The 113,141-nt window shown below is 63.1% G+C and carries 102 protein-coding genes, 4 tRNA genes and 3 rRNA genes (2 of these 109 cut by a window edge); 51 read left to right on the top strand and 58 right to left on the bottom strand.

What is annotated here, in order from left to right:
• Positions 1-537: the 5' portion of a diaminopimelate epimerase gene (gene dapF / locus QF118_RS01390; protein ID WP_282300848.1), read on the bottom strand. The gene continues 297 nt to the left of window position 1, outside the view; the window shows 537 of its 834 coding nt (coding positions 1-537); it begins with the start codon at positions 535-537; its stop codon lies beyond the left edge, outside the window.
• Between the two features lie 329 nt (positions 538-866).
• Between dapF and QF118_RS01385 the strand changes: the two genes are divergently transcribed.
• Positions 867-942, top strand: a tRNA-Lys gene (locus tag QF118_RS01385).
• A gap of 128 nt (positions 943-1,070) precedes the next feature.
• On the opposite strand, the gene QF118_RS01380 is transcribed toward QF118_RS01385, so the two are convergent.
• From QF118_RS01380 to QF118_RS01365, 4 genes are all read right to left on the bottom strand, one after another.
• Entirely contained in the window at positions 1,071-1,661 is a 591-nt protein-coding gene (locus QF118_RS01380) for a hypothetical protein (protein WP_282300847.1), read from the bottom strand.
• Positions 1,662-1,688: 27 nt separating this feature from the next.
• Positions 1,689-2,444 (bottom strand): PASTA domain-containing protein, encoded by a 756-nt coding sequence (locus QF118_RS01375; RefSeq protein WP_282300846.1) that lies wholly within the window; start codon positions 2,442-2,444, stop codon positions 1,689-1,691.
• A 65-nt stretch (positions 2,445-2,509) separates the two neighbouring features.
• On the bottom strand, positions 2,510-3,373 hold the full coding sequence (locus QF118_RS01370; protein WP_282300845.1) for a hypothetical protein: 864 nt from the start codon (positions 3,371-3,373) through the stop codon (positions 2,510-2,512).
• Entirely contained in the window at positions 3,370-5,391 is a 2,022-nt protein-coding gene (locus QF118_RS01365; RefSeq protein WP_282300844.1) for a hypothetical protein, read from the bottom strand. The genes QF118_RS01370 and QF118_RS01365 overlap by 4 nt, the downstream gene beginning before the upstream one ends.
• A 471-nt stretch (positions 5,392-5,862) precedes the next feature.
• Between QF118_RS01365 and QF118_RS01360 the strand changes: the two genes are divergently transcribed.
• Positions 5,863-6,780, top strand: coding sequence for a calcium/sodium antiporter (locus tag QF118_RS01360; RefSeq protein ID WP_282300843.1), 918 nt, complete (start codon positions 5,863-5,865; stop codon positions 6,778-6,780).
• A 245-nt stretch (positions 6,781-7,025) separates the two neighbouring features.
• Positions 7,026-8,432, top strand: coding sequence for a TolC family outer membrane protein (locus QF118_RS01355; RefSeq protein ID WP_282300842.1), 1,407 nt, complete (start codon positions 7,026-7,028; stop codon positions 8,430-8,432).
• A 3-nt stretch (positions 8,433-8,435) separates the two neighbouring features.
• Here the strand turns inward: QF118_RS01355 and aroE are convergent, their stop codons facing one another.
• From aroE to mbfA, 10 genes are all read right to left on the bottom strand, one after another.
• Positions 8,436-9,251: a shikimate dehydrogenase gene (gene aroE / locus QF118_RS01350; protein WP_282300841.1), complete on the bottom strand. Its 816-nt coding sequence runs from the start codon at positions 9,249-9,251 to the stop codon at positions 8,436-8,438.
• Positions 9,252-9,307: 56 nt separating this feature from the next.
• Positions 9,308-9,700 (bottom strand): Cu(I)-responsive transcriptional regulator, encoded by a 393-nt coding sequence (gene cueR / locus QF118_RS01345; RefSeq protein WP_282300840.1) that lies wholly within the window; start codon positions 9,698-9,700, stop codon positions 9,308-9,310.
• Entirely contained in the window at positions 9,697-12,171 is a 2,475-nt protein-coding gene (locus QF118_RS01340; RefSeq protein WP_282300839.1) for a heavy metal translocating P-type ATPase, read from the bottom strand. Before QF118_RS01340 ends, cueR begins: the two co-directional genes overlap by 4 nt.
• 87 nt (positions 12,172-12,258) lie before the next feature.
• Positions 12,259-13,128, bottom strand: a complete 870-nt coding sequence (gene serB / locus QF118_RS01335; RefSeq protein ID WP_282302386.1) for a phosphoserine phosphatase SerB — start codon at positions 13,126-13,128, stop codon at positions 12,259-12,261.
• 57 nt (positions 13,129-13,185) lie between these two features.
• A complete protein-coding gene (locus QF118_RS01330; RefSeq protein WP_282300838.1) occupies positions 13,186-14,847 on the bottom strand; it encodes a Y-family DNA polymerase in 1,662 nt (553 codons plus the stop codon).
• 102 nt (positions 14,848-14,949) lie between these two features.
• Positions 14,950-15,327, bottom strand: a complete 378-nt coding sequence (locus QF118_RS01325; protein ID WP_282300837.1) for a hypothetical protein — start codon at positions 15,325-15,327, stop codon at positions 14,950-14,952.
• A 13-nt stretch (positions 15,328-15,340) separates the two neighbouring features.
• The gene (locus QF118_RS01320) at positions 15,341-16,114 is read right to left on the bottom strand and encodes a DUF6478 family protein (protein WP_282300836.1); all 774 of its coding nucleotides are present in this window, start codon (positions 16,112-16,114) and stop codon (positions 15,341-15,343) included.
• Between the two features lie 57 nt (positions 16,115-16,171).
• The gene (locus QF118_RS01315) at positions 16,172-16,864 is read right to left on the bottom strand and encodes a dihydroxy-acid dehydratase (protein WP_282300835.1); all 693 of its coding nucleotides are present in this window, start codon (positions 16,862-16,864) and stop codon (positions 16,172-16,174) included.
• Between the two features lie 70 nt (positions 16,865-16,934).
• Complete coding sequence (ilvD, locus tag QF118_RS01310; protein WP_282300834.1) at positions 16,935-18,698, bottom strand: dihydroxy-acid dehydratase; 1,764 nt, start codon at positions 18,696-18,698, stop codon at positions 16,935-16,937.
• A gap of 149 nt (positions 18,699-18,847) precedes the next feature.
• Complete coding sequence (gene mbfA, locus QF118_RS01305) at positions 18,848-19,822, bottom strand: iron exporter MbfA (protein WP_282300833.1); 975 nt, start codon at positions 19,820-19,822, stop codon at positions 18,848-18,850.
• A 151-nt stretch (positions 19,823-19,973) separates the two neighbouring features.
• Here mbfA and QF118_RS01300 point away from each other — a divergent pair, with 151 nt between their 5' ends.
• The 6 genes from QF118_RS01300 to QF118_RS01275 are packed head-to-tail and all read left to right on the top strand — an operon-like array spanning position 19,974 to position 23,690.
• The gene (locus QF118_RS01300; RefSeq protein ID WP_282300832.1) at positions 19,974-20,138 is read left to right on the top strand and encodes a hypothetical protein; all 165 of its coding nucleotides are present in this window, start codon (positions 19,974-19,976) and stop codon (positions 20,136-20,138) included.
• A 59-nt stretch (positions 20,139-20,197) separates the two neighbouring features.
• Entirely contained in the window at positions 20,198-20,812 is a 615-nt protein-coding gene (locus tag QF118_RS01295; protein WP_282300831.1) for a TetR/AcrR family transcriptional regulator, read from the top strand.
• A 40-nt stretch (positions 20,813-20,852) separates the two neighbouring features.
• Positions 20,853-21,683, top strand: a complete 831-nt coding sequence (gene fghA, locus QF118_RS01290) for an S-formylglutathione hydrolase (protein ID WP_282300830.1) — start codon at positions 20,853-20,855, stop codon at positions 21,681-21,683.
• On the top strand, positions 21,680-22,138 hold the full coding sequence (locus QF118_RS01285; RefSeq protein ID WP_282300829.1) for a YaiI/YqxD family protein: 459 nt from the start codon (positions 21,680-21,682) through the stop codon (positions 22,136-22,138). Before fghA ends, QF118_RS01285 begins: the two co-directional genes overlap by 4 nt.
• Entirely contained in the window at positions 22,135-22,755 is a 621-nt protein-coding gene (locus QF118_RS01280) for an HAD family hydrolase (RefSeq protein WP_282300828.1), read from the top strand. The genes QF118_RS01285 and QF118_RS01280 overlap by 4 nt, the downstream gene beginning before the upstream one ends.
• Positions 22,752-23,690, top strand: coding sequence for an alpha/beta fold hydrolase (locus tag QF118_RS01275; protein WP_282300827.1), 939 nt, complete (start codon positions 22,752-22,754; stop codon positions 23,688-23,690). The genes QF118_RS01280 and QF118_RS01275 overlap by 4 nt, the downstream gene beginning before the upstream one ends.
• Before the next feature lie 3 nt (positions 23,691-23,693).
• Here QF118_RS01275 and QF118_RS01270 read toward each other — a convergent pair whose 3' ends face one another.
• Positions 23,694-24,935, bottom strand: a complete 1,242-nt coding sequence (locus QF118_RS01270) for an MFS transporter (protein ID WP_282300826.1) — start codon at positions 24,933-24,935, stop codon at positions 23,694-23,696.
• Between the two features lie 139 nt (positions 24,936-25,074).
• Between QF118_RS01270 and zapE the strand changes: the two genes are divergently transcribed.
• Positions 25,075-26,133, top strand: coding sequence for a cell division protein ZapE (gene zapE / locus QF118_RS01265; protein WP_282300825.1), 1,059 nt, complete (start codon positions 25,075-25,077; stop codon positions 26,131-26,133).
• Between the two features lie 63 nt (positions 26,134-26,196).
• On the opposite strand, the gene QF118_RS01260 is transcribed toward zapE, so the two are convergent.
• The 6 genes from QF118_RS01260 to QF118_RS01235 all read right to left on the bottom strand — a co-directional run bounded on the left by QF118_RS01260 (position 26,197) and on the right by QF118_RS01235 (position 31,527).
• Positions 26,197-26,793, bottom strand: coding sequence for a LysM peptidoglycan-binding domain-containing protein (locus tag QF118_RS01260; RefSeq protein ID WP_282300824.1), 597 nt, complete (start codon positions 26,791-26,793; stop codon positions 26,197-26,199).
• 208 nt (positions 26,794-27,001) lie between these two features.
• Positions 27,002-27,589, bottom strand: coding sequence for a LysM peptidoglycan-binding domain-containing protein (locus QF118_RS01255; RefSeq protein ID WP_282300823.1), 588 nt, complete (start codon positions 27,587-27,589; stop codon positions 27,002-27,004).
• Positions 27,590-27,614: 25 nt separating this feature from the next.
• Positions 27,615-28,187: a rhodanese-like domain-containing protein gene (locus QF118_RS01250; RefSeq protein WP_282300822.1), complete on the bottom strand. Its 573-nt coding sequence runs from the start codon at positions 28,185-28,187 to the stop codon at positions 27,615-27,617.
• 133 nt (positions 28,188-28,320) lie between these two features.
• Positions 28,321-29,595 carry a bifunctional folylpolyglutamate synthase/dihydrofolate synthase gene (locus QF118_RS01245; protein WP_282300821.1) on the bottom strand — a complete coding sequence of 425 codons (1,275 nt, stop codon included), beginning with the start codon at positions 29,593-29,595 and terminating at the stop codon, positions 28,321-28,323.
• The gene (gene accD, locus QF118_RS01240) at positions 29,592-30,527 is read right to left on the bottom strand and encodes an acetyl-CoA carboxylase, carboxyltransferase subunit beta (protein WP_282300820.1); all 936 of its coding nucleotides are present in this window, start codon (positions 30,525-30,527) and stop codon (positions 29,592-29,594) included. Before accD ends, QF118_RS01245 begins: the two co-directional genes overlap by 4 nt.
• Before the next feature lie 106 nt (positions 30,528-30,633).
• Positions 30,634-31,527: a CPBP family intramembrane glutamic endopeptidase gene (locus QF118_RS01235; protein ID WP_282300819.1), complete on the bottom strand. Its 894-nt coding sequence runs from the start codon at positions 31,525-31,527 to the stop codon at positions 30,634-30,636.
• 111 nt (positions 31,528-31,638) lie between these two features.
• Between QF118_RS01235 and QF118_RS01230 the strand changes: the two genes are divergently transcribed.
• Positions 31,639-32,571 (top strand): AEC family transporter, encoded by a 933-nt coding sequence (locus QF118_RS01230; protein ID WP_282300818.1) that lies wholly within the window; start codon positions 31,639-31,641, stop codon positions 32,569-32,571.
• Here QF118_RS01230 and QF118_RS01225 read toward each other — a convergent pair.
• Positions 32,568-33,272 (bottom strand): NYN domain-containing protein, encoded by a 705-nt coding sequence (locus QF118_RS01225; RefSeq protein ID WP_282300817.1) that lies wholly within the window; start codon positions 33,270-33,272, stop codon positions 32,568-32,570. The two genes, QF118_RS01230 and QF118_RS01225, sit on opposite strands and share 4 nt — an antisense overlap.
• Before the next feature lie 122 nt (positions 33,273-33,394).
• Between QF118_RS01225 and QF118_RS01220 the strand changes: the two genes are divergently transcribed.
• Complete coding sequence (locus QF118_RS01220; protein ID WP_282300816.1) at positions 33,395-34,378, top strand: DUF3137 domain-containing protein; 984 nt, start codon at positions 33,395-33,397, stop codon at positions 34,376-34,378.
• Positions 34,379-34,380: 2 nt separating this feature from the next.
• On the opposite strand, the gene QF118_RS01215 is transcribed toward QF118_RS01220, so the two are convergent.
• Positions 34,381-34,872: a GNAT family N-acetyltransferase gene (locus tag QF118_RS01215; RefSeq protein WP_282300815.1), complete on the bottom strand. Its 492-nt coding sequence runs from the start codon at positions 34,870-34,872 to the stop codon at positions 34,381-34,383.
• A complete protein-coding gene (locus QF118_RS01210) occupies positions 34,869-35,630 on the bottom strand; it encodes a potassium channel family protein (protein ID WP_282300814.1) in 762 nt (253 codons plus the stop codon). The genes QF118_RS01215 and QF118_RS01210 overlap by 4 nt, the downstream gene beginning before the upstream one ends.
• A gap of 203 nt (positions 35,631-35,833) precedes the next feature.
• Between QF118_RS01210 and QF118_RS01205 the strand changes: the two genes are divergently transcribed.
• Both QF118_RS01205 and QF118_RS01200 read left to right on the top strand, forming a co-directional pair.
• The gene (locus QF118_RS01205; protein WP_282300813.1) at positions 35,834-36,355 is read left to right on the top strand and encodes a DUF1963 domain-containing protein; all 522 of its coding nucleotides are present in this window, start codon (positions 35,834-35,836) and stop codon (positions 36,353-36,355) included.
• A complete protein-coding gene (locus QF118_RS01200; protein WP_282302519.1) occupies positions 36,300-36,704 on the top strand; it encodes a YwqG family protein in 405 nt (134 codons plus the stop codon). The genes QF118_RS01205 and QF118_RS01200 overlap by 56 nt, the downstream gene beginning before the upstream one ends.
• A gap of 24 nt (positions 36,705-36,728) precedes the next feature.
• Here the strand turns inward: QF118_RS01200 and QF118_RS01195 are convergent, their stop codons facing one another.
• On the bottom strand, positions 36,729-37,856 hold the full coding sequence (locus QF118_RS01195) for an S-(hydroxymethyl)glutathione dehydrogenase/class III alcohol dehydrogenase (protein WP_282300812.1): 1,128 nt from the start codon (positions 37,854-37,856) through the stop codon (positions 36,729-36,731).
• Between the two features lie 168 nt (positions 37,857-38,024).
• Here QF118_RS01195 and QF118_RS01190 point away from each other — a divergent pair, with 168 nt between their 5' ends.
• Positions 38,025-38,939, top strand: a complete 915-nt coding sequence (locus QF118_RS01190) for a DMT family transporter (protein ID WP_282300811.1) — start codon at positions 38,025-38,027, stop codon at positions 38,937-38,939.
• 11 nt (positions 38,940-38,950) lie between these two features.
• Here the strand turns inward: QF118_RS01190 and QF118_RS01185 are convergent, their stop codons facing one another.
• The 5 genes from QF118_RS01185 to QF118_RS01165 form a co-directional block, all read right to left on the bottom strand.
• Entirely contained in the window at positions 38,951-40,273 is a 1,323-nt protein-coding gene (locus QF118_RS01185) for an NAD(P)/FAD-dependent oxidoreductase (RefSeq protein ID WP_282300810.1), read from the bottom strand.
• Positions 40,270-41,088: an ABC transporter permease gene (locus QF118_RS01180; RefSeq protein ID WP_282300809.1), complete on the bottom strand. Its 819-nt coding sequence runs from the start codon at positions 41,086-41,088 to the stop codon at positions 40,270-40,272. Before QF118_RS01180 ends, QF118_RS01185 begins: the two co-directional genes overlap by 4 nt.
• A 73-nt stretch (positions 41,089-41,161) precedes the next feature.
• On the bottom strand, positions 41,162-42,052 hold the full coding sequence (locus tag QF118_RS01175; protein WP_282300808.1) for an ABC transporter permease subunit: 891 nt from the start codon (positions 42,050-42,052) through the stop codon (positions 41,162-41,164).
• 33 nt (positions 42,053-42,085) lie between these two features.
• On the bottom strand, positions 42,086-43,435 hold the full coding sequence (locus QF118_RS01170; protein ID WP_282300807.1) for an ABC transporter ATP-binding protein: 1,350 nt from the start codon (positions 43,433-43,435) through the stop codon (positions 42,086-42,088).
• A gap of 63 nt (positions 43,436-43,498) precedes the next feature.
• Positions 43,499-44,569, bottom strand: coding sequence for a polyamine ABC transporter substrate-binding protein (locus QF118_RS01165; RefSeq protein ID WP_394357069.1), 1,071 nt, complete (start codon positions 44,567-44,569; stop codon positions 43,499-43,501).
• A gap of 166 nt (positions 44,570-44,735) precedes the next feature.
• On the opposite strand from QF118_RS01165, the gene QF118_RS01160 reads away from it, so the two are divergent.
• The 8 genes from QF118_RS01160 (at position 44,736) to lpdA (ending at position 57,254) form a co-directional block, all read left to right on the top strand.
• Positions 44,736-45,404: a GntR family transcriptional regulator gene (locus QF118_RS01160; protein ID WP_282300805.1), complete on the top strand. Its 669-nt coding sequence runs from the start codon at positions 44,736-44,738 to the stop codon at positions 45,402-45,404.
• Positions 45,405-45,567: 163 nt separating this feature from the next.
• Complete coding sequence (locus QF118_RS01155; RefSeq protein ID WP_282300804.1) at positions 45,568-46,971, top strand: aspartate aminotransferase family protein; 1,404 nt, start codon at positions 45,568-45,570, stop codon at positions 46,969-46,971.
• A gap of 398 nt (positions 46,972-47,369) precedes the next feature.
• Positions 47,370-49,205, top strand: a complete 1,836-nt coding sequence (gene mutL / locus QF118_RS01150) for a DNA mismatch repair endonuclease MutL (protein WP_282300803.1) — start codon at positions 47,370-47,372, stop codon at positions 49,203-49,205.
• The gene (locus tag QF118_RS01145; protein ID WP_282300802.1) at positions 49,202-50,359 is read left to right on the top strand and encodes a DNA recombination protein RmuC; all 1,158 of its coding nucleotides are present in this window, start codon (positions 49,202-49,204) and stop codon (positions 50,357-50,359) included. Before mutL ends, QF118_RS01145 begins: the two co-directional genes overlap by 4 nt.
• 1 nt (position 50,360) lies before the next feature.
• Positions 50,361-51,290, top strand: coding sequence for an ornithine cyclodeaminase family protein (locus QF118_RS01140; RefSeq protein WP_282300801.1), 930 nt, complete (start codon positions 50,361-50,363; stop codon positions 51,288-51,290).
• Positions 51,291-51,558: 268 nt separating this feature from the next.
• Positions 51,559-54,216, top strand: coding sequence for a pyruvate dehydrogenase (acetyl-transferring), homodimeric type (gene aceE, locus QF118_RS01135; protein WP_282300800.1), 2,658 nt, complete (start codon positions 51,559-51,561; stop codon positions 54,214-54,216).
• A 21-nt stretch (positions 54,217-54,237) separates the two neighbouring features.
• Positions 54,238-55,506 (top strand): dihydrolipoyllysine-residue acetyltransferase, encoded by a 1,269-nt coding sequence (gene aceF, locus QF118_RS01130; protein WP_282300799.1) that lies wholly within the window; start codon positions 54,238-54,240, stop codon positions 55,504-55,506.
• A gap of 14 nt (positions 55,507-55,520) precedes the next feature.
• Entirely contained in the window at positions 55,521-57,254 is a 1,734-nt protein-coding gene (gene lpdA, locus QF118_RS01125; RefSeq protein WP_282300798.1) for a dihydrolipoyl dehydrogenase, read from the top strand.
• Between the two features lie 270 nt (positions 57,255-57,524).
• Here lpdA and QF118_RS01120 read toward each other — a convergent pair whose 3' ends face one another.
• Complete coding sequence (locus QF118_RS01120; protein WP_282300797.1) at positions 57,525-58,172, bottom strand: ChrR family anti-sigma-E factor; 648 nt, start codon at positions 58,170-58,172, stop codon at positions 57,525-57,527.
• 1 nt (position 58,173) lies between these two features.
• Positions 58,174-58,839: a sigma-70 family RNA polymerase sigma factor gene (locus QF118_RS01115; protein WP_282300796.1), complete on the bottom strand. Its 666-nt coding sequence runs from the start codon at positions 58,837-58,839 to the stop codon at positions 58,174-58,176.
• Between the two features lie 113 nt (positions 58,840-58,952).
• Between QF118_RS01115 and QF118_RS01110 the strand changes: the two genes are divergently transcribed.
• From QF118_RS01110 to QF118_RS01090, 5 genes are all read left to right on the top strand, one after another.
• Positions 58,953-60,251, top strand: coding sequence for an NAD(P)/FAD-dependent oxidoreductase (locus QF118_RS01110; protein WP_282302385.1), 1,299 nt, complete (start codon positions 58,953-58,955; stop codon positions 60,249-60,251).
• Positions 60,248-61,027 (top strand): DUF1365 domain-containing protein, encoded by a 780-nt coding sequence (locus QF118_RS01105; protein ID WP_282300795.1) that lies wholly within the window; start codon positions 60,248-60,250, stop codon positions 61,025-61,027. Before QF118_RS01110 ends, QF118_RS01105 begins: the two co-directional genes overlap by 4 nt.
• The gene (locus QF118_RS01100; protein ID WP_282300794.1) at positions 61,024-61,587 is read left to right on the top strand and encodes a DUF3833 family protein; all 564 of its coding nucleotides are present in this window, start codon (positions 61,024-61,026) and stop codon (positions 61,585-61,587) included. The genes QF118_RS01105 and QF118_RS01100 overlap by 4 nt, the downstream gene beginning before the upstream one ends.
• Positions 61,584-62,315 (top strand): SDR family NAD(P)-dependent oxidoreductase, encoded by a 732-nt coding sequence (locus tag QF118_RS01095; protein WP_282300793.1) that lies wholly within the window; start codon positions 61,584-61,586, stop codon positions 62,313-62,315. The genes QF118_RS01100 and QF118_RS01095 overlap by 4 nt, the downstream gene beginning before the upstream one ends.
• 64 nt (positions 62,316-62,379) lie before the next feature.
• Positions 62,380-62,697: a DUF3775 domain-containing protein gene (locus tag QF118_RS01090; protein ID WP_282300792.1), complete on the top strand. Its 318-nt coding sequence runs from the start codon at positions 62,380-62,382 to the stop codon at positions 62,695-62,697.
• Between the two features lies 1 nt (position 62,698).
• On the opposite strand, the gene QF118_RS01085 is transcribed toward QF118_RS01090, so the two are convergent.
• On the bottom strand, positions 62,699-63,952 hold the full coding sequence (locus QF118_RS01085; protein WP_282300791.1) for a DNA polymerase IV: 1,254 nt from the start codon (positions 63,950-63,952) through the stop codon (positions 62,699-62,701).
• Between the two features lie 34 nt (positions 63,953-63,986).
• Between QF118_RS01085 and QF118_RS01080 the strand changes: the two genes are divergently transcribed.
• On the top strand, positions 63,987-64,400 hold the full coding sequence (locus tag QF118_RS01080) for an NUDIX domain-containing protein (RefSeq protein WP_282300790.1): 414 nt from the start codon (positions 63,987-63,989) through the stop codon (positions 64,398-64,400).
• 75 nt (positions 64,401-64,475) lie between these two features.
• On the opposite strand, the gene QF118_RS01075 is transcribed toward QF118_RS01080, so the two are convergent.
• The 3 genes from QF118_RS01075 to QF118_RS01065 all read right to left on the bottom strand — a co-directional run bounded on the left by QF118_RS01075 (position 64,476) and on the right by QF118_RS01065 (position 65,973).
• Positions 64,476-64,775, bottom strand: a complete 300-nt coding sequence (locus QF118_RS01075) for a hypothetical protein (protein WP_282300789.1) — start codon at positions 64,773-64,775, stop codon at positions 64,476-64,478.
• A gap of 175 nt (positions 64,776-64,950) precedes the next feature.
• The gene (gene pyrF, locus QF118_RS01070) at positions 64,951-65,646 is read right to left on the bottom strand and encodes an orotidine-5'-phosphate decarboxylase (protein WP_282300788.1); all 696 of its coding nucleotides are present in this window, start codon (positions 65,644-65,646) and stop codon (positions 64,951-64,953) included.
• Positions 65,647-65,670: 24 nt separating this feature from the next.
• Positions 65,671-65,973 carry a hypothetical protein gene (locus QF118_RS01065; RefSeq protein WP_282300787.1) on the bottom strand — a complete coding sequence of 101 codons (303 nt, stop codon included), beginning with the start codon at positions 65,971-65,973 and terminating at the stop codon, positions 65,671-65,673.
• Between the two features lie 198 nt (positions 65,974-66,171).
• Between QF118_RS01065 and clpB the strand changes: the two genes are divergently transcribed.
• Complete coding sequence (clpB, locus tag QF118_RS01060; protein ID WP_282300786.1) at positions 66,172-68,790, top strand: ATP-dependent chaperone ClpB; 2,619 nt, start codon at positions 66,172-66,174, stop codon at positions 68,788-68,790.
• 66 nt (positions 68,791-68,856) lie between these two features.
• On the opposite strand, the gene QF118_RS01055 is transcribed toward clpB, so the two are convergent.
• From QF118_RS01055 to QF118_RS01045, 3 genes are all read right to left on the bottom strand, one after another.
• Positions 68,857-69,963, bottom strand: coding sequence for a calcium-binding protein (locus QF118_RS01055; protein ID WP_282300785.1), 1,107 nt, complete (start codon positions 69,961-69,963; stop codon positions 68,857-68,859).
• Between the two features lie 200 nt (positions 69,964-70,163).
• Positions 70,164-70,643, bottom strand: coding sequence for a fasciclin domain-containing protein (locus tag QF118_RS01050; protein WP_282300784.1), 480 nt, complete (start codon positions 70,641-70,643; stop codon positions 70,164-70,166).
• A gap of 179 nt (positions 70,644-70,822) precedes the next feature.
• Positions 70,823-71,266 (bottom strand): DUF302 domain-containing protein, encoded by a 444-nt coding sequence (locus QF118_RS01045; protein WP_282300783.1) that lies wholly within the window; start codon positions 71,264-71,266, stop codon positions 70,823-70,825.
• Positions 71,267-71,382: 116 nt separating this feature from the next.
• Here QF118_RS01045 and QF118_RS01040 point away from each other — a divergent pair, with 116 nt between their 5' ends.
• From QF118_RS01040 to QF118_RS01000, 9 genes are all read left to right on the top strand, one after another.
• Entirely contained in the window at positions 71,383-72,918 is a 1,536-nt protein-coding gene (locus QF118_RS01040) for an FMN-binding glutamate synthase family protein (protein WP_282300782.1), read from the top strand.
• A 102-nt stretch (positions 72,919-73,020) separates the two neighbouring features.
• Positions 73,021-73,917 (top strand): protein-methionine-sulfoxide reductase catalytic subunit MsrP, encoded by an 897-nt coding sequence (gene msrP / locus QF118_RS01035; RefSeq protein WP_282300781.1) that lies wholly within the window; start codon positions 73,021-73,023, stop codon positions 73,915-73,917.
• A complete protein-coding gene (msrQ, locus tag QF118_RS01030; RefSeq protein WP_282300780.1) occupies positions 73,917-74,519 on the top strand; it encodes a protein-methionine-sulfoxide reductase heme-binding subunit MsrQ in 603 nt (200 codons plus the stop codon). The genes msrP and msrQ overlap by 1 nt, the downstream gene beginning before the upstream one ends.
• An 845-nt stretch (positions 74,520-75,364) precedes the next feature.
• Positions 75,365-76,826: ribosomal RNA gene (locus QF118_RS01025) — 16S ribosomal RNA — on the top strand.
• A 239-nt stretch (positions 76,827-77,065) separates the two neighbouring features.
• A tRNA-Ile gene (locus QF118_RS01020) sits at positions 77,066-77,142 on the top strand.
• 81 nt (positions 77,143-77,223) lie between these two features.
• Positions 77,224-77,299, top strand: a tRNA-Ala gene (locus QF118_RS01015).
• Between the two features lie 427 nt (positions 77,300-77,726).
• Positions 77,727-81,258: ribosomal RNA gene (locus QF118_RS01010) — 23S ribosomal RNA — on the top strand.
• Positions 81,259-81,456: 198 nt separating this feature from the next.
• A 5S ribosomal RNA gene (rrf, locus tag QF118_RS01005) occupies positions 81,457-81,571 on the top strand.
• The 16S, 23S and 5S rRNA genes sit together here with 3 tRNA genes alongside, the layout of an rRNA operon.
• Positions 81,572-81,645: 74 nt before the next feature.
• A tRNA-Met gene (locus QF118_RS01000) sits at positions 81,646-81,722 on the top strand.
• Positions 81,723-82,274: 552 nt separating this feature from the next.
• On the opposite strand, the gene QF118_RS00995 is transcribed toward QF118_RS01000, so the two are convergent.
• From QF118_RS00995 to QF118_RS00985, 3 genes are read right to left on the bottom strand one after another with little or no spacing between them, the layout of a single operon-like run.
• The gene (locus QF118_RS00995; RefSeq protein ID WP_282300779.1) at positions 82,275-82,727 is read right to left on the bottom strand and encodes a DUF6841 family protein; all 453 of its coding nucleotides are present in this window, start codon (positions 82,725-82,727) and stop codon (positions 82,275-82,277) included.
• Positions 82,724-82,867: a hypothetical protein gene (locus tag QF118_RS00990; protein WP_282300778.1), complete on the bottom strand. Its 144-nt coding sequence runs from the start codon at positions 82,865-82,867 to the stop codon at positions 82,724-82,726. The genes QF118_RS00995 and QF118_RS00990 overlap by 4 nt, the downstream gene beginning before the upstream one ends.
• 16 nt (positions 82,868-82,883) lie before the next feature.
• Positions 82,884-83,609: a DUF1499 domain-containing protein gene (locus QF118_RS00985; RefSeq protein ID WP_282300777.1), complete on the bottom strand. Its 726-nt coding sequence runs from the start codon at positions 83,607-83,609 to the stop codon at positions 82,884-82,886.
• Positions 83,610-83,687: 78 nt separating this feature from the next.
• On the opposite strand from QF118_RS00985, the gene QF118_RS00980 reads away from it, so the two are divergent.
• The 3 genes from QF118_RS00980 to QF118_RS00970 all read left to right on the top strand — a co-directional run bounded on the left by QF118_RS00980 (position 83,688) and on the right by QF118_RS00970 (position 88,644).
• A complete protein-coding gene (locus tag QF118_RS00980) occupies positions 83,688-84,278 on the top strand; it encodes a TetR/AcrR family transcriptional regulator (RefSeq protein ID WP_282300776.1) in 591 nt (196 codons plus the stop codon).
• A 140-nt stretch (positions 84,279-84,418) separates the two neighbouring features.
• Positions 84,419-85,537, top strand: a complete 1,119-nt coding sequence (locus tag QF118_RS00975) for an efflux RND transporter periplasmic adaptor subunit (RefSeq protein ID WP_282300775.1) — start codon at positions 84,419-84,421, stop codon at positions 85,535-85,537.
• The gene (locus QF118_RS00970) at positions 85,534-88,644 is read left to right on the top strand and encodes an efflux RND transporter permease subunit (protein WP_282300774.1); all 3,111 of its coding nucleotides are present in this window, start codon (positions 85,534-85,536) and stop codon (positions 88,642-88,644) included. The genes QF118_RS00975 and QF118_RS00970 overlap by 4 nt, the downstream gene beginning before the upstream one ends.
• 119 nt (positions 88,645-88,763) lie before the next feature.
• Here the strand turns inward: QF118_RS00970 and QF118_RS00965 are convergent, their stop codons facing one another.
• Both QF118_RS00965 and QF118_RS00960 read right to left on the bottom strand, forming a co-directional pair.
• The gene (locus QF118_RS00965) at positions 88,764-89,549 is read right to left on the bottom strand and encodes an ion transporter (protein ID WP_282300773.1); all 786 of its coding nucleotides are present in this window, start codon (positions 89,547-89,549) and stop codon (positions 88,764-88,766) included.
• Positions 89,550-89,738: 189 nt separating this feature from the next.
• The gene (locus tag QF118_RS00960; protein ID WP_282300772.1) at positions 89,739-90,428 is read right to left on the bottom strand and encodes a helix-turn-helix transcriptional regulator; all 690 of its coding nucleotides are present in this window, start codon (positions 90,426-90,428) and stop codon (positions 89,739-89,741) included.
• Between the two features lie 109 nt (positions 90,429-90,537).
• Between QF118_RS00960 and QF118_RS00955 the strand changes: the two genes are divergently transcribed.
• From QF118_RS00955 to QF118_RS00945, 3 genes are all read left to right on the top strand, one after another.
• Positions 90,538-93,225 carry a vWA domain-containing protein gene (locus QF118_RS00955; RefSeq protein ID WP_282300771.1) on the top strand — a complete coding sequence of 896 codons (2,688 nt, stop codon included), beginning with the start codon at positions 90,538-90,540 and terminating at the stop codon, positions 93,223-93,225.
• A gap of 1 nt (position 93,226) precedes the next feature.
• A complete protein-coding gene (locus tag QF118_RS00950; RefSeq protein WP_282300770.1) occupies positions 93,227-94,117 on the top strand; it encodes a hypothetical protein in 891 nt (296 codons plus the stop codon).
• A gap of 429 nt (positions 94,118-94,546) precedes the next feature.
• Positions 94,547-95,428 (top strand): AraC family transcriptional regulator, encoded by an 882-nt coding sequence (locus tag QF118_RS00945; RefSeq protein WP_282300769.1) that lies wholly within the window; start codon positions 94,547-94,549, stop codon positions 95,426-95,428.
• Positions 95,429-95,449: 21 nt separating this feature from the next.
• On the opposite strand, the gene tcuB is transcribed toward QF118_RS00945, so the two are convergent.
• The 3 genes from tcuB to QF118_RS00930 are packed head-to-tail and all read right to left on the bottom strand — an operon-like array spanning position 95,450 to position 98,554.
• Positions 95,450-96,505, bottom strand: coding sequence for a tricarballylate utilization 4Fe-4S protein TcuB (gene tcuB / locus QF118_RS00940; RefSeq protein ID WP_282300768.1), 1,056 nt, complete (start codon positions 96,503-96,505; stop codon positions 95,450-95,452).
• Positions 96,495-97,874, bottom strand: coding sequence for an FAD-dependent tricarballylate dehydrogenase TcuA (tcuA, locus tag QF118_RS00935; RefSeq protein ID WP_282300767.1), 1,380 nt, complete (start codon positions 97,872-97,874; stop codon positions 96,495-96,497). The genes tcuB and tcuA overlap by 11 nt, the downstream gene beginning before the upstream one ends.
• The gene (locus tag QF118_RS00930; RefSeq protein ID WP_282300766.1) at positions 97,871-98,554 is read right to left on the bottom strand and encodes a GntR family transcriptional regulator; all 684 of its coding nucleotides are present in this window, start codon (positions 98,552-98,554) and stop codon (positions 97,871-97,873) included. The genes tcuA and QF118_RS00930 overlap by 4 nt, the downstream gene beginning before the upstream one ends.
• Positions 98,555-98,632: 78 nt before the next feature.
• Here QF118_RS00930 and QF118_RS00925 point away from each other — a divergent pair, with 78 nt between their 5' ends.
• Positions 98,633-99,688 carry an AbrB family transcriptional regulator gene (locus QF118_RS00925; protein ID WP_282300765.1) on the top strand — a complete coding sequence of 352 codons (1,056 nt, stop codon included), beginning with the start codon at positions 98,633-98,635 and terminating at the stop codon, positions 99,686-99,688.
• A gap of 96 nt (positions 99,689-99,784) precedes the next feature.
• Here the strand turns inward: QF118_RS00925 and QF118_RS00920 are convergent, their stop codons facing one another.
• The 4 genes from QF118_RS00920 to QF118_RS00905 form a co-directional block, all read right to left on the bottom strand.
• Positions 99,785-100,600, bottom strand: a complete 816-nt coding sequence (locus tag QF118_RS00920; RefSeq protein ID WP_282300764.1) for a universal stress protein — start codon at positions 100,598-100,600, stop codon at positions 99,785-99,787.
• A 1-nt stretch (position 100,601) separates the two neighbouring features.
• Positions 100,602-101,690 (bottom strand): 4-oxalomesaconate tautomerase, encoded by a 1,089-nt coding sequence (locus QF118_RS00915; protein WP_282300763.1) that lies wholly within the window; start codon positions 101,688-101,690, stop codon positions 100,602-100,604.
• A gap of 21 nt (positions 101,691-101,711) precedes the next feature.
• Positions 101,712-103,742, bottom strand: coding sequence for a tripartite tricarboxylate transporter permease (locus QF118_RS00910; RefSeq protein WP_282300762.1), 2,031 nt, complete (start codon positions 103,740-103,742; stop codon positions 101,712-101,714).
• Positions 103,743-103,826: 84 nt separating this feature from the next.
• A complete protein-coding gene (locus QF118_RS00905) occupies positions 103,827-104,903 on the bottom strand; it encodes a type 2 periplasmic-binding domain-containing protein (protein WP_282300761.1) in 1,077 nt (358 codons plus the stop codon).
• A gap of 148 nt (positions 104,904-105,051) precedes the next feature.
• Here QF118_RS00905 and QF118_RS00900 point away from each other — a divergent pair, with 148 nt between their 5' ends.
• From QF118_RS00900 to QF118_RS00890, 3 genes are all read left to right on the top strand, one after another.
• Positions 105,052-105,720 (top strand): response regulator transcription factor, encoded by a 669-nt coding sequence (locus tag QF118_RS00900; RefSeq protein ID WP_282300760.1) that lies wholly within the window; start codon positions 105,052-105,054, stop codon positions 105,718-105,720.
• Positions 105,720-107,087 carry a sensor histidine kinase gene (locus QF118_RS00895; RefSeq protein ID WP_282300759.1) on the top strand — a complete coding sequence of 456 codons (1,368 nt, stop codon included), beginning with the start codon at positions 105,720-105,722 and terminating at the stop codon, positions 107,085-107,087. The genes QF118_RS00900 and QF118_RS00895 overlap by 1 nt, the downstream gene beginning before the upstream one ends.
• Positions 107,088-107,167: 80 nt before the next feature.
• Entirely contained in the window at positions 107,168-108,073 is a 906-nt protein-coding gene (locus QF118_RS00890; protein WP_282300758.1) for an amidohydrolase family protein, read from the top strand.
• On the opposite strand, the gene htpX is transcribed toward QF118_RS00890, so the two are convergent.
• The 4 genes from htpX to QF118_RS00870 form a co-directional block, all read right to left on the bottom strand.
• A complete protein-coding gene (htpX, locus tag QF118_RS00885; RefSeq protein ID WP_282300757.1) occupies positions 108,070-108,993 on the bottom strand; it encodes a zinc metalloprotease HtpX in 924 nt (307 codons plus the stop codon). The two genes, QF118_RS00890 and htpX, sit on opposite strands and share 4 nt — an antisense overlap.
• Before the next feature lie 118 nt (positions 108,994-109,111).
• On the bottom strand, positions 109,112-109,726 hold the full coding sequence (locus tag QF118_RS00880) for a TetR/AcrR family transcriptional regulator (RefSeq protein ID WP_282300756.1): 615 nt from the start codon (positions 109,724-109,726) through the stop codon (positions 109,112-109,114).
• Positions 109,727-109,729: 3 nt separating this feature from the next.
• Complete coding sequence (locus tag QF118_RS00875; protein WP_282300755.1) at positions 109,730-110,374, bottom strand: DsbA family oxidoreductase; 645 nt, start codon at positions 110,372-110,374, stop codon at positions 109,730-109,732.
• A gap of 150 nt (positions 110,375-110,524) precedes the next feature.
• A complete protein-coding gene (locus QF118_RS00870) occupies positions 110,525-111,094 on the bottom strand; it encodes a carboxymuconolactone decarboxylase family protein (RefSeq protein WP_282300754.1) in 570 nt (189 codons plus the stop codon).
• Positions 111,095-111,297: 203 nt separating this feature from the next.
• On the opposite strand from QF118_RS00870, the gene QF118_RS00865 reads away from it, so the two are divergent.
• Positions 111,298-111,939, top strand: a complete 642-nt coding sequence (locus QF118_RS00865; RefSeq protein ID WP_282300753.1) for a PEBP family protein — start codon at positions 111,298-111,300, stop codon at positions 111,937-111,939.
• Positions 111,940-111,961: 22 nt separating this feature from the next.
• On the opposite strand, the gene QF118_RS00860 is transcribed toward QF118_RS00865, so the two are convergent.
• Positions 111,962-112,441: a response regulator gene (locus QF118_RS00860; protein WP_282300752.1), complete on the bottom strand. Its 480-nt coding sequence runs from the start codon at positions 112,439-112,441 to the stop codon at positions 111,962-111,964.
• Positions 112,442-112,590: 149 nt separating this feature from the next.
• On the opposite strand from QF118_RS00860, the gene QF118_RS00855 reads away from it, so the two are divergent.
• Positions 112,591-112,728: a hypothetical protein gene (locus tag QF118_RS00855; protein WP_282300751.1), complete on the top strand. Its 138-nt coding sequence runs from the start codon at positions 112,591-112,593 to the stop codon at positions 112,726-112,728.
• Between the two features lie 150 nt (positions 112,729-112,878).
• Here the strand turns inward: QF118_RS00855 and QF118_RS00850 are convergent, their stop codons facing one another.
• Positions 112,879-113,141: the 3' end of an Lcl C-terminal domain-containing protein gene (locus QF118_RS00850; RefSeq protein WP_282300750.1), read on the bottom strand. The gene runs 943 nt beyond the window's last position; the window shows 263 of its 1,206 coding nt (coding positions 944-1,206); the start codon falls outside the window, past its right edge; its stop codon occupies positions 112,879-112,881.

Genomic DNA, 113,141 nt, shown 5'->3' with positions numbered 1-113,141 from the left:
TTCGAACCGCGGGCCGAAGTCCTCGAGATAAACCGCTTCGGCGTCCTCGACGAAAAAGGTGCAATGCGGGTTACCCATGCCAGTTGCGGTGGGGCGTCCCTCGATCGGCAGTTCCAGTGTATCCATGGCCTGCGCCAGCGGAATTTCGTTCCAGACCAGTTGCGGCGCGCCCATGTTGACCGAGGTCAGCCCGTTGCTCGCGTCGCGCGCAAACAAGGTTCCGCGCTGGGTGGTCAGGGTCAGGCTGTCCTGCCCGGTCTCATCCATCAGGAAACGCGCGATGCAGCGGGTGGCGTTGCCACAGGCCCCTGCAGTGGACCCGTCGGCGTTGTAAAACACCAGATGCGCGTCGCCCTTGTCGGTCTGTTCGATCACCGCCAGCTGGTCAAAGCCGACGCCCATGTGCCGGTCAGCCACCGCGATGGCCAATGCCGGGGTCACCTGAATACCGGGCACACGGGCGTCGATCACGACAAAGTCGTTCCCCAGCCCGTGCATCTTCATGAAGGGCAAGCCCGTTTCGCGCGTCTTTTCCATGCTTGCGCATATACGCCCGCCGACGCGGCGAATCCAGAGCCGACATGGGCAGGGAAGGTTCAGGGCGATTCCTTGCAAGGGGTCAGTTTTCGACGAACGGCCATCGCGCTGATGGGCCGCCGGGGCCGCCCAGGCAAAATCCGATGCGATCGGGCCCGGTTTGCTGCCTTGGCCCAAAGCTCATGAAAACCGGGCGCCCGGTATCCTTGTATGGCCTTGGCTGCATTCTATCAAAAGTGTTGATTGCGCAGGAAGTTTCAAACTTGTGCGAAAAAAGCAAAGGATGGGGTTGACCCTTTCCCGGCTTATTCTTAAAGACCCCGCTTAGTGGGCCGTTAGCTCAGTTGGTAGAGCAACTGACTTTTAATCAGTGGGTCGCAGGTTCGAATCCTGCACGGCTCACCACTGACACCGACATCGTGAATTTCTTGACGCCCGGCCGCCCGGTTCAGGCGCGAACCATGTCTGGCCGTTTGCCCTTTGCTTTTCCCGACCTGTCGCCGCAGGGCTATGATCTGCCCCGTGCGAGCGGGCTATAGCCCCAGCCATCCGGTGCTGACGGCAAATTCGGACGGTGGCAAAAGGCTGAGCGGGGTTTGGTCCTGCGCCACGCAATCGTGATCCAAAACCGTGTTGGCACCGACGGCGATCCGGTGTGACGGGAACCCGTCATGCGACCCGACAACCCGATATTGCCATGTGCCGCCGTGATTGCGGAAACTGACGATGAACTCTCCGTCGATTTCAGGCGAGGGCACGACCAGCGGATTGCCCCCCGCCACGTAAAGCCGCACACCGTGGCTTGCGTCGGGGACGTCTACGAAAGCGGCGAAAAGGTTGTCGTTCGACAATTGCAGGGTTGCCGTGTTCAGCGCGGTCGCGCCGGGCCGAAGGGATTTGTACCAAGTCGGCTTTCCTGCGACGTCCAGCAGGTCCTTTCTGGCGTATTCGCGGGTTGTTCCCCAGCTTCGGGTCAGCACCGTCAGTGAACCGGGCCCATTCACCGACAGGTCGATCTGCGCCTCGAGCGTGGATTTGCGGCCGCCGTTGAACCCGGTTCCCGCACCGGGTAGCGCCACGGCCTGCGACGGGATTTCGGTGATGTAGCGGATGGTGACGTTCATCGGCAAAGCGCCCCTTGTTTCACGGTGTCATTTCGGGATCGATCCATCGGACGGGCAAAGCTCGGGGATCGGCTCCAATTCCGGGAGCGATTCGACCGTCAGGGTGATCTTTGCGCGTTCGTCCTGCACCGGCGCGAACACGATGGTCGAGCCGGCGGCTGGCCGTGTCGATAGAACCTTGCCGCGAACACCCCTGACATAGGAACAGGAATAACGGCCAAGGCGTTGCCATTCGGGCAGGTTGACCCGCTGGTCGACGATTGTTCCGACTTCGAAACCCTTTTCTGCCAAGGTGGCCCTGGCCGCTTCGATCGTGCTGCCCGTCACGTCGGGCAGGATTGTTCCGCCAGCGGTCCAGATCAGCATTTCGGTATCGTCTTCGATCGGTGTTCCGGCGGGGGGCACCGTCTGGACGATTGCCCCCACCAGGACCGCGCGGGGCAGGAATTCGGCCGCCAGCCCGCAGCGGCGCAATTCAAGACTGGTTTCGCGATAGGATTTGCCGGTGAAATCCGGTGCGATGCGCTGGCTGGACACCACGACATTTAGCGTCGGCCACGACGGCGGGTCCGCCAGCGGGGCCATGCCCGCCGATACGATGTGGCCCGCGCGGACACAGTCGGGTTGTTCCGTGATGCGGATCTTGACCAGCTCCATCCCTGTGCATTCCTTCAGCCTTTCGACCGTGGCGCGGGGTTGGCCCGCCAGGCGGGCAAGTTGCCGGTCATCGGGTACAAAGACGCATGTGTCCTGGTCGACCTGTTCCAGAAGGGATTGCGCCATTGAGGGGCCGGGCATGGCACAGGCCAAAGTGACAGCCAGGGCGAGACTTGGGAAAACCCTGCGCATCATGGTTTCTCCTTCAGGACGGCGCCGGAGGGGCTGCGGTCATCGGTCAGGCACGCGGCCTTGAAGCCAAGCACCTCGAGATCGACAACGATGTCCTTGGTCGTGGTGGCGGGCGCAGGTTTGGCAGGCTGGCCGGAACCGGTGGCAGTGCCCGCGCCGAAGGTGTCGAAAAGCCCGCCTTCGGGCACAGGGGCCGCCGCCGCCAGCCCATAGGAGAAAGTGCCCCGCTTGGTCCAGTTTTCGTCGCGGTCGGAATAAACCGGCAGGTCGGCATAAAGATAGCTGGCAAAGGATGTGGGCGCGGCATTGGTGGCGCGTTGCAGGGCCAAAAGGTTGACCATTGCCACGGTATGCCCCGAATTCCCTTCGGCCTCTGGTGACAGCAGGGGGCCGTCGCGCAGGACAAAGGTCTTGCCTTGCCACGGCAGATCGACCGAGGCACTGCCGATCCGCAACAAAAAGGCCGAGGACAGGTTGGGGCAGACCGCGGCACGCTCGGCCGTGGGCAAGAGGTCGAGCGCGACATTCAGCGAAAAGGTATGCGCGCGGCCTTCTGGATCGTACAGGTATTTGCAGCGATCCGCGGTGACGGTGGCCAGATCTTCGGTGACATCCGCGCCATTCTTCTGGAAGGTCAGCGAAAGGGTGGTTTTCAGCGGTGTCTTGAGGTTGCAAGACACTTGAAGGTCGACGATTTCGACACCCGCGATGTCCTGTTGGTCCAGATCGGGCAGGGTGTTGGCGGCAACGGGCGGCTTGGCGGCGTCGCTGGCGCTGCTGTCTTGCGCGGCGGCCAACCCGGCAAGGCATCCGGCGATCACGGCCGCCGACAGAACCCGGGACGGCATGACCCCGCCCATCATTCCAGCCCCTGCGCCAGCCCGGCAGACAGCCCAGCCAGAACCAGCGTCGATGGCTTCAGATCAAGGGGTTTGAACTTTGCCTCGAATTCCGCGCCGCATACCGGATGGGTCAGGTCGCGCTGGCAGATGTCGCGCTTGAAACGCTTGGCGACCATGTTGGCGTGAAAGCTTTTGAGGTCCTCGGTGACCAGGTCCACCAGTTCCCAGCTGGATTGCCCCTGCGGCAGGGTCGCGCCGGGAAACAGTTTCCACAGGCGTCCCTGGTAGTGTCGCCCAAGATCGGACCAGAAGATCGGCTTGGCGGCCAGAAAATCCTGCGACAGGGCAAGCGCGTCATCTATGGCGGTCTTCAGGTAACCGCTATCGGAATTGCATGTTGCCAGCGTCTTTTCCGTCTTGGTCCTGAGAGCCGCAAGATCGGCCTCGCTCAGGTCTTTTGCCCCGATGCCAACCGCGCTTTCGATCCGGGCCTTGGATTCCAGCGTCTCTTCGGATGGCTCGAAGGCGGACAGGAAGCTGGCGAATTGCGCGCTGCGCTGGGTCTGGGCGTTGTCCTGCATGCCCGCCAAAAGCCGTTCCAGAACGTCGCGGTCGGTCTGGTTGACGTCCTCGTCCAGCAGTTGCTGGACAAGGTCTTTGTAGGGTGCGCTGGCGGCCTCTTGCGCTGGTGACCCTGTCAGGATTGCGCGCTGCTGCGCCTCCAGTGTTCGTCCTGCGGCCTTGTCGCCTGCGGCCGTTTCCGCGGCCGCGTTGCTTGCATCCAGCAGCAGGTTCGCGTCCTGCAGGGCCGACTGGCACAGCCGCAGCGCTTCGGACATCTCGCGGTTCAGGGCAAGGGCGCGGTCGTTCATCGCGATGTAGTCGTCCAGCGGGTGCAGGAACAGCGGGATGTTGCGCGCGACATTGCTGTCGGTTTCCGGGCTGGCGATCTGATCGACATCGTAGTTCTGATACCAGTCCGCGATGTCCGAGGTTTCGTTCACCACGTCCCGGACAAGGAAAAAGGCGGCGATGGAATCCAGCAGGTCGACAGCCTGCAGCCCGCCAGCCAGCGGGCTGTCGTCCAGCTTGGAATAGGGAATGACCGCGATCCGGATCGGTTTGGGATTGGCGGCGGCATCGACGGGCAGTTGTTGCAGGCTGGTGCGCAACCCGGGCAGGTCATAGGCAATGGCCGCAGCCCGCCCGCCCGAGCGGTAGACGTTCACCTCGGTCCGTTCGCTGCGTTCGATGGCCTGCTGGTTCTGGGCAAAGCTGCCCGAGACCGAGAAGATCCCGCCGATGGTCGCCTTGATCCCGGCCTTGATCTCGGCCACCGACTCGGCGTCGCTTTTGGTGAAGGTCAGAAAGGCATCGACCTGCGCGCCGCTGACGATGGCCGCGATATAGCCCTGGCCGCAGTGCTTGATGTTGTTTCTCAGCGCGACGTTCTTGAATTTGACGCCGGTGTTTTCGCCTTCGGTGGTCGGGGCGGCGGCGCGGGTGATGCCGTTTGTTGCGGCCTCTTTCAGCGTGTCGGGCAGGGTGGCGATCCCCGGCAGGCTGGCGCCCATCTTGTAGGCAAAGGACGGCCCCGCAAACAGCGATGAATTCGTGACATTGGCGGTCAGAAGGAACTTTGACGTGTCGATCGAGAAGTTTTCCTTCGAATAGAAATCCAGCTTGGCCGATGCCTTGACCAGCGCCATCTTGAGGCTTCCGCTGGCGTGGATGCGCGATGACGCGTTGATCGTGGAGTGGGAAGTCACCTCTTCGAAGCGATAGGTGACTTCCTGGGAGGGGTCCTGCACCGGTACGAAATCGACGCAGACCCCTTGCGTGGGCTCGTCCGTCACAAGGTTATAGCCCTGTCCCAGAACGACCCCCTGTTCGGGGTAGTCGATCCAGATCAGGTCCTGGTTGCCCTGTGCCGCCGCGGGGCTGACGCCAACAAGGCCAAGCGCAAAGCCCAGGGCAAGGGATGGAAGACGCAGCAATGCGCCGCCATTGAAAAGGGTTCTGGACGTGTCGAAGGTCATGCCGCGCGCTCCGAAGGAAAATAACTCAACAATATCCGCAGGGTGCATTCGAGGGCCTGTCGGGTCAAGGTTTTTCCGGACAGGCGGCGGGCGCTGCGCCGTTCCTCCGGCGGGACATCGGTTGGTTGCCATTGGGCGGGCGCGCACCGGCCGGCGAAACCGGGCGGAATTATTTCCAAGGGCCCCTTGTGGCGCCTGAATGGCCTGCTCATCTTTACGACAGCGAACCGGGCCCCGCTGACGACGCAGTGTCGTGATGTCGGATCGCACCCCTGCCTGCCCGGTTGCCTGTCAACCGCTGCGCGGCGGGACATGCAGGACGTTGAAATGACCGCAAATGCGCGGTGGCGATCCAATTCCAGCCCCTTTCTCCGCACTTCGGGCGCGGTTTTACGCCCTTTGACCCGCACGGCCCCGGATCCCGTGCTGGCCGATGCCTGTGACCTTCCCTTGCGCTCTACGAGGATCTGAATGGACTTTCTTTTTGTGTTTGCCGGGCTCCTCGGCCTTTTGTTCGGGGGCGAGGCGCTGGTGCGCGGCGCCACGGGCGCGGCCCGGTCGCTGAACATGTCGCCGATGCTGATCGGGCTGACGGTGGTTGGCTTTGGCACGTCGATGCCGGAAATGCTGGTTTCGGTCGATGCGGCCCTGCGCGGCGTTCCGGACATCGCCGTGGGCAATATCGTCGGTTCCAACATCGGGAACATCCTGTTGATCGTCGGGGTGTCGGCGCTGGTCTGGCCGATCCGCGTTTCGGGGGGCAGCCTGCGCCGGGATACCGCCGTGATGCTGGCCGCCGCCTTGGTGCTGTTCGTTCCTTTCTCCTACGGGATGATCAGCCGGCCGGTGGGCGCCGTGCTGTTTGCCAGCCTGATCGGATACCTGGTCTGGGCTTACAAAAGCGCGGACACGCCGCCGGACGATCTGGATGACGTGCTGCCCCTGCCGATCTGGCGGGCCCTGGTTTGGCTGGCCATCGGGTTGGTCGCCTTGATCGTCGGGGCGCGGTTCCTGATCGACGGGTCGGTCAGCATCGCCCGCAGTTTCGGCGTGTCCGAGGCATTCATCGGCCTGACCATCGTGGCGATCGGCACGTCGTTGCCGGAACTGGCGACCTCGTTGGTGGCGGCCTTTCGTCGGCAATCGGAAATCGCCATCGGCAATATCGTCGGCTCCAACATCTTCAACGTGCTTGGCATCCTTGGCGTCACGGCGATTGTCGCCCCGATCCCGGTCGCGGCACGGTTTCCCGCTTTTGATTTGCCCGTCATGGTTGCGGCGACTGTTGTCCTGACGGCGCTGTTGCTGCTGCGCCCATCCATCGGGCGGATCACCGGTTTCGGACTGCTGACTGCCTATGGGCTGTATATCTGGGCGGCGCAGGGCTGAGGTCATGCCGCAGATGTGATCGCACAATGCCCCGGTTCGGCGCCTATTTGACGATCAGGCGCCGGCAAGTCTTGACCCGTGATGCCGAAAGGGGAAGAAACACCAAGGAAAGCCCTGAGTCTGAACCGTTCGGTTCAATGCGACCTGCGGCGGCTTGGGTTTTGACAGCCCCAGCCCGCGGCGCTACCAAGTATTCAGGAAATTGCGTTTGATGTATGGAGCGACTGGCGATGAAGCTGACCGGAATGAACAGGACCATTCGCCAGGGGGTCCGCCGCCTTGTGACCGTTGCTTCGATCTCGGTTCTGATGGCGGGGACCGCGATGGCCGAAAACCTGGCCGATGCGCTGACCTCGGCCTACAACCACAGCGGGCTTCTGGAACAGAACCGCGCGGTGTTGCGCGCAGCCGACGAAGATGTGGCGATTGCCATGTCGGCGCTGCGCCCGACGCTCAGCTGGTCTGCCGAGATCCAGCGCCAATTCGGGTTCAACTATTCCGCCAGCTATCGCGGCCGCATTTCCAATACCGAATCGACGGTTGCCCTGATCGCCAGCTACACGCTGTATGATTTCGGCAAAAGCCAGCTGGGTATCGAAGCCGCCAAAGAGGTCGTTCTGGCCACCCGCGAAACGCTTGTCTCGATCGAACAGCAGGTTCTGTTGCGCGCGGTTTCCGCCTTTTTGAACGTGCGCCGGACGCTGGAAATCGTCGGGTTGCGGCAGAACAACGTCCGGGTGATCGAAACCGAACTGCGCGCCGCCCGTGACCGGTTCGAAGTCGGTGAAGTCACCCGCACCGATGTCGCCCTTGCCGAAGCCCGCCTGGCCGCTGCCCGCAGCGCGCTGGCCGCATCGCAGGGGGATCTGGATATCGCCCGCGCCGAATATACCGCCGTTGTCGGCAAGAAGCCCGGCAACCTTGTCGCGCCCAAATCCCTGCCGCGTCTGCCCGCACAGGCCGAAGGCGCTGCGACGGCCCTGCGCCTGCACCCCGACCTGATCAGCGTGCAGCACCAGATCCTGGCGCTGGAACTGCTGGTCAGCCAGGCCGAAGCGGCGATGAAACCCACGGTTTCGCTGTCGGGCCGCCTGGCGGCGACCGACAACTTCAAGGATCCGACGAATTCGCGCATCGGGTCCATCACCCTTGGGGCCAGCGGCCCGATCTACCAGGGCGGCCGCCTGAGCGCCGAAGTCCGCAAGGCGCGCGCCCGCCGCGATGCCGAACGGGGCAACCTGCACACGGTACGCCACGCGATCACCCAGGACGTTTCGACGGCCTATGCGACGCTCAAGGTGGCGGCAGCCAGCATCGAGGCCAGCAACCAGCAGGTTCGGGCCGCAACAGTCGCCTTCCGCGGCGTTCGTGAAGAAGCCTCGCTGGGGGCGCGGACAACCTTTGACGTGCTCGAAGCGGAACAAGAGCTTTTGGATGCGCAGTCGGGGCTGATTTCGGCAACCATCGACCGCCATCTTGCGGCCTATCAGGTGCTGGCTTCGCTGGGCATGCTGACCACAGAACACCTCAAGCTGAACGTGGTGAAATACGACCCGGCCGAATACTACAACCTGGTCAAGGACGCGCCGACCGCCCGCAGCAAGCAGGGCAAGCAGCTTGACCGCGTTCTGGAGCGCCTTCAAAAGCAGTAAGGCTCAGGTCAGCGGGATCGTCATTTCGCGGATCAGATCGGTGGTCGCGGGGGTTGTCCCGCGCCACCAGGCAAACGCCTCGGCGGCCTGTTCCACCAACATTCCGACCCCGTCGGCCAGCTGCGGCACACCCGCCTTTTGCGCCGCCTGCAGAAAGGGCGTCAGCCCTTTGCCGTAGGACAGGTCATAGGCCAGCGCGCAGCCGTCAAAAACCCCGTCGGGCATGGTCGGGCAGCTGCCGCCCAGACTGGACGAAGTGCCGTTCAGCACGATGTCATAGCCCTTGGCGCGGACCGGGTCGCACAGCACGATTTCGCCGTGGTCCTTCAGCATGTCACAGATCGCCTGCGCCTTGTCGACGCTGCGGTTCAGCAGCGCGAATTCCGCCGGCCCGGCCTGCAGGAACGGCAGGGCCGCACCGCGCACGGCGCCGCCGGCCCCCAGCATCAGGATGCGTTTGCCTTTCAGGGAATGGCCCAGGTTGTCCTGGATGTCGCGCAGCAGGCCGACACCGTCGGTGTTGTGCGCCTCGATCCGGTTGCCGTCAAAGCGCAGCGTATTGGTCGACCCGGCCATGCGCGCGGCTTGGGTGTGTTCGGTGGCCAGGGCATAGGCCTCCAGCTTGAAGGGGGCGGTCACATTGCAGCCCCGACCGCCTTTGTCGACAAAGGCGCGCAGCGCATCGGCAAAGCCATCGACCGGCGCTTCGATCTTGACATAGTCCATGTCCTGCCCGGTCTCGGCGGCAAAGCGCGCGTGGATCATCGGGGATTTGGACTGGACGACGGGATTGCCGAAAACGGCGTAATGGTCGGTCATGACGGGCCTCCTTGGCGGGCAAATGACGCGATCCGCTGCGGGGCGTCAATGCCGGATCATTCCTTGCCTTCGGCGAGGTCCCGAAGGATGGGGCAATCGGGCCGGTTGTCGCCCCGGCAGGCATGGACCAGATCGCTGAGCGTCCGGCGCATGGCCTGCAACTGCGCCAGCTTTTCGTCGATCCGGGTCAGGTGTTCCTCGGCCAGGCGTTTGACATCGGCGCTGGCGCGGGTTTCGTCCTCGTACATCGCCAAAAGCGCGCGGCAATCCTCGATCGAAAAGCCCAATTCGCGGGCGCGGGCCAGAAAGGTCAGCTTGTGCAGGTCGCTGTCGGAAAAGGCGCGATAGCCGTTTTCGGTGCGGTTCGGGCGGATCAGCCCGATATCCTCGTAATACCGGATCGTCTTGGTCGGCAGGCCCGAGCGCCGCGCGACATCGCCGATGTTCATGCCGGGGCCTCCTGCAAATCGCGGGTCCGTGCGCCGGGTTGATCCTGCATCGGGGACATGGCGCGCAGCCGCAGGGCGTTGCTGACCACAAAGACCGAAGACAGCGCCATGGCCCCCGCCGCCAGCATCGGCGACAGCAGCCAGCCGGTCAGCGGATAGAAAACCCCGGCGGCCACCGGGATCAACGCGACGTTGTAGCCAAAGGCCCAGAACAGGTTCTGGCGGATGTTGCGCATCACCGACTGGCTGGCCGTGACCGCGTTGACCGCGCCGGACAGCTCGCCGGAAACCAGCACCACGTCGGCGCTTTCGATGGCGACGTCGGTGCCGGTGCCGATGGCCAGGCCCACGTCAGCTTCGGCCAGGGCGGGGGCGTCGTTGATGCCATCGCCGCAAAAGGCCACGGGGCCAAAGCGGCCGCGCAGGTGTTTGACGGCCTCCAGCTTGCCCTCGGGCAGGACCTCGGCCTCGACATGGGTGATGCCCAGCTCGGCGGCGATGGCCTGCGCGGTGGCGCGGGTGTCGCCGGTGATCAGCGCGATTTCCAGCCCCCGGGCGCGCAGGGCATCCAGCGCCGCCCGCGCGCCGGGTTTGATGCGGTCGGCGACGGCAAAGCCCGCCGCGATCCTGCCGTCGATGGCCACCAGGGCAGGGGTCTGGCCCTTGGCCTGCATCGAGTCGAGAGCGGCGGCCAGCGGGGCCAGGTCGATGCCTTCGCGGATCATCAGGCGGGGGGCGCCGACCAGCACGATCTTTCCATCGACCACGGCGCGCAACCCGTGACCGGGGATCGCTTCGGTCTCGGTGGCTTGCATCAGCCCCGGCCCGGCGGCCCTTTCAAGCGCCCGCGCGATGGGGTGTTCAGAGCCTTGCTCGGCGCTGGCGGCCAGGGCCAGCACCTGTCCGGTGTCGAACCCAGGGGCCGCGACCGAGGCGGCCAGTTCGGGCCGCCCTTCGGTCAGGGTGCCGGTCTTGTCAAAGGCGATGACCTTGATTTCGTCCAGCCGCTGCAGGGCGTCGCCCTTGCGAAACAGCACGCCCATCTCGGCGGCGCGGCCGGTGCCGACCATGATCGAGGTCGGCGTCGCCAGCCCCATGGCGCAGGGGCAGGCAATGATCAGAACGCAGACCCCGGCGACCAAGGCAAAACTGAGACCGGGACCAAAGGCCAGCCACGCCAGCACCGTCAGCACGGCCAGGGCGATGACCGCCGGCACGAACCAGCGCACGACACGGTCGGCCAGTGCCTGTACCGGCAGGCGGGCGCCCTGCGCATCCTCGACCAGGGCGATGATCCGGGCCAGCATGGTGTCCGCGCCAACGGCGGTGGCCCGGAAGGTCAGCGCGCCGCTGCCGTTCACGGTGCCAGCGACCAGGCCCGCGCCAGCAAGCTTTTCCACCGGGACGGGTTCGCCGGTGATCATGCTTTCATCGACATAGGACCGTCCGGTCAGAACCGCGCCGTCCACCGCGATGCGTTCGCCGGGGCGCAGGTGCAGGATGTCGCCCGCGACGACCTGATCGACCGGCAGTTCGATCACGGCGCCATCGCGTTCAACCCGCGCGCTGTCGGGGCGCAGACCCACCAGGCGGCGGATCGCGGCGCCGGTGCGGCCCTTGGCGCGGGCTTCCAGAAAGCGGCCCAGCAGGATCAGGGTGACGATCACGGCGGCCGCTTCGAAATAGACGTCGCGGCTGGCTTGGGGCAGCAGGGTGGGGGCGAACAGGGCAACCGTCGAATAGCCCCAGGCCGCCAGCGTGCCCAGCGCCACAAGCGAATTCATGTCCGGGGCGCCCTTGGCCAGCAAGGGCAGGCCAATGCGGAAAAACCGCTGGCCGGGCCAAAGCAGCACAAGCGTGGTCAGGACGAATTGCATGGCCCACCAGGCGGTCTGGCCGATGGTGCCGTTGATCCAGTGGTGCAGGGCGGGGATCAGGTGCGATCCCATGACGCCCAGGAAAACCGGCAGGGTCAGGGCGGCGGCGATGGTCAGGTCACGCTTGAGGGTACGGGTTTCGGCGGCGCGCCGATCCTCGGTCTCGGCGCGGGCATGGTCGGCGACGGGGCTGGCAGGATAGCCCGCGGCGGTGACGATTTGCGCCAGTTGCGCGGGTTCGACCGCGCCGGCCATGGCGGTGATCTCGGCCGTTTCCGAGGCAAGGTTGACGCGCGCCTCCAGAACGCCCGGCACGGCGGTCAGGGCGCGTTCCACACGCCCCGCGCAGGACGCACAGCTCATGCCCTGGATGGTCAGCCGGTGATGCGATTGCGCCGCCGGATAGCCCGCCGTCTGCAGGGCGCTGCGCAGCGCGTCCGTTGCTGCGGTGCCTTCGACCTGCGCCATGCGGGTGGCAAGGTTGACGCGGGCGTCGGTGACACCGGGAACCGCAGCCAGGGCGCGTTCGGCCCGGCCGACGCATCCGGCGCAGCTCAGCTTGGTGACTTCGAAACGAAGGATTTCCCTGGCCATGGTGGCCCCCTGACAGTGACAGTCTTGCCCTTCAGATAGGGCTTCCAGTCACTGGAAGGTCAAGGGGCCCGCCTGCGGCAAATACGGTCAGGCGGTGACAAAGTCGTCGCGGGTATAGCCCTGCAGGTACAGCAGCGCGGTCAGATCGCCGTGGTTCACCCGGCAATCGCTTTGTTCCTGGACCATGGGTTTGGCGTGCAGGGCGACGCCCAGACCGGCGCGGCCCAGCATGCCCAGATCATTGGCGCCGTCGCCGACGGCGATCACGTCGGCCTCGGCGATGCCGATGCGGGCGCTGATCTGTTCCAGCGCCTCGATCTTGGCCTCTCGGCCAAGGATCGGACGCGCGACCGCGCCGGTCAGTGCGCCGTTTTCGATCAGCAGCGTGTTGGCACGGTTTTCGTCAAAGCCCAGCAGCCCCGAGACGCGCGTCGTAAAGGCCGTGAAGCCGCCCGAAACCAGCGCGGCATGGCCGCCGTTCGCCTTCATCGTGGCGATCAGCGTGCGGCCGCCGGGCATCAGGGTGATGCGGTCCTGAACGACCTTGTCGATGACGCTTTCGGGCAGGCCCTTGAGCAGGGCGACGCGTTCGGTCAGCGCACCTTCGAAATCCAGCTCGCCGTTCATGGCGCGGGCGGTGATGTCCTTGACGTGGGCGCCGACACCCGCCTCTTCGGCCAGCTCGTCGATGCATTCCTGCTGGATCATGGTGCTGTCCATATCGGCCAGAAGCATCTTTTTGCGGCGGTTTTCAGCGGGGATGATGTTCAGGTCAACTTGATCGGCGACCGAGGCGCGCACCTGCTCAAGGTTGCCGGGGATCTGTTCGACCGGGAATTCCGCCGCCTCGTCCGCGGACAGCCAGCTGGCCATGCCGCCCCCCCATGCGTTGCGCAGGTTGTCGACCAGGGCGGGATCAAGCGCGCCGGGTTTGGCGATAAGCGAGACGATGAACATGGGAAACCCTTTCGGCATGGATTGCGCCGGGCTTTTGCCATGGGCAGGCGCGGCGGTCTAGGCGAATTCCCCCTGGCAGAACCACCCCGAGGACATGGCCCCGCCATGCGCATAAAACAGCCACAGCCTTTCGCCCTTGTCGGTTTCCACCCGCCAGTAATCGCGCGGCCCGGACCGCCATTCGGGATCGTCCAGCCACCATTCCGGCGCGATGCGTTCGGGACCGGTGGCGCCCTTTGGTGCAAAGTCGCGGCCGCGCCAGCGAAAGCGCTTGGGCAGGGCGGGGGTGTCGGGGGCATGGACAGGTTCGGGGCGCCACAGCTGCAAGGGCCGGCGCACCGGATGGCGCGGCCAGTCCTGCGCCGGTTCCGACCAGGCGGCGGCCAGAACCAGCGCGCCCTTTTCGGGGATATGGCTGTTGCCGGGGTGGCGGCGGGTGATTTCGTCCATCCCGATGCGGGCGCCAAGGCGGCTCAGCAGGTCTTCGGTGGCGGTTTCCAGCCCCTTTTCCTGGCGGGCCTGGCCGCGGGCGGCGGCCTCGGCGTGGCCTGCCATGGTGCGGGCATGGATCGGTTCGTGCTGGATCGCCTCAAGCCGCAGCATGTCGATGCCGGGGCCTGCGTCGATTTCGTCGATCTTCATGCGCAGCAGCGGCATCAGGCGGGCCGGGTCATGGCTGGCCACGGCGGATTTCAGGGTAAGCCACTGCATGGTGTGATCGGCGCGATAGGCTTCGAGCCGCAGAACCCGCGCGCCGCGCCCCCTCTGTTTCAGCCGCTCGCAAAGGTGGCCGGTCAGCCGCGCCAGGGCCTCGGCGACATCGTCGGCCAGGCCGATGGGATCGGGCAGGGACAGCCGGGCGGAAAAGCGGTCGGGCGCGCGGGCCGGGCTGATCGGTTCCGGGGCGCTGCCGGTGGCCTTGTCCAACTGATCGACCAGGCCGCGCCCAAAGCGCCGGGCCAGACCGGCGCGGGGCTGGCCGATCAGATCCGCGATACGGCGCAACCCAAGCCGGTTGAGCTGGTTCTGGGTATGGGCGTCGATGCGCAGGGCGGCGACGGGCAACGGGGAAATCGCGCTCCAGCTTTGGCCGATGCCGGCGATGCATCCTTGCGGCAGGTCCTGGGCGGGGGCGCCGGGGGGCAGGCCGCCGCGTTCCCAATGCCGCCGCTTGCCCGCGCGGGATCTTGTGGCGCGTGCCTCCTGGTCGATGGCGTCGCCGTTGCGGTGGCTGGTGGCGTCCTGGCGGGTGAACCGCGCCAGCGCCCAGGCCGCGCCCAGGGTATCGGCCAGGCCCTGCCGGACGCTCAGCCCCAGGTCGGCGCAGTCCTGCGCCACTTGCTGCATCAAGGCGGGTTCGCCGCCAAACAGATGGGCGCAGCCGGTCAGGTCGATCACCAATGCGTCGGGCGGTTCGGGCGCGACCCAGGGGGAATAGCGCCCGGCCCAGCGGTGCAAGACGTTCAGAAACGCCAGGTCGCGGTGGGGGATCGCGCTGCGGGTGACCAGATCCGCGCAAAGCGCATGGGCATCGCGCAGGGGTTGGCCGCGGTAGATCCCCAGCTGCTGCGCCCGGTCGTTGAGCGATGTGATGACCTGCGCCTGCGCCTCTTCGCCGACCACGGCAAAGGGGATATCGGCCAACCAGGGTTCGGCCCGGATCAGGCGTTCGGCGCCAAGGCGCGGAAACCAGAGCGAAAGGATACGGCGGTGACGCATGAGAGAACCGGCAGTTTGTTCTCTTTTTGTTCTAGCGCCAGGCGGGGGGCGAGTCGAGTCCGCGAGGTGAATGGAATTTCAGGCTGAAATTCTGGTCACGCCCTAGGTCGTTTCCAGGCAGTGACGGCGAAAGGCGCGTTTGAGCATGTCCAGCTCGGCGCGCAGCAGTTCGACCTCGGCGCGGATGTCGTCGCCCAGAACCTCTCCGGCGATCAGGGTAAAGCTGTCCAGAACGGTTTCGGCATTGGCATCGAGAATCAGGAAGGTCTGCACGCCATCGCCCAGGGCATCCAGCGGCACGGGGATTTCTACCACCCAGCGCCCGGCTTGGCTGGTCTGCGACACGGTCACGCCGCGCACCGGCTGGTCGCGCAGGGTCACCGCGATTTCGGGGCTGCCGGCATCCTTGGCCTTGGTGGTCAAAAGACCCTCCCATACGCCTTCGCGAAAGCGGGTCTTGGTCAGTTCGAATTGGCTCATGACGGTATCCCTGTCACAGTTCGGCGCGTTTGCGGCGGCTGAAGGTCAGATCCCGCAGGATCACCTGGTTCATCTGCGGACCTTCAAAGATCAGGTCCAGCCACATGCGTTCGACGCGCTTTTCGTTCAGCTTGGTATAGGCCAGGTCGAATTCGACGCGAATGTCGTCCTGGTGCAAGGGCAGTTCGCGCACGATCTGTTCGGTGTTCGGCCCGTGCTTGATGTTCAGCCGTGCAAAGATTTCGAGCCGCTTTTCCATTTCGACGATCGTGTCGATCCGGATCAGGTGCTTGCGCGTCAGGCCGCGGCTGGCCTCTTCGGGCAGGTCGATGGCCAGCGACAGGTAAGAACCGTCAAACCGGAACACGTCCAGCCGCAGACCATAGGCGGCAAGGTCCGCCTCGCGCGTGTTGCGCAGCTGGCGCAGGGTCAGTTCCGACTGGGCGCAATCGTGGAACAGCGTCGCCTGCTTGCCCAGCATGCTTTTCGACTGGACCGAGGACATCCCCGGCGTCGGCAGCGGACCGCACCACAGCTCCGGCCGCCAGGCCCAATCGGCATCTTCGGGGCGCGGAAAGGCCTGGTTGCCGATCAGCGGCAGGGCAAGGCGGGCATCGGCCACATGGATCAGCTGGTCGACCTGCGCCTTCAGCTTGCGGGCGATGCTGCGCTGCTGGCGCAGTTCCGGCAAATCGGTGTCAGGGGCGGCCTTGGCCATCTGCGACCAGCGGCGCAGCGCGCCAAGCTGCACGGCGCGTGTCAGAAACCCCTGCTTTTCGCCTGCCATGTGGTGCCCCGTTTTCTTCCAGATACGTCCTGGGGCCTTGCTGACCCCTTTCGAGTATTATGGCAAATCCTTCCCATCGAATAAACGCCCAAACAGACCTTTGTTCGGTCCCGGCGCTGCGGTGCCCCTTGTGGTCCGGGCGGGAGCCGCCTGCAGGCTGAGCGTGGCGATCTGCGCCTTGACCCGGGCCAGCATCGTACCGCCCTGCTGCGCGGCAAAGGCGCTGTCCTTGGGGGCATAAAGCGCAAGGCCGACCAGGTGCCCGTTCTGCACGAAAGCGCCGCGCCAATGGCGTTGATCGCCGCCCTCCAGGATGGTGTCGCCGCCGCGATCCAGGTTGGCGGTGACGAACCCGGCCGAGGATTCGCCGCCCAACAGCGCCGCGCCGGTGGCCTGGGCCAGGGCTTCGGGGCTGGGCAGATCGTCGTTGGCGCCCTTGGGGCCGACCGTCACGGTGATCAGCATGGGTTCGGCCCAGGTGCCGACCGCGCCGCCCGACAGGATGCGGCACGAGGCGATCAGGGCAAAGCCGCGCCCGGGGCGCGACTGCACTGTCTTGGGGTCCAGGCAATAGCCTTCGGGGCCGGCAACCACCACATCGCCGCCGGCAAGGCGGGCCTTGGCCAGGGGCATGGGCATCCTGGGGCGCGTCTGCCCGGAGGCATCGGTTTCCCCGGGCTGTGCCAAAAGCCCCGCAAGCGGGCCTTTGGCCCGGGGCCCCTTGTCGGCATCGGGGTTTGAGGCGGGCACCGTATTCCCACAAGCGGCCAGCACAAACCCGGCAAACACAAGACTTGGAAAGATCGGTGCCCGCATCGGATTACAGATCCGCGTAGATGTGCTTTTCTGCAGAGGCGCCCGGATGGGTCACGGCGCCCTTGTAGGTTTCGCCGACCAACTGGGCATATTTCCACAGCGCGCCCGAGGCATAGATGGTTTCGCGCGGGCCTTTCCAGTTGGCCTTGCGCTCTTCCAGAACCTCGTCACTGAGGTCGACGGACAGCTCGCCGGTGATGGCGTTGATGGTGATCATGTCGCCATTTTCCAAAAGCGCGATGGGACCGCCCTGCGCCGCTTCGGGGCCGACGTGACCGACGCAGAACCCCCGGGTCGCCCCCGAGAAACGGCCATCGGTGATCAACGCCACCTTCTTGCCCATGCCCTGACCGGACAGCGCCGCGGTGGTCGCCAGCATTTCACGCATGCCGGGGCCGCCAGCGGGGCCTTCGTTGCGGATGACGATGACTTCGCCTTCCTTGTATTCACGCGCCTTGACGGCGGCAAAGGCGTCTTCTTCGCATTCGAACACGCGGGCCGGGCCGGTAAAGGTCTGGTGCTGGGTCGGGATGCCCGCGACCTTGACGATGGCGCCCTGCGGGGCAAGGTTGCCCTTCAGGCCGACGACGCCGCCGGTCTTGGTGATCGGGTTGTCGATCGGATAGATGACCTTGCCGTCGGCTTCGCGGGTGACGCGGTCAAGTTCCTCGCCGATGGTCCGGCCCGAGGCGGTGACGCAGTCTTCGTGGATCAGGCCGGCCTTGCGCAGCTCTTTCATGACGACGGGCACGCCGCCAACGTCGTACAGATCCTTGGCAACGTACTGGCCGCCGGGCTTGAGGTCGACGAAATAGGGGGTGTCCCTGAAGATGTCGCAGACGTCCTCGAGGTAGAATTCGATCCCGGCCTCGTGTGCGATGGCGGGCAGGTGCAGGCCGGCATTGGTCGAACCGCCGGTGCAGGCCACGACGCGCGCGGCGTTTTCCAGCGCCTGACGGGTCACGATATCACGGGCGCGGATGTTCTTTTCCAGCAGGTCCATGACCGCCTGGCCCGACGCTTCGCCGTACTGGTCGCGCGATTCATAGGGCGCGGGCATGCCGGACGAGTTGAACAGCGCAAGGCCGATCGCCTCGGAGACGCAGGCCATGGTGTTGGCGGTGAACTGGCCACCGCAGGCGCCCGCCGACGGGCAGGCGACGCGTTCCAGCATGTCCAGCGCGGCATCGGACATCTCGTGGTTCTGGTGGCGGCCGACGGCCTCGAACATGTCCTGAACGGTCAGGTCGCGGCTGCGGAAATCGGCGGGGATCTCTTCGACCTGGGGCGCCTTGCCCGGCAGGATCGAGCCACCATAGATGAATACGGACGGCACGTTCAGACGCACCATGGCCATCATCATGCCGGGCAGGGATTTGTCGCAACCGGCAAGGCCGACGATGGCGTCATAGCAATGGCCGCGCATGGTCAGTTCGACGGTATCGGCGATGGCTTCGCGCGAAGCCAGCGACGAGCGCATGCCTTCGTGGCCCATGGCGATGCCATCGGTGACAGTGATGGTGGTGAATTCACGCGGGGTGCCAAAGCCCTGCTTGACACCCATCTTCACGGCCTGTGCCTGGCGGTTCAGCGCGATGTTGCAGGGGGCGGCTTCGTTCCAGCAGGTGGCGACGCCGACCAGCGGCTGATGGATCTCGGCCTCGGTCATGCCCATGGCATAGTAATAGGACCGATGCGGCGCGCGCTCGGGGCCTTCGGTCACGTGGCGGCTGGGCAGTTTGGATTTGTCGAATGGACGCTTGAGCATGACGGCTCCTCCCGGGGAATGGATCTGGAATTTGGCATACCGAACGGTCGGCCGCTGTACAAGCGTTCTGGACAGTGCGGGCGGGGTACAACCCCGCCCTGCGACGGCTTTGCGCCCGCAGGGGGCACCGCAAGGCAGTTCCCCGCTGCCTAGCCCGATCCGATCAGCGCCCCGGCGGCAAAGACCAGCGCCCCGCCGACCACCACCTGGAAGGCGGCGCGCAGGAAGGGCGTTTCCATGTATTTGTTCTGGATCCAGGCGATGGCCCAGAGTTCCACGAAGACGACGACCATGGCGATGATCGTCGCGGTCCAGAAATGCGGGATCAGGTAGGGCATGGCGTGCCCCAACCCGCCGACCGCGGTCATGACGCCTGCCGCGATGCCGCGCTTGATTGGCGATCCGCGCCCCGAAAGCTGCCCGTCGTCCGACGCCGCCTCGGTGAAGCCCATGGAAATCCCCGCCCCGATCGAGGCCGCCAGGCCCACAAGGAAGGTCGTCCAGGTGTCCTGCGTCGCAAAGGCCACCGCAAAGATCGGCGCCAGCGTCGAGACCGAGCCATCCATCAACCCCGCCAGTCCCGGCTGGACCCAGGTCAGGATGAACTGGCGGTGCGCCGTGGCGCCTTCGCGTTCGCGGCTGTCGTCGTCCAGGTGTTCGCGTTCCAGCCGTTCCGCCGAATACTGGTGCCCGGCTTCGGCCGCCGCCAGATCACCCAACAGCTTGCGCGTCGCAGCGTCCGAACTGCGCTTGGCCGCCTCGAGGTAAAAGCGTTCGGCATCCTGCTCCATGGCCGAGGCCTCTTCGCGGATGCGCTCCAACGGCAGGTTCTGCGTCAGCCAGACGGGGCGGCGGGCGTAATACCCGGCCACGTGTTCGCGTCGAATCAGCGGGATCACCTCGCCAAAGCGTTTGCGGTGCATGCTGATCAGGGCCTGCCGGTGGGTGTCCTCTTCTTCGGCCATGCCGTCGAACACTTTGGCGGTATCGGGGAAATCCGCGCGCAGCATCTGGGCGTAGGAACGATAGATCCGGGCGTCGTCCTCCTCTGAGGAGATCGCCAGTGCCAGCACCTCTTGTTCGGAAAGGTCCTTGAAGTGACGGCGTTGGGTGAAAAAGCGCATGATCGTCCCTCGATTAGAATAGTTCTAATTTAAAGGGCCGCGCCAAAGGTTCAAGCATCAAAATGTGAACCGATCAGTTTAGAATCATCTTGAATTCTGTACCGATTGGTTTAGTTAGGTGAACAGATTAGTTCAGTTGGAGTGAAAAGAAATGAAATCCCTCGCCTTGGCCCTTGCCCTTTCCATCGGCGCCTCTGCCGCGATCGCAGGCGTTCCGACCATGACCCTGCCGGACCTGACCTTTCCGCCCGCGCAGCCGGATGTGTCCACGCAGGGTTGCCTGCCGACCCAAGGGGGCGTATCGCCCTGCAAATGACGGGCCGCGCTTGCCGGAACTGAACCGTCTGGTTTATGATGCCGGCATGGAAAACCACAATGACAACTGAGGCCGTGGTCCGCAAAGGGCGGAAATACGATCAGGTCCTTGAAGGCGCGCGCGACATCTTTTTGCGCGACGGTTTCGAAGGGGCCAGCGTCGATGACATCGCCCGTGCGGCCGGGGTCTCGAAGGCCACGCTATACAGCTATTTCCCGGACAAACGGCTGTTGTTCATGGAAGTGGCGACAGACCAATGCACCCGCCAGGCCGAAGAGGCCCTGGGCACGATGGACTTTTCCAAACCGCCGCGCACCGTCCTGAAAGAGGCCGCGCGGCGGTTCCTGTCCTTCATCTATTCCGACATGGGGCAGCGCATCTTTCGGATCTGCGTGGCGGAATCCGACCGGTTCCCCGAACTGGGCCGCCAGTTCTATCAAAGTGGCCCGCAAACCGTGCACCGCGCGCTGGTCGCCTATCTGGCGCAGGCCCAGGCACGGGGCGAAGTGTCGATCGACGATCTGAACCTTGCCGCCGACCAATTCGCCGAGCTGTGCAAGGCCGACCTGTGGCCCAAGCTGATCTTTGGCATCCAGGTCCAGTTCGATCAGGCCGATGTCGACCGGATTGTGGATGGCGCAATCGACACCTTCATGGCACGTTACGAAACGTGACAAAGCCCCCTTTCGGGGCGCAAGGCCAGGAAGGACGCAGATGGACATCAAATCGGAAAACAGGTGCTTTGGCGGTGTGCAGGGGGTGTATTCCCATGCCTCTGGCGCGACCGGGTGCGACATGACCTTTGGCCTGTTCCTGCCCGAGGACGCGCGCCACATCAAGGTGCCGGTGCTGTGGTTCCTGTCCGGTCTGACCTGCACGCATGAAAACGCCATGACCAAGGCCGCCGCCCAGGGCTGGGCCGCCGAGGCCGGTGTGGCGCTGGTGTTTCCCGACACCTCGCCGCGCGGCGAGGGCGTCGCCAATGACGATGCCTATGATCTGGGGCAGGGCGCCGGTTTCTACGTCAACGCCACGCAAGACCCCTGGGCGCCGCATTTCCGTATGTGGGATTACATCGCCGATGAATTGCCCGCGCTGCTGGGCGACGAATTCGCCATCGACCTGGACCGTCAGGCGATCACCGGCCATTCCATGGGCGGGCATGGCGCGCTGACGCTGGCGATGAACCTGCCGGACCGGTTCGCCAGCGTTTCGGCCTTTGCGCCCATCGCGCATCCGACGCAAAGCGACTGGGGCCGCAAGCAGTTCGGCGCTTACCTTGGCCCCGACGAAAGCACCTGGGCGCGCCATGATGCGACCCTGCTGATGCGGGACCGGGGCTTTGACGGGCCGGTGCTGATCGACCAGGGCAGCGACGACAATTTCCTGGACTTGCTGAAACCCGAGGCCCTGTCGCAGGCCATGGCGGCGCGTCGTCAGGAAGGGACGTTCCGCATCCAGAAGGGCTATGATCACAGCTATTTCTTCATCTCGACCTTCATCGAGGATCACATCGCCTTTCATGCCGAGGCACTGCACGCGTGACGACCCTGTTCATCGACGCCGACGCCTGCCCCGTCAAACAAGAGGCCGAGCGTGTGGCCACCCGCCACAAGATCTCCATGAAGCTGGTCAGCAACGGCGGGCTGCGGCCCCCGGCCAATCCGCTGGTCGAAACCGTGATCGTGCCCGAAGGACCGGACGTGGCGGACATGTGGATCGCCGACCGCGCGAAAACCGGCGATGTGGTGGTGACCTCTGACATGCCGTTGGCGGCGAAATGCGTGGCCTCGGGGGCGCAGGTGCTGCGCCACGACGGGTCAATCCTGGACGAACGCAACATTGGCCAGCAACTGGCGATGCGCGATCTGATGGTTGACCTGCGGTCTGCCGATCCGTTCCGGCAGGGCGGCGGAAAGGGGTTCACCAAGGCCGATCGCAGCCGGTTTCTGGATGCGCTCGAACGCTGCCTGCGCAAGGCAAAAGGGGCCGCGACATGACGATCAAGGCGGTGGTTTTCGACATCGGCAACGTGCTGATCGAATGGCAGCCCGAACGCTATTACGACGCGGTGATCGGCAAGGACCGCCGCACCCGGATGTTCAACGAGGTCGATCTGCACGGCATGAACGACCTCGTGGACACCGGGCATGACTTTCGCCAGACGATTTACGACTGGGCCGAAAAATACCCGCAGTGGCGCGATGAAATCCGCATGTGGCACGACCACTGGCTGGACCTTGCCAAACCGGCGATCCCGCATTCCGTGCGCCTGCTGCGGGCCTTGCGGGCCAAGGGCATACCGGTCTTTGCGCTGACCAACTTTGGCATCGGCACCTGGCAGATCGCCACGCCGGTCTATGACTTCCTGAACGAATTCGACCGCCCTTATGTTTCGGGGCAGATGGGTGTGATCAAGCCTTCGCCGCGCATCTACCAGATGGTCGAAGAGGACAGCGGCATCGCCCCCGGGGCGCTTTTGTTCACCGACGACCGGGCCGAAAACATCGCCGCCGCCCGGGCGCGCGGTTGGCAGGGGCATGTCTTTGATGGCCCGCAGGGCTGGGCCGATTGCCTTGTCGCCCACGGATTGCTGACCCAAGCCGAGGCCGCATGAGCAACGCCTCGGTCATCGCGACGCTTGCCGGTTTGGGCGCGCTGTCGGTGCCCATGCTTCGCGAAGGTCTTCGCAAACCGATGAACGCCCGCGCCCGCGAGGCCGCGCCGGGGCAATTCGCACAGCTGTCGCAGGGGATCACCCACTACCAATGGCTTGGCGCAGCAGAGGGCCCGGTTGCGGTCTGCGTGCATGGGCTGACGACCCCGTCCTTTGTCTGGCGCACCCTGGCTGAGGATCTTGGCGCCATGGGCTTTCGCGTGCTGGTCTATGATCTGTTCGGGCGCGGGTTTTCGGACCGGCCGCGCGGCCCGCAGGGCGCGGCGTTCTTCACGCAGCAGCTGGATGACCTGCTGCGCCACGAAGGCGTTCGGCAGGACATCACCCTGATCGGCTATTCCATGGGCGGAGCCATCGCCACCAGTTTCGCGGCCGAGCATGGCCACCGGTTGCGCCGCCTGATCCTGCTGGCGCCGGCGGGCATGGGCCACGATCTTGGCAGGCTGGCCGCCTGGGCCGTGGATTGGCCGGTGATCGGGGACTGGGCCTTTCACCTGGGGTTTCCGCGCAGCCTGCTGGACGGGATCCGCGCAGACGCGGCCCGCCACCCCGAGGCCGCAGTCCTGCAACCGCTGCTGGAGGCCGAGCTGACCTATCGCGGTTATTCCCGCTCGGTTCTGGCCTCGCTGCGCGGGATATTGCGGGCCACTCAACCCGATGAACACCGCCATATCGCGCGGCAGGCCCTGCCGGTCACGGCGATCTGGGGCCGCGATGATACGGTGATCCCGATCCGCGCCATGGCGCAGCTGACGCAATGGAACCGCGACGCCCGCAACGAGGTGATCAAAGGCGCTGGCCACGGGTTGCCCTATACCCACAAGGATCACGTGATCCAGGCGATCCGGGACACCTGGGTCGGACCGGTGGTCTGACCGCTATTGCGCGGGCAGCGGCATGCGGGGTGCGTTTTCCCGCACCGGCAGATGCACCAGCGCGCTCAAGGCGCCGACCCCGACGCCGATCCACCACACCAGCGTGTAGTCGCCATAGACGTCGTACAGCCGTCCGCCCAGCCAGACCCCCAGGAAACCGCCCAGCTGGTGGCTGAAAAAGACGATGCCATACAGCGTGCCCATGTAGCGCAAACCGTAAAGATGCGCGATCAGCCCGCTGGTCAGCGGCACGGTCGCCAGCCACAGGGCACCCATCACCGCCGAAAACACCAGAACCGAGGTCGGGGTCATCGGCAGGGCGATGAACAGGGCGGCGGCAATGGTGCGCGCCGCATAGATCCCCGCCAGCAGGAATTTCTTGGAAAAGCGGTTGCCCAGCCACCCGGCCGTCAAGGTGCCGGCGATGTTGAACAGCCCGATCAGGGAAATCGACACCGCCCCCAGCGCCGAGGTCGTGGTGATCCCCAGCCCGTGCAGAATGCCGCCAGCGGCGATCGGGCCGCACATTTCGGTGACAAAGGCGGGGAAATGCGCGGTGATGAAGGCCAGCTGATAGCCGCAGCTGAAAAAACCAAGAAAGATCAGCCCAAAGGACGGGTCCCGCGCCGCCCGGCCCAGGATCTGCCCCATGCTTTCCTGCAGTTCGATCTTTGATGCGGCGGGCGCGCGCATCAGCGGCAACATCAGCAGGGCGCCAAGGATCAGCGCTGCAAAGACCAGGAATACCGATTGCCAGGGCATCATGGTCAGCAGATATTCTGCCAGCGGAGCGCCGACGACCTGCCCGCCGCTGCCCGCGGCCGTGGTGATGGCAAGGCTCATCGACCGGTTTTCGGCGCTGGAGGCGCGGCCCACGACCGCCAGGATCACCCCGAACCCGGTGCCCGCGATGCCAAAGCCGACAAGGGTTTCGGACAGCTGCATGGCTTCGGGGGTGATGGCGCGGCTCGACAGGACCAGGCCCGCGGCATAGACCAAGGCGCCCAGGATGATGGCTTTGCGGTCGCCCACCTTTTCCGCCATGGCCCCAAACAGCGGCTGCCCGATCCCCCAGGCCAGGTTCTGGATCGCGATGGCCAGGCTGAATTCGCTGCGCAGCCAGCCGAATTCCTCGGCGATCGGAATCTGGAACACGCCGAAACTGGCGCGGATCGCAAAGGACACCAGGATGATCAGGCACCCGACGATCAGGACCGGGGTGAACAGGGGCGCGCGCGTCTGCATGGTGGAACTCCTTCAGAGGAACATGCTTTAAAGAACCGGCGCCATTGGTCAAATCAGAAAACCTTGCCTGAAGGATCAGCAAAACTGATGTGCATTGCCCCACTACACAAATCCTGCCGGGCAGGCTAAGGCCCTTGCCATGAAAAGCGTTCAGGAAACCTATGACGCCCGCGTTCTAGAGGGCCGCATCAAGGAAGATGACGCACAGCGTGCGGCCCTGCCGCAGCTGGAGCGTGTGCGCGCGGAATTGGCCGTGCCTGTCAAGAAGGGGCTGTTCCGCAAGGCGCCGAAACCGCCAGAGGGATTGTACCTGTGGGGCGGTGTCGGGCGCGGCAAATCCATGCTGATGGATCTGTTTGTCGATACCTTGACCGTGCCCGCGCGCCGCGTGCATTTCCACGCCTTCATGCAAGAGGTGCAGGCCCAGATCCACCAGCTGCGCAAAGAGGGCGTCGAGGATCCGATCAAGCCGGTCGCCAAGGCGGTCAGCGATGCGGTGCGGGTGCTGGCCTTTGACGAAATGCAGATCACTGACATCGCCGATGCGATGATCGTCGGGCGGCTGTTCCAGCACATGATGGACGCGGGCACGGTGATCGTGACCACGTCGAACCGGGTGCCGGACGATCTGTACCGGGACGGGCTGAACCGGCAGTTGTTCCTGCCCTTCATCGAATTGCTCAAGCAGCGGATGGCGGTGCACGAACTCGCCTCGGACCGTGACCACCGGCAGGATCGTCTGTCGGGCGAACAGGTCTATTTCACGCCGGCCAACGCCGAGTCGCGCCAGAAGATCGACCTGCTGTGGGATGAACTCAGCCACGGCTTCGAGGAAAAATTCACCCTGCGCGTCAAGGGGCGCGATGTGGTGCTGGACCGCTATCACAACGGCATGGCCCGCGCGGCGTTCTTTGATCTGTGCGGTCAGGCGCTGGGCCCGGCGGATTACCTGGCGCTGGCCGAGGCAGTGCGCGTGCTGGTCCTGGAAAACATCCCGCGCCTGTCGCGGCAGAACTTCAACGAGGCCAAGCGCTTTGTCACGCTGATCGACGCGCTGTACGAGGCCCGCGTGCGGCTGATCGCCAGCGCCGCGGCACAGCCGGAAATGCTGTATGTCGAAGGCGCGGGCAGTTTCGAATTCGAACGCACCGCCAGCCGTCTGCGCGAAATGCAGGCCGCCGACTGGGGCCAGTCCTGAAGAAAAAAGAGGATCCCGAAGGATCCTCTGAGACTGCTCGCTGCTCTTGGTCTTGCTGCCTGATCAGTTTGTTTTCGGAATTTTCAGTGTCATGCCGGCACGCAGGTCCGCCGGGCTGGCCAGTTGATCGGGGTTGGCCTCGATGATCTGCATGTAGGCCACCGTGGTGCCGTAAAAGCGGAAGGAAATCCCCGGCAGGCTGTCGCCCTGCTGAACGGTATAGGTTTGTCCGGCGGGCTTGGGCTGGGCCACCGCCGCGGCGGGCTGGACGGGGTCGGCAAGGGCAACACGCTGCGGTGCATCGGCCTTGGGCGCGGGGGGCTGCAGCTCTTTCATGATGCCATAGCTTATGGCGCGCAGGGCATCGATCGCGTCGACGTCGCCTGTGGCGGGCGCTGCGGCAAGCGCGGCGGGGGCCGGTGTCGGGGCTGCCTGGCGGACCGGCTCGGGCTGAACCTGGACCTGAACCGCCGCGGGGGCCGGGGCGACGGGCGCCTGTTGCGGCTGCGCCATTGCCGGTGTCAGGCTGAGAAGGACGGGCTGGGACCGGCTGACTTCGTTGAAATCGACGGCGGGTTCATCCAGCGGCGCAAGGCCAACCCACAATAGCCCGGCCGTGATCGCCAGAAAGCCGGTGCTCAGAACGATCAAACGCATCATCAGCGGATCGCCCGACCAGGTACAACTGTGTCGTGACGCGGCAAGGCGTTGGTCGATGTCATGATCTGTCCCCCGTGGTGCGCCTGGTTCTGGCAGGGTCGGCGCGCTCTACCACAGGTTATAAGCGAATCGGCGCAAACCAGTCAACATCTTGTAGGGGTGTCAAGCCCTAGAGATAACTTCTTCAATCAAACGCAAGACTTAGTGGTCAGTTTGCGGGCAGGATCAAGGTCTGACCGGCCTTCAGATCGTCCGGTCGGGTCAGCAGACCCTGATTTGCGGCAAACAGGGGGCCGGTCATGTTGACGTCGCCATAGATCGTTTCGGCGATCGAAACCAGGCTGTCGCCGGGCTGCACGACATAGACATCCGGCATGGCAGGGGCAGTGGCGGCCACCTGTGCAGGGCCTTCGTTCAGCGACCGGCGCACGATGGTGTGCAGCAGGCTGCCGGGCTGACCGGGGGCCTTTTCACGCCCGGTGGCGTGGTTCAGGTTGGACAGCGTTTCCCAGGTCATCTTGCGCAGCGACTGGTCGTCCAGATCAGCGGCAGGCAGGCTGGCGGTCACGCGCGGGGCGGGGCGCGGCGCGCTGGGCTCCGGCGTCGGGGCCAGCAGGACGGCCTGCGGGATCTCGACCAGGTCAGGGGCGGCGGTCGGTTCGGCCTCGGGCAGGGCGGGTTCCGCCCGGGTCACCGGTTCCGGAAGGGCGACATCGCGCGCACCCCGGTTCGCACCGGGCTGAAAGACCACCAGGCCAATGGTGATGGCGACAAAGCCGACTGCGAAAAGAACCATTCTGATCATGAAAACACCCTTTGCCTCATTGCCCTGACGCGGTGCTCAGGCCCGCTGTCGTCCAGGCCTGCAGGCCGCCTCGGTAATACTTGAGCTTGCTGGCCGGATACCCGGCATCCAGCAGGTCGCGCACGGCGGTGGCCGCGCCCGGCGCATCCGGGCCGCCGGCGAAAATCACCAGATCGTAGGCGCCGGAAAAATCGCCCGCCGAAACGCCAAGCGCGTTCAGCAGATCGTCGCGGTACTGGTTGTCCGGACGCAAGGTCGCGGCAGGAACATTGACCGCGCCGGGGATCGTTTCGGCGGCATAGACATCGGGCAGGCGGGTATCGAGCAAAAGCCCCTGCCCGGACGAGACAAAGAGATCGAGGAAATCCATCAACTCCAACTCGCCGATGGTGGCCACGCCGGTTGCCGCCTGCATCGGTTGCAGGCAACTGGGCGGACAGGCCGGGCCATTGCGTTCGATACTGACCGACGCGCCGTTGAGGGTGAATCGAAAGCTGTCGCGGTCCTCCGAAATCCGGGTGTTTTGCGCGCACACAGGCGCGGCCACTGCAATGGCGGCGACTGCGGTCAGGCAAAGACCTTTGAACATCTGCTCGTCCTCTGGCGGCCAAAAAAGGCCTGCACTTGTTATTGTTTCAGCAAAATATAGGGCAGAGGACGCGAATCAGTCAATATGCTGAGGGGTGACGCAAGGGGTTTTGTCAGGCCAAGTCCCGTATTTGTCAGCCATTTTCCCGAAGAACATGCCCGGCAAGGTAAAGCGAGCCGCAAATCAGCACCCGCGCATCGGGGCAATCGGCCACGATTTCCGACAGTGCAGCGGCCAGGGACGGCGCGCTTTTTGCCTGGTGGCCGCTTTCGCGGGCCAGCAGGGCGGTCTGTTCGGCGGGCAGGGTGTTGGCCTCGCCGGGGATGGAAACGGCGGTCAGGCTTTGGGTCTGCGTCGCCAGCGGCCGCAGGAAACCGCGCGCATCCTTGGTGTTCAGCATGCCGCAGATCAGATGCGTCGGACGCTTTGGCAGGCGGGCCAGATGCGCGGCCAGGGCCTCTCCGGCGGCGGGGTTGTGACCGCCGTCCAGCCACACTTCGGTGCGCGGGGCGATGTCGAACAGCGGTCCGGTTTTCAGGCGCTGCATGCGCGCGGGCCAATAGGCGCGGGTCACGGCGCCCTCATAGGCGGCCTCGCCCGCGTTCAGGTGGCGCAGCACGGCCAGCGCGGCCCCGGCGTTCTGGTATTGGTGCGCCCCGGGCAGATTGGGCAGCGGCAGATCCAGCAGTCCGGTTTCGTCCTGGAACACCAGGCGGCCCTGATCTTCGCCGACGTGCCAGTGCTGGCCATGCGCCAGCAAGGGGGCGCCCAGTTGCGCCGCGCGGGTCTCGATCACCTCGAGCGCGTCGTCCGCCTGGGGGCCGACCACGCAGGGCACGCCGCGCTTGATGATCCCGGCCTTTTCGCCCGCGATCTTGGCCAGGGTGTCGCCCAGGTATTGTTCGTGGTCCATCGAAACCGGGGTCAGCACCGTCACCGCCGGTTTTTCGATCACGTTGGTGGCGTCCAACCGCCCGCCCAGACCGACCTCGAGCAGGGTGTAATCCGCCGGCGTGCGCGCCATGGCCAGAATGGCGGCGCAGGTGGTGATTTCGAAATAGGTGATCGTTCCGCCCTGGTTGGCGGCGTAGCATTCATCCAGAACCGCGCTCAGCGCGTCTTCGGCGATCAAATCGCCGGCCAGGCGGATGCGTTCGTGAAACCGCGCCAAGTGGGGGCTGGTATAGGCGTGGACCTTGTGGCCCGCCGCCTCGAGCCCGGCGCGGATCATCGCCTGCGTGCTGCCCTTGCCGTTGGTTCCGGCCAGGTGCACGACCGGGGGCAGGTCGTTCTGCGGATTGCCAAGCGCATCAAGCAGGCGCCAGACCCGGTCCAGCGTCAGGTCGATGATCTTGGGGTGCAGCGCCATCATCCGTTCAAGGATGACGTCCGAGCCTTTGGTGGTCATTTCGCGGGCTTCTCGGCACTCTTTTCGGCGGGCTTGGCCAGCTCGTCGGGGCCGGGGGCAGGCAGGTCGCCCCAGGTGGCGGGCGGCATCTGCATCAGCATGCGGATGATCACGATCAGCTCGTCACGCATCTGGCGGCGGTCGGTCACGCGGTCCAGCATCCCGTGTTCCAGCAGGTATTCGGCGCGCTGGAACCCTTCGGGCAGCTTTTCGCGGATCGTCTGTTCGATGACGCGCGGCCCGGCAAAGCAGATCAGCGCATTGGGTTCGGCGATCTGGATATCCCCCAGCATCGCATAGGATGCCGTGACCCCGCCGGTGGTGGGGTGGGTCAGAACGACGATATAGGGCAGGCCCGCCTCTTTGAGCATCTGCACGGCGACCGTGGTGCGCGGCATCTGCATCAGGGACAGGATGCCCTCTTGCATGCGGGCGCCGCCAGCGGCGGAAAACAGGATCAGCGGGCGGCCAAGGCGCACGGCCTCGGTTGCGGCGGCGATGATGGCGTTGCCGACGTACATCCCCATCGACCCGCCCATGAAGGAAAAGTCCTGCGCGGCGGTCACAACCGGGGTGTTGCCGATTTCGCCGGTGGCGACCAGCATCGCCTCTTTTTCGCCGGTGGATTTCTGTGCGGCCTTCATCCGGTCGGGATAGCGTTTCTGATCGCGGAAATGCAGCGGATCGGCCATTGGCTCGGGCACCGCGATCTCGGTGAACACGCCGCCATCATAAAGCGACAGGAACCGGTCGCGCGGGGTGATGTGCATGTGATGGCCGCAATTGGTGCAGACATTCAGGTTGTCGCTGATTTCGCGGTGGAACAGCATGGTTCCGCAGCCGTCACATTTCGACCAGAGGTTTTCCGGCACTTCGCGGCGCGAGAAGATCGAATTGATGCGCGGGCGAACGTAGTTTGTGATCCAGTTCATATGCAGCCTGTTCCCGGTTGGTTGCAGCGTGACTTAAGCCCGCTTGCGAGGAAATGCAATCATTCGGACGGCCGCCTTGTCAGCCTTGTCAGCCTTGTCAGCCTTGTCAGCGGCGCAGGGCTAGCCGCGCGGCTAGCCAGCTGACGCCGATCACCGCCAGGTCAATCGGCAGCAACGCCCCCAGCGCCCCGGCGTCCTCGGGGCCGAAGGGCAGGTGGTACAGCGCCAGCCCGGACATGTCCCCCTGCATCGACACCAGCGCCATGGCGGAAAAGTTGTTCACAAGATGCAGCGCGATGGCCGGCCCCAGGGTGCCGCTGCGTGCCGTAAGGTCGGCGGCCGCCAGCCCGAAGGCAAAGGCCCACAGGACAACATAGATGGCGTTGTCCCCGTACATCTGCGGCGCATAGTGCAGGCTGGCGAACAGGGCGGATGGCAGGACAAGCCAGACGCCCGGCCTTTGAAAACGCGCCGCCAGTTGCGATTGAAGATAGCCGCGAAACAGCAGCTCTTCGGACCCGGTCTGGATCAGCAGCGCGATCAGCGTCAGGGGCAAAAGCCGCAGCCAGTCGCCCAGCGGCAGATTGGGCGTGGTGCCCTCGATCAGGCCCCAGGGCGGCAGGGCATACAGCGCCAGCGTCAGGGCCGCCATCGCCACCAGCACCCGCCGGAAATCACCCCAAAAGGCCCGCCGCGGACCAAAAAGTGTGGCTGCAGGCCTTTGGTGGACCAGTTCGGCCGCGACCATGGTGCCAATCCCCATCGCCCCCATCAAGAACAGCAAAACCAACAGACCCGAAGGCGTCGTGGCAGTCTGGATGCTGGAATAGACGTCGAAATAGGTCTGCTCTGACGCGACGACCTGCAAGATCGCGAAAAAGGCGCGGCTGAGTGCATACATGACGATGGCGATCAGCATCAGGCCCAGCATCAGGCGCCAGATTTCAGGTTTGCGGCGCGCATGCAGCACAAGGCGTTCGTGGGGGGCATAGCCATTCATGGCGCCATGATCCGGCCTGACCTGACGCCTGTCAATCGCGGCTGCGGGCGAATTGCCCATTGGTGGTTTGGCCCGCATTGACGCGGCTCCGGCAGCGTGCCACCAAACCACATGATCGAAGTCTTCCTCAAAACCCTGCCCTTCTTTGCCTTGATCGGGTTGGGCTATGGCGCCGCCAAGTCGCGCTTTTTCCCCGAGGAAGCCTCGGCGCACCTGACGAAGTTCGTGTTCTACTTTGCCCTTTCGGCGATGTTGCTGAAATTTTCAGCGAACCTCAGCTTTTCCGAGATTTTCGACCCACGGCTGGCGGCGGCCTACCTGTGGGGGACGGCCTTTACCTATGGCATTGCCATCGGGGTCGCCTTTTGGCGCGGGCTCGACACCGCCACCGCCGCGATCGAGGCGCAATGCGCCGCCATCGGCAACACCGGTTTCCTGGGGGTTCCGATGCTGGCGGTGCTGTTGGGGCAAGAGGCCATCGGGCCGATCATCTTGATCCTGTCGATCGACCTGATCGTGTTTTCGACGCTGCTGACCATCCTTGTCACCGGCACGCGCGGCGATGTCCGCGGCGCGCGCGTGTTCAAGACCGTCGCGCTGGGCCTGCTGAAAAACCCGATGATCGTGTCGATTGCCCTGGGTCTGGGCATTTCGGCCAGCAGCCTGCCGGTCCCCGAGGTGGTGAATTCCTTTTTGTCGACATTGGGCGCGGCGGCCACGCCCGGCGCGTTGTTCGCCATCGGCGCCTCGCTGGCGTCAAAATCGGCCGAGCGGGTCCAGATCGCGGCCTGGCTTTCCTTTGGCAAGCTGATCCTTCACCCGCTGTTCGTCGCCGCGGGGGCCTATCTGTTCTTTCCGGTCGATGCCTACAAGGCGGCCGTCGCGGTTTCGGCGGCGGCACTGCCGGTGGCGGGCAACGTGTTCATCCTGGCGCAGCACTATGGCGTGGCACCCCAGCGCGTCTCGGCCTCGATCCTGGTGTCGACGGCGGCAAGCATTCTGACTGTCAGCTTCGTGATCGCGCTGGTGACCCGCTCGTTCTAGTCGACCCGCCGCACCATCAGCTGGTTGCCGGTGCTTTGCTTGGTCTCAAAGATCTTCATTTCGCGCACCAGATCCGACAGCTTGCGCTTGCCATAGCTGCGGGTGTCGAAATCGGGGTTTGAGGTGGTCAGGAACTGGCCGACATCGCCCAGGCGATACCATTCGTCGTCCTGTTCGATCGCGTCCATCGCCTTGAAGATCATGTCGCGCACTTCGTTCAGGTCGCGCTTGGCCTTGGGTTTGACGCCTTCGGCCTTTTCGGGCGCGCCATCAAGGTTTTCAAGATAGATAAAGCGTTTGCAGGCCTTGCGGAAGGCGTCCGGGGTTTTCTGCATGCCCATGCCATAGACATCCAGCCCCTGTTCGCGGATGCGGCTGGCCAGGCGGGTGAAATCGCTGTCCGAGGAGACCAGGACAAAGCCGTCGAAGCGCCCCGAATGCATCAGGTCCATCGCGTCGATCACCAGGGCGATGTCGCTGGCGTTCTTGCCCACCGTGTTGGCCGGCTGGTGGTGTGGCACCAGTCCGAATTCGGCCTGTACCTTGGACCAGCCCGCCATCTGCTGGCTGGAAAAATCGCCATAGCAGCGCCGCACGCTGGCCTCGCCCAGCCCGGCGATCTCGTCAAAGATCGCCTTGGTGTATTTGGGTGACGTGTTGTCCGCGTCGATCAGCACGGCAAGAAGTTTGTTATCGGCCATTCGGACCCTCGTTGTTCAAAGTCCCATAGTAACAGTCTTTCGCCCGGGTGTCAGGAAAACCGGACTAGGGAAACAGGCCCACCCGGCTTACCGTAACGGCAAGGGGAATGGGGGACTGCACGATGGATTTTAAGGAAACGCAGCCGATTGAAACCGGATTTGCCCCGGTTTTCGCCAGCAAGATCGCGCCGCATATGGGCGGGCTCGAAGATCAACGAAAGACGCTTCAGGGCAAAGGCGCCCGAATGTTCAAGATCGCGCTTGGCCTTGGCGCCGTTTTGGGGGGCGGAGTGATCGCCTATACCGGCGCGTCAGCGGGCGGAATTCTTGGCGGTATCGCGGTGTTTGTCCTTTTCTTGATTGGCGGTGCGATCGCCCGGGGCAGCCAGTCGGCCCGGTACACCGGCGCGCTGTCCGATCTGGTCATGCCTGTGGTCTGCGATTTCCTGGGCGACACGCAATACGATCCGCGCCCCGGCCAGATGTTCCAGCCCGAGGCGCTAAGCACCATGGGCCTTGTCGACCTGCACGATCAGGGGAATTACGAGGACCGCATCAGTGGCACCTACCGCGGGCTTGGCTTCGAGCTGGCCGAAACCCGGCTGACGCAGGAGGTGAAGGAAGCGCAGGGCAAGACCTCAACCAAAGAGGTGTTTGACGGGTTGCTGATCCGCATCGGGCTGCCCATGCATGCGACAACGGATATCCTGGTGACGCGCAACATGGGGCAGGTCGGCGGCGCGGTTCTGGGGTTTCTTGCGGGGGATACCGGACGCGGCATGCCAGAGGTCGATACCGGCCATCCCCCCTTTGACGCTGCCTATGCCCTGCACGCCAAGGACCCGCAGGCCGCCCTGACGCTGATGAAACCGCCGCTTCTGCAGGCGCTGATGGATGTCGGGGCACAGGAATCCGAAACCGGCGCCGAAGGCTTTCGCGCAGCCTTCGAAGGCAGCAACCTGTGGCTGGCGCTGCCCCGCTCGGCGCGGTTCATGGAGTTCGGCTCCATCGACGCCGAGGCCGGGGCCGTCGCAGAGGAACTGCACGGGGTCTTTGCCGACATGGCACTGATCCGCAGGGTGATCGACCGGCTTCTGGACGACTAGGCTCAGACCAGGCTGCGGTACATCACCAAGGCATCGACATAGCCCTGAACCGGGTGGTTGAAGGCCCCCGGCAGGCGGCCGATCACCTCGAACCCGGCGCGTTGCCAGGTGTCGATGGCGCGGGTGTTGGTGCTGACCACGAAATTGTACTGCATGGCGCGAAACCCGAATTCCGGCGCGACCTTCAGCGAATGGGCCAGCATCTCGCGCGCGATGCCCTTGCCGCGCGCTGCGGCGGCGGTGACATAACCGCAGTTGCATACGTGTGATCCGCCGCCCTTTTGATTGCGCACCATGTAATAGGTGCCCAGCACCGTGCCGCCGTCCTCGGCGACAAAGACCCGCCGCTCGGGCCCGAACCAATAGGCCAATGCCTCGTCCTGCGGGATGTCCGCGTCGATGGCATAGGTGTCACCGCCACGAAACACCGGTTCCAGCATGGCCCAGACGGCAGGTTTGTCGACGTCGGTGGCGGGGCGAATGGTAATGCTCATGTCTGGCCTTCGGTCTCGATGCGGATCACGGCGCCGCAGTGTTTGCAATGCACCGCATCTGCATCATGCAGCACCAACCCGCAAGTCTGACAAGGCTGGCGCACCTTGTTGGGCCGGAACAACACCTGCACCAGCCGCAAGAACAGCGTCACGCCAAAGATCATCACCAGCACGGAAATCATCCGCCCCGTGGTTCCCGGCAGGGTGATATCGCCAAAGCCTGTGGTCGTCAGCGCCGTCACGGTGAAATACAGCGCATCGGCATAGTTCTGGATCTGCGGGTTCAGCGGGTACTGGGTGGCATAGATGATGCCGGTCATCACGAAGATGAAGACAAACAGGTTCAGAACGGCGGTGATGACATCGTGGTTGCGCTCGAAATAGGGGAAATCCTGCTTGAGCCGCTTCGTCAGCTGATAGGTGTGCAGCAGGCGCAGGGTCCGCAAGACCCGCAAAAAGCCAAGCCCCTCACCCGCCAGCGGTGCGAGAAAGGAAATCACGGCGATCAGGTCGGCAATCGTGGTCGGCCGGGACAGCAATCGCCAGCGGCTGCCGGATATCCAGATGCGCGCGGCGAAATCGGCCAGGATGAATACGCCAAAGACCATGTCGATCGTCTCGACCACCGGTCCGTGATGGGAAAACGAGGTCGCGATGACGAACAGGATCGTGACAATGTCAAAGACCAGCAGGGCATAGCGAAACCGGTGCGCTTCGGCGCTGTCGCCTGCGTAAAGCTCGCGAATCCGGTTTTTCATCGCGCTGTCCCCTGCCTTCTTCTTGGCGAAAATACTCAAAAACAAACCGCGCCGCCAGCGCGCCGCCGCCGGATGCTCCGAAAGGCTGGGAAGGGCGGCGCTATGCCCCGCGCGCGTTTCCCAGGATTGTCTTGCCGTCGCCTGCAACTTGCCGAAATCGCGGGCGATGCAAAGGCAGGCAAGGCAATCCAGAAAGGGCGCACATGTTTCCGCTTATCGAGTATCCGGCAAAATGGGCCGATCCTTCCGAACATCACCGCGCGCTGGATCCCGGCGAGCTTGAACAGATGCTGGCAAAGGCCACCTACCCGGCGCTGTTGGTGGTGAAAGAGCCCTTTGCCGAAATGCCGGCAAGAACGGGCTGCTGGCTTGGCGGGGCACCGACCCTGCCGCCCGAGATCGCGTGGCCGTGGGTGGCAAGGCATACCGACGAAGCGACGCATCCGATGCATTTCCTTGCCCAGATCAATCTGGCTTCCCTTCCCTTCGGAGAGGATTTCGAACTGATGCCCCGGACCGGCACGCTGTTCTTCTTTGCCGACTACGCGGATCATCTGGAGGGGGTGCCCGGAACCGCGTCGGTGATCTGGGTCGACGGCGATGTCAGCGCCTGCCCGGAACGTGCCATGCCCGATTTCCCGGAGGGTTGGAAAGAGCGGACGCTGCTTGATGTGTGCTTTCGAAGAGCCAAAGGTCTTTCGCAAATGGCCGGTCCATTTCCATAAGTATGACCAGATTGCATGGATGTTTGTCGGTCAGGACTTTGCCGACGCGATGCTCGATCGGGTCATGGCGACGGACAAGATGCTCAACCATATCGCGATTGCCCCTGTGCCGGATCTGGATCGTTCGGGACTGACGACAGAGCGCAGCACCTGCGCGCGGCACACGCTTTTTGATTTTTATGGCGATCAGGATGATCACTTGCGGAAGGCGCGTCAGATCCCGCTGTTGCGGCTGCAATCCGATTTTGATTGGGGCTTCGACTATTCGGACGAGCTGATTTTCTACATTGAGCCCGATGCGCTGAAGGCCCGGGATTTCTCGCGGGCCTTCGCATGGACTTTTGTATAGGGCGGGGTCTGTCCCCGCGCGCCTTCAGTAGATCACGACAGAGCGGATGCTTTCACCCTTGTGCATCAGGTCAAAAGCGTCGTTGATGTCTTCCAACTTCATGGTGTGGGTGATCATCGGGTCGATCTCGACCTTGCCGTCCATGTACCAGTCGACGATCTTCGGCACGTCGGTGCGGCCCTTGGCGCCGCCAAAGGCCGTGCCTTTCCAGACGCGCCCGGTGACCAGCTGGAAGGGGCGGGTGCTGATTTCGGCGCCCGCAGGGGCCACGCCGATCACGACCGACACGCCCCAGCCGCGGTGCGAACATTCCAGCGCGTCGCGCATCACCTGCACGTTGCCCGTGGCGTCAAAGGAATAATCGACGCCGCCGATCTGGTCGATGCCGCGCTTGGTCAGGTTGACGATTTCCTGAACGGTGTTCTCGACCTTTGACGGGTTCACGAAATGCGTCATGCCGAATTTCTTCGCCATCTCGGCCTTTGAATCGTTCAGATCGACGCCGATGATCATGTCGGCCCCGGCCATGCGCAGGCCCTGGATCACGTTCAGCCCGATGCCGCCCAATCCGAACACCGCCGCCGTCGATCCGATTTCAACGCCAGCCGTATTGATCACCGCGCCGATCCCGGTGGTCACGCCGCAGCCGATATAGCAGATCTTGTCAAAGGGCGCGTCCTCGCGGACCTTGGCCAATGCGATTTCCGGCATGACGGTGTGGTTCGCAAAGGTCGAACAGCCCATGTAGTGATAGATCGGCGTGCCATCCAGCATCGAAAACCGCGTGGTGCCGTCGGGCATCAGCCCCTGGCCTTGCGTATTACGGATGGCGGTGCACAGGTTGGTCTTGCCCGACAGGCAGGAATAACACTCGCGGCATTCCGGCGTATAAAGCGGGATCACGTGGTCGCCGGGCTTCAGCGTGGTGACGCCTTCGCCAACCTCCAGCACGATGCCCGCGCCCTCGTGCCCCAGGATCGAGGGGAACAGCCCCTCGGGGTCAGCGCCTGACAGGGTGAATTCATCGGTATGGCAAATCCCGGTGGCCTTGATCTCGACCAGAACCTCGCCCGCCTTGGGGCCGTCCAGGTTCACTTCCATGATCTGCAAAGGCTTGCCCGCCTCAAGTGCAACTGCCGCTTTCGTGCGCATGCGCGTCTCTCCCATTTTGACGATGCCGTTGCGCCGACACTGTCCCAAAGCGCCCGCGCCCGCAACACCAAGACCCTTGCGGTTGGTTTTCCGCTTGGGCCTGCGATCGCAGCGGATTGACCTTGCGGGCGCAGCGGTCCACCCTGACACCACTTTCAGGAGTCCCCCATGTCCCCCCTGCACGGCATTGCGCTGAAACTCAGCGCAGTTTTCATTTTCACGATCATGGCCGCGCTCATCAAGGCCAGCTCGGACATCGTGCCGCCGGGCGAGGCGGTGTTCTTTCGATCCTTCTTTGCCATGCCGATCATCATCCTGTGGCTGGCCCTGCGCGGAGACCTGTCGCAGGGGCTGAAGGTGCAGCGCCCTATTGCGCATTTCTGGCGCGGGCTGATCGGCGTGTCGGCCATGGGCACCGGATTCACTGCGCTGGGCCTGTTGCCACTGCCCGAGGTCACGGCACTGGGCTATGCCGCGCCGCTGCTGACGGTGATCTTTGCGGCTGTCCTGCTCAAGGAGCGGCTGCGCCTGTTCCGGCTAAGCGCCGTCGCGCTGGGGTTGGTCGGAGTGGTCGTGGTGCTGTGGCCGCGGTTGACACTGGACGGTCTGGACGATGCCGCCGCGCTGGGCGTGGCCTGTATCCTGATTTCGGCGGTGCTGCGGGCGCTGGCGCAAATCCACATCCGCCGCATGGTCGCAAGCGAGCCGACCGCCGCCATCGTGTTCTGGTTCTCGATGACCGCGACCTTGTTTTCGCTGGTCACGATCCCCTTTGGCTGGGTCTGGCCCGGACTGATCGGCGCGGCGCAATTGATCGGCGCCGGGTTGATCGGAGGCGTCGCGCAGATCCTGCTGACGTCGTCCTACCGCCACGCCGAGGCGGCGGTTCTGGCGCCTTTCGACTATGCCTCGATCCTGTTTGCGATCCTGTTCGGGTATTTCTTCTTTGACGAGGTGCCGACCGCGATGGTTTTGATCGGATCGGCCATCGTCATGGCGGCCGGGGTGCTGATCATCTGGCGCGAACGGCAACTGGGCCTGCAACGCGGCAAGGCGCGCCCGAAGATGTCGGAAAGGATGTAGGGCAGGCGCCGCTACAGATCGAAGGTTTCGGCCAGCAGATAGGCCGGGGCCAGCAAGGCGCGCCGGAACCGGCCCAGCGGGAACCGCCCCGGAGGCTGGCCCAGAAATTCCGGGCATGGCCCATCTGGCCTCTGGCCCAGAACCCGGCTGGCGATCAGGTGGCCAGCATAGCTGCCCATCGCCACGCCATTGCCGTGAAACCCCATCGCCGCGAACATCCCGTCATGGCCGGGCACCGGCCCGACAAAGGGCACAAGGCCTGGCATCAGGCAGACAAGGCCGCTCCAGTCATGGGTGATCTCGACGTCGCGCCATGCTGGGAACAGCCGGTGGAAATCGGTCCGGATCTTTTGCGAAATCGCCTTTTGCGCCCGGGCGGTCGCCCTTAGCCCGCCGCGCATGCCAAACAGGAACCGCCCGTCCGGCATCAGCCGGAAATAATGCAGCAACTGGCGGCTGTCATAGGCCATCTGCCCCGAGGTCCAGCCCTGCCGCGCCTGTTCTTCTGCCGTGATCGGGCGGGTGACGATCACGCTGGATTGCACCGGCAGATAGCGCGCGCGCAGCCAGTCGGGCACATCGTCCGAGGAATAGCCGTTGGTCGCCAGCACGACGCGCCGGGCGGTGACCTGCCCTTGCGGGGTTTCCAGGGTCCAGCCTTGCGAGGCCTTGTGTACATTCTTGACCGGACTGCCCGCGAACAGCTGCGCCCCGGCCTGCCTGGCGGCCTGCGCCAGTCCGGCGTGATATTTGCGCGGGTTCAGGGCAAAGCCGATGGGCAGGGTCATCGCGCCGTGCCAGGGCCCTGCCAGACCGCCCTGGGCAAGCTGGCTGGCAGGGGTCAGGTCGGGTGCGGCGCCATAAAGCCGGGCAATCCGGGGCGCGTCGGCCTGCATGGCGCGCCAGGCCCTGGCCGAATGCGCCATCAGCGTTTCACCTTTGGAATGGGCGTCGACGTCCAGCCCGAACCGGTCGATCAGCCCGGCCACATGCGCCACCGCCGCCCGTTCCGTATCGGCCCAGTCTTGCGGGGCCTTGTCCCCGAACCGCCGGGCCAGGCTGGCGCCCGTGGCCTTGGCCCCGCCCAGGCAACAAAACCCGCCGTTGCGCCCCGATGCGCCAAAGCCGGGGGTTTGCGCCTCGAACAGGGCGACTTTGTCACCGGCTACGGCCAGTGTCAGGGCGGCGTTCAGCCCTGTGAACCCGCCGCCGATGATTGCGGTATCAACCGTGCCTGCGCCGGAATGCCGGGGCCATTGCTGCGCCGGAACGGTATCCGCCCAGTAACAGCCGCTTTGCGGTGCATAGGCCCCGGCCTCGTATATCCGTCTCATTCAGAGCGGACGGCGGCCTGTTCATCGCGTGCCTGCGCCACCGCAGCCCGTTTCGAGATCAACGAGGCCGTGATCACCCCGACCGCCACGATGGCGATCAACAGCGTCGACAGCGCGTTGATTTCCGGCGAAACCCCCAGCCGTACGGCCGAAAACACCTTGATCGGCAGGGTGGTCGCGCCGGGGCCGGTGGTAAAGCTGGCGATCACCAGGTCGTCCAGCGACAGGGTAAAGGCCAGCAACCAGCCCGAAATCACCGCAGGCGCGATGATCGGCAGGGTGACAAGGCGAAAGGCCTCGAACGGGGAACAGCCCAGGTCCAGCGCGGCCTCTTCCAGGGACCGGTCAAAGGCGACCAGCCGCGACGACACCACCACCGAGACATAGCACATGGCAAAGGTGGTATGGGCCAGAACGACCGTCAGAATGCCGCGCTCCAACCCGATGCCGATGAACAGCAGCAGCAGCGACAGGCCGGTGATGACCTCGGGCATGACAAGCGGAGCATAGATCATGCCGGAAAACAGCGTGCGCCCCGGAAACCGGTTGGCGCGGACCAGAACATAGGCCGCCATCGTGCCCAGCACGGTCGCCATGCAGGACGAAAAGAACGCGACCTTGGCCGTGACCCAGGCCGCACCAAGGAATTCCTCGTTTTGCAGAAGCGTGCCGTACCACTGGGTCGAAAAGCCCGCCCAGACCGTGACCAGGCGGCTTTCGTTAAAGCTGTAGATCACCAGGATCAGCATCGGCAGGTACAAAAAGGCAAAGCCGAAGGTCAGCGAGGTGGCGTTGAACCAGGTAAACCGCTTCATGCTGCTTTGCCTTTCGTAAAGGCCGCCGGGGGCTGCGCCGCGACATGGCGGCGGGACTGGATCGGGAACAGGGTCATTGTTCGGCCTCGCGCGCCTTTTGCTGGTTGCGCTGGAACAGGATGATCGGGACGATCAGGATCAGCAGCAGGATCACCGCCACGGCCGAGGCCACGGGCCAGTCGAGGTTGGTAAAGAACTCTTCGAACAGCACTTTGCCGATCATCAGGGTTTCCGATCCGCCCAGCAGCGACGGAATGACGAATTCGCCAAGCGCAGGGATGAACACAAGGAAACAGCCCGCGATCACGCCGCCCTTGGACAGGGGCGCGGTGATCAGCCAAAAGGCCGACAGTCGCGAACAGCCAAGGTCCTCGGCCGCCTCGAGCAGGCTGTCGTCCATCTTTTCCAGCGCCGCATAGATCGGCAGGATCATGAAGGGCAGATAGGTGTAGACGATGCCGATATAGACCGCCTTGTTGGTGTTCATGATGGCCAGCGGTTCGGAAATGACGCCAAGGCCCAGCAGGAACTGGTTCAGCAGGCCTTCGGTCGACAGGATGCCCATCCAGGAATAGACGCGGATCAGGAACGAGGTCCAGAACGGCAGGATCACCAGCATCAGCAGGGTCGGCCGCCATTCCGGCGCGGCCCGGGCCATGCCATAGGCGATGGGAAAGCCGACCAGCAGCGTGAGGGCCGTCGATATCGCGGCAATCCGCAACGAGCTGAGATAGGCCTTCCAGTACAGATCGTCGGTGGTCAGAAAGGTGAAATTCTCGAAATCGAGATCGGCCAGGAAACTGCGCAGCCCCTCCCAGCCGGCGCTCAGGTCCAGCTGCGGCATGTAGGGCGGGCGTGCCAGGGCGACGTCCGACAGGGAAATCTTGAGGACGATGGCAAAGGGGATCAGGAAAAACGCCAACAGCCACAGGTAGGGCACGGCGATCAGGGTAAAGCGGCGCATGTCAGCCCTCCACCGATGTGCGTGCGCGGCGGGTCATTCGACCAGCACCACGCCAGCGGTGGTGGTGAAGCTGATCCAGACCTCGTCTTCCCAGGTGATGTCGCGGCGCGAGATGCGGCGCGTGTTCGTCACCTGGGATTTGACCATCAACCCGCCCGCCAATTCAACGTGATAGGTCGAGATGTTGCCCAGATAGCCGATGTCGATCACCTTGCCCTTCAGGGCATTGGTGGTGTCGGGCCGGGTTTTCGAAATGCTGACTTTCTCGGGGCGCAGGGCAAGGACGATTTCCTTGCCATCCAGGTCATGCGCGCCATTGGTGGCGATGACCTTGGGCTGGCCTTCGGCCCAGGTGATTTCGATGCCGCCCTCGGGCAGTCCGTCGTCATCGGGTTGCGCCGGGGCGCTGGACTGGTCGGGGGCGGGCAGCATGGCCGGGGGCTTTTCACGCTCGCCCAGAACGGGGGCCAGCAGGTTGTCATGCAGCCATTCGCCAAGGGCGTTGGGTTGCGGGCGGCGATCCGGTTCGGACGCTGCCTTTGCGGGGGCGGCGGGCTGCTGTTTGGGCGTTTCGGCCGGCTTGGGCGCGGGGGCCACACCGCGGGCCTTGGCGGTGCCACGGATCAGGTTCACATCGCCGATGAAGTCGGCGACATAGACCGAATTGGGCGCCTCGTAGATCACGTCAGGGGTCGAAACCTGCACGATGCGGCCTTCGTCCATCACGGCAACGCGGCTGGCGACGGTCATCGCCTCTTCCTGGTCGTGGGTGACGATCACAAAGGTCGTGCCGGTCTTTTCCTGGATGTCCATCAGTTCGAACTGGGTCTCTTCGCGCAGCTTGCGGTCAAGCGCGCCCAGCGGTTCGTCGAGCAACAGCAGCTTTGGCGCCTTGGCCAGGGACCGGGCAAGCGCGACGCGCTGGCGCTGGCCGCCGGAAATCTGGTGCGGCTTGCGCTTGGCGAATTTCGACAGGCGGGTCAGGCGCAGCATCTCTTCGACGCGGGCCTCGATCGTCGCCTTGTCCTTGCTTTCGCGGCGCAGGCCAAAGGCGATGTTGTCCCAGACGGACAGATGCGGGAACAGCGCATAGCTTTGGAACATCATGTTCACGGCGCGCTTGTTCGGGGGCACGTTGTCGATGCTTTGGCCGTTCAGCAGGATGTGGCCTTCGGTCGGGGTTTCGAACCCTGCCAGCATCCGCATCATGGTGGTCTTGCCGCAGCCGGACGGGCCAAGCAGGGCAAAGAACTCCTGTGCGTAGATCTTCAGTGAAAGGTTGTCGATTGCGGTGAAGTCGCCAAACCGTTTGGTCACGCCCTGAAATTCGATCAGGGGTTTCTGGTTCGGATCGTTCCAGGGGGCAAATACGCTAGCGGCCATGTGTGGTCCCGGCAAATGAATGGCCCGCCCCCCGGATCTGGGGCGCGGGCCGGGAAATGGGCGTCAGGTGCCCGATTTGATCTTGGTCCACAGGCGCGTCACGACACGCTGCACCTTGGGCTCGAACGGCGTGGTGGTAAAGGTGTTGTCCAGCGCCTCGGCCGACGGGTAGATCGCCGGATCGCCGATCACGTCTTCGACCAGGAATTCCTGCGACGCCTTGTTGCCGTTGGCGTAATAGACATAGTTCGACGCTGCCGCCATGTTCTGCGCATCCATGATGAAGTTCAGGAACTTGTGCGCGCCATCGGGGTTGGGGGCATCGACCGGAATGGCCATCTGGTCAAACCACATCTGGGCGCCTTCCTTGGGCGCGAAATAGCCGATCTCGATGCCGTTGTCGGCCTCGGCGGCGCGGTCGCGGGCCTGCAGGATGTCGCCGGACCAGCCGACCGCCACGCAGATGTCGCCATTGGCCAGCGCGTTGATGTATTCCGAGCTGTGGAACTTCTGGATGTAGGGGCGCACGGGGGCATAGACCGCCTCGGCCTTGGCGATCACGTCCGGGTCATGGCTGTCGGGGTCTTCACCGATGTAGTTCAGCGCGGCCGGGATCATTTCCGCCGGCGCGTCCAGGAAATGCACGCCGCAGGCGGCCAGCTTTTCCATGTTCTCGGGTTTGAACACCAGGTCCCAGCTGTCGATCGGGGCGTCTTCGCCCAGCAGTTCCTTGACCTTGCCGATGTTCACGCCCAGCCCGGTGGTGCCCCACATGTAGTTGATCGCATGTTCGTTGCCGGGGTCGTACTTGCTGGTGCGGTCGGCGATCACGTCCCACATGTTTTCGATGTTGGGCAGCTTGGACTTGTCCAGCTTTTGAAAGGCGCCGGCCTGGATCTGGCGCTGCAGGAAGGTGCCGGTCGGCACCACGACGTCATAACCGGATCCACCGGCCAGCATCTTGGTTTCCAGCAGTTCGTTGCTGTCGAAGACGTCATAGATCAGGTCAAGGCCGGTCTCTTCTTCGAACTTGGTCAGCAGTTCTTCGTCGATGTAGTCGGACCAGTTGTAGACCCGAACTTCTTCGGCATTCGCAAATCCGGCGATCAGCGCGCAGCTTGCAGTGAAAGTCATGAGGGTTTTCATAGTGCACTCCCGTTGGACAATGGGGTCTTTTGCCCCTTTGGTCCGTGGATTTGATCAAATGTTGTCTTGCTTGGCAACAGTTTCGATGTTTCCATGATGATAAACCGGGTGCAAGATGTTGCTGCACACTGCGCGGGCGACAGGGAGGAGCGTGATGAACATTCAGGCAGAGAGCACCCGGCGCGCCGGCTTGCCCGTGCATGAAACCGTGTACCGGCGCCTGCGCGACATGATCCTGTTCGGAGAGATGGCGCCGGGTCAGGCGGTGACGATCCAGGGGCTGGTCGATGAAACCGGCGCGGGCATGACCCCCGTGCGCGAAGCCTTGCGCAGGCTGACCGCCGAAGGTGCGCTGGAGGCATTCGGCAACCGCCGGATCGCGGTGCCCGTTCTCAGGCCTGATTGCATCGCCGAACTGGTGACGGCCCGCGTCGCGGTCGAGCCGATCCTGGCCCGGCAGGCCGCTGCGCGCATCGACGACGAGGTGATCGCCCAGCTGGCGGCCATTGACGACCGTCTTGATCTTGCGATTTCACAGGGGGATATCCGCCTGTATTTGCAGGAAAACCACCGGTTTCACGCGCGCCTGAACCAGGTCGCCCAGGCGCCTATCCTGACCGCGATCGTCGACAGCCTGTGGTTGCGGTTCGGGCCCAGCCTGCGCGTCGTCTGCGGGCAGATCGGAACGCGCAGCCTGCCGGACCGTCACAAGGACCTGGTGCAGGCCCTGCAGGCCCGCGATCCCGAGGCCGCGGCACAGGCCATCGAAGAGGACGTGGTGCAGGGGATGGAGATGATCATGGCCGGATTGACCGCCCCCTGACGTTACGTCGGGCGTTCGAAAGGCGCCCCCGGGCGCGGGCTGTTTCCGGGCTGGCCGCCCTGCGGGGCCCGGGGCGAAACCCCGGCCTGCCCGGCTACGTGATTCGATTGACAGGCCGGAATTTGATCATATTCTGCGGCAAAGGCCTCTGAAGGATGTCGAGATGACCACCCTATCCACCAATACCCCGACCGCTGAGCTGCAGGCGATTGATGCCGCGCACCACATGCACCCTTTCACCCATGCGTCCCAGCTGAACGCCAAGGGCGCGCGGATCATCACGCGGGCCGAAGGCGTCTGGCTGAATGACAGCGATGGCAACCGCATTCTGGACGGCATGGCCGGGCTGTGGTGCGTCAACGTCGGCTATGGCCGCGAAGAACTGGTCGACGCAGCGGCGCGCCAGATGCGCGAACTGCCCTTTTACAACACCTTTTTCCAAACCTCGCATGTTCCGGCCATCGCGCTGGCCCAGCGGCTTGCCGAACTGGCGCCCGGGGATCTGAACCATGTGTTCTACGCCGGCTCCGGCTCTGAGGCGAACGACACGAACCTGCGTCTTGTCCGCACCTATTGGGCCGAAAAGGGCCAGCCGCAAAAGCAGTGGGTGATTTCGCGCTGGAATGCCTATCACGGGTCGACCGTGGGGGCGGGCAGCCTGGGCGGGATGAAGGGCATGCACGCCCAAGGCGGCATGCCGATCCCCGGCATCGCCTATATCGACCAGCCCTATTGGTGGGGCGAAGGCGGCGACAAGACGCCCGAGGAATTCGGCCTTGAACGCGCCCGCCAGCTTGAGGCGAAGATCCTTGAACTGGGGCCGGAAAATGTGGCTGCCTTCATCGCCGAGCCGGTCCAGGGGGCAGGCGGCGTGATCATCCCGCCGGAAACCTACTGGCCCGAGATCCAGCGCATCGTCGACCAATACGGCATCTTGTTGATCGCGGACGAGGTGATCAGCGGCTTTGGTCGGACCGGTCACTGGTTCGGCAGCCAGGCCATGGGGATCAAGCCGCACATCATGACCGTGGCCAAGGGGCTGTCCTCGGGTTATCAGCCGATCGGCGCCAGCATCCTGTGCGACGAGGTCGCCGAAGTTGTCGGCAACTGCGAATTCAACCACGGCTATACCTATTCCGGTCACCCGGTTGCCTGCGCCGTTGCGCTGGAAAACCTGCGCATCCTCGAAGATGAGGGCATCGTTGACCGCGTGCGCGACGAAACCGGCCCCTACCTGAAAGAGCGGTTCGAGTCGCTGACGGATCACCCCCTGGTGGGCGAGGCCAGGATCATCGGCATGATGGGCAGCATCGCCCTGACCCCGGACAAGGCCAGCCGCGCCCCCTTTGCGGCCGAGGCAGGCACCGCCGGTTACATCACGCGCGAACGCTGCTTCAACAACAACCTGATCATGCGTCACGTCGGCGACCGGATGATCATTTCCCCGCCCTTGGTGATCGCAAAGAGCGAAATCGACACGCTGATCGAACGCGCCTGGAAAAGCCTGGACGAGGCCCATGCCAAGCTGAAGGACGAGGGGCTGATGAAGGCCGGTCGTCCGTCCTGAAAAAACATTGGCCGCGGACCCAAGGGACCGCGGCCTCTTTTCATCGTGTTGCCCGGGTCGTCCCGGGTGCAGGTGGCGCATCGCGCCCCGGCCTGTGCCTTTCGGCCCCCGGATCAGCCCAGTTTGCGGACCGGTGAATAGGGGCGGAACCAAGCCTTGGCAAAAGCTTCGCCATAGACCTGTGAAATCGTTTCGAACGTGATCAGTGGGACAAGCATTTTTCGTTTCTCCAGCAGATGAGTCTGCTTATACGAAAAACGTTAACGCAACTTTATGATCACGCAACTAGTACTTTTGTTCAATAGTTGCGTAGATTGTATACCGTTGCCGTTGCGCACCGGTCTGCCCGGCGAAAACACCCGTTTCAGAATCGCAGGTGATTTGCTAGGTGTTGTGGCATGAACAGCCATTCCCCCAATATGCGCCCGATCATTCGTCAACTGGATGATGCCGCAATCAACCGGATCGCCGCAGGCGAGGTCGTCGAACGGCCTGCTTCGGCGGTCAAGGAACTTGTGGAAAATGCAATTGACGCTGGGGCACGGCGCATCGGAATCGAAATTGCCGACGGCGGCAAGACCCTGATCCGGGTCACGGATGACGGCTGCGGCATGACCGCCGAGGAATTGCCCCTGGCGCTGTCGCGCCATGCCACGTCAAAGATCGACGGCAGCGACCTTCTGGACATCCATTCCTTTGGCTTCAGAGGCGAGGCGTTGCCGTCCCTTGGTGCCGTCGGGCGCCTGACGATCCAAAGCCGGGCGCGCGGCGCCGAGGCGGCGGAGCTGTCCGTCCATGGCGGTGTCAGGGAACCGGTCAAGCCCTGCGCGCTGAACGCCGGGACGGTCGTCACCCTGCGCGATCTGTTCTATGCCACCCCCGCGCGGCTGAAATTCCTGCGCACCGACCGCGCCGAAATGCAGGCCATCAGCGACGTGATCAAACGGCTGGCCATGGCGGAACCGTCGATCGGTTTTTCCCTGCGCGACGTGTCGGGTGGCAATGACCGCGTGACCTTTCGCGTCGATCCCGAAAGCGGCGACCTGTTCGATGCGCTGCGCGGGCGCCTGGCCCGGGTGATGGGGGCAGAGTTCGTCGAAAACGCCCTGCCCATCGACGCCGAGCGCGAAGAATTCCGCCTGACGGGATACGCCGCCCTGCCGACCTATTCGCGCGGCACCGCCGTGGCGCAATATCTTTTCGTCAATGGCCGCCCGGTGCGGGACAAGATGCTGATCGGCGCGCTGCGCGGCGCCTATCACGATTTCCTGTCCCGTGACCGTCACCCGGCCGTGGCGCTGTTCGTTGATTGCGACCCGCACAAGGTCGACGTGAACGTGCACCCCGCCAAGTCCGAGGTCCGGTTTCGCGATCCCGGTGTCGTGCGCGGGCTGATCGTGTCCGCCCTGCGCCATGCCCTGGCCGAGGCAGGGCACCGCGCGTCCTCCACCGTGGCCAGCGCCACCCTTGGGGCGATGCGTCCTGAACCGGTGCAGGCGCGGGTCTACCAGATGGATCGCCCCAGCCCCTTTGCCCGCGCCGTTTCATACGCCGCGCAAGCGCCCGAACAGGGCTTTGCCGAGATGGCGCGCGATTATTCCGGCCGCGTGGTCGATGCGCCCCTGCCTGCGGAAAACGCCGGGCAGACCGAAACCCTGCCTTTGGGGGCCGCCCGGGGGCAGGTGCATGAAAACTACATCATCGCCCAGACCCAGGACGGGATCGTCATCGTCGACCAGCACGCGGCGCATGAACGCCTTGTCTATGAAAAACTCAAACGACAGATGGCCGAAAACGGCGTGGCCGCGCAGGCGCTGCTGATCCCCGACGTGGTTGACCTGTCGCCGGGGGATCGTGATGCGCTGCTGTCGGTGGCCGATGACCTGACTCGCATGGGCCTGACCATCGAACCCTTTGGCGGCGGCGCGGTTGCCGTGCGCGAAACCCCGGCGATCCTGGGTGAAGTGAACGCGAAAAACCTGCTGAACGACATTCTGGACGAGTTGTCCGACCTTGGACAAAGCCAACTGGTGCAGGACAAGATCGAGGCGATCCTGTCCCGCGTGGCCTGTCACGGCTCGATCCGGTCGGGCCGCCGGATGCGCGCCGAGGAAATGAACGCCCTGCTGCGCGAGATGGAGGCAACGCCCCATTCCGGCCAGTGCAACCACGGTCGCCCGACCTATGTCGAGCTCAAGCTGTCCGACATCGAACACCTGTTTGGCCGCACATGATCCAGATCGGTGACGCGGCTTTTGCGTTGAACGACCCGCTGGTTCTGGCCGTCCTGGCCGGGGCCTTTGTTGTCTTTCTTCTGCTGTTCCTGGCAGCGCGCGGCGCCGGGCGCTCGGCCCGCGCGATCGAGCCGCTGGCCTACCAGATGCACGCGCTGACACAGCGGGTGACCGGCCTGTCGGATGGGCAGGAACGGCTGGCGGGCGGGCTGCATCACGTCAGCGAAGCGCAGGCGCAAAGCCAGACCGCCATGTTGCAACTGATGGAGCAGCGCCTGGCCGAAGTGCAGGAACGCATGTCGGAAAACCTGCACGGATCGGCTCGGCGTACCGCCAGATCGCTGGGGGAATTGCAGGAACGGCTGATGGTCATCGACAAGGCCCAGGCCAATATCACCAAGCTGTCCGGCGATGTTCTGTCCTTGCAGGACATCCTGTCGAACAAACAGACGCGCGGCGCCTTTGGGGAAATCCAGTTGCATGACATCGTGCAAAAGGCGCTGCCGTCGGACAGCTATACCTTGCAGGCGACGCTGTCGAACGGGCGGCGGGCTGATTGCCTGATCCATCTGCCCAACCCTCCGGGGCCCATCGTCGTCGATGCGAAATTCCCGCTGGAAGGCTACGAGGCGCTGCGCCGCGCCGAAACGCAGGACCAGTTGACCCGCGCCGCGCAGCAGTTGCGGATCGCCCTGCGCCGCCATATCCGCGATATTTCCGACCGCTACATCATCGAAGGCGAAACCGCCGATGGTGCGCTGATGTTCCTGCCCTCCGAAGCGGTCTATGCCGAACTTCACGCCAACTTTCCCGAACTGGTACGCGAAGGGTTCGCGGCGCGGGTCTGGATCGTGTCGCCCACGACCTGCATGGCGACGCTGAACACCATGCGGGCGATTCTGAAAGACGCGCGGATGCGCGAACAGGCCGGTGCCATCCGAAAGGAACTGCACCTGCTTTATGCCGATGTGGACAGGTTGGGGATGCGGGTGGCCAACCTTGATCGCCATTTCGCACAGGCATCGAAAGACATCGAGGATATCAAGATCAGCGCCGACAAGGCAGGAAAACGCGCCCGTCGGTTGGATAACTTTGACTTTGAGGAACTTGCGGGTGAAGGTGCAGTTGTACCGCTAACAAAACCCGGAGAATGACATGCCTTTCGCCCCCAAGGTTCTTGGCGATGCCGAGCTCAGGGCGCTTGGCCTGGGGCCTTCGGAGATTGTCGATGCGATCGGCAAGGCGATCCGCGACAAGGCAGCCGGGCGTCTGATCACCACGCCCAAATCGGTGATCCAGCCGGGCGACGGGCGTTACATGATGACGACGCTTGCAACTGGCCAGGCGCCTGACGTGACCGTGGTCAAGGCCGTGACCGTCTGCCCGGACAACCCGGGCAGGGGGCTGCCGTCGATCACCGGGGCGATCATGGTGCTGGACGCGCAGACCGGCGAATGCCTGGCCTTGATGGATGCGGAATGGATCACCGGAGTGCGGACCGCCGGGCTTTCGGCGGTGGCGGCAGGGCCCTTGGCCAACCCGCAATCGGAAATCATGGGGTTCGTCGGCTGCGGTGTGCAGGCCCGATCGCATCTGGAAATTTTTGCCGCGCTTTACCCGTTGAAACAGATCCGCCTGTTCGGGCGCGGTCAGGCGAATATTGATGCCCTGTGCGCGATGGCGACCGACTTGGGGCTGCAGGCCCAGGTCTGCGAGACGCCGGACCAGGTTCTGGATGGCGTCGATATCGTTGTCAGCTCCATCACCATCACCTATTCCGGCCAGCCGTTTCTGGATGCGCGCTTGATGAAGCCGGGAAGCCTGGCCATCGTCACCGATGCCGCCAAACCCTGGATGCGCGAGACATTTTCCGCCTTTGGAACCGTCGTCGTGGATGACCGCGTTCAGGAAGAAAACATGCCCGACCCGGTTGTTCCACCGGGGCGGATCGCGGCGGATCTTGCCGAATTGCTGGATCAGGGTGTTGCGCTGGGCAAGGGTCCCCGGGCGTTCATGTTTCGCGGAATCGCTGCAGGGGATTACGCACTGGCGGCTCGGGCCTGGCAGGAATGCTGCAAGGGCTGACGACATGGGCGGAGGAGAAAGCAAGATCATTGCGTCGAAAGATGAGGTCAGGAAATTAGTTTAAAGCTGAACTACCTCTATGCGCCTGACGCATGGACGTTATGCTACAGTGGGCCTGCCACAAGGTAAACCTGCTTGTTAGAACGCCGTCAATTCTGCTGAGCCTGGGGAGGGGGCGGCGGAATGGCACGCACCCTCCCCGCAAAAACACTATGGTTTAGCATTAAACCAAATTTTGCGCATTTTGCGTATGGAAGGGAAGAGGCCAATGAAAGACACGCCCCAGGACATTGATCCGGTTGAAAGCCAGGAATGGCAGGAGGCCGTAGAGGACGTCATCGAACGCGACGGTGCCGACCGCGCGCATTTCCTTTTGGACAAGGCGGTTCAGCGCGCCCGTGCCGCTGGCGCCAAGCTGCCGTTTTCGTCCACCACGCCCTATCAGAACACGATCTCTCCGGATGACGAAGTCGACATGCCGGGCGACCATGAAATGGAATGGCGCATCCGCACCATCAACCGCTGGAACGCCATGGCCACGGTCGTCAAGCGCAACAAGGAAAGCAGCGAATACGGTGGGCACATCGCGTCCTTTGCCTCCTCTGCCGCGCTGTATGACATCGGTCTGAACCACTTCTGGCGCTCCAAATCGGCAATCCACGGCGGCGACCTGGTGTTTTTCCAGGGCCACGTTGTCCCCGGCATCTACGCGCGGTCCTTCATGGAGGGGCGCATCAGCGAAGAAGAGCTGAAGAACTTCCGCTCTGAAGTCGCCGGCGGCGGGCTGTCGTCCTATCCGCACCCCTGGCTGATGCCCGAGTACTGGCAGTTCCCGACGGTCAGCATGGGCCTTGGCCCGCTGATGGCGATCTACCAGGCGCGGTTCATGAAATACCTGCACAATCGCGGCCTGATCGACGCCGCCGATCGCAAGGTCTGGGCCTTCCTTGGCGACGGCGAGATGGACGAGCCGGAATCGCAAGGCGCCATCGCCCTGGCCGCACGCGAAGGGCTGGACAACCTGATTTTCGTGGTCAACTGCAACCTCCAGCGCCTTGATGGCCCGGTGCGCGGCAACGGCAAGATCGTGCAAGAACTCGAAGGCAACTTCCGCGGCTCGGGCTGGGACGTGATCAAGCTGCTTTGGGGCAAGGGCTGGGACGAGCTGCTGGAAAAGGACACCAGCGGCCGGTTGCGCCAGTTGATGGATGAAACCATCGACGGTGATTACCAGACGTTCAAATCCAAGGACGGCGCCTATATCCGCAAGCATTTCTTTGGCAAATACCCGGAAACGGCGGAGCTGGTGAAAGACTGGACCGACGATCAGATCTGGGCGCTGCGTCGTGGCGGCCATGACCCGAAAAAGGTCTATAACGCCTTCATGCGCGCCACCAAGGCCGACGGCCAACCGACCGTTCTGCTGGTCAAGACCGTCAAGGGCTATGGCATGGGCACCGCTGGCGAAGGTCAGAACACGACCCACCAGCAAAAGAAAATGCAGTTCGACCAGCTCAAGGCGATGCGCGACCGGTTCAAGATTCCGGTGACGGATGCCGAGCTGGAAAAGGACATTCCCTTTGTGTCCCTGAACAACGCGCAAAAGGCCTATCTGGCCGAGCGTCGCAAGGATCTGGGCGGCGCTTTCCCCAAGCGTGAAACCCAAAGCGAAAAGCTGGAGATTCCGGCCCTGGACAAGTTCAAGGGCCAGCTGGAATCGACCGGTGATCGTGAAATCAGCACCACCATGGCCTTTGTCCGTATCCTGACGACGCTGCTGCGCGACAAGAAGATCGGCAAGCGGGTCGTGCCCATCGTGCCGGACGAATCCCGCACCTTCGGGATGGAGGGGCTGTTCCGTTCGGTCGGCATCTACAACCCGCTGGGCCAGCACTATACCCCCGAAGACCGCGACCAGATGATGTACTACAAGGAATCGCTGGACGGTCAGGTGCTGCAAGAGGGCATCAACGAAGCCGGCGCCATGGCCGACTGGATCGCCGCTGCGACGGCGTACAGCAATCACGGCGTCCCGATGATCCCGTTCTTCATCTACTACTCGATGTTCGGGTTCCAGCGGATCGGCGATCTGGCCTGGGCGGCGGGCGACAGCCGGGCGCGCGGCTTCATGCTGGGCGGCACCGCCGGGCGGACCACGCTGAACGGCGAGGGCCTGCAGCACGAAGACGGCCACAGCCACATCTTGGCCAGCACCGTTCCGAACTGCATCAGCTATGACCCGACCTTCAGCTACGAAGTGGCGGTCATCGTGCAGAATGGCATGAAGCGGATGTTCGAGGATCAGGAAGACGTGTTCTTCTATCTCACCCTGATGAACGAGAACTATCAGCATCCCGAAATGCCGATGGGCTCCGAAGAGGGCATCATCCGTGGCCTCTACCGCATGTCCAAGACGGCGAAGCCTGCGAAAAAACATGTGAACCTGATGGGCTCGGGCACGATCCTTGTGCAGGCGATCAAGGCCGCCGAATTGCTGAAAGAGGACTTTGGCGTGACCTCGGATATCTGGTCGGCCACCTCGTTCAACGAACTGGCGCGCGATTGCCAGGACGCCCTGCGCTTCAACCGCCTGAATCCCTTTGCCGAACAGCGCAAGGCCTATGCGACCGAACTGCTCGAAGGCGTCAAGGGTCCGATCATCGCGGCCACCGACTATATGAAGAACTACGCCGAGCAGATCCGCCCCTGTGTTCCGGGTCGTTTCACGGTTCTGGGCACCGACGGCTTTGGCCGCTCGGACAGCCGGGTGAACCTGCGTCGGCACTTCGAAGTGGACGCAAACCACATCGCCGCCGCCGCCATGGTGGACCTGTGGCGCGAGGGTCTGGTCAGCGACAAGGACCTCGAAAAGGCAATGAAGAAATACGACATCGACGGCGGTAAGCCGAACCCGCGCACGGCATAAGCGGGAACGAGGAGAAAACACATGACAACTGAAGTTAAAGTTCCCGATATTGGCGATTTCAACGATGTGCCGGTGGTGACCGTTCTGGTCAGCGTGGGCGACACGGTCGCCGTCGAAGACCCGATTGTCGAACTGGAAAGCGACAAGGCGACGATGGAGGTTCCCTCCAGCCACGCCGGTGTGGTCAAGGAAATCAAGGTGTCCGAGGGCGACAAGGTGTCCGAAGGCAGCGTGATCCTGATCATCGAGGCCGATGGCGCCGCTGCGGCCCCGGCCGAGGCCCCGAAAGCCGCCGCGCCCGCCCCGGCCGCTGCTGCGCCTGCCGCTGCGCCTGCCGCTGCCGCCGCCCCGGCCGCCGCGCCGGTCATGGATGCGGGTTTCTCCAAGGTGCACGCATCGCCGTCGGTTCGGGCCTTTGCCCGCCGGGTCGAGGTGGACCTCAACACCGTCAACGGATCGGGCCGCAAGGGCCGCATCCTGCGTGAAGACGTTGAAAAGGCGATGAAAGCCGCCGTTGTCCCCGCCGCCGGTGGTGGCGCCGCCCAGGGCGGCATGGGTATTCCGCCGATCCCCGCCGTGGATTTCAGCAAGTTCGGCCCGGTCGAAGATGTGGAAATGCCCCGGATCAAAAAGATCAGCGGCCCCGCTCTGCACCGGTCCTGGCTGAATATCCCGCACGTCACCCACAACGACGAGGCGGACATCACCGATCTGGACAAATATCGCAAGGAAATGGACACGCAGGCCAAGGAAGACGGCTATCGCGTCACGCTTTTGTCCTTTGTGATCAAGGCCAGCGTTTCCGCGCTGAAAACCCACTGGGAATTCAACAGCTCGATCCATCCCGATGGCGACAAGCTGATCAAGAAATCCTATTATAACATCGGGTTTGCCGCTGACACGCCCAATGGTCTGATGGTGCCGGTTATCAAGGACGCGGACCGCAAGGGCCTGGTCGAGATTTCCAAGGAACTGATGACCCTGTCCAAGGCCGCCCGCGATGGCGAGCTGAAGTCCAAGGACATGCAGGGCGCGACCTTTACCATCTCGTCGCTGGGCGGCATCGGGGGCACCAGCTTTACCCCCATCGTCAACGCGCCCGAGGTTGCGATCCTTGGCCTGACGCGGTCGAAAATGGCGCCGGTCTGGAACGGTTCGGAATTCGTGCCGCGCCTGATGCAGCCCTTGTCACTGTCTTATGACCACCGTGCCGTCGACGGCGCCTTGGCCGCGCGGTTCACCGTGACGCTCAAGACGCTGCTTGGCGATATGCGCAAGTTGATGTGGTAAGGGAGGACGTTCGAATGGAAGTCAAAGTACCCGATATCGGTGATTTCACCGACGTCCCCGTTGTCACGGTTCTGGTTTCGGTCGGCGATACTGTCGCCGCCGAAGACCCGCTGATCGAGATCGAGTCCGACAAGGCCACGATGGAAGTGCCCAGCCCCTCTGCTGGCAAGGTGGCCTCGATCCTGGTGAAAGAGGGCGACAAGGTCTCCGAAGGCAGCGTGATCCTGACGCTCGAGGGCGCGGACGCCGTGGCCGAGGCCCCCAAGGCCGAAGCCCCCGCCGCCGAAGCGCCCAAGGCGGTTGCCGCCACCGGCAGCGCCAGCGGCCCCGGTGACGTGCACGCCGAGGTGGTTGTTCTGGGCTCGGGCCCTGGCGGCTATACTGCCGCCTTCCGGGCCGCCGATCTGGGCAAGAAGGTTGTCCTGATCGAGAAGAGCCCGGTGCTGGGCGGGGTCTGCCTGAACGTCGGCTGCATTCCGTCCAAGGCGCTGCTGCACGTTGCCAAGGTGATCACCGAGGCCGAGGAAATGTCGTCGCACGGCATCGCCTTTTCCAAACCCAAGATCGACCTGGACGAATTGCGCGGTTTCAAGAACAGCGTCGTCAGCCAGCTGACCGGTGGCCTTGACGGGCTGTCCAAGGGCCGCAAGGTTCAGATCGTGCGCGGCTATGGCAAGTTCACCGGCCCGAACATGATCGAAGTCACCGGCGACGAGGGCACAAAGACTGTCAGCTTTGACCAGTGCATCATCGCGGCAGGCTCGGAACCCGTGGCGCTGCCGTTCATCCCGGAAGACGACCGGGTGATCGACAGCACCGGCGCGCTGGAACTGCGCGACATCCCGAAACGGATGCTGGTGCTGGGCGGCGGCATCATCGGGCTGGAAATGGCCTGCGTCTATGACGCGCTTGGGTCCAAGGTCACTGTGGTTGAACTGATGGATCAGATCATCCCCGGCGCCGACAAGGACATCGTCAAACCGCTGATGAACCGCATCAAGGGCCGTTACGAGAACATCTTTCTCAAGACCAAGGTCACGGCAGTCGAGGCGCTTAAGGGCGGCATGAAGGTCACCTTTGAGGACGACAAGGGCGAAAGCTTCAGCGATACCTTTGACAAGGTTCTGGTGGCCGTGGGCCGCAAGCCCAACGGCAAGCTGATCGCGGCCGAACAGGCCGGTGTGGCGGTGGACGATCGCGGCTTTATCTCCGTGGATGGCCAGCAGCGTACCGGCGTGCCGCATATCTTCGCCATCGGCGACGTGGTTGGCCAGCCCATGCTGGCGCACAAGGCCGTGCACGAAGGCAAGGTCGCGGCCGAGGTTTGCGCCGGGCACAAACGGTTCTTTGACGCCAAGCTGATCCCCAGCGTCGCCTATACCGACCCCGAGGTGGCGTGGTGCGGGCTGACCGAAACCGAGGCCAAGGCCAAGGGCATCACCTACGAAAAAGGCGTGTTCCCCTGGGCGGCGTCGGGCAAGAGCCTGTCGAACGGGCGCAGCGAAGGCATGACCAAGCTGCTGTTCGACCCGGCGGATGACCGGATCATCGGGGCCTGCATCGTCGGGACCAATGCCGGTGACCTGATTTCGGAATGCGCGCTTGCGATCGAAATGGGCGCGGATGCCGTCGATCTGGGGCATACGATCCACCCGCACCCGACGCTGTCGGAAACGGTGAACTTTGCCGCCGAGATGTTCGAAGGTACCATTACGGACCTGATGCCGCCGAAGAAGAAAAAGCACTGATTTCAGTGCATTAACCTGCCGGTTTGGTGGGTTTATAGAAGGGGGCGCGCGCTGGGGGAATGCAGCGCGCGCCCTTTTGCGCAGCGGGCGCATGTGGTGGCAAACCCGCGAAAACCCACAAGGGCGCAAGGTTTTTTAACCCGAATGCCGCCCGCGGTAAGCTGCCATCGGTGCGACTTTGGACCAGTTTGGTACAGATTGCTGTTTGCGAACCCCGCCTTCGCAGAGTTCGCAGCATGACTTTATGTCAGATTTGATTGATCCGGTGCCTCAGATACCCAGGAAGGGCTGCGCGAGCCTTGGCAGCAATCCCTTGAAACGCAGCGGCGCGTCGGTCACCGCAAGACAGATGCAATCCTGCGATATGTCCGCGATGGGCGTGTGTTCGACCGCGTCGGTCGCCACCTCGACGTCGCCGCGCCGAAAGGTGCCGTCTTCGTCGCTGAAGGCGCCCTGAAGCACCAGCGTCAGTTCCAGCCCGTTGTGACCGTGATCCGGCACGGCGGTGCCCGCAGGGATATACAGCAAACGCGCCGTCGCCTCGGACGAGGTTTTCAGGATCGCCTGTTTCACGCCCATGCCGACGGGGCGCCATTTCACATCCGCCAGCGAATTGCCGACATAATCGCGCAGCGGCGCCGGAAGCACCGGATCGGAGTGCACCGTGATCCGTTCCGGAGCCCCGGATTGCCGGATGCGGGCCATCACCTTGTCAAGGCAGGCGTCGGAAACGGCGGCGGTGGTTCCCTGATCCAGCAGGCTGCCGCCCACGGTATCATGCGCCGCCAAAGCCGCCCGGCATTCGTCGCACAGCGAAACATGGGTGGCCACGATCAGGTTGACCGCTTCGGGCAGGGTGCCGGCCGAATAGCCAAGGATCAGATCGTCGGTCAGGTGGTGTGTGATGGAATGTGTCATGTCAGCTTTGGCTCATTGCGTGGCGAAGGCGTTCCAGCGCCAGTCGTATACGTGATTTGATCGTGCCCAGAGGCAACCCCGTTGCCTCGGCAATTTCGGAATGACTGAGATCACCGAAATAGGCCTGTTCGATCAGCTTGCGTTGTTTTTCGGGAAGCGCGGCAATCGCTGCGCCCAATTGTTCGGTTTCCTGTTGCAGGCCGATGACCTCGGCCTGGTCGGGTTCGGCTTCGGGGCCCCAGGTCAGATCCTCGGGTTCGGGGCGGCGCTGTTTGCGCAGGTGGTCGATCTTGCGGTTGCGCGCGATGGTGAAGATCCAGGTTGAAACCGATGCGCGCGATGGATCGAACTGCGCAGCCTTTTTCCAGATCGTCGCCATGACGTCCTGAACGCATTCCTCGGCCAATGCCTCGTCTGCGCCGGAGCGGATGAGAAAGCCTTTGACGCGGGGGGCAAAGTGGCGAAACAGCGCGGCAAAGGCGGCTTCGTCGCCGTGATCGCGAATGCGCGCAATGCAGGCGATCCAATCGGCCGATCTGTCGTTTTCCTGAGCTGTCACCTGTCTGGCCCTGTTTTTCCCGGCTGTCACCAAGACATGTCCTGCCTCGCGGCCAAGATCAACAGGCGCGGCATCAGGGCGAGTCAAAAGGTCGGTTTGTCCAAACATATCTTTCTTACGGCGCGCCCGCGGGGATGGATCACTAAATTCTGCTCAATGTCATCCAAAATGCGATGGCCCCCGTATCATTCCTGAAAACGACGAAAAAACAGGTGATAATGATGCCCTTCGAAGCCCGCCCCAGCGCACCGCGCAAGATTGCCGTGATCGGCGCCGGAATATCTGGCCTTGGCGCGGCGCAGATGCTGGCCGGGGCGCATCACGTGACCCTGTTCGAGGCCGAGCACCGGCTGGGCGGTCATGCCCGCACCGTGATGGCCGGCAAGCGCGGCGACCAGCCCGTCGATACCGGGTTCATCGTGTTCAACCGGGCCAATTATCCGCATCTGTGCGCCCTGTTCGAGGAATTGGACGTGCCTGTCGCGAAATCCGACATGAGCTTTTCGGCCAGCCTGCGCGGCGGCGTGATGGAATATGGCCTGCGCGATCTTGGGGCGATCTTTGCCCAGAAACGCAATGCGCTGAACCCCCGGTTCTGGGGCATGATCCGCGACATCACGCGGTTCAATGCGCGGGCTTTGGATGCGGCGCAAGATCGGTCTGTGCCGCTGGGCGAATTCCTGGACCAGTTGCAGATGGGCGACTGGTTTCGCCGCTATTATCTGTTGCCGCTGTCCGGGGCGATCTGGTCGACCCCGACAGAGAAGATCCTGGATTTTCCGGCGCAGGCCCTGGTGCAATTCTTCGAGAACCACGCGCTGCTGCACCATTCCGGCCAGCACCAGTGGTACACCGTTCAGGGCGGGTCGGTGCAATACGTGCAGCGCCTTCAGGCCGATCTTTTGCGCAAGGGCGCCGAGATCCGCGTCGGCTGTCCGATCCAGGGCGTGAAACGCACCGCCGGCGGCGTGCAGGTCCGGGCGATCGGCGGCGACTGGGAGGCGTTCGACGACGTGGTCTTTGCCACCCACTCCGACGACAGCCTGCGCCTGCTGAGCGATGCCAACAGGGCCGAACGGCAGGCACTGGGCGCGGTGCGGTATCAGCCCAACCAGATCGTTCTGCACTCCGACGCCGCGATCATGCCCAAGCGCAAGGCCGTTTGGTCATCGTGGAATTACACCGAAACCGCCCGCAAGGAAATGAACCAGATCGACCTGACCTATTGGATGAACTGCCTGCAACCGATCCCGCAGGACGATCCGCTGTTCGTCACACTCAATTCCACCCGTCCGATCCGCGAAGACCTGATCCATGACGAGGTGACCCTGCGGCACCCGGTCTATGATCTGGCCGCGCTGGAAGGGCAAAGACAGGTGGCGGCGCTGAACGGCGCGAACAACACCTGGTTCTGCGGCGCGTGGATGAAGAACGGCTTTCACGAGGACGGCCTGTCCAGCGCGGTCGACGTGGTTCAGGCGCTGATGGCGCGCAGCTCTGGCACGGTGCGGGCAGCATGACGACCACCGTCACGCATATCGCGGGCCATACCTATCATGGCCGCAAGGGCGAGGTTGAAAACAGCTTTCGCTACTCGGTCGATTACGTGCTGCTGGACGCCGAGGCGCCGCTGCGCGCGCCGGGCCTGTTCTCGCGCAATCGCGCGAACCTGTGTTCGGTCCAGGACCGCGACCATGGCGGGGCGCCGAAACAGGGCAGGGGCGCCGCGTGGGCGCGCGAGGTGCTGGCGCAGCACCAGATCCGGGCCGATGGGCCGCTGCTGCTGCTGACGCAGCCGCGCCTGCTGGGGCATGTGTTCAACCCGGTGTCCTTCTGGCTGGCGCATGACGATCAGCAGCAGATGGTTGCGGTGATCGCCGAGGTGACCAACACCTTTGGCGACCGGCATTCCTATCTGTGCGCCCTGCCGGGGGGCGCGCCGATCACCCGGCACGATCGCATCACCGCCAGCAAGGTGTTTCATGTCTCGCCGTTCCAGCCCATCGCGGGCGGCTATGAATTCCGCTTTGACATCACCAAGGACCGCATCGGGATCTGGATCGACCTGACCCATGGCGACGGCGGCGTGATTGCCTCCCTGTGCGGGGAACGCAAACCCCTGACCAACCGGGCAATCCTTTGGGCGCTTGTGCGCCGTCCCTTCGGGGCGCGGCGTGTCCTGGGATTGATCCACTGGCAGGCCCTGAAACTATGGGCAAAGGGCGCGGGCTATCGCAACCGCCCTGCGCCGCCCGACCACTCAGTCAGTCAAGCCACCAAGGAGGCACAAGGATGACCTATGCGTTTTTCATGGCCATCGGAGCAGTGGCGGTTCTGGCGCTGCTATGGCTCAAGGCACGGTACTTCGGCTTTGCCGCCCAGAAAGCCGGCGATTATGCCGGTGACGCCCATGCCATCGACCTGCGCCGCGATCTGGACGGGCCGTTGATCTGCGAAGGCGTGATCTATGGCCCGACGGGGCGCGTGTCGTCCCGCTTTGTCGGGGATTTCGACGTGCACTGGGAAGGCAACCGGGGCGTGATGAAAGAGCATTTCCGCTATGAAAGCGGGTCCGAGCAGCACCGCGAATGGCAGCTTTTGCTGGGCAATGACGGCAGCATCCGCGCCACCGCGCCCGATCTGGTCGGCGAAGGGCGCGGCGCGCAAAGCGGTGGGTCCGTGCATCTGCGCTATCGCATCCGCCTGCCCGAGGACGCGGGCGGGCATGTTCTGGACACCATCGACTGGATGTATCTTGCGCCGAATGGAACCATCGTGAACCGCAGTCAGTTTCGTAAATACGGAATCAAGGTGGCCGAACTGGTGGCCACGATGCGAAAGGCGGAAGCGGCATGAGGGATTGGATCGGCAAACGGTATTGGTTGGTGGGCGCCTCGGAAGGGTTGGGGGCAGCACTGGCCCACCGGCTGAGCGCGGCAGGGTGCGAATTGATCCTGTCGGCGCGCTCCCGCGAGGGGCTGGAAAAACTGGCCGCCGAATTGCCGGGCAAGGCGCAGATCGCGCCGGTGGATGTGACTGACACCAAGGCGCTGGAGCAGGTCGCCCAAGAGATCGGAGAGATCGACGGCGTGGTGCAGATGGCCGGCGTCTATTGGCCCTTTGGCGCCAAGGACTGGAACGCCGGGCAGGCCAATACCATGGCGCAGGTCAACTTTGCCGGGGCCATGGCGCTGATGGGCGTGGTGTTGCCGCGCTTTGTCGAACGCGGCAAGGGCCACATCGTTCTGACCGGATCGCTGTCCGGCTTTCGCGGGTTGCCGGATTCGGCGCCCTATACCGCGTCAAAGGCCGGGGTGATGGCGCTGGCCGAGTCGCTATATGCCGACCTGCGCAAGACGGAGGTGGACGTGCAATTGATCAACCCCGGCTTCATCCGGACACGCCTGACCGCAAAGAACGATTTCAAGATGCCCTTCCTGATGGAGCCCGAGGAGGCCGCGCGCATCTGCTTTGAGCACATGACCACCGACCGCTTCAAACGGTCGTTCCCCATGGGGTTCAGCCTGGTGTTCCGGCTGGGGCAATTCCTGCCCGATTGGGCCTACTACCGCCTGTTTGCGTAAGATCAAGGCGCGCGTGGGCCGCGCCGCCCATGATCGCCCTTGCGAATGCAAAGGGAGACGCGGGATGGAACAGATCAGTGTTCGGAAAGTGGCGGCCGTCATCGTGATGGCGCGCGAGTTGGGGCGCGCCGAGGGCGAGCTGCGGGGCCTTATCGACCGGATGGGCGAAGAGGAACAGGCCGCGCTGGTGGCGATCATGTGGATCGGGCGCGGGTCGTTCGAGGCCGAGGAATTCCAGGAGGCCTATCAAACCGCCTATGCCGAGGCATCGACCCCGACGGCGGATTACCTGATCGGCACGCCGCATCTGGCCGACAACCTTGAGGCCGGGCTGGAGTCGCTGGGGTACGACACCCAGGACGAAGAAGATGCGGTGATGTAGGTCACCGAAGCGCGCGGCCTTTCAGGATCACACCATCGCCGAACTTGGCGCGCAGGGCGTCGGTGGCCTTTTCGGCCTTGGCGCGGGCGGCGGCCTGCGGGTCCAGCATGTCGGGCACGCGGTCGGCCTGATCCTCGGGGACCAGATCGGAAATGCCCGTGCCGATCAGCCGGAACGGCCCCTGCGCCTGCACCTGGTCAAACAGCGGGCGCGCGGTGCGATAGATGCGGTCGGCGATCTGCGTGGCATCGGTCAGCGACACGCGGCGGGTGATCAGCCGGAAATCGGCGCGCTTGACCTTGAGCGTGACGACGCGGCCGGCCAGCCCCTTGGCCTTGGCGCGGTCGGCGACCTTTTCGGACAGGCGCCACAGGTGGCCATCCAGCAGGTCGGTGTCGCTGGTGTCCTCGGAAAAGGTGGTTTCGTTCGAAATGGATTTCATCGGGGCATTGCGCGTCACGCGGCGGAAATCCTGCCCGCGCGCGAGGTACCATAGCCGTTCGCCCATCGACCCGAAGCGCGCGTTCAAATCGCGCCTGTCCCAGCGCAGCAGATCGTCAAAGCTGCGAATGCCGGCCTTTTCCAGCGTTTCCTGTGCGGCGCTGCCGACACCCCAGATCAGGCGCACGGACTTGGGGCGCAGGAAGGATTCCGTCTCGGCCTTGCCGATCACCGAAAAGCCGCGCGGTTTGTCCAGATCGCTGGCGATCTTGGCAAGGAATTTGTTGTGCGACAGCCCGATCGACCCGGTCAGCCCCAGTTCGGATTTCATCCGTTTGACCAGCCGGGCCAGCATGACGGCAGGCGGCGCGCCGTGCAGGCGGGCGGTGCCGGTCAGGTCAAGAAAGGCCTCGTCCAGCGACAGCGGTTCGATGGCGGGGGTCAGCTCCTCCATCATGGCGCGAATGGCGCGGCTTGCCTCGACATAGGCGTCCATGCGCGGTTTGATCACCACGGCGTCGGGGCACAGTTGCAGCGCCTTGAACATCGGCATGGCGGATTTCACGCCGCGAATGCGGGCGACATAGCAGGCGGTGGACACCACGCCGCGCCGCCCGCCGCCGATGATCACGGGTTTGTCGGCCAGATCCGGGTTGTCGCGCTTTTCCACGCTGGCATAAAAGGCGTCGCAGTCCATATGGGCAATGGACAGGTCCCACAGTTCGGGATGGTTCAGCACGCGCGGTCGACCGCACTCCGGGCAACGCGGCCCGGATGCAAAACAGGTCAGACAATCGCGGCACAGGGCTGGCATGGGGTCAGTTTAGCGTGAAGCGGAAGGGCAAGCCATGACAGATCCACTCGCGCCGTTTCTGGGCGCCAAGCTGATGCTGTTCGCGGGGGCGGATATCATCGTGTTGCGGCGCGATCATGCGCCGGGGCTGGTCTGGCCGGGGTTTCTGGATTTCCCCGGCGGCGGCCGCGAAGGGGACGAGACGCCGATGGCCTGCGCCTTGCGCGAAACGCACGAAGAGCTGGGGTTGATCGTGCCCGAGGCGCAGGTGCGGATGGCGCATCTGCGCGACACGGGGTCTGCGCTGACGTGGTTTTTCGCGGCGCATCTGCCGGGCAGCATTCTGCGCGATATCCGGTTCGGCGGCGAAGGCGAGGGGTGGCAGGTGATGGCGCCCGGCGATTTCGTGCGCGATGCGCAGGCGATCCCGCATTTCCGCGCGGTGTTGCGCGGCTATCTTGACAAATAAAGGCCGGAGCGCGAAACGCGCCCCGGCCAGTGAACCGCCATTCTCGGGGGACAATGAGAACGGGCGGTATTCGGATCAGGCGGCGCGGCTGCCGTGCAGCAGGGCCTGCCAGTCAAAGCCGCTGGGTTGCGGTTGCGGCGCGGGGGCGGGCAGCTTTTCCAGGCGGGATTTCATTTGGTCGGGGCGGTTGATGCGCGCCATCGCGGCCTGCAGCAGGCCCTTGCTGATAGCGTCGAATTCGGCCTCGAGAGGCGCGCGGAAACTTGCGGGGATCCGGCGCGTTCCGGTGGTGCCGTGAAATGTAACCAGGGCCTCAAAGCACTGCTCGGCCGGGTTGTAACGAATTTCACCGATTTCAGTCTTGTTGCGCGACATTGATATGCCTCCTGTAGCGATCCATTCGGACGTGGTGTCCTGTGGATAACTTTCAGATGAGCATTTTGTTCCGCGACGAAAAGGGGGGCTCACGAATCTGTGTGAGCTGGCGGTCGGAATTGTGCAAAATTCCGCCTATCCCCCCGGGATCTGAGCGCTTTTTGGCTGATTTGGCCTAGCCGAGGCGCAGTTCGTCCACGATGGCCTGCGCGGCGGCCTTTGGGTCGGGGGCGCGGTGGATCGGGCGACCGACGACGATATGGTCGGCCCCGGCCCTGATGGCGCTGGCGGGTGTTGCGATTCGTTTCTGATCGCCTTTGTCGGCGCCGACGGGGCGCACGCCGGGGGTGACGATCAGTTTGCCCGCCGCCTCGGGCAGGGCGCGGATCAGCGCGGCCTCGTTCGGAGAGGCGATGACGCCATCGGCCCCGGCCTCAAAGGCGCGGGCGGCGCGGGTGGTCACAAGCTCGGGGATATCGCCGGGCTGGATCAGCGCGGCGTCCAGATCGGCGCGGTCAAGCGAGGTCAGGATGGTCACAGCAAGGATTTTCATGTCCTTGCCTGCGGCGCCTTCCTTGGCGGCGCGCACGACGTATGGGTCGCCATGCACCGTCAGGAAATCGAGATCGAATTGCGCAAGGCCGCGCACCGCCGCCTCGACCGTGGCGCCGATGTCGAACAGCTTCATGTCCAGAAAGATGCGTTTGCCGAAATCCTGTTTCAGCTCGTTCGCAAGGGCAAGCCCGCCGCCGGTCAGCATGCCAAGGCCGATCTTGTAGAACGACACGGTATCCCCCAGCGCGCTGGCCATGTGCAGCCCTTCGATGGCGGTGGGAACGTCGAGCGCAACGATCAATCGGTCATCGGACATGGGGTGGCCTTTCCAAGCTGGGGTTTACCCGCTTTTGGGTGCCTGCCGTCGCGGCGTCAAGTCCACCGATGTCAGCCCATGGGGCAGAAGACCCGGAGCAAAGTGGATTTCATCGCCTTCAAGGTATTCGGGCATCTGACGCGCGCGTTTCAGTGCCATGGCCAGCAGGCGCAGACGGTGCCGGCTTTTGAGCACCTCGACGTGTCGGGGCACGGTCAGCGGGATCTGGATGCGCGTGGTGTCGTTGACCAGAAGCACCGCGCCCCTGGATGGTCCTTCGGGGGCGGTGTCGTCAAACCCCGAAAACTCGATGCTTTTTACATACATGCTGGGCCTCCTGCGGAGGTGAATATAGCGAAGGCTTTAACAATCGGTGCAGGCGCGCGGGTGGCAATTTTGCAACGCGAGGGGCTTGAAGCCGCCGCGGGCAATCGCCATCTTTTGAGCGAGGCCCAATCGGCCCCGCGTGCCGCCAAGTCGGGCGCGGGCCAAATCAACCGGGCGCTTACATGGAAGGAGAATACCATGAACTTGGATAAGTTCACGGAGCGGTCGCGCGGCTTTATTCAGGCGGCACAGACGATCGCCATGCGAGAAAATCATCAAAAACTGGCGCCCGAACACCTGCTCAAGGCGGTGATGGACGACGATCAGGGGATGGCCAGCAACCTGATCAAACGGGCGGGCGGCGATGCCGCGCGGGTCGTGCAGGTTCTGGAAACCAAGGTTGCCAAGATCCCCAAAGTGACCGGCGATGCCGGGCAGATCTACATGGACAGCGGCACCGGCAAGGTGCTGGACGAGGCCGAAAAGCTGGCAAAAAAGGCCGGTGACAGCTTTGTCCCCGTCGAACGGCTGCTGATGGCTTTGGCCATGGTCAAAAGCCCGGCCAAAGAGGCGTTGGATGCGGGCGGCGTGACCGCCCAGAAGCTGAACGAGGCGATCAACGATCTGCGCAAGGGGCGCACGGCGGATACCGCCAGCGCCGAAGAGGGTTATGACGCGCTGAAGAAATACGCGCAGGACCTGACCGAACGCGCCCGCGAGGGCAAGATCGACCCGATCATTGGCCGCGACGAAGAAATTCGCCGCACCATGCAGGTGCTGAGCCGTCGGACCAAGAACAACCCGGTTCTGATCGGGGAACCCGGCGTGGGTAAAACCGCGATTGCCGAGGGTCTGGCCCTGCGCATCGTCAATGGTGACGTGCCCGAAAGCCTGCTGAACAAGCGGCTGTTGTCGCTGGACATGGGCGCGCTGATTGCCGGTGCGAAGTATCGCGGCGAATTCGAGGAACGTCTGAAGGCGATCCTGTCCGAGGTGACGACCGCCGCGGGCGAGGTGATCCTGTTCATCGACGAAATGCACACGCTGGTCGGCGCGGGCAAGGCAGACGGGGCGATGGATGCCTCGAACCTGTTGAAACCGGCGCTGGCGCGCGGTGAATTGCACTGCGTCGGCGCGACCACGCTGGACGAATACCGCAAGCACGTCGAAAAGGACGCGGCCCTTGCGCGGCGTTTCCAGCCAGTGATGGTCGAAGAACCGACCGTCGAGGATACGATTTCGATCCTGCGCGGCATCAAGGAAAAGTACGAACTGCACCACGGCGTGCGGATTTCGGACAGCGCCCTGGTTGCGGCGGCGACGCTGAGCCACCGCTATATCACCGACCGGTTCCTGCCGGACAAGGCGATCGACCTGATGGACGAGGCCGCGTCACGTCTGCGCATGGAAGTGGACAGCAAGCCCGAGGAACTGGACGCGCTGGACCGCGACATCCTGCAAAAGCAGATCGAGGTCGAGGCGCTGCGCCGCGAGGACGATCAGGCAAGCAAGGACCGTCTGGCCAAGCTCGAGGTCGATCTGGCCAACCTGCAAGAGCAGAGCGCCGAGATGACCGCCAAGTGGCAGGCCGAGCGGGACAAGCTGGCCGGTGCGCGCGACATCAAGGAAAAGCTGGATCAGGCGCGGGCGCAACTGGATCAGGCCAAGCGGGCCGGTGATCTGGCCAAGGCCGGTGAGCTGTCTTACGGCGTGATCCCGCAGCTGGAAAAGCAACTGGCCGAGGCGGAATCGCAGGACGACAGCGACGTGATGGTCGAAGAGGCCGTGCGCCCGGATCAGATTGCATCGGTGGTCGAACGCTGGACAGGGATTCCGGCGGGCAAGATGCTGGAAGGCGAGCGCGACAAGCTGCTGGCGATGGAGGATGGCCTGCACAAGCGGGTGATCGGTCAGAACCAGGCGGTGACGGCGGTGGCCAATGCGGTGCGCCGTGCACGGGCCGGTCTGAACGACGAGAACCGGCCGTTGGGCTCGTTCCTGTTCCTTGGGCCGACCGGTGTGGGCAAGACCGAGCTGACCAAGGCGCTGGCCGAGTTCCTGTTCGACGACGACAACGCCATGGTGCGGATCGACATGTCGGAGTTCATGGAGAAACACGCGGTGTCGCGTCTGATCGGCGCGCCTCCGGGCTATGTCGGCTATGACGAAGGCGGTGTGCTGACCGAAGCGGTGCGGCGCCGGCCCTATCAGGTCGTGCTGTTCGACGAGGTCGAAAAGGCCCACCCGGATGTCTTCAACGTGCTGTTGCAGGTGCTGGACGACGGTGTGCTGACCGATGGTCAAGGGCGGACGGTCGATTTCAAGCAGACGCTGATCGTGCTGACGTCGAACCTTGGCAGCCAGGCGCTGAGCCAGCTGCCCGAAGGGTCGGATGGCGCGCAGGCCAAGCGCGACGTGATGGACGCGGTGCGGGCCCATTTCCGCCCCGAGTTCCTGAACCGTCTGGACGAGACGATCATCTTTGATCGGCTCAAGCGCGAGGACATGGACGGCATCGTCGATATCCAGATGGCCCGCCTGCTGAAACGGCTTGCGGCGCGGAAAATCCGGCTGGAGCTGGACGAGGATGCGCGCAAGTGGCTGGCCAGCGAAGGCTATGATCCGGTGTTCGGGGCGCGCCCGCTCAAGCGGGTGATCCAGCGTGCCTTGCAGAACCCGCTGGCGGAAATGCTGCTGTCGGGCGATGTGAACGACGGCGACGTGATCCCGGTCAGCGCCGGGGCCGACGGGCTGCTGATCGGTGATCGGGTCGGGGCCACGAACCGGCCCAAACCGGACGATGCCGTGGTGCACTGAGCTTTGATGCAAAGGAAAAGGCCCGCCAGAGATGGCGGGCCTTTTTTGTTGGAGCCTGATGCCGGGTCAGAAGATGATCGTATTGGTGTCGAAGTTGTGCATCGACATGCCTTCCAGCAGGATCACGTCCCCGGCGGTGATGCCGATTTCAAGCCCGGCCTCGGTTTCAGTAAAGGTCAGGTCGTCCGTGCCCGAAAGGCCCAGCGACGTCAGGTCGATTTCATCGGAACTGGAGCTGAAGCCCTCGATCGTGTCGAAACCGGACCCGGCGTCAAAGACGAACAGATCGTTGCCATAGCCGCCCTGCAGCACGTCATTGCCCGAACCGCCGTTCAACGTATCGTCGTTGAAGCCGCCGCGCAGGGTATCGTCGCCCGCGCCGCCCATCAGGAAATCGTCGCCGGCGCTGCCCCACAGGATGTCGTTGCCGGCATCGCCAAAGATCAGGTCGTTGCCGCTGCCGGAATAGATGGTGTCGGCATCATCGCCGCCGCGCAGCGTGTCATGGCCGCTTTCGCCATAAAGCAGGTCGTTGCCCGCACCGCCTTCGAGAATGTCGTTGCCGCTGCCGGCCCAAAGCGTATCGACCCCGTCGCCGCCATGCAGGCTGTCGTGGCCGGCCGCGCCGCGCAGGGCGTCATCGCCGCCTCCGCCCAAAAGCGTGTCGTTGCCGGTGCCGCCATGCAGCCAGTCGTTGTCGTCGCCGCCATCAAGGGAATCGTCGCCGCTGTTGCCGGACAGGCTGTCCTGACCGGCGCCGCCGTGCAGGGTGTCGTTGCCCGTGCCGCCGATGCCGGTGTCATTGCCGTCGCCGCCCAGCAGGAAATCAAGCCCAAGGCCGCCGATCAGCAGATCGTGCCCGGCATCGCCGATGACCACGTCGTTGCCGTTGCCGCCGTTGACATAATCGTCGCCGTCGCCGCCGCGGGATTCGTCGTTTCCGTTGCCCGCGCGCAGCGTGTCGTTGCCGCTGCCGCCGTCCAGAAAGTCATTGCCGGACCCGGCTTGCAGGAAATCCATGCCGCCGCCGCCCCAAAGCGTATCATGGCCATTGTTGCCACGAATGGAATCGTCCCCCATCAGACCGTGCAGGATGTCGTTTCCATAGCCACCGCGCAGGGTGTCGTTCAGATCGGCGCCATACAGGGTGTCGTTCTTGGATGTGCCGTTCACGACCAGGCCAAGAATCTCAGCGTTCGCGCCAGTGGATTGTGTAGAAGATGTGCCGACCATGATGGCTCCGCATGACAGTGTTCAACAAATCCGTCATTTGCGGATAATTGTGTTAAAATTAGGGCCAATCGGATTGGGGATGAAAAAAGCCCGCCGTGTGGTGCACGGCGGGCCCAAAGGCGCAAGGATGGCGCCCTTGTTTACTTGGGCATGATGACCGCGTCGATCACGTGGATCACGCCGTTCGAGGCTTCGATATCGGCCTGCACGACGTTGGCGCCATCGACGGTCACGCCGCCTTCGGTCATGATGGTGACTTCACCGCCTTGGACGGTGGCTGCCATCATGTTGTTCGACAGGTCGGTCGACATGACTTTGCCAGAGATCACGTGGTAGGTCAGGATCGCGGTCAGCTGGTCCTTGTTCTCGGGCAGCAGCAGGCTTTCGACCGTGCCTTCGGGCAGGGCGGCAAAAGCGTCATCGGTGGGCGCGAAAACGGTGAAGGGGCCTTCGCTCTTGAGAGTGTCGACGAGGCCCGCGGCGGTGGCGGCGGCAAGCAGCGTTTCAAAGCTGCCGGCGTTGGCGGCGGTGTCGACGATATCCATCGAGTGGCCACCAGCAAAGGCGGGGCCCGCGATGAAGGCTGCGGCGGTCAGGGCAAGGTAAGTTCTGCGGAACATGAGATGTCCTCCTGAGAAAAAGTTGTGCCGATGTGGCTGTCACATCTGCAAACTCTTACGGGGCAGGAGGGGCCCCCGGATCACCGGATTTCTTTGCAAAGCCGGCTTGACGAAGGGCGCGCGCTTGCTAAGCCGCGCCCTTCGAGAATTTCCAATCGCGTTTTCGTGATCGTATGTGATCAATCCAGCCCGACTGCGGCGCGTGCAATGCCGTCCAGCAGCTCTTCGACGGCCTTCATGGCGCCGTCGGGATAGGTGCGAAACCCGATGGTCGTCACGTCGGGCGTGTCATGCATGACCATGACAAAGATGTCGTAGGGGCAAAAGACGATGTTCATCGGATCGGCCTCCATCACTTCGCGCGACACCTTGGCCGAGCAGAAGCTGAAAACATCCGCCTTGTCGTACAGGATGACATCCGATCCCACGTCTTCGCGGGTGCGTTCCAGCATGTCGCCGGTGTGGCTGACGCTGTCGATCACCAGCCCGGCGTCAACGATCGCGTTTTCCAAGCCAAAGACCACATCGTCAAAGCTTTGATCCGTGTCATAGGTGATCACGTCGGCTGCCGAGGCCGCCGTGGCGAAAAGTACCAGCGCCGCGGCGCTCAGAAATCTGGTCATATCGTTCCCCTTCACGATTTATGCAGAAAGCATGTCTAATCGTCGTCGATGATGGCACAGTACCGCAGGGTACGCGATTTGCCTTGAGGCAAATCAACGCATTCAGGAGGGCGAATATGACTTACGCGATGGCGGCGCTTCAATACCTGGCGCTTTTGTTCGTCTTTCTGATCGGGATGGGGGCGGCGCTGGCGATCATGTATTTCATCATCGACCGCACCCAGACCAGCGACGCCATCCGGCGCAACTATCCGGTGATCGGCCGCTTTCGGCATCTGTTCACCGAGCTGGGCGAATTCTTTCGCCAGTATTTCTTTGCCATGGACCGCGAGGAAATGCCGTTCAACCGCGCGCAGCGGAACTGGATCGACGGCGCCGCCAAGGGGGACAGCAACACCGTGGCCTTCGGGTCAACCCGAAACCTGAACGTGCCGGGCACGCCGATCTTCATGAACGCGGTCTTTCCCCCGCTGGACGATCAATACGGGCGCACCGAACCGATGGTGATCGGGCCTACCGCGAAACAGCCCTATGCGGCGCCGTCGATCTACAACATCTCGGGGATGTCCTATGGCGCGCTGTCGAAACCGGCGGTGCGCGCGCTCAGCCGCGGGGCCAAGATGGCTGGCGTCTGGCTGAACACCGGCGAAGGCGGGTTGTCGCCCTACCACCTGGAAGGCGGCTGCGACATCGTCTTTCAGATCGGCACCGCGAAATACGGCGTGCGCGACAAGGACGGCAACCTGAGCGACGACAAGCTGCGCGAGGTGGCGGCCCACCCTCAGGTCAGGATGTTCGAGATCAAGCTGAGCCAGGGCGCCAAGCCGGGCAAGGGCGGCATCCTGCCCGGTGCCAAGGTGTCTAAGGAAATCGCCGACATCCGCGGCATCGAAGAAGGCAAGCCCAGCATTTCCCCGAACCGCCACCAGGAGGTGGATGATTTCAACGACCTGCTTGAGATGATCCGCCACATCCGCGACGTGACGGGCAAACCGGTGGGCTTCAAGACCTGCCTTGGCTCGGCCGAACCCTGGTTCGACTTTTTCAAGCTGGTGAAGGAACGCGGCACTGACTATGCGCCCGATTTCATCACCGTCGATGGCGGCGAAGGCGGGACCGGCGCGGCGCCCATGCCGTTGTTGGACCTGGTCGGCATGCCGCTGCGCGAGGCGCTGGTGCGCATGGTCGACCTGCGTGACCTGGCCGGGCTGCACGACCGCATCCGCATCATTGCCAGCGGCAAGCTGATATCACCCGGCGATGTGGCCTGGGCGATCTGCGCCGGAGCGGATATCGTCACCTCGGCGCGCGGGTTCATGTTCAGCCTTGGCTGCATCCAGGCGCTCAAGTGCAACCGCAACACCTGCCCGACAGGGATCACCACCCACGACCCGCGCCTGCAGGCGGGGCTGGTGGTGGCCGAAAAGGACAAGCGTGTCGCCCGCTTTGCCAAGGCGATCATCAGCGAGGTGGAAACCATCGCCCATTCGGTGGGCGTGGCCGAACCCCGGCTGATGCGGCGCAGCCACGTGCGCCTTGTCTGCGATGATGGCTCGTCCGCCCAGATGAGCGAGCTTTATCCATCGGTCAATCTGGCCGGCGATCTGGCCGGCGGGCACCGCGTGTTCGAAGAGGCGCTCAAACGGATGTGACGGCGGCTTTGTTTCAAAGCGCCTACGCCAAAGTGAGAAAACGTTCATTGGTCAGCGGGACCTCGCGCTATAATTAAGGGGAAGCCGAGCAAGGAGACCCCGATGGCCAAACGCTGGATCAATGACCTGACGACACAAGACGTGACACCCGAACATGCCTTTTTGAACCGGCGTCAGATCCTGGCCGGTATGGGGGCAGGGGCCATTGCCGGATTTGGCATGCCCGCCATGGCCGAAACGCTGGAACCGAACAGCTTTGAGGACATCACCAACTACTGCAATTATTACGAGTTCGGCACCGGCAAGGATGATCCGGCCCGCAACGCGCATACCCTGACCACGTCGCCCTGGTCGGTGCAGATCGACGGACTGGTCGACAACCCCGGCGACTATGCCCTGACGGACATCCTGGACAAGATGACCATCGAAGAGCGCATCTATCGTTTTCGCTGTGTCGAGGCCTGGTCGATGGTCGTGCCCTGGAACGGCTTTGAACTGGCGGATCTTTTGACCATGGCCGGCATCAAGCCCGAGGCGAAATACGTCGCCTTCGAAACCGTCCTGCGCCCGGATGAAATGCCCGGCACCCGGTTCCCGGTGCTTGACTGGCCCTATGTCGAAGGGCTGCGGTTGGACGAGGCGATGCATCCGCTGACGCTTATGGCGACCGGACTGTATGGCAAACCGCTGCCCAACCAGAACGGCGCGCCGCTGCGTTTGGTCGTGCCATGGAAATACGGCTTCAAGTCGATCAAATCCGTTGTGCGCATCACCCTGACCGACAGCCAGCCGCCGACCTCGTGGAACAAGGCGAACGCGGGCGAATACGGATTTTACAGCAACGTCAATCCCACGGTCGATCACCCGCGCTGGTCGCAGGCCACCGAACGCCCCCTGGGCGGCGGGCTGTTTGCAGGCAAAGTTCCGACGCGGATGTTCAACGGCTATGACGAGGTGGCCAGCCTTTATGACGGCATGGACCTGGCCCGGAACTTCTGATGCTGGTCGACCGGATCAACGCCGGGGCGCGCAAGCTCTCGAGCGCTTACATATATATTGTATGCGCCTTGCCCGCGCCCTGGCTGTTTTACCTGGGCCTGACCGGGGGGCTGGGCGTCGAGCCGATCAAGGCGCTGGAACATGAATACGGCGCGCTGGCGCTCAAACTGCTGATCGCCGGGTTGATGATCACACCGCTGCGCCGCTTTGCTGGGGTGAACCTGCTGAAATTCCGGCGCGCGATCGGCTTGATGGCCTTTTTTTACGTCGCGCTGCATCTGCTGGTCTGGCTGGTGCTGGACGTGCAGGTGCCCAGCCAGATCTGGGCGGATATCGTCAAGCGCCCATATATCACCGTCGGCATGGCGGGCTTTGCCCTGTTGCTGCCGCTGGCGATCACCTCCAACGCATACGCGATCCGCCGGCTTGGGCCGTCGTGGCGCAGCCTGCACAAACTGGTCTACCCGGCCGTCTTTCTTGGCGGCGTGCATTTCGTGATGCTGGTAAAGGGTCTGCAACCAGAGCCGCTGATCTATCTGGCGATCATCCTTGCGCTGCTGTCGCTGCGGCTTCGTCCGGCGCGGAAAAAATCAGCGGCCTGACGGCGCGATCCCCAGAAAAGCGGCAGTATGAAAGTGCTGCATTCGGCGGTTGAGGCCGTTTGGGGTGGGGTTCGGAGGTTGGAACTGGGCTTTGCCTGCCCCGCACGCGGTGAATCGCGACGTTCGATCCCGCAAAAGGACACCGATTCAGCAGCGATTGCACCAAGTGAATCGCCGACGACTCGCTCAGACTTGGGTGTCAGGCCGGGGATGCCCCAAGATGTTGACCCTATGGATGCTGCATTGCAGCGCGTTCGTGTATTGGTTGCGATAACTGTTTTGAGGGTTTGTTCTTAAGGTATTGATTTTGTGTTTGAATTTGAGAAATTGGCAGAAAATGCGTTTTTCTTCAAAAAACTGCTTGCGGAGGTTTGGGAGTAACCGTAGAACCCCCTTCACCGGCGGCGCTGAGGCGCTGCGGGGCACTGGACGGACCGGACGACACGCTGCGAGGCGGAGGTTTGACGGGAAGTTTGTGAGACACTACTGAGGTAATGACGGGCGGGCGCGCCGAGAAGTTAGGGCGCATCCGGTTGATCGTTGTCTCGACGTTATTTGACATCGCGAGTATCTGAAGAGATATGCGGGCGACTTGGGTTCATTTCGATGGACAAATGTCTGCATATCAACGCTGGTAGGGCTTCGGTCCGATGATCCAGTGTCAGCTTCACTGTTTGTAGCGGCTTTCGGTTTCTGATGAAACCTGAAGCACGTTATCAAACAGATGACTTCCAATGCGTGTTGGTTCCTAGCCGGGTCAACATAGGGATCTGCCCCCAAAGCGGTCCTGAGTATTGGAGATGTGCAGAGGTTCGAACGTCAAGGATAAGCTGGTAACAGCTTTTCAACTTGAGAGTTTGATCCTGGCTCAGAACGAACGCTGGCGGCAGGCCTAACACATGCAAGTCGAGCGAGACCTTCGGGTTTAGCGGCGGACGGGTTAGTAACGCGTGGGAACATACCCTTCTCTAAGGAATAGCCACTGGAAACGGTGAGTAATACCTTATACGCCCTTCGGGGGAAAGATTTATCGGAGAAGGATTGGCCCGCGTTAGATTAGATAGTTGGTGGGGTAATGGCCTACCAAGTCTACGATCTATAGCTGGTTTTAGAGGATGATCAGCAACACTGGGACTGAGACACGGCCCAGACTCCTACGGGAGGCAGCAGTGGGGAATCTTGGACAATGGGCGCAAGCCTGATCCAGCCATGCCGCGTGAGTGATGAAGGCCTTAGGGTCGTAAAGCTCTTTCGCCAGGGATGATAATGACAGTACCTGGTAAAGAAACCCCGGCTAACTCCGTGCCAGCAGCCGCGGTAATACGGAGGGGGTTAGCGTTGTTCGGAATTACTGGGCGTAAAGCGCACGTAGGCGGACCAGAAAGTTGGGGGTGAAATCCCGGGGCTCAACCCCGGAACTGCCTCCAAAACTCCTGGTCTTGAGTTCGAGAGAGGTGAGTGGAATTCCGAGTGTAGAGGTGAAATTCGTAGATATTCGGAGGAACACCAGTGGCGAAGGCGGCTCACTGGCTCGATACTGACGCTGAGGTGCGAAAGTGTGGGGAGCAAACAGGATTAGATACCCTGGTAGTCCACACCGTAAACGATGAATGCCAGTCGTCGGGCAGTATACTGTTCGGTGACACACCTAACGGATTAAGCATTCCGCCTGGGGAGTACGGTCGCAAGATTAAAACTCAAAGGAATTGACGGGGGCCCGCACAAGCGGTGGAGCATGTGGTTTAATTCGAAGCAACGCGCAGAACCTTACCAACCCTTGACATCCTGTGCCACACAGAGAGATCTGTGGTTCCCTTCGGGGACGCAGTGACAGGTGCTGCATGGCTGTCGTCAGCTCGTGTCGTGAGATGTTCGGTTAAGTCCGGCAACGAGCGCAACCCACATCCTTAGTTGCCAGCAGTTCGGCTGGGCACTCTAGGGAAACTGCCCGTGATAAGCGGGAGGAAGGTGTGGATGACGTCAAGTCCTCATGGCCCTTACGGGTTGGGCTACACACGTGCTACAATGGCAACTACAGTGGGTTAATCCCCAAAAGTTGTCTCAGTTCGGATTGTTCTCTGCAACTCGAGAGCATGAAGTCGGAATCGCTAGTAATCGCGTAACAGCATGACGCGGTGAATACGTTCCCGGGCCTTGTACACACCGCCCGTCACACCATGGGAGTTGGTTCTACCTGACGGCCGTGCGCTAACCTTCGGGAGGCAGCGGACCACGGTAGGATCAGCGACTGGGGTGAAGTCGTAACAAGGTAGCCGTAGGGGAACCTGCGGCTGGATCACCTCCTTTCTAAGGATGTATCTGGATAGATCGGCTTGCCGATCTCGTGATACACTTAGCAACGTTCCGGTACCTTTGCCGGAACAACATCAGACGAACCTGGGTCGTCCTCATATCTCTTCAGACAAGTAACGCGGGCCGCCGGCTCGTATGGAAATTGCCAGTTTTGCTGCAAGCCTGGCCGCTTTCGGGAGCTTGCGCAGCAAGCCCCTGTCGCGGCGATGCGGTTTTGCCTTGCAAAACTCGCTGGGTCGGTAGCTCAGGTGGTTAGAGCGCACGCCTGATAAGCGTGAGGTCGGAGGTTCAAGTCCTCCTCGACCCACCACCAACTCTCGCGTAGCGACGAGTTGGAGTTGCGACAGTGCATTGCGCAGCAATGTCACGAGAGCAACGCCTTCACCATTTAGGGGCCTTAGCTCAGCTGGGAGAGCGCCTGATTTGCATTCAGGAGGTCAGGAGTTCGATCCTCCTAGGCTCCACCATTCACGACGATTAGATCGATAAGCACCTTTGGGTTCTTATCCGTCCAATCGGACACGCTGCCTTTGCAAGAAGGTCAGCAGTAATTCACATCGTATAGAGAGATAATCAATCAACATTGCTTGATTGGCTGGAGTAACAGTCAATCTCAGTTGGTTCCGCCCCAGGGCGGAAGGCGAAACACGGGTCTAGCCGGCCGGTGGTTTGTATCCCTTCTGAAAAAAGCAATCGTTGTCCAAGTCAAGTACACTAACCACTCATTCATTCCGCACGGAATGACTGAGAAGGTTTTGGGCCGCGAGGCCTGAAACCTAAAGTTCCCGTAAGCATACGGGAGCGGGAAAGTATGCTTTTGGTTCAGAAAGACAGGTGCCTCAAGCGAACCAGCTGGGCACTGCGCAAGACGAAAGCCTTGCTATTTCTGGATCAAATCAAGCGCGAGAAGGGCGTTTGGTGGATGCCTTGGCAGTAAGAGGCGATGAAGGACGTGATACTCTGCGATAAGTCATGGTTAGCCGAGAATAGGCTTTGATCCATGAATCTCCGAATGGGGCAACCCACCTGATACTCGGTTATTATTAGCCCTCGTGGTTATTGATAATCGGGTAAAACAGGTACTTATTACCTGAATACATAGGGTTTTAAGAGCAAACCCGGGGAACTGAAACATCTAAGTACCCGGAGGAAAGGACATCAATAGAGACTCCCCTAGTAGCGGCGAGCGAACGGGGACCAGCCGAGCCTTGAGTGTGAATAGAATGGTCTGGAAAGACCAACCATAGTGGGTGACAGTCCCGTATATGAAGCACGATAGGACGTATCAAGTAGGGCGGAACACGTGAAATTCTGTCTGAAGATCGGGGGACCACCCCCGAAGGCTAAGTACTCCTTACTGACCGATAGTGAACCAGTACCGTGAGGGAAAGGTGAAAAGCACCCCGACGAGGGGAGTGAAACAGTACCTGAAACCGGACGCCTACAAACAGTCGGAGCTTGACTGGACTCTAATGATAATCTGCGCCATGACCGTTCGGAAACGAATGGAGAAAATCATGGCTGACGGAACCTTTGCAGTATTGATGCTCGTACTCGGTCTGACCGACATGAGCCGCAACCACTGCGGCACCGAGAGCGGGTGCCTTGGCAAGTCGGAGACGACGCCAAGGTTTGCGATCTCGGCAGGCCAGGTTCTTGAGCGGCGCGCAAGCGAAGCCAGCGAAATCTATCTGCGCTACGATCTGGGTCACAACCGTGGCCCCTTCGGAAGTGCGGCGGGACTTTCGGTTGGCGAGCATGGTGAGACATGGGTTGGCTTCGGCCAGACCTATACGATCCAGATGCGGAACGCGCCGATCTTTGCGCAATTGCACTCCATGCCGGGTCTGTACCTGGATAATGGAGGGTTCGACCTGGGTGGTCCGATCGAGTTTAGATCGGGGATCGAGGTTGGCTACGAGAACGACCGCGGTTGGCGGTTTGGTCTCAGCTACGACCATCGGTCGAATGCCGGGATCTACGACGACAACCCCGGGATCGAGACCGTGCAGTTCCGTGTCAGTGTTCCTACGCGGTAGGGATGCGGCAGCAAAACATAATCAGCACCTGGAATTGATAGGGGGTTGCCTCCCGGGACATTGCTTTGCAATGCCCTGCCGGCAACTTGCCAATCATTTGCAGGCAAATGATTGTCATTAGTGTCCAGTCTTGTGACGGCGTACCTTTTGTATAATGGGTCATCGACTTGGTCTATCTAGCAAGCTTAAGCCGTTAGGTGTAGGCGCAGCGAAAGCGAGTCTTAATAGGGCGTCGAGTTAGATGGATCAGACCCGAAACCGAGTGATCTAGGCATGACCAGGATGAAGGTAAGGTAACACTTACTGGAGGTCCGAACCCACACCTGTTGAAAAAGGTCGGGATGAGTTGTGCCTAGGGGTGAAAGGCCAATCAAACTCGGAGATAGCTGGTTCTCTGCGAAATCTATTTAGGTAGAGCGTCATCCGAATACCCCGGGGGGTAGAGCACTGGATGGGTAATGGGGCCCCACAGGCTTACTGATCCTAACCAAACTCCGAATACCCGGGAGTACTAGATGGCAGACACACTGCGGATGCTAACGTCCGTAGTGAAGAGGGAAACAACCCTAACCTCCAGCTAAGGCCCCTAATTCATGGCTAAGTGGGAAAGCAGGTGGGACGACCAAAACAACCAGGAGGTTGGCTTAGAAGCAGCCATCCTTTAAAGATAGCGTAACAGCTCACTGGTCTAAACAAGTTGTCCTGCGGCGAAGATGTAACGGGGCTCAAGCCATGAGCCGAAGCTGAGGATGCCGTAAGGCATGGTAGCAGAGCGTAGTGTGACATAGTCTCATGTGTCCTTACCCACTTCGGTGGGATTGGACACAAGAGGCTTTCTGTGAAGCCGGCGCGTGAGCGATCCGGTGGAGAGATCACTAGCGAGAATGATGACATGAGTAGCGACAAAGAGTGTGAGAGACACTCTCGCCGAAAGTCCAAGGGTTCCTGCTTAAAGCTAATCTGAGCAGGGTAAGCCGACCCCTAAGGCGAGGCCGAAAGGCGTAGTCGATGGGAACCAGGTTAATATTCCTGGGCCAGATGGAAGTGACGGATCATGAAGGTTGTTCACCCTTATTGGATTGGGTGGGCCGCTCATTGGTCCCTGGAAATAGCTCCATCATGAGATCGTACCCTAAACCGACACAGGTGGACTGGTAGAGAATACCAAGGCGCTTGAGAGAACGATGTTGAAGGAACTCGGCAAAATACCTCCGTAAGTTCGCGAGAAGGAGGCCCGGTTCCTAGGCAACTAGGGGCTGGGGGCACAAACCAGGGGGTGGCGACTGTTTACTAAAAACACAGGGCTCTGCGAAGTCGCAAGACGACGTATAGGGTCTGACGCCTGCCCGGTGCCTGAAGGTTAAAAGGAGGGGTGCAAGCTCTGAATTGAAGCCCAGGTAAACGGCGGCCGTAACTATAACGGTCCTAAGGTAGCGAAATTCCTTGTCGGGTAAGTTCCGACCTGCACGAATGGCGTAACGACTTCCCCGCTGTCTCCAACATCGACTCAGCGAAATTGAATTGCCGGTCAAGATGCCGGCTACCCGCGGTTAGACGGAAAGACCCCGTGCACCTTCACTACAGCTTCGCACTGGCATCAGACACAACATGTGCAGGATAGGTGGTAGGCTTCGAAGCAGGGACGCCAGTCTCTGTGGAGCCTCCCTTGAGATACCACCCTTGTTCTGTTTGATGTCTAACCGCGGTCCGTTATCCGGATCCGGGACCCTGCGTGGCGGGTAGTTTGACTGGGGCGGTCGCCTCCTAAAGCGTAACGGAGGCGCGCGAAGGTTGGCTCAGAGCGGTCGGAAATCGCTCGTTGAGTGCAATGGCATAAGCCAGCCTGACTGCGAGACTGACAAGTCGAGCAGAGACGAAAGTCGGCCATAGTGATCCGGTGGTCCCAAGTGGGAGGGCCATCGCTCAACGGATAAAAGGTACGCCGGGGATAACAGGCTGATACTGCCCAAGAGTCCATATCGACGGCAGTGTTTGGCACCTCGATGTCGGCTCATCTCATCCTGGGGCTGGAGCAGGTCCCAAGGGTATGGCTGTTCGCCATTTAAAGAGGTACGTGAGCTGGGTTTAGAACGTCGTGAGACAGTTCGGTCCCTATCTGCCGTGGGTGTAGGAGATTTGAGAAGAGTTGCCCCTAGTACGAGAGGACCGGGGTGAACGAACCACTGGTGGACCTGTTGTTGCGCCAGCAGCAGTGCAGGGTAGCTATGTTCGGACAGGATAACCGCTGAAGGCATCTAAGCGGGAAGCCCCCTTCAAAACAAGATCTCCCTGAGGGCCGTGGAAGACCACCACGTCGATAGGCCAGAGATGTAAGCATGGTAACATGTTCAGTTGACTGGTACTAATTGCCCGATAGGCTTGATTTGATCCAGTAATAGCCAGGCTTGGCTATCTGTGACAAACAAAAGCATACGCTCCATAAAGCGTACTGACTTGGACAACACTTGATTGATGAACGCTGCGCCCGGAATTACGAGGGGCGGGAACGGGCATTGCTGCGCAATACCCTGCCTCCCGCTCAAACCAAGTAAAACCCAATCGCGCAGCGATTGGTTTTTACTTGGTTTGGTGGTCATAGCGAGAGCAAAACACCCGGCTCCATTCCGAACCCGGCCGTTAAGTGCCTTTGCGCCGATGGTACTGCATCTTAAGGTGTGGGAGAGTAGGTCACCGCCAAACCTAGTAAAAACCAATATCTCTCTAAACGTGTGATGCCTCACTCCATAAAACTTAACGTGAGGCAAAACAATTGGCGCGGGGTGGAGCAGCCCGGTAGCTCGTCAGGCTCATAACCTGAAGGTCGCAGGTTCAAATCCTGCCCCCGCAACCAGTTTTAGCGAACAACCGTTCACAACAAAGCCCGCCCCTCCGGCGGGCTTTGTTTTTGCCAACATCTCAACAAGTTCGCCCCGTAGCTCAAGGACATGCCCCTCCTGGCCGGCGTCCCAGGACACCACAACCGACTCCACCAGACGATGAAGCTCATCTGACGCAGGGGACATGGTGCATGTCGGGCATGTACCCACCGTATTTGCGCTTTCAAAAGAAAATTGCATCAACTTGCACTCGGAGTGTCACGAAGAAATGACAACTCCGACAAACCCCTTTCGTAACATTTCCTGCGGAAATGCACAGCCGGGAAGTGGCGCGCCCGAACAGGGGCAAAGGTGGAATGGCGCGACCAGAAAGTCGGAATAACTTCGGAAGTGCGACGACCAAGCCGGTGCAAAAATTGGGAACAGCCGTTTCCTGTATTATAAACGCGGACCCATGTGGTGAGTGCAGTGGTTGTCAGGGGTCTGCCCTATACCACTTTTGCCAGTCAATTCGATCCATGGCCGAGTGAGGGGAATCTGGTCCACGCCATCTCTGGTCTTGTCTTTTACAGGTCGCTGCGTTCCCGGATCCAATCCCTGAGGGTGATGTTCGCGGGACTGGCACCCCTGACAGCGAACTGCATTGCAATGATTTTCCACTGGGTCTCTTTGCGGCGGAGTATGACGAAACCTGCATAGGGCTCTTCGCTCAACAAGGAGTTGTCCTTGATATACCGTGTCTCGTACAGGGCGCATACGGTATCGTCATCCCTGAACTGCGCGTCGAGACATTTGCGTACCATGTGCGTCAGGCGCTTTGCCTTCAATTCGTCGATGAAGGCCGCACAAATGGCGCGCATTTGCGCTCTGTTTGTCGCAACCACACGCCCCTCCATGCTGTCCAGTGTGCAGGGAATATCGCAACAGGCCAAGGTGGCTTCGACATCGCCACAGATCGTCGCCTCGCCTTGGCGATCCAGAAAATCCTGTGCAATGCTGCGTGCGTCTTGGTCCTTCATCTCTTTGCCTCTTGGTCAAGGGTGTCCGCCAATTGGATCAGCGGCCCTTTGGTCTGGATCGTCGGCGCATCGGCAAGGACGGCCTGCGGGATGCTCAGGGCCGATGCGGTGGCGTTTGGGGTGATGCCTTCATAGGGCAAGCCTATCCGAAAAGGATCAGTTTGCGAACTGCTGTTGAAAGTCGCGGATACGGGCCGCGTTCACGCCCTGATCGCTGCGGCCGACACGGGAAACACTGCGCATGTCAACGCGGCTGCCGCCGTCCTGTTCGCTGACGATGACCACGACATCATCGGCAAAGTAAAAGACCGAGGTGCGTGCGGTTGCCTCAAATCGACGACGATCAGCATCAGTGGTCACAATTTCCCAGCCCATATCCTGTGCGACGGCCAAGGCGCGCAGATAGGCGGCGTCCGCGGACAGAAATGTCGTGAGGGGCGCGATGTCAGGATAGGCGGCGGCCTGGGCCTGCGCCAATTCGGGGCCGCCGTAGACCAGCGTATTTCTGGCCCCGGGACGGGTTTCATCGAGAATCTCAAAGGCAGGCGGGTTTGCCGTGTCGGTGGAAATGTCGTGGATGGGCGCCGCGCGTGGCGCGGGGTTGATGGTCGAGGCGATCATCGGGGTCAACAAGGCCACGCCAACAAGGGTCGCAACCGCCCCGGCAAGGGCTCCGCGCTTTTCCCTTCGCACCAGGTGAAGAACCAGCGCAAGCAGGCCGACACCGGCAACCACCGCCGCCAGCGGGTTGAAATAGGACCGATAGAGCCCGAAGCCGGTTATAGGTTCCCATAGTCCCAGGCGCGCCCCTGTCAGAATCATTGCCGCAGCGACGGCGCCCACGAGGGCGACCAGAAGGGCGATCATTCCAGCATGTTTCATTTGCTCTCGATTCCTTGACTTGCGAAGCGTTGACCTGCTTGGTATGCAAAACTTGCAGACTATGCAAGGTGCAGGCAGATGACACTTCCGTTGCGACAAAGGCGGCGACAGGAAACGGCGCTTCAAATCCAGCGAGCCACTTTGGAATTGGCTATGCCGAATGGCCTTGAAGGCGTTACGACGGATGAAATCGCCGCTGCGGCAGGCGTCAGCACGCGAACCTTCTTTAACTATTATGCCAACAAGGAAGCCGCCGCGATCGGGCATCCACCCGGCTTTGACCAGGCAGACATGGATGCCCTGCGCGAAGGCACCGCGCCCTTGGCGGCAGACCTCAAGCGGCTTTTGGACGGCCACATCAACAGGCTGGCGCAGGATCAGGCCATTCTTCGGATGGTGGGAAAGATCCTTCGGTCGAATGAGAAGGCGCGCGGCATCCTTGACGGCTTCCTGACTGCCGAACGCGAGGAACTGACCGAGGTTCTTTGCCGCCGCCTGGGTGACCGCGCCACCGCTGCGGCCCTTGCAGGGACGGCCACCAACGCAATAGGCGCGGCGATCTTCCTGTGGGAGCGCGAAGACGACATCACGCTTGGCGCCGCGTTGGATATTGTCTGGGCGGGGCTGATGAATGCATCACGGCTGCTTGTCGACTCGCCGGATCCCTGATGGCGCTGCAACACTGACCCGCTTGATCCGCCACCAGAAATGAAAACGACGGCACAGGTCGCCTGCGCCGTACAACCTCCGCACATCCGTTGTTTGAACACGAACCGCGCCCACCCTGGGTTCGATGAAAGGCCCCTTAGATGAAAAAGCTTGTTTATTTCGCCGCATCACTTGCCATCATTGCCGGTGCCTATGTCTGGTCGTTTGGTGTGCCCGGTGCGGCGGCGCCCGGTGCGGGCGGCGCAGCGCCCATGACGCAGGGCCCCGGCGGACCGGGTGGCAGGGGCGCGACCACCGTCGTGTTGACGCCGCTGGAGATGCAACCCTACGAGGATTCATTCCGCGCGATCGGCAGTTCCGAAGCGGTAAGCAGCGCCACCGTGACCGCCGACGTATCCGGCAGGATCGTCGAGCTGAACCTGACCCCGAACGCAGAGGTTTCGCAGGGCGATGTGCTGGTGCAGCTGGACGCACGCGCCGCCACGCTGTCGCTTGAAACCGCGCAGAACGAGCTGGAGCAAGCCTCGGCCACGGTCACCCGCTATGAACGTCTTCAGCAATCGGGGAACTCCACGGTTTCAGAGGTAACGATTTCCGAAGCGCGGCTGGCGCAGCGCCTTGCCGAAGCCAGCGTCGGACAAGCGGAACTTGCGCTCGAAGATCTCACGATCCGGGCACCGATTTCGGGCAAGCTGGGGCTGAGCGAGATCAAGGTCGGCGATTTCATCACCGCCAACACACCGATTGTCACGATCGACGATGCCAGCGCGCTGCTGGTGGAATTTGAACTGCCGGAACGATCCGTCGGTTTCCTGTCCCTTGGGCGCGAGGTCACTCTGGGCACGCCGTCTCTGACGGGGCGGTTCTTCAAGGGCGAGATCACGTCGTTTGACAGCCGAATTGATGCGGTCACCCGCAGCGTCACGGTCAAGGCGCGTGTCGAAAACCCGGACGGAACGCTGTGGCCGGGGATGACGTTCACCGCGCGGCTTTCCAACCTGAGCGATCCATTGCTGGTGGTGCCGACAACGGCGATCACATGGTCGCGCGATGGCGCGAGCGTCTGGTTCGAGGCTGACGGCAAGGCACAAAGCACCCCCGCGACCATCCTGTTTCGCCGCGATGAATCGGTCTGGCTGGATGTCGATCTGCCGGTGGGCACCATGATGATCACCGAAGGCGCGCATAAACTGCGCCCGGGCTCTGCCATCGCCGATGCAAACGCCGAACCGCAACAGCCAGTGCAGGAGCAGAAATGAGCACGCCAACCATCCAACGCGCGGCCTCTGGTTTGGCCGATCTGTTCGTCGCACGACCCATTTTCGGGTTTGTCGTCAACCTTTTGATCCTGATCGCCGGTCTGGCGGCGCTGTCGTCCGTGGACGTGCGCGAAATGCCGGATGTCGATCAGCCGGTGCTTTCGATCCGCACCCAATACGAGGGCGCGACACCGTCGACGGTCGATCAGGAAATCACCCAGGTCCTGGAGGATGCGCTGAGCGCATTGGAGGGGCTGTCCTACATCGAATCCACTTCCTCCACGGGCCAAAGCAGCATCACCATTGATCTGTCCGAGGGCACGGATATTGACGTGGCGGCCAACGAGGCCCGCGAAATCGTGTCCGCCACGGCGCGCCAGCTTCCTAGTGATCTTGAGGATGACCCGACCGTTTCCAAATCCGACAGCAACGCCAGTGCGATCATTCGCCTGGCGGTTCTGGGGGATGTTTCCCTGGATGAGCTGACCGCCCTGGCCGAGGGGCCGATCTACAACCGGCTTTCGCTGATTGACGGCATCGCCGAGGTGACGACGCGCGGCGACCGGTCGAACGAATTCCGCGTCAGTCTTGATGACCGGTCCTTGCTGAGCCGCGGCCTGACCGTTTTCGACGTGACCGCCGCGCTTGCCGATCTGCGCGACGATACCCCGCTGGGCGAGCTTGAGACCGATGCGCAGACGATTGCCCTGCAGGTCGGCAATGCCGAGGTCACCGTGGAAAGCATCGGTCAGATCCTGGTCGATTCCAATACACGCATCTCGGATGTGGCGCTGGTCCAACTGCTGCCCGAAGACATCAACGTGACGACCCGCGTCAATGGGCAGGCCGCAATCGGGCTGGACATCACCCGCCAGTCCGAGGGCAACACGCTGGAGATTTCAACCGCCGTGCGTGCCGCTGTCGAAGAGCTGCGCGCAGACCTTCCCGAGGGGGTCGAGCTGATCATCTCGACCGATGATGGCGTCTTTATCGAAGGTGCCTTGGTCGAGGTGATCAAATCCATCGGCATGGCGACGGTTATCGTGATTCTTGTGATCTTTGCATTCCTGCGCTCGTTGCGCGCAACGCTTATCCCTGCGGTCACGATCCCGATCGCCTTGATCGGCACCGTCGCCGCGATCTGGCTGACGGGGTTTTCGATCAACACGATCAGCCTTTTGGCGCTGGTTCTGGCAACAGGGATGGTTGTGGATGACGCCATCGTCGTGGTGGAAAACATCGTGCGCAAACGCAAGGACGGCATGGGCGCTTTCGCGGCGGCCGCTGCCGGCACGAACGAGGTTTTCTTTGCTGTCATCTCGACCACCGCGACGCTGGCCGCCGTGTTCATTCCCATTTCCTTCCTACCCGGGCAGGCGGGCGGCGTGTTCAGCGAATTCGGCTTTGTGCTGGCCTTCGCGGTGACCTTGTCATCCATCGCGGCGCTGACATTGGCCCCAGTTCTGGCCGCGCTTCTGGACCCCGGAAAACAAGCGGAAAAACCGCAGCAGGCCCCGCAGACACCCGGCCGCCTTGCGCGTGGATTTGACTGGGTCACGGACCACGCCATTCGCGCGCCCCTGCTTGTGCTGGCCATTGCCTTCGGCTTTGCGCTGATCGCGGCCGGGGCGGCGGGCACGCTGACCTCGACCATCACGCCCACCGAGGATCGCGGCTATTTCCTGATCCAGGCGCGGGGGGCATCGGACACGACGACCCAGTATCTGGACGGACAGGTGGCGCAGATCGAAGACATCCTTGCCCCCTATCAGGCCAGCGGGCAAATCAGTTCGGTGCAAAGCATCATCGGCATCGGTGGCGGCACATCGGCGTTCATCGTCGTGCGCCTGCCTGACTGGGCCGAGCGCGACTGGTCGCAGCAATCCCTGATGGGGCCGATCAACGCCCGGCTTTCGGCAGTGCCCGGAGTGCAGGTTTTCGCGATCTCGCCGAACAGCCTGAACATTCGCGGCGGCGGCAACGGTCTGACCTTTGCGGTCAGCGGCACCAATGTCGATGACATGACCGAGGCCGCCAGCGCGCTGGTCTCTGCCATGGCGCAGGACGAAATGTTCGCCAATCCACAGGTGTCAGGCGACAGGGTGCAGGCGCAGTATGAAGTCACCGTTGACCAGGAAATGGCGGGTGTCTTTGGCCTGAGCGAGGCAGACATCACCAGAACCATCAGCGCGCTGACCCAGGGCACCGTCGCCGTCAGCGTGTTCCTGGATGACACCGAAACCGACGTGCGCGTGGTTCCGGGCGGGCCGCCGATCAACGACCCCAGTGATCTTGAGGGCATCCAGCTGCGCCTGTCCAGCGGCGAATATGTGCCGCTGTCGTCCATGGCGCAACTGATCCCCGTGGTCAGCCAATCCTCGATCGAGCGTCAGGGCGGCACCCTGGCCGTGTCGGTGCAGGCCAACCTTGGCAGCGGTGTCGATCTGGGCGCCGCCATGGACCGGGTCAATGACCTGGCCGCGCAAACCCTGCCCGATGGCATGGGCATCGTCTACACGGGCGAGGCCGCGTCGCTGGGCGAAAGCCAGTCAGGCATGTACGCGGTGTTCGGCGTGGCTGCGATCGTGGTGTTCCTTGTCCTTGCCGCGCAGTTCGAAAGCATCGCAAGCGCGGTGGTCATTATGCTGACGGTGCCTTTCGGCCTTGCCGCGGCGCTGCTGGCCATTTCGATCACGGGCGGGTCGTTGAACTATTACAGCCAGATCGGGCTTGTCCTGCTGATCGGGGTCATGGCCAAGAACGGCATCCTGATTGTCGAGTTCGCGAACCAGTTGCGCGAGGCTGGGCAGGACATCGACAGCGCCATTCGCGACGCCCTGCGGCTGCGCATCCGGCCCGTGATGATGACCATGGTCTCTACCGTCTTTGGCGGCCTGCCGCTTGTTCTGTCGTCCGGTGCCGGCGCCGAGGCGCGCGTTGCGGTGGGGTGGGTCATCGTCGGCGGGCTTGGCTTTGCGACTGTGTTCACCCTGTTCCTGACGCCGGTGTTCTACCGCTGGATCGCCGTCTGGGGCGCAGAGCCGGGCGCATCCTCGCGAAGGTTGCAGCAGGAAAGGCACATGCTGACAGCCGCAAAGGAGAGCTGAGGGGGGGGGATTGACGGACTTGTGCCGGTGGGGTCGTGCGCCCACCGGCGATGTCTTTCAGGTTGCACCGTCCAAGATCGAGGCTGTCGGCGCTGCGGGCCGGATCACACTGCGCGAGATCACTTTTGGCGCGTTTCACTCTCTGACAGGTGCCGCTCGATGGCCTCCAGGCGTTTGAGAACCTCGTCACGGTAATCCTCGGTTGCGGCGTTGGATTCTTGCGCGTGGGCATCCTGCATGCTGTTGACGATAAGGCCGACGACGAGGTTCACGACAGCAAAGGTCGTGACCAGGATGAAGGGGACGAAGAAAATCCAGGCATAGGGGTAGATCTCCATCACCGGTCGGACGATCCCCATGGACCAGCTTTCCAACGTCATGATCTGGAACAGCGAATAGGCCGAAAGTGGGATGGAGCCGAACCACTCCGGGAAAGCCTCTCCGAAAAGTTTCGTCGACATGACCGCCGCGATGTAGAAGATCAGCGCCATCAGCAGGAACACGGACGCCATGCCTGGCAGCGCGGTTACGAACCCCTCGACCACACGGCGAAGCGTCGGCGCCACCGAGATGATCCTGAGAAGTCGAAGAATGCGCAGGGCGCGCAGCACCGAAAGACCCTGGGTGGCTGGCACAAGGGCAATCGCGACGATGGCGAAATCAAAGACGTTCCAGCCCGACCGAAAGAACGACGGACCGCGCGCAAAGATCTTCAGCCCAATCTCGATCACAAAGACCGACAGGCACAGGACATCCAGCAGAACGATCAAATCTCCGGCGACCGCCATGACGGTATCGGACGTTTCCAGCCCAAGGATCACCGCGTTGAACAAGATCACGCCGGTGATGACATTTCGCGTCACCGAGCGATCAAGGGTTTCGGCGATATGGTCGCGGATCGACATTCCCAACTCCGTTTCAAATCCTGGCCCCTCTATGCGGAAGGTCCTGCAGGGGCACAAGCCACTTCAAGCGGACTGCGGCATCGCGCTTTGCAACGCGCTGACCATTTGCGCACAGGATGATCCCGGCGTCCGCTCAGCGCATTGGCCCGGCAAACGTATTGATCGGTTCCCAAACGGGTTGCATTTCGTTCACGGCCTTGGTGATGCCTGATAGAGTTTCACGGCCTGGTCTCGGGTCTTGGCGCCTAGCTTCTCGCGCGCATTCCTGAGGTGCAGCTCGACAGTGACGTCCGCCAGACCCAGCTCTCGGGCGATCGCCTTTATCCTGAACCCGTCCGAGATCAGATCAAGGCATTGCCTTTCGCGCGCAGAGAGGGGCGCGCGCACTGGTGACCCCAGCCGGCCGCGCAAGGCCAGAAGCGCGAGCCTGATGTCACGGCCGTGTTCGCGGCGGATCGCCTGGACGTCCGAGCGCGGCAGTGATGAACCGATGTTCCAGGCCTCCCATCCCTGCGCGTCGCGCCGGACGACCGATGAAAAGCCAGCCCGGAAACCGGCGTCAGCGGCCGACAGGATGACATGCTTTTCGTCATCGCTGAGATAGGGGTAATCGCTGATGTGATCTGCTCCGGTTGCGACAGACCCGGACGCCGTCAGACAATAGGTCGCGAAAGGATCGTGCCGGTCCAGGCCTTCGCTTCGGTAATAGTCCTCGAAGGCGTCGCCAAGCGTTGTTCTTGCCACGGGCGCACCAGTTCCAGCGGCAATGTGAATGACCTTGTCGAAGCCCTCGGTCGCCAGCCAGCGCGTCGCCGCAAACCACAGCTGATCGGGATCGGTTTCGCGCACCGCGATGTCGAGAAAATCATCCAGTCTCAAAGGCTGACCTATGGATTTCCGTAGATTGAGCCAAAATTCGCAGAACCGTAGCGTCGGTACAAGCGTTTACGGGAGCACACCCAAGATGATTGCACGGTTTTGCGCGGCCTTGACCCTGATCCTTGCGGCCATGACCGCCTCTGCTCAGGATAGCGGTACGGTCCTGGTTCTTGACGGGTCGGGGTCGATGTGGGCGGAGCTACCCGAGGGGCGGTCCCGCATCGAAGTGGCGCGTGACGTGCTGGCCGATTTCCTGTCCGCACGCGATCCCGCGAAACCGCTTGGCGTCATCGCATATGGCCACAACAGGCGCGGCGATTGCAGTGACATCGAAACGATCGCAGCGGTCGGAGTGCAGGACGGCCACGCTTTGAGTCAGCGGCTGCGCGCATTGATGCCGCGGGGCAAGACGCCCCTGGCCGATGCCCTGCGCCGCGCGGTTTCGGAAATTCCGTCGACTGCGGAGCAAGCCGACATCGTTCTTGTCACGGACGGGCTCGAGACCTGTGGCGGGGATCCCTGCGCGGTGGCTGCGGAACTGGCGGCATCGGGGATTCCCATCCGCGCCCACGTCGTGGGCTTTGGCCTGACCGAAGCAGAGGTGCAGCAGATCGCCTGCGTGGCGGACCAGACCGGGGGGCTGATCCTGGCCACCCAGTCCGGCGCGGAACTATCGGATGCTCTGTTGCGCACTGCCTCGGCCCCTGTGGCCGAACCGGTCCAGCCGGGCACGGCGTCGCTCAACCTGTCGATCCGCGCCGATATCGCCGGACGTCCCGATCAGGTGGCGTTCCGGGCGGTCAACGAAGCAACCGGCGCGGCGCAGGATCTGGGCATTCTCGATTTCACCATCTCTAGCGTCCTTCCTGTCGAACTGGCCGAAGGCACCTGGCGGATCACGGCAGATGCAGGCGATCAAGGGAACGGGGAAATCGTGTCCGCGATCATCGCGGACGAGAATACAACGATCTACGTCCCTTTTCGCGGGCTTTTGCCCAGCCTCGACATGCCGGCGCCAACCGGTGCCTTTCGGGCGGGTGTGAATGGCCTGATGCCTTACCGGATCCTCGCCGAAGGCCTTGCCACGGGTGGTGGCGACTTTGTCTTCTCGGTCCTTCCCGTTGATGCGACCGACACCTTTGATCGCCGGATCGACTATGCATCGCAAGACAGCCGAGAGGGCGACTATGCAGGCCAGTTCCGGACGCCCGCCGAGCCGGGGGAATACCTGCTGGTGTTTCACCGCAATGCGCAGATGCCCATCGACGATGTCATGAAACGGTTCGTCATCACGGTCCAGACCCGCCCCGAGGTGCGCCTGATCGCCCCGCCGGCCGTCGAACCGGGCGCACGGGTGCCCGTGACGATCACGGGCGGCATGGGCACCGATGACCGGGTCGAGATATGGCGCGATGGCGCGCTTTATTCGTGGGATCAGAGCGTCTATCTTCGGGAGTTTTTCGACAACGCCTATGGCCCGGCCAAGCCTTTGCTCGCCCCGGCCGAACCGGGCGATTATGAGCTGGTCTATGTGTTTGGCGGCATCGATGGGCCAAGCGCCGTGGCGGTCCGGTTGCCCCTGATGGTGGGCGAAGTGCCAGATCTTGACGAGGCCGCGCTTGTCGTTCCCGGACCAAAGGTGCAGCAGGCCGAAGCCGACGGTGCAAAGCAGGCTCCGGGCGACGATCTGGCCTATGCCTGCGCCGCCGATGCCATGGTGCCCTGCCTCTTTGAAGATGCGGCGACAGGACTGGTTTTCGCCCTTCCACAGGGCTGGATCAGCGATCAGCCCACGCGCGAGGCCGCGACCGCCGGCGGACAGCCCGGACCGGTGCGGATCAATTTCTTCAGCACGGGCGATCCCGTGAAAACCGTCGCCCTGAACCCGCGGCAGTGGACAACGCTGAATGGTCCCTGCCTGGACATCCAGGCTGGCGCCCTGTGCCATTTCACCAGCGACAGTGACGCGTTGGCCCGGGCTATCGACATTCTGAACCGCGCCATCCGGGACATGGGGCCGCCTGCATCACGCGCCCCCGCCACCCAGCCTGCGCCGGATGACGGCACGGGCGAGGATGCCGGATCGACACGCGCCTGGGCAGATTATCCGTTCCGCTGCCTGCCCGACGACAAGACGCATCCAATCTGCGAAATGCACCACGCGCCGTCCGGTCTGACCTTCTTTCTGCCCGAGAACTGGGTGGCAGAGGTTCACCTTGATGATGCCGGGCCGCGCGCGAATTTCTACGAGGTGTCGGGCGATGCGCGCTCGGCGCACCTGAACCCTGTCACCTGGCCTACCCCCGACAGCGGTTGCTTTGTCACCCGCGCGGGCCCGCTTTGCACCGATATGACCGGGATAGACGATACCCTGTCCAAGGCGATGACCCTGCTGCGGCGCTACATGACCACGGGCGAGGTTCTTCGAAACTGCGGCAATGAAACCTGCTCCTTCGCGCTACCGGCGCAGGAATTTACCGGCAGGCTTCCGCCGCGCTGGGGTGTCGAGGTTGGCCGCTACCGGTTGGACGGACGTCTATCCAGCTGGTTTTTCGGCATCACCCCGGATTTCGAGCCGACCTTGATCGGCTTGAACCAAGCTGGCGGCGACAATTGCCGCGACATCGCGCAGGAGGCAACCTTGTGCGAACACACGCCCTACATCTCGTCCGAGGAATTCGATCTGATCGCGTCGAGCCTGTCTTTGCCCGGCGTGCCAGCCCGTCCGGTGCCTCAATTCGGCACTCTGGACGAGATCGACAAAAAAGCGCTTTCCGAAATTCTCGAGTGGAACTGACATGCTGCGCAACATCCTTCTGCCTGCTACCCTTGCATGGTCAGCATTCCCGGCCTTGGCGCAGGACTGCAGCAACCCGATCTTCGCCGTTCGCGAAGATGGCGTGCCCTATTATTATCACCCCGATCCCGACACGTATCAGCGCGTTCTTGAGTATGTCGTTCCGCGCGCGGGCGCCAAGGATGAACAGCCTCTCGACCGGCCGATTGTCGCCATCGACCTTCGCAAGGGCCGCGCTGGATGGATCAGCCGGGACGAGATCGGCTATATTCTTGATGTCTTCGAGGTGCCTGCGCAGCAACCGCTGGTCTACAAGGGCCCCGAACACTGCCGCCCAAGGGACATTGCCTGGGAATTCGACGATCCGTCAGAACCGGGTCGCGAGCCGATCGCGCTTCCCGATGGTCGACCGATCCCTGAACCGATTGATCTGTTTGCGGAGGAACCCTCGGGGCCACGCAGTGGCCTTTGGCGTGCCGAGATCGGAAAAACCACGATGGAAGGGTGCCCGCCAATGATGCAGAGCGCATTCCCCGCCTCTGCCGGTGCCTTGCCCGGCCTCACGAGCGAGGCCCGCCGCATGGAATTTGCCGATCCCTTTCACCCCGACAGTCTGGAAATGTCGCGCACCACAGGGGTGCGTTGGCAGGGCGTCGGTGACAATCAATGGCGAACGGAAGACATGGCCGCCGAGGCCTTTGGACAGATCCCACAGGGCGAGGGTGGCGGCTCCAGGCTTGTCTGGACACTCAAGGTCCTTTCCCCCGAAGAAATGTCGTTTGAACGGGCCATCGAAATCGTCCTGCCCGACGCGGCGGCCGCCATGATGGGCGTCGGGCCAGACGGGTGCCGGGTCTTCGGGACTGATCGTTGGGTAAGGGTCGGGGACTGACGCAACAAAAACCGCTATCGCGCCAAGCGGCGTGGCTTGTCCAGAATCCAGTTCGCAGGCGTATCGCGCTCCGGACGCCCGGGCGTTTGCCGCTATCGACCACGGCCTTCTGGCCCCGATCGTTCAGGGTCTGGGGGCGCAACCGATCTTTGCCGAAACGGAAAAGATCACCGGCCAGCGCGATCCATGCGACCCTCATTGCCGGGGGCCAGGTGCAAGTCCCCTTTGCGTGTCGGAGGAAGACTTGTTCGTTGCCTTGCGCGTGATGCGCCATCCCGCTCAGGGGGCGGAGCCTGCGACGGAAACGCTCCGGTTCGGATTGCCGTAAAATGTCACTCATGGCCAAAAGTGGGCGCGATCCTCTCTGATCCTTGCCTGATTGTATCACCTGGCTTGTTTTGCCGGCCGAGGTCGCGCTATCTGGCCGTTATGGACAAGCAGCAGCTCAAACATCTCATCGCAAGTCGCATCCACGAAGACGGCCTTGTCGAAACCGGCATCAAGGGTGTTCAACTTTTCCGGGCGACCACGGCCATTCCCTGCGCCCCCGCGGTCTATGAACCCAGCGTCATCGCCATCGTGAGCGGCGCCAAAGAGGCCGTGCTGGACGGTGAGCGCTATGTCTATGACGACAGCCGGTACATGTGCTGCCCGCTGTCGATGCCCGTGACGGCGGGTACCCCGGACGCTTCGCCGGACAATCCGCTGTATGGCGTTTACATTTGCCTCGACCAGCGTGTGATGACGGAATTGGTCATGGAGCTGGAAAACGCCAGCGGCCCGATTGCGGACAAGCGGCCCACGGGCCGTCAGGGCATCTGGCTTGCCCGCTGGAGCCAGCCGTTTTTCGACGCCTTGTTCCGGTTGCTGCAACTGGGCAGCAGTCCCGTCGACACGGCGATCCTGGGAAATGCGCGGCTGCGCGAAGTCTATTACGCGATCCTCAGGGGCGAGGCCGGGGGCATGGCCACGCAGGCCTTTGCGCCGGGCAATGGCATCGCCCGGTCGATCGCGCATATGACCTCTGATCTGGGGGCCCCGGTGTCGATTGATGACATGGCGGCGCGCGCAGGGATGAGCCGCGCGGTGTTTCACCGCAAGTTCAAGCAGGCCACGACGCTGTCGCCTGTGCAATTCGTCAAATCGATGCGCCTGAACAATGCCGCGATGAAGATTGCCGCCGGCATGACGGTGAACGAGGCGGCGCTTGACGTGGGTTATGTCAGCGCCTCGCAGTTCAGCCGGGAATTCAAACGCCTGTACGGTCAGTCGCCGCGGCAATGGGGCCATGCGCAACACCTGTCGGCATGACGGGTGCGCAGGGCGGTCATTTTACCGCCCCGCATCCACCACCAGCGCCGCCAGCCGATAAAAGCCATGCGCCATCTTGGTAAAGGGCGTCAGCAGGAAAAACGCCAGAACCGCCCCAAGATGCAGCGCGAGAAGCAAGGGCATGAGCGCCGTTTGCCCAAGCGCATAGAGCACCAGCCCGCTGAGCCCGACAAAGCCCAAAAGCCCGACAAAGCCGATCTCGCCGCCAAGCGCGCTTGCCGCGCCCAAGGCCGGATCGGCACGCCGTTTCAGGCGGATCATCTCGATACAGCCAAGGGTCATCATGACCCCGCCGGACAGGCCCAGCAGCTTGGGCAAGGACCACAGCGGATAGGGCGCGGGCATGGCCAGGGCGTAATGCATGACCGTCGCCGTGCTGGTCGAAGCAAAGCACAGCAGGAACCCGTACATTACGGCCTGATGCGCCAGTCGACGTGCGGATGAAAAGCGGTCTTCGTCCTCGAAATTGCAGCCGTCGCCATGCCCGCCCGACAGGTTCTTCATCCTGGCGGCCGACACAAGGGCGGTGCGCAGATGGGCCAGGCGCAGCGGCCCCGCGCCAACCGCGCGCCAATAGCGGCGCAGGCTGATGGCAATGCTGAGCATCGGAAACACGAAGGCAGGCAAGAAGATGGCCACCATCGCGTTATGCGACAGAACCGCGTAAAAACCCTCTCCGCCGACCGAGCCAAGGGTGCGCGCGGCCCAGAACATCAGGGCAAAGCCAAGCACCGTCGCCAGCGCGATCATCACGCCGCTTTTCTGGAACGCCCGGGCGCCGGCGCGGGGAAAGGCGAAGTCTTCCCAGCTGTCCTGCCGGACCTCGGCCAGCGCGCGCGGCAGGTTCAGGTCGAATTCATGCGGCGCAGTGTATTGGCAGGCATAATAGCAGCCCCGACAATTGTGACACAGGTTGGCAAGTTGCGTCAGGTCCCCGTCGGAAAAGGCCCGTTCCGCGTGCAGGGCGGGGAAGACCGAACAATAGCCCTCGCAGTAGCGGCAGGCGTTGCAGATCTCGGCCTGACGGCGCGCTTCCTGAAGTAGATCAGCTTGCATGGGCGGCGGCCTCCTTGCCTGCGATGCGTCCAAAGACGGTGCCGATTGTCATGCCGAATCCGGCAAGATAGCCTTGGCCCAGGATTGAACCGGCCATGGTTTCACCCGCAGCCCAAAGGTTGGAAACGGGCCGGTTGCCAATGGCGCATTGCGCCCGCTCATCGACCTTCAGCCCCAGATAGGTAAAGGTGACCCCGGTGCGCAGGGAATATCCGTAGAACGGCGGCTCGGTGATGGGCCGGGCCCAGTTCGTCTTTGGGATCGCAAGGCCGGTTGTGGCCACGCCGTCCAGCTCGGTCGGATGGAAATTCGATGTGTCGCCGCAGGCTGCGTTGAAGGTCGCGACGGTCTTTGCAAGCTTGTCCTCGGGCAGCCCCATCGCCTTGGCCAGGTCCTCGAGGGTGTCGGCCTTGATCGGCGGAAAGACAGAGGGCATGAACAGGTTCAGCGATTTGGCGTCTATGATGACATAGCCCACCTGGTCGGGCTGCGCGGCCACCAGCCGCCCCCAAATGGCATAGCGTTTCGGCCAGACGTCTTCGCCCTCGTCGTGGAACCGCTGCGCGTCCTTGTTCACCACGATCGAAAAGGGCACGCAATCAAGCCGCGTGACGATGCCGCCATCGAATTTCGGGGCGCGCCCGTCGATGGCCACGGCGTGGCATTGCGTCGGATCACCCACCTGCGCGACGCCCTGTTCCAGCAGATCGGCCAGCACCACGCCGCGATTGTAGGGGGTGCCGCGGATCAGGAAATTCCGGGCCGCCGGTCCCCAGGCCCGCGCCAGCCAATCCGTATCCGCCTGAAACCCGCCTGACGCCACGATCACCGCCTTGGGCGTGAGGCGCCGGGATTCACCGTTCTGGGTGTAGTCGACCCATGCGATGCGGTCGTCCTCAAGCTCCAGATGGGTGACGGCGGCCTCGTAGGCCACCTGCACGCCAAGGCGTTCGGCGGTGCGGTAGTAGGCATTCACAAGGCTTTTGCCGCCGCCCAGGAAAAAGGCGTTGGTCCGCGCCAGTGACAGCGTTCCCGACAGCGAAGGCTGGAAGCGGACGCCATGGTCTTGCATCCAGGGCAGGCACTCTTCGGAACTGCGGATCGCCAGGCGGGCCAGGGCCACGTCGGTCTTTCCGCCCGTCACTTTCATCAGGTCGGCAAGGTATTCTTCCTCGGTGTAGCTGTCGACAAGCGGGCCAAGGGGGCCGTGATGCATGCAGCGAAAGTTGCGGGTGTGGCGCGAGTTTCCGCCGCGATAGGGCTTGGGCGCGGTTTCAAGGATCAGCACCTGGGCGCCCTGTTCCGCCGCCGTCATCGCCGCGCAGAGCGCCGCGTTGCCGCCGCCGATGACGACGATATCCGGTGTCATAGAAAGTCCCCATCGTATTTCAGGCCCTGATCGGGGCGGGCGCGCAGGGCGCGGACGCGCACGCGTTGCGCCGCCTCGATATGGGTTCGCATCGCGACCTCGGCCGCGTTGCCATCCCGCGCGGTGATGGCGGCCAGGATTTCGGCGTGTTCCTCGACGGCCTTCGTGGCGCGGTCGGGTTCGGTCAGGGTGGTCGGGCCAAGGATCAGCAGGGCCTTTTGAAGGGCATGGATCGATCGGGCCAGGAACCGGTTCTTGGCCGCATCCAGCAGCGCCGCATGGAACTGCCGGTTCAGCACAAAGGCCTCGGGCGCGCTGCCAAGCGCGGCAAGCTGGCGGTTCATGTCGGCCAGTTCCTCGATCTCGATGTCCGAGGCCGCGCGGGCGGCCAGCCGTGCGGCGGTGCCTTCCAGCACGGCGCGCATTTCGTACAGTTCCATGACTTCGGCGTAGTCAAGGGCGCGGATGCTGGCCCCCTGGCGCGGCAAATGGGTGACGATGCCATCGGCCTCGAGCTGGCGGATCGCTTCGCGCACGGGGGTGCGCGACATGCCCAGCCTTTCGGCCAGATCGGTTTCGCGCAGACGGTCGCCGGGGTTCAACCGCCCCTCGCGCAGTTCGGTCAACAGGCGGCTGTATGCGGCGTTGCCTTGCGGCGTGCTGTCATCCGTGTTGGTCATCCTGTCCCCTTCAGGTCATATTGCATACAGGTGGATACAAGCGTACACAGATTGCGTCAAGACAGGCAGGAGGCCGGTTTGCGCAAACATCTTTTGGTTTCCAGCGGCGCCCGCCGCGCGTTCACCTTTGTCCTGGCGGCTGCGGGGGCCGGTCTGTTCTGGGGGCTGGACCTGCCACTGCCGGTGCTGTTCGGACCAATGGCCTTTTGCCTGGCCGGGGCGCTTTTGCATGCGCCGCTCAAGGGGTTTGGCCAGGTCTCGGTTGCGGCCCGCACCATTCTGGGTGTCGCTGTCGGAGCTTCGATCACGCCCGCCGTGGTGGCCGAGCTGCCGCGCATGGCCCTGTCTGTGGCCTTGATCCCGGTCTTCATCGGCCTGATCGCCCTTGTCGGCGTGCCGTTCTTTCGCAGGGTCTGGGGGTTCGACGCGCCCACCGCCTATTACGCGGCGATGCCGGGCGGCTTGCAGGACATGGTGATTTTCGGCACCGAGGCAGGCGGCAATCCCCGGGCCTTGTCGCTGGTTCATGCAACGCGCGTTCTGATCATCGTCACGCTGGCACCTTTTATCCTGACGCATTTCTATGGGGCGCCCTTGGACAATCCCATCGGGGCGCCCGCGGCCGATCTGCCCCTGCACGAGCTTGCCTTGATGGTCGTGGCGGCCATCGTCGGTTGGAAGGGCGCGGAGCGGCTTGGGCTTTTCGGGGCTTCGATCCTGGGGCCGCTGATCCTGACCGCGGTCTTGTCGTTGACCGGGATGCTGCATTTCCGTCCGCCGGCCGAGGCGATCCTTGTCGCGCAGTTCTTTATCGGCTGCGGCATCGGGGTGCATTTCCTTGGGGTGACATGGGGCGAGCTGACCCGTGTCGTCGCGGCCGGGGTCACCTATGTGCTGGTGCTGGCCCTGCTGGCCGCCGCCTTTGCGGGCGTGGTGACGACCCTGGGGCTGGGGCAGCAGGTGCCCGCCTTTCTGGCCTTTGCACCCGGCGGTCAGGCCGAGATGACGGTGCTTGCCATCGTCACCGGCGCGGATCTGGGGTTTGTCGTTACGCATCATCTGGCGCGGATCGTGCTGGTGATTGTTGGCGCGCCGCTGGTCGCCGGGATCATCGCGCGCAGGCGCCGCGATTGACCCTGGAGGCCTGCCGGGCCCAAGCGGCCGCAACCCGTAGAAAAGGTCCGGCGCCCTGCCGCGGCGGCCATGCGGACCGGTTCGGCAGGGCAGGGGTTAGTGTGACAGAAGAACGGGAATGCGGGCCTTGGCCAGAATTCGCGGTGTCACCCCGCCCAGGAAATCCTCGCGGAATTTGGAATGCTCGTAGGCCCCCAGAACCAACAGCGAGGTGTCGTGTTTCTCGCAATAGCCCAGGATCGTCTCGGCCACCGGATGGGTTGTGGGCCATTCTTCCAGGATCGCCTCGACGCCGTGGCGTTCCAGATGGGTCATCAGATCCTGGATCGGCCAGTCTTCGCGGCGGCCCACGGTCAGGACGCTGACCCGGCCCTCGCCTTCCAGAAGGCGCAGGCTGTCGGACAACGCGCGGGCGGCGGCGCGCCCGCCATCCCAGGCCAGCGCCGCATGGCTATGTTCGGCGCCCGCGTCATAGCCCGCCGGCACCACGATCACCGGCCGACCAGACAAAAGCGCAATGCGGTCCGGATGCAGGGTGATGTGTTCGTCATCGTCATCGGACCGCGCGCCGACGATCAGCAGGTCATAGTGCCGGGCGGCCGTGGACAGGACCGTATCGACGCGGCCGGTCACCTCGTGCAGTTGCAGCGCGTTGGCCAGGCCAAGCGCCTTGCGCTCGGTCTCGAAGGTGGCTTCGATGTCGCGCACCAGGTTGCTGTTGGCCTCATCCAGAAGCGCCTGCGCCTCTTTCGGGATCCAGCGTGACCGGCGGTCGATCACTTCGTGCCGGGTATGGGCCAGCATCGCGGTGACATGGGCGCCGTGCCGTTGCGCAAGCGCGGCCGCATAGCGCAGCGCCGCAACTGACCCTTTCGATCCGTTGAAAGCCACAAGCAGGTTCATCACGGGCATGTCAGCGTCCTTTCCAGACTGCAGCAGGAACATAGACCCTGCCATCCGCCAGTTTTCGCGCGGTGCGCAACAGACCGGCGGAATTCAATGTGAAGTGGTTGTTCATTTCGAAATCCACCAGAACCTCGATCGTTCCCGAGGCATGCTCGAGCACCACGTTGGCGGGGCTGGTGGTGGGCCGGTCCAACAGGCCGTCGGCCACCGTGCCGGGTGTCAGTGCGCAGGAGGCAAGGCATTGGGACCCGGTGACCGCCATCGAAGGATGCGTCGTCCAGGGCATGAAATACCGCGTGGCGATGGTGCCGCCATCACGCGCCGGGGCAAGCAGGCCGAATTTCGGTGTCACCGATTTCGCCACATCGCCCATTCCCATGGCCGCCCCCGCCTTGAGCCGCACCGCCTCCATCCGTTCAAAGAAGGTGCGGTTGGCGTCCAGCTCGGCCACGCTTTCATGGCCGGAAAGCCCGAAATCGGCGGCGCGGGCGATGACCATGGGCATCGCGACATCCATGCAGGTGACTTCGATCCCGTCGAATGTGTCCCGCAGGTTGCCCGTGGGCAGGAAAGCCCCGGTCGACGATCCGACAACCCCCATGAAGTTCAGCGCAATCGGCGCGGCGCTGCCAGGCACCCCTGCGATCGCCGCATCGCCGTCATAGCGTAGGGTCCCGCCCGGGGTTTGCAGCCGGGCAAGCACCCGCGCGCCAGTGTTGACGGCGCGGATTTTCACCTCGGTTTCGTCGCCGGTGGGTTTGATCAACCCCAGTTCGATGGCGGCAGGGCCGACGCCTGACAATATGTTGCCGCAGGTCGGTTTGAAATCGACCAGCCGATCTTCGACCGAAACCTGCGCAAAGAAATAGTCCACCTCGGCCCAGTCGTCGTCGGATGGGGACAGCATGGCGACCTTGGTGGTGACTGCCACGCCGCCGCCGATGCCGTCGATGTTGTGGACGTGACCGGACCCCAGCACCGTCAGCAACACCTCGGCAAGGGCCTGTTGGTCCTGGGGCAGGTCGGCACGGTTGAAGTAGGGCCCGCGCGATGTTCCGCCGCGCATGAAGACAAAGGGAATGCCTGTCTGTGCCATGTCAGTTTCTCCATGCGGGGTTCATTTCAGGGGCCAGGGCAGGTCGACGGCGTCCTGCAACAGTCCCGGCGGGAAATCGCGGTTCAGGGCGCCGGCCATCACGCACATCAGCGCGATGCCGCTGGCGGTCAGGATCAGCGTCTTGGCCCAGGGCGTCTGGGCGCGGACCCGCAGGAAGGCGACAAGGAAGCCCAGCAGCGCAAGAATGAAGCCCAGCAGATAGGTCGCCACGATCAGGCCCAGGAACCAGGCCAGCGTTCCCCAAAGGCCATAGGGCGCATCGGCGTCCTCGCCGGCGTGTTCCTTGTCGGCGAACAGGGCGTCCGTTTCGGGGCGCAGGATCATCTGCACGATCAGGATCAGCAGCGCGACCAGCGTGATGCCCCCGATGATCAGCGGCACGATCTTGTCCGTCAGGTTGTAGTCGGGGATCATGTTCGCATTGATCAGCGCGGCCACGACATAGGCCATGATGACCAGCGCAAAGACCATCGGCGCGCGCTTGGAGCCGGACTGGACGTCGCCTTCGGCCATGATGGATTTGGACTGCCGGATGCCCAGGACCACGGACACCACCGTCACGATCAGCAGCACGATCACGATGGGCGACAGAAGATAGTCGATCCCTTCTTCGAACGATTTGCGGAACCGGAACGAGGCGATCTGGAAAGCCTGGTTGGAAAACTTCTCGACCGGGTTCGACAGGACAAAGCCGATCAGGAAGGCCGGGCGTGACCAGTCAAAGCGGCGCAGGAAGATGCCGATCAGACCGATGGCGAACAGGGCCAGCAGGTCTTCGAAGTTCTGCCCCGACTGGAACGCCGCGAACGAGATCAGCATGAACAGGAACGGCGCAAGATAGGTGAACCGGATCGTGGTCAGCCGCGCAATCGGGTTCGAGGCCGCGATGCACAGGACCGTGCCCACGACGTTTGCCAGCGCCAGCAGCCAGACGATGGAATAGGTGATGTCCAGGTTGTCGCGCAGCATCGCCGGCCCGACCTCGATATCGCCCGACCCAAGCAGCGCGATGGCCCCGATGAAGATCGCCATGGAGCCAGAGCCCGGAATGCCGAACAGCAGCGTCGGGACAAGCCCGCCACCTTCCTTGGCGTTGTTCGAGCTTTCCGGCGCGATGACACCGCGGATTTCGCCCTTGCCGAACCCGGATTTGTCCTTGGTGGTCTGGACCGCGTGGCCATAGGCGATCCAGTCCACGACCGACCCGCCCAGCCCGGGGATCAACCCGACCAGCACGCCGATCAGCGAACAGCGCACCGACAGCCATTTGTTGGCGAACCAGTCCCGCACACCGTCGGCCCAGCCCGCGCCCAGCCCGGTTTCCCCGGCGATGGATTTGTCCTGGCGCAGCAGCGAAACGATCTCGGGCACCGCAAAGATGCCCAGGCCGACGATCACCAGTTGCAGCCCGTCGGTCAGGTAGGGCAGGTCATAGGTCACCATGCGCAGGCTGCCGCCCGCATCGGCCACGCCGATGGTGCCGATCAACATGCCAAGGCCCGCGGCGGCAAGCCCCTTGAGCGGGACGCGGCCGGCCAGGACGGCCACCATCGACAGCCCCAGCACGGTCATCATCAGCATCTCGGGCAGACCAAAGGCCAGCACGATGGGACGCGCGATCACGATGAAGACCGACAGGAACATCGCCCCGACAAGCCCGCCGAACAACGATGAGGTAAAGGCCGCCGCCAGCGCTCTGGCGGCCTGACCCTTGCGGGCCAGCGGGAACCCGTCAAGCACCGTCGCCTGCGAGGCGGACGACCCGGGAATGCCCATCAGCACCGATGAAAAGGTGTCAGAGGTCGGCACGACGGCGACCATCCCGATCATCAAGGCCAGGCCCAGCACCGGGTCCATCCCGAACATGAAGGGCAAAAGAAGCGACAGGCCCGCGATACCGCCAAGCCCGGGGAAGACCCCGACCGCCAGTCCCATGACCACCCCAAGCACGAGGTATCCAAGGACGACAGGTTGCAAGATAAGAGCCCATGCCTGGCCAAACGCAGGCAGGGCGGTCGCGAAGATGTCCATCGCACCGGCCTTTCGGCTAAAGATTTTCGAGGAAAGAGAGGCCGGGTTCCTGCGTGTTGCGCGGGAACCCGGCGAAGCCTGCGCTTATTCCAGCGTCACGCCGTAGGACGTCTTGAGCCAGTCGATGACATAGGCTTTTGCTTCGTCCGAAACGACGGTCGCCTCAGCGGCGGCCTTTTGTGCGCCGGCACCGACGAACAGCGGGTATTCGCCCACTTCGTTCGATGCGATTTCGGCAAAGTCGGGCCGGGCGCGCACGGCAGTGAAGGCGTCGACATAGGTGTCGACGACATCCTGCGGCGTGCCCTTCGGCAAAAAGGCGATTTTCTGCGACGGGTAGCCGGCGATGAAGAAGGCCTTCCAGGCATCCCAGGCGACACCTTCGGCTTCGCAGCCCTCGGTGGCCTCGCAGACTTCCTTGAAGGACGGCATGTCCGGGAAGGTCGGATCGCGGACGATCACGCCGTTTTCGTCCAGCGCGCCCCAGGACATCATCGGGACGGCAGTGCCCGCCGCGACCAGATCGGCCGCGCCCGACAGATAGCCCGAGGAGGTCTGGTAATCGATCGTCGCCTCGCCGCGTTCGAACATCAGGCGGCCGTCACCGCGCCCCTTGATGCCAAAGACCGGTTCGACGTTCATGCCCAGCATCTTCCACGCCAGCAGCGGCACAAGGTCCAGCCCGGTTGCCCCCTGCGAACCAAAGATGAAATCGACGTCCTTCAGACCATTGGCCGAGCCGTCGAATTTCTTGCCGTCCTCGGCGTTCAGATAGGCGACACCGCCGGTGCCGGACGCCATGACCGGGATCCAGTCGTTGTATTCATAGCGCACGCGCGGATCGTTCAGCAGATAGGGGAACTGGGTCGACCCCGAGGTGCCGAACAAAAGCGTTCCGTCGCCGTGTTCCTGTTCCTGGAACCAGTTGGCGCCTTTGGTCGATCCCGCGCCCGGCATGAATTTCACCACCACGGTCGGCTGGCCGGGCAGCTCTTGCGACAAGAGCGGCGCAAAGAAGTTGGCCCATTTGGCCGAACCGCCGGTTTCCGAGAAGGGGATGACCCACTCGATCGTCTTGCCGCTGAAATCGACTTCGGCCACGGCCGGTGCCGCCATAAGGGCGATTGCTGCAACAGAGGTTGCAAGTGTCTTGATGGTCATAGGTGTCCTCCCGTAGACCCTGAGGACCGGTGCGCATTCCGCTCCGGTCGCCATGTTTAACATTCAGGGATCGAATCCCTCCTCCAACAGCGCTAACCTGCGATCTCAACCTTGCGCGAAACTTGCGCAACCTGACAAAGTTCTGAGCATGCGCATTGCGATCGTCGAAGACAACGAAGCCCTCGCCAATGGTATTGCCTACCGTCTGCGCGATCGTGGCCATGCGGTCGACATCCTGCATGACGGGCGCGATGCCGATGAATTCCTGTCCCAGGAGGGCGCGGACCTTGTGGTGCTGGATCTCAACCTTCCCGGGCTCGACGGGCTGGAGGTGCTGCGCGCGATGCGCCGACGCGGCGACAGCACGCCAGTGATCCTGCTGACCGCGCGCTCCGAGACGGCCGAGCGTGTCGCCGGACTGGATGCCGGAGCGGACGATTACCTGACGAAACCCTTCGAGATGGACGAGCTGGAGGCGCGGCTGCGTGCGATGGCACGGCGCAAGAACCTGGAATTTGCCGCCTTTGACCGGCTAGGGCCGCTGGTCTTTGACCGCGATGGCCGCCAGCTTGTTCTGGACCAAAGGCCGCTTGACGTGCCGCGCAGGGAAATCGCGACGCTCGAATGTCTGCTGGAACGGCGCGGGCGCATCGTTTCCAAGGCGCAGCTGATCACCCATGTCTATGGCACCGGATCGGACGCCGAGGACAGCGCGATCGAGCCGCATGTCTCGCGGTTGCGCAAACGGCTGGAGCCCTTCGGCATCCGCATCCGCACCGCCCGCGGTCTTGGCTACATGCTGGAGATCGACGGCTGATGCGGGTCTTTTCCCTGCGATTGCGGCTGGTTCTGGTGATCCTTCCACCCTTGTTGCTGCTGTCCGTCCTGCTGGGCCTCTGGCGCCTGAACGCCGCCGAACGCACCTCGGAAGAGCTGTTCGACCGCAGCCTGCTGGCCGCGGCGCTTGCGGTGTCGCGCGATGTGGCAATCTCGGGCGGGGATGCGTTGCTGCCCAGCACACGCGGCTTCATCTCGGATGCGGGCAGCGGCGAGATCTTTTATCACGTCACCGGGCCGGGTGGCATATACGTCACGGGATACGCCTATCCGCCCCGGCCCGAAACGCAGACGCAAACCGGCGAGCCTGCCTATTTCCACGCCGACTATCGAGGAGAGCCGATGCGCGTCCTGCGCATGGCGGAAACCCACACCATCGGCAATCTGACCGGCGAAACCATCGTCACCGTCTGGCAGCGGGTCAGTGACCGCCGCGCCTTTGCCCGGGAACTGGCGCTGCGGGCGGCCGTCCTGATCGCGGGGCTGATGCTGGCGCTGGCGCTGGTGATCTGGTTCGGCGTCCAGATCGGCCTGCGCCCGCTTGACGACCTCCAAGAGGCGATCCGCAAACGCTCTCCGGATGACCTGGGCCGCATCCGCCGCCCGGTTCCAAAAGAGGTCGCGGGAATCGTTTCCACCCTCAATCGGCTTTTCGGGCAGGTGAAGGACAGCATCGACGCGCACCAGGCCTTCATTTCCGACGCTGCGCATCAGCTGCGCAATCCCGCGTCCGCGCTTTTGGCGCTGGCGGAAAGCCTGCCCGGCGTCAAGGACCCGGCCGAGCGCGAGACCCGCCAGCGCGACCTGATCCATGCCGCACGTCGCTCTGCCCGGCTGGCCGACCAGCTGCTGTCGCTTGAACGGCTGCGCTATGACACGGCGGGGAAGCAGACGGTTTTCGATCTCAATGAGATCATCGACGAGGCGTGCCGTACCCTTGCCCCTGTCGTCCTGTCGCGGGATATCGGTTTTGGCTTTGAACGCGCTTTGCAGGCCCTGCCGGTGCTGGGCGATCCGGTGCTGATGGGCGAGGCGCTGACCAACCTTGTCGAAAACGCCCTGCACCATGGCGGCCCCGGGATGACACGGATCACCGTCAGCACGGCGTTGCAGGACGGTCAGGTTCTGCTGACGGTCCAGGATGACGGGATCGGCATTCCCCCGGATCAGGCCGACACGGCGTTCCGCCGCTTTTCGCAACTGCGCAATGGCGAAGGCACCGGGCTGGGCCTTGCCATCGTGGAACAGGTGGCCCGCAGGCATGGCGGCACCGCCGGGCTGTTGGCGGTCGAACGCGGCACGGTGCTCCGCCTTGTGCTGCCGGTGCATGCCGCGCCGGGTGCCTGAGGGCCGCTTGACCCGCTTCAATCTGCTTGTGGGCGGGGCGCTGATCCTGTCCACTATGGTGCCAGAACGGGAGGAAAGACATGACAGGTCAGACAGACGACAGGCCATTCTGCGCAAGTCCGGACGCGGCCCCGCGCGCGGCGTCCTTCGAGATGCCGGCAGGGGCCTGCGATACGCATTTCCACGTTTTCCCGTCCGGGCACGAACATCGCTATGTGCCGGACCGCAGCTATACCCCGCCGCCGCTGGAGATCGGCGACTATGACCGCGTCGCCGCGTCCTTGGGGATCGCGCGCGCGGTGGTCGTGCAGCCCAGTGTCTATGGCGAGGACAACACCGCCGCGCTTGCGGTGTCGGGTGCCGATCCTGTCCGGTTGCGGGCGGTGGTGTCGGTCACGCCGGATGTCACGGACGCCCAGCTGGCGGCCTTTCACGCCGCCGGGGCGCGCGGCATTCGCGTCAACGTGGTCGACAGCGGCGGCATGACATTTCCGTCGATCAACGACGCCCTGACATTCACCGCACGCATTGCCGATCTGGGATGGCACATCGAATTCCTGGCCCATGTCGAAACCTTCGAGGATATCGGCGCGGTTCTGGCGGCCTCGCATGTGCCGGTGGTGTTCGGGCACCTGGGCTATACCAAGGTGCACAAGGGCCTGAACGATCCGGGGTATCGGCGTTTCCTGAACGCCTTCGAAGGTGGTCAGGCCTGGGTCAAGCTGACGGGTCCTTACCGGATCAGCGCGCTGGACAGGGTGCCCTATACCGATACCGCTGACATGGCCCGGGCGCTGATTGCCGCCAATCCAGACCGGCTGATCTGGGGGTCGGACTGGCCGCATGTGCGCCATGTCGGCGTGATGCCGAACGACGGCGCGCTGCTGGAACAGCTGGCCGATTGGGGGTGCGACGCCGCGCTGCGCCGCAAGATCCTCGTTGATAATCCGGCGGCGCTTTATGGTTTTCCGGACATGCCGGCCTAGGTCCAGGGGCCGCTTTGGGGGCCTTTCCGGGTCTTGGGGATGCGGCTGCTGGACAGCGGCTGGCTGGCGCTGCGCGGGGCGTGACCGCGCTTGGCTGCCATCTCGCGCAGGGCGGCGACGCGGTTTTCGGTTGCGGGGTGGGTGGCGAACAGACGGTCGCGTTTATGCGCGTGCAGCGGGTTGATGATGAACATATGCGCCGTTGCCGGATGGCGTTCGGCCGTGTCATTGTCGATCCGGGCCGCCCCCATGGCGATCTTTTCCAAGGCCGAGGCCAGCCAGAGCGGTTGCCCGCAAATCTCGGCCCCTGCCTTGTCGGCGGCATATTCGCGTGTCCGGCTGATCGCCATCTGCACCAGCGCCGCCGCCATCGGCGCGAGGAACATCATCAAAAGCGTTCCCAGAAACCCCATCCGCTCGCGCGAGCCACCAAAGAAGAAGGCAAAGTTCGCCAGCATCGAAATCGCACCGGCAAAGGTCGCGGTGACGGTCATGATCGCGGTGTCGTGGTTGCGGATATGCGCCAGTTCGTGGGCGATCACCCCGGCCAGTTCTTCTTGGCTCAGACTGCGCATCAGGCCGGTGGTCACCGCGACGGCGGCGTTTTCGGGGTTGCGCCCGGTGGCAAAGGCATTGGGCTGCGGCGTGTCGATCACATAGACCTTGGGCATCGGTAGGCCGGCGTTCCGCGCCAGGTCGGCGGTCAGGGCATGCAGGCCCATCCGGTCGCCCTGGATCACAGGCTGGGCGTTGTGCATCCGCAGCACCATGCTGTCCGAGGTCCACCAGGTAAAGGCGTTCATCGCCGCCGCGACGACCAGCGCGACCAGCGCGCCGCCCGATCCGCCCATCAGGTAGCCCGCGCCCATGAACAGCGCCGTCAACGCCGCCATCAGCATCGCTGTCTTCACATAGCCCATTGTCGTCTCCTGAATGTCTTGCGCAATCGGTAGTCGAAATATGGGGATGTTTGCGGCCCGCACAAGCGCGGGCGCCCAAGGTTGGGGCAAACCGCCACTGGAAACCGCGGCCCCGCGACTAGGCGCCGGGCCTGTCGGGCGCTTGGCGCAGCGCCATCGTTTCGCGGGCCATATCCTCGGCCAGGTGGGCGATGTGATCACGCGGCGCGCCGCGCAGCAATTCCACCCGCAGCGCCGAGATATTGGCCTGGTAGCGCCGCGCAAGGCGCATGGGATCGGCGACTTGCGAGATCTCGCCCGCGGCACGGGCTGCTTCGAAGGCTTGGGCGAATTCGGCGCACATCTGGTCAAGATAGCGTTGCGAGGCGGCGGCAATTCCGGGGTCCGTCGATGCGGTGTCGATGACGGTCTTCATCAGCATGCAGGCCTGCCGCGACGGATCGCCCTGGGCAAGGCTCGCATAGGTCCGGAACTGGGCGGCCAGCCCTTCCAGCGGGGTTGCGGCCTTGGCCATCTGTGCGCGAAACCCGTTGCGCGAGGCCTCGAAATAGCGCTGGATCGCCAGAAGATAGAGGTTTTCCTTGCTTTCGAAGGCCGCGTAGATGCTGCCCGGTTTCATCGACAGCGCGCTTTCCAGGTCTTTCAAAGAGGTCGCGTGATAGCCCTTGCGCCAAAACACGGTCATGGCCGCATCCAGTGCGGCATCACGATCATAGTTCGTGGCGCGGGCCATGGGTCAGCCTTTCATCTGCGCAAGCTGGGTCAGAATGCTGGTGTAGTTTTCAACGCCCTGCGCCCCGGTGACAAGATGTTTGCGGTCAAACACCATGGCGGGCACGCCGGAAATCCCCTGCTGTTGCCAGAACTGCTCGGCGCGGCGCACGTCGTTGGCATAGCGCTGATCGGTCAGCACCGCCTCTGCCTCGGTGCGGTCCAGCCCGATCTGGGACGCGATTTCGGCCAGCACGCCAGTGTCCGACAGGTTGCGGCGATGGGTGAAATGCGCCGTGAAAAGCGCCTGTTTCAGGTCATGCATGCGGCCCTGCGTGTTCGCCCAATGCAGCAGCTGGTGGGCGTTGAAGGTGTTGTGCATGCGCGAATCTTCGGCCCAGGCGAAATCAAAGCCCAGGTCGTCGCCAAGCGCCTTCATCTGCTGGCGCGATTGTTCCGACTGTTCGGGCGTGCTGCCGTATTTCTCGATGATGTGGTCGCGGGTGTTCTGGCCCTCGGGCGGCATCTGCGGGTTCAGCTCGAAGGGGTGCCAGTGGATGTCATGGGGCGTTCCGGTCGCCGCAAGCGCCAGGGCAAGCTGGCGATAGCCGATGATGCACCACGGGCACATCACATCCGACACGATGTCGATACGCAGGGGGTCGGTCATGGTCTGATGCTCCGGTCTTGGCCGATGCCCTGACCGGCGGCCAGAAGGATCGTTTGTTCAGCTATGTACGGTCCCGATCACAGGGCCCGCAAGTCGCTGCACTGCATCGGGTGGGGGTGTTCAGGGCGGTTGCCCGCCCTGAACGCTGGATCATTCAGCCGCGACAGCCGGTTTCTTTTCCCAGGCGAATTTCTGGAACACCTGGTCAACGGGCGTTTTGGAAAAGTGGTTGGTGTAGTTCGACATCAGCTTTTGCGCCGCCCCAAGGATGATTTCAAGAATGTTGGTTTCGGTGTAACCGGCATCCAGAAAGGCCTGGGTTTCGGCGTCGGACACGAAACCGCGGTCGCGGATCATCGCCAGGGTAAAGCTCCGCAGTGCTTCCAGCTTGGCCGTGGGCAGCGGCGTTTCATTGCGCAGGGCTTCGGTGATGGCGTCGTCGATCTTCATCATCTTGGCGATGCCGGTGTGGGCGGGAACGCAATAGTGGCAGTTGTTTTCGACGTTGATCGTCTGCCAGACCACGGTCTTTTCCTCGTCGGTCAAGCTGGTGGCCAGGAACTGCTGATGGGCAAAGGCATAAGCGGCCAGCACCGGCGGCGCGTCGGCCATCGTGCCGTGCAGGCCCGGAATGCGGCCGTTGTTCTTGAACGAGGTTTCCAAAAGCGGCTTGGCGGCTTCGGGGGCGGTTTCGATGGTGTGGATCGGGAAGGTGGCCATGGGGATCGTCCTTTCAGGGGCGGTTTTCGTGTCGATGACCTGCAAGTAGGTATTTTTGAGCGATCACTCAAGTTTATATTTGAGCGATCACTCAAATGTGAGGCCGCCACACCGACCCGCCAATCCAGCAGTGCCGCGCTTTTTGGCGACGGAACCTTGCTGCTTGTCCGTAGAAAAAGGAAAACAGCCAACAGGATGACCCCATGAAACATGTACTTGCCGCATCTTCCCTGCTTGCGCTCTGCGCCGCGCCGCTGGCCGCCGAGACCTTTTATGCCGACGTCTGGGCCGACAACTGGTTTGAAATGCGCATCGACGGCGATCTTGTCGCCGAGGACAGCGTGGCGATCACGACCGAACGGTCCTTCAACGCGGAAAGCTTTGCTTTCGAGGCCACGCGCCCCTTTGTGATCGGCCTTGTCGCCAAGGATTTCAAGGAAAACGACAGCGGTCTGGAATACATCGGGACACGGCGGCAGCAGATGGGCGATGGCGGTGTCATCGTGCAGATCAAGGACGTTGCCGGGCAAACGGTTGCGGTCAGCAACACCGACTGGCAGTGCCTGGTCATTCATAGCGCCCCGCTGGATAAATCCTGCGCGCAGCAGTCCAGCCCGGTCGCGGGCGAAGGTGTCTGCGCCTTTGAAATCACCCCAGAGCCTGAGGGCTGGGACTTGCCGGGTTACGACGCCTCGGACTGGCCGCAGGCCACCGGGTTTTCCGAGGCCGAGGTCAGCCCCAAGGGTGGCTATGACCGCATTTCCTGGGATGCGGACGCCCGGCTGATCTGGGGCCCCGACCTTGAGCAAAGCAACACGGTGCTGTGCCGCCTGACGGTCGAATGACGGGGTGACAAAGGGGCCATGCCTAGCCGATGGTCCAAAGCCGGCGCCTGGCGCCGCGGTCAAATCCGTGCCGGAACAGCGCGTTCATGTAGGTCTTGGAAAACCGGTCCGACGGGTCATGGACGATCCCCGCCGCCGGATCGCTCGAGGCGATGGACAGATCCAGACCGTTGGTGCGGGCCAGCACCTGTCTGCGCCCCAGGGGCGTTGCGCTGCGTGTCGTTGTCATCTTGGTCGGTCTTGTTTCTGTCGGGGCGTTTGTCATCCTTGGCCAGGCGTCATTGCCCCGGCGGGGCGGCAGCACGGCGCGCAAGTCATCCTCGGTGATGCCCAGCGCTTGGGCGGCGATCGCCAGATCGGGACGTCCCTCACGCGCCGTGGGCACGGCATCGGTGCCTTCGGACAGGATGTCGACGCCCATCCCTGCCGCGACCAGGTAGTCGCGCACAACCGCGGTCAGGGCGGTTTCGTCTTCGACGATCAGGATGCGCGGGTCGGTCATGGCGTTGCGTTCGGCAATGTGACGGTGATGCGCAGGCCGCCCAGGTCGGACGGGCGTCGACGCACAGGACAAAGGCTGCGCCGGTGTCCCGCACTGTCAGGCGCACCTGCCCCGGCGCATCGGTGTAGCGGATGGCGTTTTGCAGCAGGTTGTCGATCACCTGCCCGATCCGCAGCCTGTCGCAGGCCAAAGCCGCGCGGTCCGGCAGGGCCAGCGTCAGGGTGATGTCCCCGGCCGCCATCCGCTTGGCAACCGTCTCCAACTGGCGGATCGGCGTCGGGATGTAACGTGCCACCAGAAAGGCGGCGATGGCCGACAGTGGCACCGCAACCAGCGCCGACAGCGCAAGCGAGGCATATTGCCCCCGCGCCAAAGGCGGCGCTTGCATGCATATCAGGGTTTGCCGCGGTCAGGCGTCAAAACCCGTCCTGCTTGCCTTAGCGTATGCAGCGCACCAGGTTGTCGGGGCGGTCGACGTCACAGGCGTTGATCGAACACAGGTCTTCGTCGGTCAGTTCCTGGTTGGTCAGGGTCTTGATCGAGGACCGCTGCGCCCCGGCGCCGTGCCAGTCGGTGTATTCAGCCTGATCGGCGGACTTGCTCAGCGCCTTGCCAAAGGCGATGACATTGGCGTGGCTTTTGATGTCGCCAAAGGTCGTGCTGGTCCAGAAATCCAGCGTTTCGGAATCCTTGGTGATGC

Origin of the sequence: Tropicibacter oceani (assembly GCF_029958925.1) — a bacterium.
In the GTDB taxonomy this organism is placed as follows: domain Bacteria; phylum Pseudomonadota; class Alphaproteobacteria; order Rhodobacterales; family Rhodobacteraceae; genus Pacificoceanicola; species Pacificoceanicola oceani.
This window is presented reverse-complemented; position numbering and strand designations above follow the sequence as displayed.

Excerpts from the sequence above, each read along its gene's own strand:
- QF118_RS01380 (WP_282300847.1), bottom strand. The coding sequence starts at position 1,661 with ATGAACGTCACCATCCGCTACATCACCGAAATCCCGTCGCAGGCCGTG.
- QF118_RS01375 (WP_282300846.1), bottom strand. The coding sequence starts at position 2,444 with ATGGCGCAATCCCTTCTGGAACAGGTCGACCAGGACACATGCGTCTTT.
- QF118_RS01370 (WP_282300845.1), bottom strand. The coding sequence starts at position 3,373 with ATGATGGGCGGGGTCATGCCGTCCCGGGTTCTGTCGGCGGCCGTGATC.
- QF118_RS01365 (WP_282300844.1), bottom strand. The coding sequence starts at position 5,391 with ATGACCTTCGACACGTCCAGAACCCTTTTCAATGGCGGCGCATTGCTG.
- QF118_RS01360 (WP_282300843.1), top strand. The coding sequence starts at position 5,863 with ATGGACTTTCTTTTTGTGTTTGCCGGGCTCCTCGGCCTTTTGTTCGGG.
- QF118_RS01355 (WP_282300842.1), top strand. The coding sequence starts at position 7,026 with ATGAACAGGACCATTCGCCAGGGGGTCCGCCGCCTTGTGACCGTTGCT.
- aroE (WP_282300841.1), bottom strand. The coding sequence starts at position 9,251 with ATGACCGACCATTACGCCGTTTTCGGCAATCCCGTCGTCCAGTCCAAA.
- cueR (WP_282300840.1), bottom strand. The coding sequence starts at position 9,700 with ATGAACATCGGCGATGTCGCGCGGCGCTCGGGCCTGCCGACCAAGACG.
- QF118_RS01340 (WP_282300839.1), bottom strand. The coding sequence starts at position 12,171 with ATGGCCAGGGAAATCCTTCGTTTCGAAGTCACCAAGCTGAGCTGCGCC.
- serB (WP_282302386.1), bottom strand. The coding sequence starts at position 13,128 with ATGTTCATCGTCTCGCTTATCGCCAAACCCGGCGCGCTTGATCCCGCC.
- QF118_RS01330 (WP_282300838.1), bottom strand. The coding sequence starts at position 14,847 with ATGCGTCACCGCCGTATCCTTTCGCTCTGGTTTCCGCGCCTTGGCGCC.
- QF118_RS01325 (WP_282300837.1), bottom strand. The coding sequence starts at position 15,327 with ATGAGCCAATTCGAACTGACCAAGACCCGCTTTCGCGAAGGCGTATGG.
- QF118_RS01320 (WP_282300836.1), bottom strand. The coding sequence starts at position 16,114 with ATGGCAGGCGAAAAGCAGGGGTTTCTGACACGCGCCGTGCAGCTTGGC.
- ilvD (WP_282300834.1), bottom strand. The coding sequence starts at position 18,698 with ATGCTCAAGCGTCCATTCGACAAATCCAAACTGCCCAGCCGCCACGTG.
- mbfA (WP_282300833.1), bottom strand. The coding sequence starts at position 19,822 with ATGCGCTTTTTCACCCAACGCCGTCACTTCAAGGACCTTTCCGAACAA.
- QF118_RS01300 (WP_282300832.1), top strand. The coding sequence starts at position 19,974 with ATGAAATCCCTCGCCTTGGCCCTTGCCCTTTCCATCGGCGCCTCTGCC.
- QF118_RS01295 (WP_282300831.1), top strand. The coding sequence starts at position 20,198 with ATGACAACTGAGGCCGTGGTCCGCAAAGGGCGGAAATACGATCAGGTC.
- fghA (WP_282300830.1), top strand. The coding sequence starts at position 20,853 with ATGGACATCAAATCGGAAAACAGGTGCTTTGGCGGTGTGCAGGGGGTG.
- QF118_RS01280 (WP_282300828.1), top strand. The coding sequence starts at position 22,135 with ATGACGATCAAGGCGGTGGTTTTCGACATCGGCAACGTGCTGATCGAA.
- QF118_RS01275 (WP_282300827.1), top strand. The coding sequence starts at position 22,752 with ATGAGCAACGCCTCGGTCATCGCGACGCTTGCCGGTTTGGGCGCGCTG.
- QF118_RS01270 (WP_282300826.1), bottom strand. The coding sequence starts at position 24,935 with ATGCAGACGCGCGCGCCCCTGTTCACCCCGGTCCTGATCGTCGGGTGC.
- zapE (WP_282300825.1), top strand. The coding sequence starts at position 25,075 with ATGAAAAGCGTTCAGGAAACCTATGACGCCCGCGTTCTAGAGGGCCGC.
- QF118_RS01260 (WP_282300824.1), bottom strand. The coding sequence starts at position 26,793 with ATGATGCGTTTGATCGTTCTGAGCACCGGCTTTCTGGCGATCACGGCC.
- QF118_RS01255 (WP_282300823.1), bottom strand. The coding sequence starts at position 27,589 with ATGGTTCTTTTCGCAGTCGGCTTTGTCGCCATCACCATTGGCCTGGTG.
- QF118_RS01250 (WP_282300822.1), bottom strand. The coding sequence starts at position 28,187 with ATGTTCAAAGGTCTTTGCCTGACCGCAGTCGCCGCCATTGCAGTGGCC.
- QF118_RS01245 (WP_282300821.1), bottom strand. The coding sequence starts at position 29,595 with ATGACCACCAAAGGCTCGGACGTCATCCTTGAACGGATGATGGCGCTG.
- accD (WP_282300820.1), bottom strand. The coding sequence starts at position 30,527 with ATGAACTGGATCACAAACTACGTTCGCCCGCGCATCAATTCGATCTTC.
- QF118_RS01235 (WP_282300819.1), bottom strand. The coding sequence starts at position 31,527 with ATGAATGGCTATGCCCCCCACGAACGCCTTGTGCTGCATGCGCGCCGC.
- QF118_RS01230 (WP_282300818.1), top strand. The coding sequence starts at position 31,639 with ATGATCGAAGTCTTCCTCAAAACCCTGCCCTTCTTTGCCTTGATCGGG.
- QF118_RS01225 (WP_282300817.1), bottom strand. The coding sequence starts at position 33,272 with ATGGCCGATAACAAACTTCTTGCCGTGCTGATCGACGCGGACAACACG.
- QF118_RS01220 (WP_282300816.1), top strand. The coding sequence starts at position 33,395 with ATGGATTTTAAGGAAACGCAGCCGATTGAAACCGGATTTGCCCCGGTT.
- QF118_RS01215 (WP_282300815.1), bottom strand. The coding sequence starts at position 34,872 with ATGAGCATTACCATTCGCCCCGCCACCGACGTCGACAAACCTGCCGTC.
- QF118_RS01210 (WP_282300814.1), bottom strand. The coding sequence starts at position 35,630 with ATGAAAAACCGGATTCGCGAGCTTTACGCAGGCGACAGCGCCGAAGCG.
- QF118_RS01205 (WP_282300813.1), top strand. The coding sequence starts at position 35,834 with ATGTTTCCGCTTATCGAGTATCCGGCAAAATGGGCCGATCCTTCCGAA.
- QF118_RS01200 (WP_282302519.1), top strand. The coding sequence starts at position 36,300 with ATGTGTGCTTTCGAAGAGCCAAAGGTCTTTCGCAAATGGCCGGTCCAT.
- QF118_RS01195 (WP_282300812.1), bottom strand. The coding sequence starts at position 37,856 with ATGCGCACGAAAGCGGCAGTTGCACTTGAGGCGGGCAAGCCTTTGCAG.
- QF118_RS01190 (WP_282300811.1), top strand. The coding sequence starts at position 38,025 with ATGTCCCCCCTGCACGGCATTGCGCTGAAACTCAGCGCAGTTTTCATT.
- QF118_RS01185 (WP_282300810.1), bottom strand. The coding sequence starts at position 40,273 with ATGAGACGGATATACGAGGCCGGGGCCTATGCACCGCAAAGCGGCTGT.
- QF118_RS01180 (WP_282300809.1), bottom strand. The coding sequence starts at position 41,088 with ATGAAGCGGTTTACCTGGTTCAACGCCACCTCGCTGACCTTCGGCTTT.
- QF118_RS01175 (WP_282300808.1), bottom strand. The coding sequence starts at position 42,052 with ATGCGCCGCTTTACCCTGATCGCCGTGCCCTACCTGTGGCTGTTGGCG.
- QF118_RS01170 (WP_282300807.1), bottom strand. The coding sequence starts at position 43,435 with ATGGCCGCTAGCGTATTTGCCCCCTGGAACGATCCGAACCAGAAACCC.
- QF118_RS01165 (WP_394357069.1), bottom strand. The coding sequence starts at position 44,569 with ATGACTTTCACTGCAAGCTGCGCGCTGATCGCCGGATTTGCGAATGCC.
- QF118_RS01160 (WP_282300805.1), top strand. The coding sequence starts at position 44,736 with ATGAACATTCAGGCAGAGAGCACCCGGCGCGCCGGCTTGCCCGTGCAT.
- QF118_RS01155 (WP_282300804.1), top strand. The coding sequence starts at position 45,568 with ATGACCACCCTATCCACCAATACCCCGACCGCTGAGCTGCAGGCGATT.
- mutL (WP_282300803.1), top strand. The coding sequence starts at position 47,370 with ATGAACAGCCATTCCCCCAATATGCGCCCGATCATTCGTCAACTGGAT.
- QF118_RS01145 (WP_282300802.1), top strand. The coding sequence starts at position 49,202 with ATGATCCAGATCGGTGACGCGGCTTTTGCGTTGAACGACCCGCTGGTT.
- QF118_RS01140 (WP_282300801.1), top strand. The coding sequence starts at position 50,361 with ATGCCTTTCGCCCCCAAGGTTCTTGGCGATGCCGAGCTCAGGGCGCTT.
- aceE (WP_282300800.1), top strand. The coding sequence starts at position 51,559 with ATGAAAGACACGCCCCAGGACATTGATCCGGTTGAAAGCCAGGAATGG.
- aceF (WP_282300799.1), top strand. The coding sequence starts at position 54,238 with ATGACAACTGAAGTTAAAGTTCCCGATATTGGCGATTTCAACGATGTG.
- lpdA (WP_282300798.1), top strand. The coding sequence starts at position 55,521 with ATGGAAGTCAAAGTACCCGATATCGGTGATTTCACCGACGTCCCCGTT.
- QF118_RS01120 (WP_282300797.1), bottom strand. The coding sequence starts at position 58,172 with ATGACACATTCCATCACACACCACCTGACCGACGATCTGATCCTTGGC.
- QF118_RS01115 (WP_282300796.1), bottom strand. The coding sequence starts at position 58,839 with ATGTTTGGACAAACCGACCTTTTGACTCGCCCTGATGCCGCGCCTGTT.
- QF118_RS01110 (WP_282302385.1), top strand. The coding sequence starts at position 58,953 with ATGCCCTTCGAAGCCCGCCCCAGCGCACCGCGCAAGATTGCCGTGATC.
- QF118_RS01105 (WP_282300795.1), top strand. The coding sequence starts at position 60,248 with ATGACGACCACCGTCACGCATATCGCGGGCCATACCTATCATGGCCGC.
- QF118_RS01100 (WP_282300794.1), top strand. The coding sequence starts at position 61,024 with ATGACCTATGCGTTTTTCATGGCCATCGGAGCAGTGGCGGTTCTGGCG.
- QF118_RS01095 (WP_282300793.1), top strand. The coding sequence starts at position 61,584 with ATGAGGGATTGGATCGGCAAACGGTATTGGTTGGTGGGCGCCTCGGAA.
- QF118_RS01090 (WP_282300792.1), top strand. The coding sequence starts at position 62,380 with ATGGAACAGATCAGTGTTCGGAAAGTGGCGGCCGTCATCGTGATGGCG.
- QF118_RS01085 (WP_282300791.1), bottom strand. The coding sequence starts at position 63,952 with ATGCCAGCCCTGTGCCGCGATTGTCTGACCTGTTTTGCATCCGGGCCG.
- QF118_RS01080 (WP_282300790.1), top strand. The coding sequence starts at position 63,987 with ATGACAGATCCACTCGCGCCGTTTCTGGGCGCCAAGCTGATGCTGTTC.
- QF118_RS01075 (WP_282300789.1), bottom strand. The coding sequence starts at position 64,775 with ATGTCGCGCAACAAGACTGAAATCGGTGAAATTCGTTACAACCCGGCC.
- pyrF (WP_282300788.1), bottom strand. The coding sequence starts at position 65,646 with ATGTCCGATGACCGATTGATCGTTGCGCTCGACGTTCCCACCGCCATC.
- QF118_RS01065 (WP_282300787.1), bottom strand. The coding sequence starts at position 65,973 with ATGTATGTAAAAAGCATCGAGTTTTCGGGGTTTGACGACACCGCCCCC.
- clpB (WP_282300786.1), top strand. The coding sequence starts at position 66,172 with ATGAACTTGGATAAGTTCACGGAGCGGTCGCGCGGCTTTATTCAGGCG.
- QF118_RS01050 (WP_282300784.1), bottom strand. The coding sequence starts at position 70,643 with ATGTTCCGCAGAACTTACCTTGCCCTGACCGCCGCAGCCTTCATCGCG.
- QF118_RS01045 (WP_282300783.1), bottom strand. The coding sequence starts at position 71,266 with ATGACCAGATTTCTGAGCGCCGCGGCGCTGGTACTTTTCGCCACGGCG.
- QF118_RS01040 (WP_282300782.1), top strand. The coding sequence starts at position 71,383 with ATGACTTACGCGATGGCGGCGCTTCAATACCTGGCGCTTTTGTTCGTC.
- msrP (WP_282300781.1), top strand. The coding sequence starts at position 73,021 with ATGGCCAAACGCTGGATCAATGACCTGACGACACAAGACGTGACACCC.
- msrQ (WP_282300780.1), top strand. The coding sequence starts at position 73,917 with ATGCTGGTCGACCGGATCAACGCCGGGGCGCGCAAGCTCTCGAGCGCT.
- QF118_RS00995 (WP_282300779.1), bottom strand. The coding sequence starts at position 82,727 with ATGAAGGACCAAGACGCACGCAGCATTGCACAGGATTTTCTGGATCGC.
- QF118_RS00985 (WP_282300777.1), bottom strand. The coding sequence starts at position 83,609 with ATGAAACATGCTGGAATGATCGCCCTTCTGGTCGCCCTCGTGGGCGCC.
- QF118_RS00980 (WP_282300776.1), top strand. The coding sequence starts at position 83,688 with ATGACACTTCCGTTGCGACAAAGGCGGCGACAGGAAACGGCGCTTCAA.
- QF118_RS00975 (WP_282300775.1), top strand. The coding sequence starts at position 84,419 with ATGAAAAAGCTTGTTTATTTCGCCGCATCACTTGCCATCATTGCCGGT.
- QF118_RS00970 (WP_282300774.1), top strand. The coding sequence starts at position 85,534 with ATGAGCACGCCAACCATCCAACGCGCGGCCTCTGGTTTGGCCGATCTG.
- QF118_RS00965 (WP_282300773.1), bottom strand. The coding sequence starts at position 89,549 with ATGTCGATCCGCGACCATATCGCCGAAACCCTTGATCGCTCGGTGACG.
- QF118_RS00950 (WP_282300770.1), top strand. The coding sequence starts at position 93,227 with ATGCTGCGCAACATCCTTCTGCCTGCTACCCTTGCATGGTCAGCATTC.
- QF118_RS00945 (WP_282300769.1), top strand. The coding sequence starts at position 94,547 with ATGGACAAGCAGCAGCTCAAACATCTCATCGCAAGTCGCATCCACGAA.
- tcuB (WP_282300768.1), bottom strand. The coding sequence starts at position 96,505 with ATGCAAGCTGATCTACTTCAGGAAGCGCGCCGTCAGGCCGAGATCTGC.
- tcuA (WP_282300767.1), bottom strand. The coding sequence starts at position 97,874 with ATGACACCGGATATCGTCGTCATCGGCGGCGGCAACGCGGCGCTCTGC.
- QF118_RS00930 (WP_282300766.1), bottom strand. The coding sequence starts at position 98,554 with ATGACCAACACGGATGACAGCACGCCGCAAGGCAACGCCGCATACAGC.
- QF118_RS00920 (WP_282300764.1), bottom strand. The coding sequence starts at position 100,600 with ATGCCCGTGATGAACCTGCTTGTGGCTTTCAACGGATCGAAAGGGTCA.
- QF118_RS00915 (WP_282300763.1), bottom strand. The coding sequence starts at position 101,690 with ATGGCACAGACAGGCATTCCCTTTGTCTTCATGCGCGGCGGAACATCG.
- QF118_RS00910 (WP_282300762.1), bottom strand. The coding sequence starts at position 103,742 with ATGGACATCTTCGCGACCGCCCTGCCTGCGTTTGGCCAGGCATGGGCT.
- QF118_RS00905 (WP_282300761.1), bottom strand. The coding sequence starts at position 104,903 with ATGACCATCAAGACACTTGCAACCTCTGTTGCAGCAATCGCCCTTATG.
- QF118_RS00900 (WP_282300760.1), top strand. The coding sequence starts at position 105,052 with ATGCGCATTGCGATCGTCGAAGACAACGAAGCCCTCGCCAATGGTATT.
- QF118_RS00895 (WP_282300759.1), top strand. The coding sequence starts at position 105,720 with ATGCGGGTCTTTTCCCTGCGATTGCGGCTGGTTCTGGTGATCCTTCCA.
- QF118_RS00890 (WP_282300758.1), top strand. The coding sequence starts at position 107,168 with ATGACAGGTCAGACAGACGACAGGCCATTCTGCGCAAGTCCGGACGCG.
- htpX (WP_282300757.1), bottom strand. The coding sequence starts at position 108,993 with ATGGGCTATGTGAAGACAGCGATGCTGATGGCGGCGTTGACGGCGCTG.
- QF118_RS00880 (WP_282300756.1), bottom strand. The coding sequence starts at position 109,726 with ATGGCCCGCGCCACGAACTATGATCGTGATGCCGCACTGGATGCGGCC.
- QF118_RS00875 (WP_282300755.1), bottom strand. The coding sequence starts at position 110,374 with ATGACCGACCCCCTGCGTATCGACATCGTGTCGGATGTGATGTGCCCG.
- QF118_RS00870 (WP_282300754.1), bottom strand. The coding sequence starts at position 111,094 with ATGGCCACCTTCCCGATCCACACCATCGAAACCGCCCCCGAAGCCGCC.
- QF118_RS00865 (WP_282300753.1), top strand. The coding sequence starts at position 111,298 with ATGAAACATGTACTTGCCGCATCTTCCCTGCTTGCGCTCTGCGCCGCG.
- QF118_RS00860 (WP_282300752.1), bottom strand. The coding sequence starts at position 112,441 with ATGACCGACCCGCGCATCCTGATCGTCGAAGACGAAACCGCCCTGACC.